At 54.4% G+C, this 115343-nt stretch carries 114 protein-coding genes, 5 tRNA genes and 1 pseudogene (1 of these 120 running past the window's edge); 84 read left to right on the plus strand and 36 right to left on the minus strand.

Features of this window, described 5'->3' with window-relative positions; all coding sequences use genetic code 11:
• Positions 1–376: 376 nt before the first annotated feature.
• The 8 genes from G477_RS0105565 to dnaA form a co-directional block, all read right to left on the minus strand.
• The gene (locus G477_RS0105565; RefSeq protein ID WP_026697102.1) at positions 377–1495 is read right to left on the minus strand and encodes an HD-GYP domain-containing protein; all 1119 of its coding nucleotides are present in this window, start codon (positions 1493–1495) and stop codon (positions 377–379) included.
• 323 nt (positions 1496–1818) lie between these two features.
• Positions 1819–4377 carry a DNA gyrase subunit A gene (gene gyrA / locus G477_RS0105570; RefSeq protein ID WP_026697103.1) on the minus strand — a complete coding sequence of 853 codons (2559 nt, stop codon included), beginning with the start codon at positions 4375–4377 and terminating at the stop codon, positions 1819–1821.
• Positions 4378–4487: 110 nt separating this feature from the next.
• A complete protein-coding gene (gene gyrB, locus G477_RS0105575; RefSeq protein ID WP_026697104.1) occupies positions 4488–6401 on the minus strand; it encodes a DNA topoisomerase (ATP-hydrolyzing) subunit B in 1914 nt (637 codons plus the stop codon).
• A gap of 18 nt (positions 6402–6419) precedes the next feature.
• Complete coding sequence (remB, locus tag G477_RS0105580; protein WP_026697105.1) at positions 6420–6707, minus strand: extracellular matrix regulator RemB; 288 nt, start codon at positions 6705–6707, stop codon at positions 6420–6422.
• 9 nt (positions 6708–6716) lie between these two features.
• Entirely contained in the window at positions 6717–7838 is a 1122-nt protein-coding gene (recF, locus tag G477_RS0105585) for a DNA replication/repair protein RecF (protein ID WP_026697106.1), read from the minus strand.
• Positions 7828–8049, minus strand: a complete 222-nt coding sequence (gene yaaA, locus G477_RS0105590; protein WP_026697107.1) for a S4 domain-containing protein YaaA — start codon at positions 8047–8049, stop codon at positions 7828–7830. The genes recF and yaaA overlap by 11 nt, the downstream gene beginning before the upstream one ends.
• 570 nt (positions 8050–8619) lie before the next feature.
• Entirely contained in the window at positions 8620–9759 is a 1140-nt protein-coding gene (gene dnaN, locus G477_RS0105600; protein WP_026697109.1) for a DNA polymerase III subunit beta, read from the minus strand.
• A gap of 191 nt (positions 9760–9950) precedes the next feature.
• Positions 9951–11306, minus strand: coding sequence for a chromosomal replication initiator protein DnaA (gene dnaA / locus G477_RS0105605; RefSeq protein ID WP_026697110.1), 1356 nt, complete (start codon positions 11304–11306; stop codon positions 9951–9953).
• Between the two features lie 986 nt (positions 11307–12292).
• On the opposite strand from dnaA, the gene rpmH reads away from it, so the two are divergent.
• The 9 genes from rpmH (at position 12293) to noc (ending at position 20056) form a co-directional block, all read left to right on the plus strand.
• Positions 12293–12430 (plus strand): 50S ribosomal protein L34, encoded by a 138-nt coding sequence (rpmH, locus tag G477_RS0105615; RefSeq protein WP_026697111.1) that lies wholly within the window; start codon positions 12293–12295, stop codon positions 12428–12430.
• A gap of 214 nt (positions 12431–12644) precedes the next feature.
• Complete coding sequence (rnpA, locus tag G477_RS0105620; RefSeq protein WP_026697112.1) at positions 12645–12998, plus strand: ribonuclease P protein component; 354 nt, start codon at positions 12645–12647, stop codon at positions 12996–12998.
• A gap of 4 nt (positions 12999–13002) precedes the next feature.
• Positions 13003–13257 (plus strand): membrane protein insertion efficiency factor YidD, encoded by a 255-nt coding sequence (gene yidD / locus G477_RS0105625; RefSeq protein WP_026697113.1) that lies wholly within the window; start codon positions 13003–13005, stop codon positions 13255–13257.
• 31 nt (positions 13258–13288) lie between these two features.
• A complete protein-coding gene (gene spoIIIJ / locus G477_RS0105630) occupies positions 13289–14098 on the plus strand; it encodes a YidC family membrane integrase SpoIIIJ (protein WP_026697114.1) in 810 nt (269 codons plus the stop codon).
• Positions 14098–14724, plus strand: coding sequence for an RNA-binding cell elongation regulator Jag/EloR (gene jag, locus G477_RS0105635; protein WP_026697115.1), 627 nt, complete (start codon positions 14098–14100; stop codon positions 14722–14724). The genes spoIIIJ and jag overlap by 1 nt, the downstream gene beginning before the upstream one ends.
• Before the next feature lie 326 nt (positions 14725–15050).
• Positions 15051–16427 carry a tRNA uridine-5-carboxymethylaminomethyl(34) synthesis GTPase MnmE gene (gene mnmE, locus G477_RS0105645; RefSeq protein WP_026697117.1) on the plus strand — a complete coding sequence of 459 codons (1377 nt, stop codon included), beginning with the start codon at positions 15051–15053 and terminating at the stop codon, positions 16425–16427.
• A gap of 18 nt (positions 16428–16445) precedes the next feature.
• A complete protein-coding gene (mnmG, locus tag G477_RS0105650; RefSeq protein WP_026697118.1) occupies positions 16446–18338 on the plus strand; it encodes a tRNA uridine-5-carboxymethylaminomethyl(34) synthesis enzyme MnmG in 1893 nt (630 codons plus the stop codon).
• A 16-nt stretch (positions 18339–18354) separates the two neighbouring features.
• The gene (gene rsmG / locus G477_RS0105655; protein WP_026697119.1) at positions 18355–19071 is read left to right on the plus strand and encodes a 16S rRNA (guanine(527)-N(7))-methyltransferase RsmG; all 717 of its coding nucleotides are present in this window, start codon (positions 18355–18357) and stop codon (positions 19069–19071) included.
• A gap of 109 nt (positions 19072–19180) precedes the next feature.
• Complete coding sequence (gene noc, locus G477_RS0105660; RefSeq protein WP_026697120.1) at positions 19181–20056, plus strand: nucleoid occlusion protein; 876 nt, start codon at positions 19181–19183, stop codon at positions 20054–20056.
• Positions 20057–20144: 88 nt separating this feature from the next.
• Here noc and G477_RS0105665 read toward each other — a convergent pair whose 3' ends face one another.
• Positions 20145–20405: a hypothetical protein gene (locus tag G477_RS0105665; protein ID WP_026697121.1), complete on the minus strand. Its 261-nt coding sequence runs from the start codon at positions 20403–20405 to the stop codon at positions 20145–20147.
• 303 nt (positions 20406–20708) lie between these two features.
• Here G477_RS0105665 and G477_RS0105670 point away from each other — a divergent pair, with 303 nt between their 5' ends.
• From G477_RS0105670 to G477_RS18815, 3 genes are all read left to right on the plus strand, one after another.
• Positions 20709–21470 (plus strand): ParA family protein, encoded by a 762-nt coding sequence (locus G477_RS0105670; protein ID WP_026697122.1) that lies wholly within the window; start codon positions 20709–20711, stop codon positions 21468–21470.
• Entirely contained in the window at positions 21463–22311 is an 849-nt protein-coding gene (locus tag G477_RS0105675) for a ParB/RepB/Spo0J family partition protein (RefSeq protein WP_026697123.1), read from the plus strand. Before G477_RS0105670 ends, G477_RS0105675 begins: the two co-directional genes overlap by 8 nt.
• A gap of 93 nt (positions 22312–22404) precedes the next feature.
• Complete coding sequence (locus G477_RS18815) at positions 22405–23118, plus strand: DUF554 domain-containing protein (protein ID WP_035211348.1); 714 nt, start codon at positions 22405–22407, stop codon at positions 23116–23118.
• Here the strand turns inward: G477_RS18815 and G477_RS18820 are convergent.
• Entirely contained in the window at positions 23053–23289 is a 237-nt protein-coding gene (locus G477_RS18820) for a hypothetical protein (RefSeq protein WP_051287723.1), read from the minus strand. The two genes, G477_RS18815 and G477_RS18820, sit on opposite strands and share 66 nt — an antisense overlap.
• A gap of 111 nt (positions 23290–23400) precedes the next feature.
• Here G477_RS18820 and G477_RS0105690 point away from each other — a divergent pair, with 111 nt between their 5' ends.
• Both G477_RS0105690 and ychF read left to right on the plus strand, forming a co-directional pair.
• Positions 23401–23595, plus strand: a complete 195-nt coding sequence (locus G477_RS0105690) for a DUF951 domain-containing protein (RefSeq protein ID WP_035211353.1) — start codon at positions 23401–23403, stop codon at positions 23593–23595.
• 227 nt (positions 23596–23822) lie between these two features.
• Complete coding sequence (gene ychF, locus G477_RS0105695) at positions 23823–24923, plus strand: redox-regulated ATPase YchF (protein WP_026697125.1); 1101 nt, start codon at positions 23823–23825, stop codon at positions 24921–24923.
• A 145-nt stretch (positions 24924–25068) separates the two neighbouring features.
• Here the strand turns inward: ychF and G477_RS18825 are convergent, their stop codons facing one another.
• The 3 genes from G477_RS18825 to G477_RS0105710 all read right to left on the minus strand — a co-directional run bounded on the left by G477_RS18825 (position 25069) and on the right by G477_RS0105710 (position 27954).
• Entirely contained in the window at positions 25069–25518 is a 450-nt protein-coding gene (locus tag G477_RS18825) for a flavodoxin domain-containing protein (protein ID WP_035211355.1), read from the minus strand.
• Positions 25519–25682: 164 nt separating this feature from the next.
• Positions 25683–26864, minus strand: a complete 1182-nt coding sequence (gene hmpA, locus G477_RS0105705; protein ID WP_026697126.1) for an NO-inducible flavohemoprotein — start codon at positions 26862–26864, stop codon at positions 25683–25685.
• A 187-nt stretch (positions 26865–27051) separates the two neighbouring features.
• A complete protein-coding gene (locus G477_RS0105710; protein WP_170203842.1) occupies positions 27052–27954 on the minus strand; it encodes a LysR family transcriptional regulator in 903 nt (300 codons plus the stop codon).
• Positions 27955–28140: 186 nt separating this feature from the next.
• On the opposite strand from G477_RS0105710, the gene G477_RS0105715 reads away from it, so the two are divergent.
• Genes G477_RS0105715 through G477_RS0105730 form a run of 4 tightly spaced genes read left to right on the plus strand, consistent with a single transcriptional unit; the run spans position 28141 to position 33102 of the window.
• Positions 28141–29238 (plus strand): ABC transporter ATP-binding protein, encoded by a 1098-nt coding sequence (locus tag G477_RS0105715; RefSeq protein WP_026697128.1) that lies wholly within the window; start codon positions 28141–28143, stop codon positions 29236–29238.
• A complete protein-coding gene (locus G477_RS0105720; protein WP_026697129.1) occupies positions 29222–30325 on the plus strand; it encodes an ABC transporter substrate-binding protein in 1104 nt (367 codons plus the stop codon). The genes G477_RS0105715 and G477_RS0105720 overlap by 17 nt, the downstream gene beginning before the upstream one ends.
• The gene (locus G477_RS0105725) at positions 30326–31981 is read left to right on the plus strand and encodes an ABC transporter permease (protein ID WP_026697130.1); all 1656 of its coding nucleotides are present in this window, start codon (positions 30326–30328) and stop codon (positions 31979–31981) included.
• Between the two features lie 17 nt (positions 31982–31998).
• A complete protein-coding gene (locus tag G477_RS0105730) occupies positions 31999–33102 on the plus strand; it encodes an MBL fold metallo-hydrolase (RefSeq protein ID WP_026697131.1) in 1104 nt (367 codons plus the stop codon).
• A 445-nt stretch (positions 33103–33547) separates the two neighbouring features.
• On the opposite strand, the gene G477_RS0105735 is transcribed toward G477_RS0105730, so the two are convergent.
• Positions 33548–34210: a Dph6-related ATP pyrophosphatase gene (locus tag G477_RS0105735; protein ID WP_035211357.1), complete on the minus strand. Its 663-nt coding sequence runs from the start codon at positions 34208–34210 to the stop codon at positions 33548–33550.
• 152 nt (positions 34211–34362) lie between these two features.
• Here G477_RS0105735 and G477_RS0105740 point away from each other — a divergent pair, with 152 nt between their 5' ends.
• From G477_RS0105740 to dnaB, 8 genes are all read left to right on the plus strand, one after another.
• Complete coding sequence (locus G477_RS0105740; protein WP_026697133.1) at positions 34363–35331, plus strand: MsnO8 family LLM class oxidoreductase; 969 nt, start codon at positions 34363–34365, stop codon at positions 35329–35331.
• A 117-nt stretch (positions 35332–35448) separates the two neighbouring features.
• Positions 35449–35736: a 30S ribosomal protein S6 gene (rpsF, locus tag G477_RS0105745; protein WP_026697134.1), complete on the plus strand. Its 288-nt coding sequence runs from the start codon at positions 35449–35451 to the stop codon at positions 35734–35736.
• Between the two features lie 42 nt (positions 35737–35778).
• Positions 35779–36297 (plus strand): single-stranded DNA-binding protein, encoded by a 519-nt coding sequence (gene ssb / locus G477_RS0105750; RefSeq protein ID WP_026697135.1) that lies wholly within the window; start codon positions 35779–35781, stop codon positions 36295–36297.
• Between the two features lie 44 nt (positions 36298–36341).
• Positions 36342–36569, plus strand: a complete 228-nt coding sequence (rpsR, locus tag G477_RS0105755) for a 30S ribosomal protein S18 (RefSeq protein WP_026697136.1) — start codon at positions 36342–36344, stop codon at positions 36567–36569.
• A gap of 441 nt (positions 36570–37010) precedes the next feature.
• Entirely contained in the window at positions 37011–37943 is a 933-nt protein-coding gene (locus G477_RS0105765) for a YybS family protein (RefSeq protein ID WP_026697138.1), read from the plus strand.
• A gap of 12 nt (positions 37944–37955) precedes the next feature.
• The gene (locus tag G477_RS0105770) at positions 37956–39926 is read left to right on the plus strand and encodes a DHH family phosphoesterase (RefSeq protein ID WP_026697139.1); all 1971 of its coding nucleotides are present in this window, start codon (positions 37956–37958) and stop codon (positions 39924–39926) included.
• A complete protein-coding gene (rplI, locus tag G477_RS0105775) occupies positions 39923–40366 on the plus strand; it encodes a 50S ribosomal protein L9 (RefSeq protein ID WP_026697140.1) in 444 nt (147 codons plus the stop codon). Before G477_RS0105770 ends, rplI begins: the two co-directional genes overlap by 4 nt.
• A gap of 21 nt (positions 40367–40387) precedes the next feature.
• Complete coding sequence (dnaB, locus tag G477_RS0105780) at positions 40388–41752, plus strand: replicative DNA helicase (RefSeq protein WP_026697141.1); 1365 nt, start codon at positions 40388–40390, stop codon at positions 41750–41752.
• 1025 nt (positions 41753–42777) lie between these two features.
• On the opposite strand, the gene G477_RS0105790 is transcribed toward dnaB, so the two are convergent.
• Positions 42778–46029, minus strand: a complete 3252-nt coding sequence (locus tag G477_RS0105790) for a hypothetical protein (RefSeq protein WP_026697142.1) — start codon at positions 46027–46029, stop codon at positions 42778–42780.
• 423 nt (positions 46030–46452) lie between these two features.
• Between G477_RS0105790 and G477_RS0105795 the strand changes: the two genes are divergently transcribed.
• From G477_RS0105795 to G477_RS20890, 16 genes are all read left to right on the plus strand, one after another.
• The gene (locus G477_RS0105795; protein WP_026697143.1) at positions 46453–47739 is read left to right on the plus strand and encodes an adenylosuccinate synthase; all 1287 of its coding nucleotides are present in this window, start codon (positions 46453–46455) and stop codon (positions 47737–47739) included.
• A 401-nt stretch (positions 47740–48140) separates the two neighbouring features.
• Positions 48141–49106 (plus strand): LytTR family transcriptional regulator DNA-binding domain-containing protein, encoded by a 966-nt coding sequence (locus G477_RS0105800; protein ID WP_026697144.1) that lies wholly within the window; start codon positions 48141–48143, stop codon positions 49104–49106.
• A 108-nt stretch (positions 49107–49214) separates the two neighbouring features.
• Positions 49215–50060 (plus strand): ABC transporter ATP-binding protein, encoded by an 846-nt coding sequence (locus G477_RS0105805; RefSeq protein WP_026697145.1) that lies wholly within the window; start codon positions 49215–49217, stop codon positions 50058–50060.
• Positions 50057–50758: an ABC transporter permease gene (locus G477_RS0105810; RefSeq protein WP_026697146.1), complete on the plus strand. Its 702-nt coding sequence runs from the start codon at positions 50057–50059 to the stop codon at positions 50756–50758. The genes G477_RS0105805 and G477_RS0105810 overlap by 4 nt, the downstream gene beginning before the upstream one ends.
• 180 nt (positions 50759–50938) lie before the next feature.
• Positions 50939–51013, plus strand: a tRNA-Glu gene (locus G477_RS0105815).
• Positions 51014–51090: 77 nt separating this feature from the next.
• A tRNA-Met gene (locus G477_RS0105820) sits at positions 51091–51167 on the plus strand.
• A gap of 23 nt (positions 51168–51190) precedes the next feature.
• Positions 51191–51266 (plus strand) — tRNA-Asp (locus tag G477_RS0105825).
• Positions 51267–51291: 25 nt separating this feature from the next.
• Positions 51292–51367, plus strand: a tRNA-Phe gene (locus G477_RS0105830).
• A 9-nt stretch (positions 51368–51376) separates the two neighbouring features.
• A tRNA-Thr gene (locus tag G477_RS0105835) sits at positions 51377–51452 on the plus strand.
• A gap of 431 nt (positions 51453–51883) precedes the next feature.
• Positions 51884–52591 (plus strand): response regulator YycF, encoded by a 708-nt coding sequence (yycF, locus tag G477_RS0105840; protein WP_026697147.1) that lies wholly within the window; start codon positions 51884–51886, stop codon positions 52589–52591.
• Positions 52592–52594: 3 nt separating this feature from the next.
• A complete protein-coding gene (walK, locus tag G477_RS0105845) occupies positions 52595–54421 on the plus strand; it encodes a cell wall metabolism sensor histidine kinase WalK (RefSeq protein WP_026697148.1) in 1827 nt (608 codons plus the stop codon).
• Entirely contained in the window at positions 54422–55780 is a 1359-nt protein-coding gene (locus G477_RS0105850) for a YycH family regulatory protein (RefSeq protein ID WP_026697149.1), read from the plus strand. It begins immediately after the preceding gene.
• Positions 55767–56555 carry a two-component system regulatory protein YycI gene (locus G477_RS0105855; protein ID WP_026697150.1) on the plus strand — a complete coding sequence of 263 codons (789 nt, stop codon included), beginning with the start codon at positions 55767–55769 and terminating at the stop codon, positions 56553–56555. Before G477_RS0105850 ends, G477_RS0105855 begins: the two co-directional genes overlap by 14 nt.
• An 18-nt stretch (positions 56556–56573) precedes the next feature.
• Positions 56574–57368 (plus strand): MBL fold metallo-hydrolase, encoded by a 795-nt coding sequence (locus G477_RS0105860; protein ID WP_026697151.1) that lies wholly within the window; start codon positions 56574–56576, stop codon positions 57366–57368.
• A 643-nt stretch (positions 57369–58011) separates the two neighbouring features.
• Positions 58012–59271, plus strand: coding sequence for a S1C family serine protease (locus tag G477_RS0105870; protein WP_026697153.1), 1260 nt, complete (start codon positions 58012–58014; stop codon positions 59269–59271).
• A gap of 294 nt (positions 59272–59565) precedes the next feature.
• Positions 59566–59721 carry a CxxH/CxxC protein gene (locus G477_RS20890; RefSeq protein WP_084406145.1) on the plus strand — a complete coding sequence of 52 codons (156 nt, stop codon included), beginning with the start codon at positions 59566–59568 and terminating at the stop codon, positions 59719–59721.
• Positions 59722–59972: 251 nt separating this feature from the next.
• On the opposite strand, the gene G477_RS0105885 is transcribed toward G477_RS20890, so the two are convergent.
• The gene (locus G477_RS0105885; RefSeq protein WP_051287747.1) at positions 59973–61457 is read right to left on the minus strand and encodes an FAD-binding domain-containing protein; all 1485 of its coding nucleotides are present in this window, start codon (positions 61455–61457) and stop codon (positions 59973–59975) included.
• Positions 61458–61711: 254 nt separating this feature from the next.
• Between G477_RS0105885 and G477_RS0105895 the strand changes: the two genes are divergently transcribed.
• From G477_RS0105895 to G477_RS0105905, 3 genes are all read left to right on the plus strand, one after another.
• The gene (locus G477_RS0105895) at positions 61712–62518 is read left to right on the plus strand and encodes an alpha/beta fold hydrolase (protein WP_026697155.1); all 807 of its coding nucleotides are present in this window, start codon (positions 61712–61714) and stop codon (positions 62516–62518) included.
• A gap of 134 nt (positions 62519–62652) precedes the next feature.
• On the plus strand, positions 62653–63204 hold the full coding sequence (locus tag G477_RS0105900) for a DUF6036 family nucleotidyltransferase (RefSeq protein WP_026697156.1): 552 nt from the start codon (positions 62653–62655) through the stop codon (positions 63202–63204).
• 31 nt (positions 63205–63235) lie between these two features.
• The gene (locus G477_RS0105905; RefSeq protein WP_026697157.1) at positions 63236–63658 is read left to right on the plus strand and encodes a hypothetical protein; all 423 of its coding nucleotides are present in this window, start codon (positions 63236–63238) and stop codon (positions 63656–63658) included.
• A 169-nt stretch (positions 63659–63827) separates the two neighbouring features.
• On the opposite strand, the gene G477_RS0105910 is transcribed toward G477_RS0105905, so the two are convergent.
• Positions 63828–64376, minus strand: a complete 549-nt coding sequence (locus tag G477_RS0105910; protein ID WP_026697158.1) for an adenylyl-sulfate kinase — start codon at positions 64374–64376, stop codon at positions 63828–63830.
• A gap of 27 nt (positions 64377–64403) precedes the next feature.
• Positions 64404–65180, minus strand: a complete 777-nt coding sequence (locus G477_RS0105915) for a hypothetical protein (RefSeq protein ID WP_026697159.1) — start codon at positions 65178–65180, stop codon at positions 64404–64406.
• Between the two features lie 155 nt (positions 65181–65335).
• Between G477_RS0105915 and G477_RS21150 the strand changes: the two genes are divergently transcribed.
• A complete protein-coding gene (locus G477_RS21150) occupies positions 65336–65512 on the plus strand; it encodes a hypothetical protein (RefSeq protein WP_156897298.1) in 177 nt (58 codons plus the stop codon).
• A gap of 241 nt (positions 65513–65753) precedes the next feature.
• On the opposite strand, the gene G477_RS0105925 is transcribed toward G477_RS21150, so the two are convergent.
• The 3 genes from G477_RS0105925 to G477_RS0105935 form a co-directional block, all read right to left on the minus strand.
• Positions 65754–66278 carry a histidine phosphatase family protein gene (locus G477_RS0105925; RefSeq protein ID WP_170203844.1) on the minus strand — a complete coding sequence of 175 codons (525 nt, stop codon included), beginning with the start codon at positions 66276–66278 and terminating at the stop codon, positions 65754–65756.
• A gap of 65 nt (positions 66279–66343) precedes the next feature.
• Entirely contained in the window at positions 66344–66832 is a 489-nt protein-coding gene (locus G477_RS0105930) for a GNAT family N-acetyltransferase (protein WP_026697161.1), read from the minus strand.
• Between the two features lie 113 nt (positions 66833–66945).
• Positions 66946–67860 carry a hypothetical protein gene (locus G477_RS0105935; RefSeq protein WP_026697162.1) on the minus strand — a complete coding sequence of 305 codons (915 nt, stop codon included), beginning with the start codon at positions 67858–67860 and terminating at the stop codon, positions 66946–66948.
• A 246-nt stretch (positions 67861–68106) separates the two neighbouring features.
• Here G477_RS0105935 and G477_RS21600 point away from each other — a divergent pair, with 246 nt between their 5' ends.
• Together G477_RS21600 and G477_RS21530 are read left to right on the plus strand one after the other, a co-directional pair.
• Positions 68107–68241 carry a hypothetical protein gene (locus G477_RS21600; protein WP_281171123.1) on the plus strand — a complete coding sequence of 45 codons (135 nt, stop codon included), beginning with the start codon at positions 68107–68109 and terminating at the stop codon, positions 68239–68241.
• Positions 68242–68253: 12 nt separating this feature from the next.
• A pseudogene (locus G477_RS21530) lies at positions 68254–68613 on the plus strand (peroxiredoxin family protein); the annotation flags it as partial.
• 715 nt (positions 68614–69328) lie between these two features.
• On the opposite strand, the gene ald reads toward G477_RS21530, so the two are convergent.
• The 3 genes from ald to G477_RS0105965 form a co-directional block, all read right to left on the minus strand.
• Positions 69329–70456 (minus strand): alanine dehydrogenase, encoded by a 1128-nt coding sequence (ald, locus tag G477_RS0105955; RefSeq protein ID WP_026697164.1) that lies wholly within the window; start codon positions 70454–70456, stop codon positions 69329–69331.
• A gap of 103 nt (positions 70457–70559) precedes the next feature.
• Entirely contained in the window at positions 70560–71771 is a 1212-nt protein-coding gene (locus G477_RS0105960; RefSeq protein WP_026697165.1) for a PucR family transcriptional regulator, read from the minus strand.
• Between the two features lie 56 nt (positions 71772–71827).
• Positions 71828–72721, minus strand: coding sequence for a diguanylate cyclase domain-containing protein (locus G477_RS0105965; protein ID WP_026697166.1), 894 nt, complete (start codon positions 72719–72721; stop codon positions 71828–71830).
• A 217-nt stretch (positions 72722–72938) separates the two neighbouring features.
• On the opposite strand from G477_RS0105965, the gene G477_RS0105970 reads away from it, so the two are divergent.
• From G477_RS0105970 to G477_RS0106000, 7 genes are all read left to right on the plus strand, one after another.
• Complete coding sequence (locus G477_RS0105970; RefSeq protein ID WP_342664179.1) at positions 72939–73706, plus strand: SDR family NAD(P)-dependent oxidoreductase; 768 nt, start codon at positions 72939–72941, stop codon at positions 73704–73706.
• 80 nt (positions 73707–73786) lie between these two features.
• Positions 73787–74116 carry a hypothetical protein gene (locus G477_RS20895; protein ID WP_084406148.1) on the plus strand — a complete coding sequence of 110 codons (330 nt, stop codon included), beginning with the start codon at positions 73787–73789 and terminating at the stop codon, positions 74114–74116.
• Positions 74117–74251: 135 nt separating this feature from the next.
• Positions 74252–75307 (plus strand): flavin monoamine oxidase family protein, encoded by a 1056-nt coding sequence (locus G477_RS0105980; RefSeq protein ID WP_026697169.1) that lies wholly within the window; start codon positions 74252–74254, stop codon positions 75305–75307.
• Positions 75304–75651: an avidin-fold protein gene (locus G477_RS0105985; RefSeq protein ID WP_026697170.1), complete on the plus strand. Its 348-nt coding sequence runs from the start codon at positions 75304–75306 to the stop codon at positions 75649–75651. The genes G477_RS0105980 and G477_RS0105985 overlap by 4 nt, the downstream gene beginning before the upstream one ends.
• Positions 75652–75670: 19 nt before the next feature.
• The gene (locus G477_RS0105990) at positions 75671–75856 is read left to right on the plus strand and encodes a hypothetical protein (protein WP_026697171.1); all 186 of its coding nucleotides are present in this window, start codon (positions 75671–75673) and stop codon (positions 75854–75856) included.
• A gap of 105 nt (positions 75857–75961) precedes the next feature.
• Positions 75962–76441, plus strand: coding sequence for a 23S rRNA (pseudouridine(1915)-N(3))-methyltransferase RlmH (gene rlmH, locus G477_RS0105995; RefSeq protein ID WP_026697172.1), 480 nt, complete (start codon positions 75962–75964; stop codon positions 76439–76441).
• A 63-nt stretch (positions 76442–76504) separates the two neighbouring features.
• Positions 76505–77623, plus strand: a complete 1119-nt coding sequence (locus G477_RS0106000) for a GGDEF domain-containing protein (protein WP_245575407.1) — start codon at positions 76505–76507, stop codon at positions 77621–77623.
• A gap of 49 nt (positions 77624–77672) precedes the next feature.
• Here G477_RS0106000 and G477_RS0106005 read toward each other — a convergent pair whose 3' ends face one another.
• Positions 77673–78467 (minus strand): hypothetical protein, encoded by a 795-nt coding sequence (locus tag G477_RS0106005; protein ID WP_051287730.1) that lies wholly within the window; start codon positions 78465–78467, stop codon positions 77673–77675.
• 207 nt (positions 78468–78674) lie between these two features.
• Here G477_RS0106005 and G477_RS0106010 point away from each other — a divergent pair, with 207 nt between their 5' ends.
• The 13 genes from G477_RS0106010 to G477_RS0106075 all read left to right on the plus strand — a co-directional run bounded on the left by G477_RS0106010 (position 78675) and on the right by G477_RS0106075 (position 91504).
• Positions 78675–78920 (plus strand): hypothetical protein, encoded by a 246-nt coding sequence (locus tag G477_RS0106010; RefSeq protein ID WP_026697175.1) that lies wholly within the window; start codon positions 78675–78677, stop codon positions 78918–78920.
• 47 nt (positions 78921–78967) lie between these two features.
• Entirely contained in the window at positions 78968–79213 is a 246-nt protein-coding gene (locus tag G477_RS0106015; protein WP_026697176.1) for a hypothetical protein, read from the plus strand.
• Positions 79214–79233: 20 nt separating this feature from the next.
• Entirely contained in the window at positions 79234–79539 is a 306-nt protein-coding gene (locus G477_RS0106020; RefSeq protein ID WP_026697177.1) for a hypothetical protein, read from the plus strand.
• Positions 79540–79974: 435 nt separating this feature from the next.
• Positions 79975–80373, plus strand: a complete 399-nt coding sequence (locus G477_RS18835; protein ID WP_084406149.1) for a potassium channel family protein — start codon at positions 79975–79977, stop codon at positions 80371–80373.
• A 137-nt stretch (positions 80374–80510) separates the two neighbouring features.
• On the plus strand, positions 80511–82817 hold the full coding sequence (locus tag G477_RS0106030) for an AAA family ATPase (RefSeq protein ID WP_026697178.1): 2307 nt from the start codon (positions 80511–80513) through the stop codon (positions 82815–82817).
• Between the two features lie 281 nt (positions 82818–83098).
• Positions 83099–83569, plus strand: a complete 471-nt coding sequence (locus tag G477_RS0106035; protein WP_026697179.1) for a peptide-methionine (S)-S-oxide reductase — start codon at positions 83099–83101, stop codon at positions 83567–83569.
• A 67-nt stretch (positions 83570–83636) separates the two neighbouring features.
• Complete coding sequence (locus G477_RS0106040) at positions 83637–84566, plus strand: CobW family GTP-binding protein (RefSeq protein WP_026697180.1); 930 nt, start codon at positions 83637–83639, stop codon at positions 84564–84566.
• A gap of 273 nt (positions 84567–84839) precedes the next feature.
• Positions 84840–85814, plus strand: coding sequence for a YncE family protein (locus tag G477_RS0106045; RefSeq protein WP_026697181.1), 975 nt, complete (start codon positions 84840–84842; stop codon positions 85812–85814).
• Positions 85811–86518, plus strand: a complete 708-nt coding sequence (locus G477_RS0106050) for a response regulator transcription factor (protein ID WP_026697182.1) — start codon at positions 85811–85813, stop codon at positions 86516–86518. The genes G477_RS0106045 and G477_RS0106050 overlap by 4 nt, the downstream gene beginning before the upstream one ends.
• Positions 86508–87908, plus strand: coding sequence for a sensor histidine kinase (locus tag G477_RS0106055; protein WP_026697183.1), 1401 nt, complete (start codon positions 86508–86510; stop codon positions 87906–87908). The genes G477_RS0106050 and G477_RS0106055 overlap by 11 nt, the downstream gene beginning before the upstream one ends.
• Before the next feature lie 217 nt (positions 87909–88125).
• On the plus strand, positions 88126–88680 hold the full coding sequence (locus G477_RS18840; RefSeq protein ID WP_051287731.1) for a FixH family protein: 555 nt from the start codon (positions 88126–88128) through the stop codon (positions 88678–88680).
• 804 nt (positions 88681–89484) lie between these two features.
• Entirely contained in the window at positions 89485–90111 is a 627-nt protein-coding gene (locus G477_RS0106070) for an SCO family protein (RefSeq protein ID WP_026697184.1), read from the plus strand.
• Between the two features lie 535 nt (positions 90112–90646).
• Positions 90647–91504: an NAD-dependent epimerase/dehydratase family protein gene (locus G477_RS0106075; protein ID WP_026697185.1), complete on the plus strand. Its 858-nt coding sequence runs from the start codon at positions 90647–90649 to the stop codon at positions 91502–91504.
• A gap of 237 nt (positions 91505–91741) precedes the next feature.
• On the opposite strand, the gene G477_RS0106080 is transcribed toward G477_RS0106075, so the two are convergent.
• Positions 91742–93211: a methyl-accepting chemotaxis protein gene (locus G477_RS0106080; protein WP_026697186.1), complete on the minus strand. Its 1470-nt coding sequence runs from the start codon at positions 93209–93211 to the stop codon at positions 91742–91744.
• Between the two features lie 266 nt (positions 93212–93477).
• On the opposite strand from G477_RS0106080, the gene G477_RS18845 reads away from it, so the two are divergent.
• The 12 genes from G477_RS18845 (at position 93478) to G477_RS0106140 (ending at position 101082) form a co-directional block, all read left to right on the plus strand.
• Complete coding sequence (locus G477_RS18845; RefSeq protein ID WP_035211367.1) at positions 93478–94062, plus strand: hypothetical protein; 585 nt, start codon at positions 93478–93480, stop codon at positions 94060–94062.
• A gap of 404 nt (positions 94063–94466) precedes the next feature.
• Positions 94467–94925, plus strand: a complete 459-nt coding sequence (locus G477_RS0106090; protein ID WP_156897299.1) for a hypothetical protein — start codon at positions 94467–94469, stop codon at positions 94923–94925.
• A gap of 164 nt (positions 94926–95089) precedes the next feature.
• Positions 95090–96052, plus strand: coding sequence for a hypothetical protein (locus tag G477_RS21450; RefSeq protein ID WP_026697188.1), 963 nt, complete (start codon positions 95090–95092; stop codon positions 96050–96052).
• Between the two features lie 33 nt (positions 96053–96085).
• Positions 96086–96526 carry a hypothetical protein gene (locus G477_RS0106100; RefSeq protein ID WP_026697189.1) on the plus strand — a complete coding sequence of 147 codons (441 nt, stop codon included), beginning with the start codon at positions 96086–96088 and terminating at the stop codon, positions 96524–96526.
• A 112-nt stretch (positions 96527–96638) separates the two neighbouring features.
• Positions 96639–97058, plus strand: a complete 420-nt coding sequence (locus tag G477_RS18850) for a hypothetical protein (protein ID WP_026697190.1) — start codon at positions 96639–96641, stop codon at positions 97056–97058.
• Positions 97059–97081: 23 nt separating this feature from the next.
• On the plus strand, positions 97082–97432 hold the full coding sequence (locus tag G477_RS18855) for a VOC family protein (protein WP_035211371.1): 351 nt from the start codon (positions 97082–97084) through the stop codon (positions 97430–97432).
• A 225-nt stretch (positions 97433–97657) separates the two neighbouring features.
• Positions 97658–97894 carry a nucleotidyltransferase family protein gene (locus G477_RS0106115; RefSeq protein WP_026697191.1) on the plus strand — a complete coding sequence of 79 codons (237 nt, stop codon included), beginning with the start codon at positions 97658–97660 and terminating at the stop codon, positions 97892–97894.
• Positions 97870–98289 (plus strand): HI0074 family nucleotidyltransferase substrate-binding subunit, encoded by a 420-nt coding sequence (locus G477_RS0106120; protein WP_026697192.1) that lies wholly within the window; start codon positions 97870–97872, stop codon positions 98287–98289. Before G477_RS0106115 ends, G477_RS0106120 begins: the two co-directional genes overlap by 25 nt.
• A 166-nt stretch (positions 98290–98455) precedes the next feature.
• Positions 98456–98944, plus strand: coding sequence for a tetratricopeptide repeat protein (locus G477_RS0106125; RefSeq protein ID WP_026697193.1), 489 nt, complete (start codon positions 98456–98458; stop codon positions 98942–98944).
• Between the two features lie 325 nt (positions 98945–99269).
• On the plus strand, positions 99270–99383 hold the full coding sequence (locus G477_RS21690; RefSeq protein WP_415783243.1) for a TlpA family protein disulfide reductase: 114 nt from the start codon (positions 99270–99272) through the stop codon (positions 99381–99383).
• A 33-nt stretch (positions 99384–99416) separates the two neighbouring features.
• Positions 99417–100022 (plus strand): thioredoxin family protein, encoded by a 606-nt coding sequence (locus G477_RS0106135; RefSeq protein ID WP_245575410.1) that lies wholly within the window; start codon positions 99417–99419, stop codon positions 100020–100022.
• A gap of 184 nt (positions 100023–100206) precedes the next feature.
• Positions 100207–101082 carry an alpha/beta fold hydrolase gene (locus G477_RS0106140; protein ID WP_035211376.1) on the plus strand — a complete coding sequence of 292 codons (876 nt, stop codon included), beginning with the start codon at positions 100207–100209 and terminating at the stop codon, positions 101080–101082.
• A gap of 143 nt (positions 101083–101225) precedes the next feature.
• Here G477_RS0106140 and G477_RS0106145 read toward each other — a convergent pair whose 3' ends face one another.
• The 7 genes from G477_RS0106145 to G477_RS0106175 all read right to left on the minus strand — a co-directional run bounded on the left by G477_RS0106145 (position 101226) and on the right by G477_RS0106175 (position 106210).
• Positions 101226–101678, minus strand: a complete 453-nt coding sequence (locus tag G477_RS0106145; RefSeq protein WP_026697196.1) for a hypothetical protein — start codon at positions 101676–101678, stop codon at positions 101226–101228.
• Between the two features lie 168 nt (positions 101679–101846).
• Positions 101847–102371: a dihydrofolate reductase family protein gene (locus G477_RS0106150; RefSeq protein ID WP_026697197.1), complete on the minus strand. Its 525-nt coding sequence runs from the start codon at positions 102369–102371 to the stop codon at positions 101847–101849.
• 215 nt (positions 102372–102586) lie between these two features.
• Complete coding sequence (locus G477_RS0106155; protein ID WP_026697198.1) at positions 102587–103369, minus strand: hypothetical protein; 783 nt, start codon at positions 103367–103369, stop codon at positions 102587–102589.
• The gene (locus tag G477_RS0106160; RefSeq protein ID WP_026697199.1) at positions 103369–104064 is read right to left on the minus strand and encodes an ABC transporter ATP-binding protein; all 696 of its coding nucleotides are present in this window, start codon (positions 104062–104064) and stop codon (positions 103369–103371) included. The genes G477_RS0106155 and G477_RS0106160 overlap by 1 nt, the downstream gene beginning before the upstream one ends.
• A complete protein-coding gene (locus G477_RS0106165; protein WP_026697200.1) occupies positions 104061–104438 on the minus strand; it encodes a GntR family transcriptional regulator in 378 nt (125 codons plus the stop codon). Before G477_RS0106165 ends, G477_RS0106160 begins: the two co-directional genes overlap by 4 nt.
• A 21-nt stretch (positions 104439–104459) precedes the next feature.
• On the minus strand, positions 104460–105314 hold the full coding sequence (locus G477_RS0106170; protein ID WP_026697201.1) for an ABC transporter permease subunit: 855 nt from the start codon (positions 105312–105314) through the stop codon (positions 104460–104462).
• Positions 105311–106210, minus strand: coding sequence for an ABC transporter ATP-binding protein (locus tag G477_RS0106175; RefSeq protein ID WP_026697202.1), 900 nt, complete (start codon positions 106208–106210; stop codon positions 105311–105313). The genes G477_RS0106170 and G477_RS0106175 overlap by 4 nt, the downstream gene beginning before the upstream one ends.
• Positions 106211–106572: 362 nt before the next feature.
• Here G477_RS0106175 and G477_RS18865 point away from each other — a divergent pair, with 362 nt between their 5' ends.
• The 3 genes from G477_RS18865 to G477_RS18870 all read left to right on the plus strand — a co-directional run bounded on the left by G477_RS18865 (position 106573) and on the right by G477_RS18870 (position 111104).
• Positions 106573–108255, plus strand: a complete 1683-nt coding sequence (locus tag G477_RS18865) for a methyl-accepting chemotaxis protein (RefSeq protein WP_051287733.1) — start codon at positions 106573–106575, stop codon at positions 108253–108255.
• Between the two features lie 472 nt (positions 108256–108727).
• Positions 108728–108946: a hypothetical protein gene (locus G477_RS0106185; protein WP_026697203.1), complete on the plus strand. Its 219-nt coding sequence runs from the start codon at positions 108728–108730 to the stop codon at positions 108944–108946.
• A gap of 217 nt (positions 108947–109163) precedes the next feature.
• On the plus strand, positions 109164–111104 hold the full coding sequence (locus G477_RS18870) for a DUF2075 domain-containing protein (protein WP_035211380.1): 1941 nt from the start codon (positions 109164–109166) through the stop codon (positions 111102–111104).
• A gap of 10 nt (positions 111105–111114) precedes the next feature.
• Here the strand turns inward: G477_RS18870 and G477_RS0106195 are convergent, their stop codons facing one another.
• Positions 111115–111606, minus strand: coding sequence for a GNAT family N-acetyltransferase (locus G477_RS0106195; RefSeq protein ID WP_026697204.1), 492 nt, complete (start codon positions 111604–111606; stop codon positions 111115–111117).
• A gap of 112 nt (positions 111607–111718) precedes the next feature.
• Here G477_RS0106195 and G477_RS0106200 point away from each other — a divergent pair, with 112 nt between their 5' ends.
• Complete coding sequence (locus G477_RS0106200; RefSeq protein ID WP_026697205.1) at positions 111719–113104, plus strand: hypothetical protein; 1386 nt, start codon at positions 111719–111721, stop codon at positions 113102–113104.
• Between the two features lie 697 nt (positions 113105–113801).
• Here the strand turns inward: G477_RS0106200 and nadA are convergent.
• A complete protein-coding gene (gene nadA, locus G477_RS0106210) occupies positions 113802–114914 on the minus strand; it encodes a quinolinate synthase NadA (protein ID WP_026697207.1) in 1113 nt (370 codons plus the stop codon).
• Positions 114911–115343, minus strand: partial view of a carboxylating nicotinate-nucleotide diphosphorylase gene (gene nadC, locus G477_RS0106215; RefSeq protein WP_026697208.1) — the 3' portion only. Its footprint extends 404 nt past the window's final position; only the last 433 of its 837 coding nucleotides appear in the window; the start codon falls outside the window, past its right edge; its stop codon occupies positions 114911–114913. The genes nadA and nadC overlap by 4 nt, the downstream gene beginning before the upstream one ends.

Raw genomic sequence — 115343 nt, forward strand, 5'->3', positions numbered from 1 at the left:
GAACAAAAGCGCAAAGCGCCTTTTGGTCGGAACGGCGTGCGGAAGCGCTGCAAGCTTTTTGAGGGAAGAAAACGTTCTTTGTTTCTTCCCGAGCAGCGAATGGAGCCGCCGTCACACTGTATGAAAACTTATACATTCCTATCATGTCAAAAATAGAACGTCCCCCTCATGGCCGTGGACGTGAGGAAATTCACGGCCATGAGCCGGTTCCTTTTTTCCATACTTACACGAAACGCTGCCGACGATCCCTTTGGAATCATCGGCAGCGTTTTTTACTTATTAGAAACTTTTGCGTCCCAGTCACTCTCTGTTTGAAGAACACTGCAGGCAAAGCGTTTCTTTTCGCCGTTTGACGGCGGCTTCCGTTGTAAGGATGTTATGTGATTTCTTCCATTTCTTCTCTGCCTTCTACGGAGGCCTCTTCGATGTATAGATTTTCGTGCTGCCGCAGATCGAGGTTTTCCCCTCCGGTCAGCTGTATATGAGGACGCAGCGGCTGCGCTTCGTTACGTGTCGTCACTGTCCCCGTCATTCCATTGTTGAGGCGGACCGTTCTGCCCGGCCGGAGATCGATCAGCACAGCCAGCAGCAGCCGGATGCATTCCGCATCCAGTTTACCGAATTCTTCAGTGTGCATCATCTCCAGCACCCGGTATGGCGATTGTTTATTCCTGAACTTCCTTTCTGCTGTCATAGCATGAAAGACATCAGCTACGGCAACCATGGCCGCAAATGGATGAAGTTTTGCTTTTGTTACCTGCAGCGGATAGCCGCTTCCGTCTTCGCGTTCGTGGTGCTGGAGGACTCCCAGCAGCGTTTTCTTATTGAAGCCAGGCACGTTCTCAATCATACGATAGCTCCAGATCGGGTGCTTTTTCATTTCTTCATATTCTTCTTCCCGAAGTCGTCCTTCTCTACTGAAAGGATCAAAGGAGAGTCTCGACATTCCCGCATCTGCGAGCATCCCGCTCAGTCCAAGTTGAATGACATCTGCTTTGTCCATACCCGCCTCCCGGCCGAGGTGGGCGGCATACACGCCGACAGCGACGGCATGGTAGTAGACGTAGTTTGCTTTGTCGCTGTAGTGACGCAGCTCCAGAAGCTCTTCGGAAGTAGCATTCTGGTCCAGCAGCGGCAGAAGGATCTCCCGGAGGGGATAGGGATCGACTTTCATGTGCCCTGTCCATTTCTGGAAATGTTTTTTATATTTCTGCACGGACTTCAGGTACATGCTGGTGAAAGAATCGGTACGCTCCAGGTTCGCTTTGTTCGGCTTTTCTCTGCCGCTGGACTTCAGCGTTTCAGAAGGCTGGAAGGTGCTGCCGTCCACAAGCGTCGGTTCCACTTCGACACTCTGGACGAGAAACGTCTGCAGAATATGGATATGTTCCCTGTTCAGCACGGTCTTCCTGCGCATCAGCGGCTGGTTGGACATTTTAAAGACATCCCGTTTTAATATACAGCCCGGGGTCAGCTCTTGTAGTTTTACATGCATAGTACCGCTCCTTTTTTCGGATCTGCTGCGCAGCCTCTAGGCTGAAATGAAGAGAACGGGATTTTCCGTTAAGACATTAGATCTATTTATTCTTATTATACGACGACTTATGGAAATTTCAATGAAAAACCATCGACGTTTTATAGAACTTATGAACTAAGCACGTCGTATGACAGCAGTTTTTTCCGACGATCCAGGGCTGATACTCCACCGGAGGATATCCGGGTGCCGCCGGACCTCCTCTATCCAAACGTATGTATGCCTGTCAGACAAAGAAAACCGGACCGCAGCTTTGGAAGCCGGGTCCGGAATGCAAAAGAAACTTATTCTTCCGTTTCTTCCGTATCATCTGTTTCTTCTGTTTCTTCGACCTCGTCGGCTTCGGCTTCGCCGGAGGCGTCTTCTGCTGTCTCCAGGTCCACTTCTTCTTCCGCGGTCTCCTCATCTTCCGATACGTTCACGCGGGCGACGGTAGAGACGTGTTCTCCATCGCCGACGCGGATCAACCGGACACCCTGCGTGTTACGGCCGGTCTGGGAGATTTCATCCACGTGCATGCGGATGATGACGCCGTTGGTCGTAATGACCATAAGATCATGGTCCGGGGCTACGACTTTCAGAGAAATGACCTCACCGTTTTTGTCCGTAATGTTGCACGTTTTAATTCCTTTACCGCCCCTGGACTGAACTCGGTACTCGGATATCGGGGTGCGCTTGCCGAATCCGGCCTCGGTGACGATCAGCACGTCCTGATCCGGATAAACGATATCCATCCCGACAATCACATCGTCGCTGCCGAGCGTCAGCCCTTTGACGCCGGCTGCTGTTCTGCCCATCAGGCGGACATCCTCTTCGTGGAAGCGGATGGACTGGCCTTTCTTCGTACCGGCGATGATTTCTTCATCCCCTGTTGTCAGACGGACGCCGTGGAGCTCATCGCCGTCGCGCAGCTTGATCGCGAACAGTCCGCCGCGGCGGATATTTTTAAACGCCTGCAGCGACGTCCGCTTGGCGTGGCCGTATTTAGTCATGAAAAAGACGGAACGGCTGTCCTCTTCAAAGTCTGACACCGGAATGACGGCGCTGACGTATTCGTCCGGATCGATCTGCAGCAGGTTGATGATCGGGATGCCTTTGGATGTCCGCTTCTGCTCCGGCACCTCGTACCCTTTGATCCGGTAGACCTTGCCTTTGTTCGTAAAGAACATAAGGTGGTCGTGGGAGTTTGTGATAAAGAGATGGCGGACAAAATCCTCATCGTAGGTGCCCATGCCCTGCACCCCGCGTCCCCCGCGCTTCTGGCTGCGGTAGGTGGAGACAGGGAGACGCTTGATGTAGCCTTGATGAGAGAGCGTGATCACCACGTTCTGACGAGGGATCAAGTCCTCATCTTCTACAGTATCTTCCCCGATGGAGATGATCGTACGTCGGTCATCACCGTAGCGGTCCCGGATGTCCTCCAGCTCCTCACGGATAATGTCGAGGAGCTTTTCCTCGTCCGCAAGAATGGCCCGCAGTTCCGCGATTTTTTCCATTAAGTCTTTGTATTCGGATTCGATCTTATCCCGTTCGAGACCAGTCAGCCGCTGCAGACGCATGTCGAGGATCGCCTGAGCCTGGTCGTGGGAGAGCCCGTAGCTTTCCATCAGGCCGCTGCGCGCCTCTTCCGTCGTAGCAGAGCCCCGGATCAGCTCGATGACCTCATCGATATGATCAAGGGCGATGCGGAGGCCTTCCAGAATATGTGCTCTCGCTTCCGCTTTTTTCAGTTCAAATTCCGTGCGGCGCCGGATGACGACTTTTTGATGCTCCAGGTAATGCTCGAGTGTCTCGCGGAGCGCCAGTACTTGCGGACGGCCGTCGACGAGGGCGAGCATGTTGATGCCAAAGCTCGACTGCAGCGCCGTCTGCTTATACAGGTTGTTCAGCAGGACGTTCGCATTGGCATCCCGTCGGAGTTCAATGACAATCCGCATGCCGGTACGGTCGGACTCATCACGCAGGTCGGTGATGCCGTCGATTTTCTTATCCCGCACAAGATCGGCAATCTTCTCGATCAAACGGGCCTTGTTGACCTGATACGGCAGCTCGGTGACGATGATCCGCTGCTTGCTGTTTTTCTCTTCAATATCCGCTTTGGCCCGGATCGTGATCGACCCTTTTCCTGTTTCGTAGGCACGGCGGATGCCTGAGATGCCGACGATCTCGGCACCTGTCGGAAAATCCGGGCCGGGGATGTATTCCATCAGATCCACGCTGTCGAGTTCACGATCGGGATCTCTGGATACCGCCAGCACCCCGTCGATCACTTCTCCGAGGTGGTGAGGCGGAATGTTGGTCGCCATCCCGACAGCAATACCGGAAGTGCCGTTGACCAGCAGGTTCGGAAAACGGGCCGGCAGCACAATCGGCTCCGACTCGGCTCCGTCGTAGTTCTCCTGATAATCAATCGTATCTTTGTTGATGTCGCGCACCAATTCCATCGAAATCTTCGACATTCTCGCCTCGGTATACCGCATCGCTGCGGCTGCATCTCCGTCGACAGAACCAAAGTTTCCGTGCCCGTCGACAAGCATGTTCCGATAGCTGAAATCCTGCGCCATCCGCACCATGGTTTCGTATACGGCGGAATCCCCGTGCGGGTGGTATTTACCGATGACTTCCCCGACAATACGGGCTGATTTCTTGTACGCTTTTTCTGATGTGATCCCGAGTTCATTCATGGCGAATAGAATCCGGCGGTGCACCGGCTTCAGTCCGTCACGGACGTCCGGCAGTGCACGGCTGACGATGACGCTCATGGCATAATCCATGAACGAGGTCCGCATTTCCTGACTTATATTTATATCCTGTACTCTGGGTTTCTCATTCTGGTCGGACATAAGTTAACCTCCATCCTGCTCCTGTTATCAAACATGTAAACGACGCTCCCCCCTGCATACAGGAGACCTCCGCGGGGGCTTGCGGGAGGTCTCTGTCAGGCTGGCTGCCGTTAAATGTCCAGGTTTTTCACGTAGTGGGCATTCTTCTGAATGAAGTCGCGGCGTGGTTCGACGCGGTCACCCATCAATGTTTCAAATACTTCGTCCGCGACCATCGCGTCGTGCATATTCACCTGCAGCACAGTACGCGTATCCGGGTCCATCGTGGTTTCCCACAGCTGGGTCGGGTTCATTTCCCCGAGACCCTTGTAGCGCTGCAGCTTCGGCTTCGGTGAGGAATCCAGCTCTCCCATGATCCGCTCCATTTCCCGTTCATCATACGCATAGTACACCTGCTTGCTCTGCTCGATTTTATAGAGCGGCGGCTGCGCGATGTAGATGTAGCCGTGCTCGATCAGCGGGCGCATGTAGCGGTAAAGGAACGTCAAAAGCAGCGTACGAATGTGTGCGCCGTCCACATCGGCATCTGTCATGATGATGATGCGGTGGTACCGGGCTTTGGCGATATCGAAATCCTCCCCGATCCCGGTGCCCAGGGCCGTGATGATCGAACGGATTTCGTTGTTGGAGAGGATTTTATCCAGTCGTGCTTTCTCCACGTTGATAATCTTTCCGCGCAGCGGCAGAATCGCCTGGAAATGCCGGTCGCGTCCCTGTTTTGCGGAACCACCTGCGGAATCACCCTCGACGACGTAAATCTCACTGATAGACGGATCGCGGGAAGAACAATCTGCCAGTTTACCAGGCAGTGAGCTTACTTCCAGCGCCGATTTACGACGGGTCAGTTCACGGGCTTTCTTCGCAGCATCGCGGGCACGGGAAGCCATGAGCCCTTTATCGACGATCTGCCGGGCCACGGTCGGGTTCTCTCCGAGGAATTTCATCATGTGCTCAGAGAACAGAGAATCCGTAATCGTTCGGGCTTCGCCGTTACCCAGCTTCGTCTTCGTCTGACCTTCGAACTGCGGGTCCGGAATTTTCACCGAAACAATAGCTGTCAGACCTTCCCGCACGTCGTCACCGATCAGGTTTGCATCGTTTTCTTTGAACAGGCTGTTTTTACGGGCATAATCGTTGATCACCCGGGTCAGTCCTGTTTTGAAGCCGGACTCATGCGTTCCGCCTTCGTGCGTGTTGATGTTGTTGGCAAAGGAGTACAGGCTGCTGGAAAAGCCTTCGTTGTACTGCATGGCAATTTCCACCTGAATGCCTTCGCGTTCCCCTTCCAGAAAGATCGGCGGATCGTGCAGCGTTTCCTTGGAGCGGTTCAAGTGCTCGACAAAGGATTTGATCCCGCCTTCGTAGAAGTACTCCGCTTCTCTGCCGTCTTCCCGCTTATCCTCAATATAGATGCGGAGCCCGCGGTTGAGGAAGGCCAGCTCCCGCAGACGGTTCGCGAGAATATCAAATTCGTATTCCGTCGTTTCTGTAAAAATGGTCTCATCCGGCCAGAACGTGATGACGGTTCCCTGCTTTTCCGTGGAGCCGATGACTTTCAGGTCATGCTGCGGAAGGCCTTTAGCGAAATCGATGTAGTGGATCTCGCCCTCTTTGTGTACTTCCACTTCGAGCTTTTTGGAAAGGGCATTCACTACCGAAGCGCCGACCCCGTGCAGGCCGCCGGATACTTTATAGCCGCCGCCGCCGAATTTCCCGCCGGCGTGCAGGACGGTCATGATGACCTCAACAGCCGGACGGCCCATCTTTTCGTGGATCCCGACTGGAATGCCGCGTCCGTTGTCTTCCACACGGATGCTGTTGTCTTCGTCGATCGTCACCCAGATCGTGTCGCAGTGACCGCCCATCGCTTCATCGATACTGTTGTCGACAACTTCCCATACAAGATGGTGCAGGCCCCGGGACGTGGTGGAACCGATGTACATACCCGGGCGTTTCCGGACGGCTTCCAGCCCTTCGAGGACCTGAATTTGACTTTCATCATAGGATTGATTATCTGAACTCACTATGCTTCACCTGCAATTCTACCCGTTTTGGTTTTCCCGGGTGATTTCTTCTTCGTATGGCTCAAGGGATGGATTCTCTGCCCGCCGCTTCAGCGTATGGGAGGAGATCGGAGAAAGATAGACTTCCTCTCTTGTGATGACGATCGATTTGGCGGGATCCTCTGTCACCCGCTCAATTCGTTTTTCTTCGCCGTTTTTTTTCATGAATGTCTGATTATCTGCGGAGTGGCTTTCACTCTGGTGGTCCAGAATAGCCACGATGCGCTCTGCTTTGAGCACCATGTCTCCGCCGAGATGTATAAACATCGTGCCACCTCATTCCCGTCTGGATATCGTTCCTCCGCTGACGTCAAACGTTGCAGCCTCTCCGAGGAGACTGTAATCAATGCCGTCCACGCTGGTTGTCGTTACAAATGTCTGCACCTTTCCCTGAATCGAGCGCAGCAGATGCGTCTGCCGGTGCTCGTCCAGTTCGGAGAGGACATCATCAAGCAGGAGAATGGGATATTCCCCTGTCTTTTCGTATATCAGTTCTATTTCCGCCAGTTTCAGGGACAGTGCCGTCGTGCGCTGCTGCCCCTGAGAACCGTAGGTCTGGATGCTTCTGTCGTTGACGTAGAAGGCCAGGTCGTCCCGGTGCGGTCCGACCTGGGTTGTCCCCCGGCGCATCTCTTGATCCTGGACACCCTCGAACGCAGCTGCGAGTCGCTGCCGGTGTTCTGCTGCTGAAGCCGCTTCGTCCGTGTCGATCGAGGGGACGTAGCGGATCGTGAGCACTTCACGGCCGCGGCTGATATCGGCATGGATCGGGGCAGCCCAGGTTTCGAGCCGTCGCAGGAAGGCACAGCGGCGGGCCAGTACTTCGGCTCCTGCATCAACCAGCTGCTCGGTCATGACGGCGAGCATGGCTTCATCGGCCTTGCGTTTCCCGTCCCGGACTTCCTTGAGCCATTGGTTGCGCTGTTTTAATACTTTATAATATTGGGACAAATAGTAGAGATAGACGGGGTGAATCTGCCCCATTTCCATATCGAGAAAGCGTCTGCGGACCTGGGGACTGCCTTTGACAAGCGTCAGGTCCTCCGGTGCAAACATGACGATCGTACAGGTGCCGATGTAATCGCTGAGCCGCTTCTTCTCCAGCCCGTTCACTTTCACTTTCTTGCCGCGCCGGGAAAACACGACTTCCATGGACATGCCCCCGTGCTGGTTGACGAAATCACCGCGGATCCGGGCAAAGGGCTGTTCCCAGCGGATCAGCTCTTTGTCTTTGGACGTGCGGTGGGATTTCGCCATGGCCAGGACGTAGATGGCTTCCATCAAGTTCGTCTTTCCCTGGGCGTTTTCCCCGAGGATGACATTCACCTGGTTGTGAAACGTGAGGGCAATCTCATCGTAGCTGCGGTAATCCTTCAGCGACAGCGCTTCAATCTGCATTGGTCAGACGAAGTTCCCCGAATCCGTCGATCCAGATGGTATCACCCGGATACAGTTTTTTTCCCCGGCGGTTTTCCGGTTCCCCGTTCACACGGACCTCCGTCTCCTGCAGAAAAAATTTCGCTGCTCCACCGGAAGGAATGATGCCGATCTCTTTCAGCACCTGTGTCAGCGTCATAAACTCATCCTGCACCGCAATTTCCTGTTCCATGCTCTCGTCAACTCGCTTTCTTCTAAAACGTGCACAAATTCTCTCACTCTATATTGTACTAAACTATCGGAAAATACGCCAATGCCCATTTTCCTTACTTTTCGAACGAATGTTCTTATTGTAACGGAAAAGCCGGAGGATGCCAAATGCGGGAAGCCCATCGACGGTATATACCCGTGCGTGTATATGTATGTTAAGGCGGCACCTGTATTCTTTGCAGAGCACTCAGCCGACGAGAGCGCTGTCTCCCTGGATAAGAACGTGTATATTTCTATCACCTAAAAAAGACTCTGTTCCTATTCCTTGTTGGTACAAGGATCCTTCCCTTCAACTCGGCATGCCTGCCGTGGACGAGCTCCTCCGCTCGATCTTCCATAGGCTCCGCCGACTTCCGCTTCGTTCTTGCTTGGCAGAAGAAAAGCGTATAGCCTTTTGTTCGGAACGGCGGACAGTGCAGGAAGCCGCCTTCTTCCTGCTATGACATTTCCTACAAAGTAAAAAAGCATCCCGCCGGAGCTGCTGCTCGGACGGGATGCTGCACGTGCTGCGGATGGTCCAATCGACGGTGGATCAGTACGTCCGGACCGGCGAGAAAAGGTGAAGCATGTAGTCCCGGTCGGCCGGGCGCATGATAAAGGGACTCATCGCACCAGTGAACTGGATTGAGACTTCTTCGGATTCGATCACCCGGAGTGCATCCATGATGTTCTTCCCGTTGAACGAAATCCGGAGGTCTTCCCCTTCGAACGAATCGGCGCCTACTTCCTCCGTCACTTTCCCTACTTCCGGTGTAACAGAAGTAATCTCCAGCCGGTCCTGGTCCAGCGATTTCAGATTGACGACGTTGTTTTTACCGTCGGACAGCAGAAGAGCCCGTTCAATCGCAGACATCAGCTTTTTCGACGGTACGTTCACGTTTGTCTTCGACGTCGTCGGAATCATGTTCTGCGTCGCCGGATAGTTGCCATCGAGGAGCCGGGAGAAAAACAGCATGTTCTCGGCTTTAAACAGCGCCTGGTTGTTGGTGACGGTTACTTCGACAGCCTCCTCTGAATCGGAGAGGATTTTGCTCAGTTCCGTCAGGCTCTTTCCTGGAATGACGACGTTCGTGAACGACATGTCTGCATCTACGCCTTCCACCGCTGCTTCGCGCATGGCTAGACGGTGGCTGTCTGTTGCCGTGCATGTCAGGACGGCATTCTCCATGCCCCAGTGGATGCCGGTCAGAATCGGACGAGTTTCTGCTGTAGACACAGCAAACGCTGTCTGGCGGATCAGTGCTTTCAGCAGATCGGTCTTCAGCTGAAAGGTGCTTCCTTCTTCTACTTCCGGCAGGTTCGGAAATTCATCAGGGTCCTGCCCGTTGAGATGGAATTCCGAATTGCCCGAGCGGATGTGTGTAACATACTGCTCGTTGACACTGATTTCTACCAGCGGTTCAGGAAGCTTTTTGATAATATCAGCAAAATATTTTGCCTGAAGCACGGCCGAACCTGGCTGCTCGATCGTGATGATTTCTTTCTCATTCTGCTCCGCGGGAATAAATGCCTCGATGGAAATATCCGAGTCACTCCCTGTCAGCGTAATGCCATCATCGAAAGCAACGATCTTCAGTCCGGAAAGTATCGGCAGTGTAGCCCTCGACGAGATTGCTTTGGATGCATGCTGGATGTTCTGGACAAAAACGTCCCGTTGAATCGTAAATTTCATAATCAATCAGCCTCCTTCACCGGCAGCCAGCTGCCGCTGTATATATATTATTTAGTATTGATTACTTGCCGTACTCGTAGTACTAGGGGCTGTGAACTTGTGGAAAAGTCATATAGGCGTACTGGCACCATGGTTATTCACATGTGGACAACCTGTGCATAAGTGCGTACTCCTTTTCCACAGTATCCACACTATCCGGAACGGAGCTGGCTGCTGATATCCTGAATCTGCTGATGCAGCTCCTGGTCTTCCCCGATCAGTTTGGAGATTTTTTCATGGGCGTGAATCACGGTCGTGTGATCCCGCTTGCCGAATTTCTCCCCGATTTTCGGAAGCGAATGATCCGTCATCTCCCTCGAGAGATACATGGCGATCTGACGCGGATGAGCCACCATCTTCGTCCGTTTCTTTGCCTTCATGTCTTCGACTTTCACGCCGAATGCGGCGGCGACCGCAGATTGGATGTCCTCCACGGTAATCTCCCGGGATACCCCATTGGGAATAATGTCTTTCAGAGCAACTGCTGCCAGATCGGCATTCATCTCTTCGTTGATGAGCGAAGCGTAGGCGACTACCCGGATGAGGGCGCCTTCGAGCTCGCGGATGTTCGTGTCGATCTGATTCGCAATGTAGAGCATCACCTCGTTCGGGATATCGAGGTTTTCCGCATTCGCTTTTTTCCGGAGAATCGCAATCCTGGTTTCCAGATCGGGCGGCGTAATGTCGGTGATCAGCCCCCACTCGAAACGGGACCGGAGACGGTCTTCCAGCGTCGGAATTTCTTTCGGCGGCCGGTCACTCGAAATGACAATCTGCTTGCGTTCTTCATGCAGGGAGTTGAACGTGTGGAAAAATTCCTCCTGCGTCTGCTCTTTTCCTGCTAGAAATTGAATGTCATCGATCAGCAGCACGTCGACGCTCCGGTATTTGTTGCGGAAATTCACGGCTTTATTATCCCGGATCGAGTTAATAAACTCATTCGTGAATTTTTCCGAGGACAGATACACGACTTTCGCCTGCGGATTATGATCGATGACGTAATGACCGATCGCGTGCATGAGGTGGGTTTTTCCGAGGCCCACGCCCCCGTAGATGAACAGCGGGTTATACGCTTTAGCCGGCGCTTCGGCAACGGCTAGGGAGGCGGCATGGGCAAACCGGTTCCCGCTGCCGATGACGAACGTATCGAACGTGTACTTCGGGTTCAGCATATGCTTCGGGCCGTTCTCGTGCTCGTCCGGTCCGCTCGGCGGCATGGCCTGCGGTGCCGGCAGATCCGGTTCGGACTGTTCGTCCTTCGGGAGCACGAACTTGGCCTCGAGCTCAGCCCCGGTCAGTTCCTGCAGCGTTTCTGTGATGATCGTAAAATACCGGTTCTCCAGCCAGTCCCGGGCGAATTCATTGGGTGCGATGATCGTAATCAGGTTCGAGCTCTGATCAATTGAATCAGCTTCTGTATCCTTAAACCACGTATCAAAACTCGGTTTACTGACTTTCTCTTCGATCTTCGTCAGCGCCTGGTCCCACAAATCGTGTAAGTTCTCCACGCACGTCCCTCCTTCTTCTGTACAATAACAGTAAAACAAAAAAGTACCTCTTTCCTCCCCGTATTGTACAACGTCTGCACAACCCCGGTGAATATTCATACATTCACAGCTGCTGTGCAGAAGTCGTATAATAGAAGGAAACAGGTAGTCAACAGTATTCACATGGATGTGGATAAACCTATGCAGAAGCCCTGAATAACTATCCACACACTTATGCACAGGTGTGGATAGGTCCAATGCCGGATGCAGGTTTTCCACGCGAAAAACAACACTATCGTATCAAAAAAACACAGGCATGACAACGAAAGAATGTAGTTATCCACACAACACACCAGGTTGTGGCTAAAAATTATCCACAGCACTAGATACTGTGAATATCCTGTGCGCAGGGCGGTGGGTAAGTGAAAAAGAGGGGGGAAAGTTATCCACAAAGGAGAAAAACGTCAAAAAATATTTTTTGTAGAGGGACACGTGAGCCGGGACAAACATCCTTTTCTCCACAGCCGCTCCAAAAGAAACAGGCACGAAACGACGGTTCTGTCCGCTGCTCCGGAAAGGATCAGGAAGAACGACGCGGCTCAGCCGTTCGTTCCAACGTCTCCAATGGAGAACGAAGCAGCTTGATGCCGTCCTTAGACCGGCTGAAACGAGCAGGGGGTGCTCCACATGAACAGCAGGAGGTCAGGACGATGTTCTTGTAAGCCTGCTTCCTGCGGCGGAGCGGCTTAACAATCGAGCAGACCGACGCGCATCCGCGTGTCTTTCTCCGCACGAACAACCAAGATTCTCTTCTTTTAACGCTGCAGCGAAACCGTCCGTTGTTTCAGTTAAAAGATGCTCGACGTTTTTCTTCCCGGAAAAGTTGTTGACAGCAGAGAAAGGAAAAATTATAATTTACAGGACTGCCTTCTCAGGAGGCGAGATCGAACTGACATGAAACAGCATATAATCGTTGAATTTTAATGTCATTCAGGAGGTGTTTGAGCATGGGTAAGCCGACATTCAATCCAAATAACCGTAAGCGCAAGAAGAACCACGGATTCCGTGCGCGTATGGCGACTAAGAACGGCCGCAAAGTTCTTGCGAACCGCCGTCGTAAAGGACGCAAAGTTCTTTCCGCTTAACAAATGAGGCCACTGTTGATCCAGTGGTCTTTTTTTTAAGAAACACGGTTCAATAGATGATCCAGAAGCAGCTGTCCTACGCTGAAGCCGACCGGGACAGCTTCTTGTGTGTTCCCGGGATTGTCACAGATCCCCGGCACCATCCATTGAACCTCGTATAGAGATTCGGTAAAATGAGTAGCGTCACAGGCGCTGGTTGAAGAGGTGCCAGTGAATGAAAAAGCAGCATAGACTAAGGAAAAACGAAGAGTTTCAGCAGGTGTTTCAGCACGGCAGTTCGGCTGCCAACCGGCAGTTCGTCGTGTATCAGCGTCCGAAACCAGGACAGGATCACATCCGGATTGGCCTTTCCGTGAGCAAAAAGCTCGGCAACGCTGTGCAGCGCAACCGGATCAAACGGCTGATGAAAGAAGTACTCCGGGAGCTCGCTCCCCGCCTCAAGCAGGAATGCGACATCGTTATTATCGCCAGAAAGCCGGTGACGGCGATGGAACTCGGAGAGATGGAACGTTCATTGAAACATGTGTGCAAAGTAGCCAAACTGCATCCTCGTTCCACAGAGAGGTGAGAACATGAAGAGACTGCTGCTTGGGATGATCCGTTTTTATCAGCGCTGGATCTCGCGGTTCACACCGGCACGGTGCCGGTTCTACCCGACGTGCTCCCAGTATGGAATAGAATCCCTGCAGCGCCACGGCGTCCTGCGCGGCATCTGGCTGACAGGGAAGCGGATCGGGAAATGCCATCCTTTTCATCCGGGCGGATTTGATCCGGTGCCGGAGGAAAAAGGCAAAAAAAGTTCACATAGACAGCAGGAGAAATCCTGATGTGCGTAGAAAGAGATAGGAGGACCAACAAGTGGTGAAGAAGTTAAGTCTGGCTGGAATGATGATAGCCGCCATGCTGTTTATGGCGGGCTGTTTTAACATTGACCAGCCGATCACAGCAGAGAGCGACGGTATCTGGGATCCGTTCTTCGTCTATCCGCTGTCCTGGTTGATGACCACGATTGCGGATGCCTTGAATAACAGCTACGGGCTGGCGATCATCATTGTGACGATCATTCTTCGTATTCTGATTCTGCCGCTCATGATCAAGCAGACGAAGAGTACGAAAGCGATGCAGGCCATCCAGCCGGAAATGCAGGAGCTGAGAGAAAAGTATTCTGCAAAGGACCAGCAGACGCAGCAGAAGCTGCAGCAGGAAATGATGCAGCTGTTCCAGAAGCACGGCGTCAACCCGCTTGCCGGGTGTCTGCCGATTCTCGTACAGATGCCGATTCTGATTGCGTTCTATCACGCAATCATCCGCACACCGCAGATCAATCCGGACGTAGATCCAAGCTACACCGGGGCGCCGCAGCAGTTCCTCTGGTTTGAACTGGGAAGCGCCGATCCGTTTTTCATCCTGCCGCTTGTGGCAGGGGCAACCACCTTTATCCAGCAGAAGATGATGATGGTGCAGGACAACCCGCAGATGAAGGTACTCTTATACCTCATGCCGGCCATGATCATGGCATTCGCGGCGTTCTTCCCATCAGCACTCGCTCTCTACTGGGTTATCGGTAACCTCTTTATGATTGTGCAGACGTACTTCATTACAGGGCCGAATGTTGGCAAGAAAAAGGAAGAGGCCAAGTCGGCTAAAGCGGGGGGAGCGAAAGGCTAGTGAACAAAGTGACAGTATCTGGTCGTACCGTGGATGAGGCAGTTCAGTCAGGACTTCAAAAGCTCGAAGCAGCGCAGGAGGAAGTGAAGATTCAAGTGATTGAGGAGCCGCACAAAGGCTTTCTCGGTCTTATTGGCTCCAAGCCTGCGGTGGTTGAGCTGGAACGTATTCCGGACCCGAAAAAAGCCGGATTGACGTTTTTACGGGATATGATTGATAAAATGGGCGTCCGCGCCAGCGTGGAAGTGGAAGAGCGGGAGGAAGGCACCTGCTTTCACATCCATGGCTCGGACCAGGACATCGGTGTGCTGATCGGCCGCCGCGGTCAGACGCTCGATTCGATGCAGTATCTCGTGAATCTGGCTGCCAACAGAGGAAGCACGGAGTATTCGCGTTTCCTGCTTGATGCAGAAGGCTACCGGGCACGACGCCGGGAAGCGCTGGAGAAATTAGCCGAGCGCCTCGCCCATCAAGCCATCCGTACGAACCAGGCTGTCCGTCTCGAGCCGATGAGCGCCGCTGAACGGAAAGTCATTCACCATGCGCTGCAGCAGAACAGCAGCGTGGCTACCCGCTCCGACGGAAAAGAACCGCACCGCCGGGTCGTCGTGGAACCGAAGAAGTAACACCGCACCGCCTTTCCCACATCGGGAGAGGCGGTTTTCTCATGGATGAGAACAGCAGCAGAATCGTGGAGCGGACTGCCGTTGGAACTTGGTTCCCTTTGCGGGGGGAGCTGTCCGGAACCTTTCGATTTTGCTGCTTTGGCCGAAATTCAGCTGCACTTGGTCGTCATCGCTGCCAATGGTCCTGATTTTCCCCCGGCTTGGTCGAAATTCCATGGGAATGGGCCGCACTTCCTCAGCAGCCTCTACTTACATCTTCCCATCAGGCAGCAGATGTGATAAGCTGTTAAGTTGGAATCAAGCATATCAGAAAGGAGGCGGCAGGAATGGAAACAGATACCATTGCCGCAATATCCACCCCGATGGGAGAAGGTGCGATCGGGATTGTACGCATCAGCGGACCGAAAGCCATCGAGACAGCCGACCAGCTGTATGACGGCCGGATCCGGCTGGCCGATGCCGACAGCCACACGATCCACTACGGACATCTGCGGGAGCCGGAGAGCGGGGACACGATGGAAGAAGCGATGGTGTCGGTCCTCCGCGCTCCACGCACGTATACAAAAGAAGACATCGTCGAAATCAACTGCCACGGGGGGCTGACATCCGTCAACCGCGTGCTGCAGCTCGTCTTGACCCACGGGCCGAGGCTCGCAGAACCCGGCGAATTTACGAAGCGGGCCTTTTTGAACGGACGAATTGACCTGTCCCAGGCAGAAGCCGTGATGGACCTGATCCGGGCGAAAACGGACCGGGCCATGAACGTGGCGATGAATCAGGTGGAGGGAAAGCTGTCCACCCGCGTTCAAACGCTGCGGCAGACGCTCTTGGAGACCGTGGCCCACGTCGAGGTCAACATCGACTATCCGGAATACGATGCAGAGGAAATGACGCTCGAGGTCATCCGCGAAAAAGGAGGCGAAGTCGCTGCCTCAATCGATGGGCTGCTGACGACGGCTCATCAGGGGAAAATTCTCCGGGAGGGCCTTGCCACCGTCATTCTCGGTCGTCCAAACGTCGGCAAGTCGTCGCTTTTGAACAGCCTCGTGCATGAAGAAAAGGCGATTGTCACCGATGTTCCGGGAACGACGCGCGATGTCGTGGAAGAGTACGTGAACGTCCGCGGTGTTCCGCTTAAGCTGCTGGACACAGCCGGGATCCGGGAGACCGAAGACATCGTCGAACGGCTCGGCGTGCAGCGGAGCAGGGAAGTAGTCAAGGATGCCGAACTCGCCCTGCTCGTGTTAAATTATAATGAAGCTGTCAGCGGAGCAGACGAAGAATTGTTTCAGCTGATTCAGGATCAGGATGCCATCATCATCGTAAATAAAACGGATCTCGACCAGCAGATCAACCTGGAGCGCGTCCGCGAACTCGCCGGCGGCAATCCGGTCATCACGACGTCCTTGTTAAAGGATGAAGGCGTCGATGAGTTGGAGGAAGCGATCCGCTGCCTGTTTTTCGGAGGGGACATGGATGCCGGCGACATGTCGTACGTGTCTAATTCCCGCCACATCGCGCTGCTGGAGCAGGCCAAACGCGCTGTTAACGAAGCACTCGAAGCAGCAGACAGCGGCATGCCGGTCGATATGGTCCAGATTGATATCACCCGTGCCTGGGAAATTCTCGGGGAAGTGATTGGAGAAAGCGTTCAGGAGAGTTTAATTGACCAGTTGTTCTCGCAGTTCTGTTTAGGAAAATAACGAAGGAGGAAACACATCATGAGTTACCACGGAGGCGAATTTGACGTAATCGTGATCGGCGCTGGTCATTCCGGCGTAGAAGCAGGTCTTGCTTCTGCCCGTGCCGGCGCCAGCACGCTGATGCTGACACTGAACCTGGACGCCGTTGCCTTCATGCCATGCAACCCATCTGTCGGAGGTCCTGCGAAAGGGATCGTCGTCCGAGAAATCGATGCCCTCGGCGGAGAGATGGCACGCAATATCGACAAGACGCATATCCAAATGCGCATGCTGAATACCGGGAAAGGACCGGCCGTGCGTGCACTGCGTGCGCAGGCGGACAAATTCCAGTACCAGCAGGAGATGAAAGAAACGATCGAGAACACGGAGAACCTCCTGCTGCGCCAGGGCATGGTGGAACGTCTGATCATTGAAGACGACGAAGTCAAAGGCGTCGTCACCCAGACCGGAGCCGAATACTCGGCCAAAACGGTCATCGTCACGACCGGTACGTATCTGCGTGGCAAGGTCATCCTCGGCGAACTCGCCTATGAGAGCGGTCCGAACAACATGCAGCCATCCGTCAATCTGTCGTATCATCTGCAGGAGCTCGGCTTCGAGATGGAACGATTCAAGACCGGGACGCCGCCGCGGGTGAACGGCCACTCGATCGACTACTCGCAGACCGAGATCCAGCCGGGAGACGATAAGCCGCGGGCCTTTTCCTACGACACGGTGGCATTCATCACCGATCAGCTGCCCTGCTGGCTCACGTATACAAACGAAGAAACGCATGAATTCATCAACAACAACCTGTCCCGCTCTCCGATGTACTCCGGCATGATCGAAGGCACCGGCCCTCGTTACTGCCCATCGATTGAGGATAAAGTTGTCCGCTTCAGCGACAAGCCGCGCCACCAGATTTTCCTGGAGCCGGAAGGACGCAACACGAAAGAAGTCTACGTGCAGGGACTGTCCACCAGCCTGCCGGAAGACGTGCAGCACAACATTTTGAAGACCATCCCGGGACTGGAACACGTACAGATGATGCGGCCGGGCTATGCCATCGAATACGATGCCATCGTTCCGACACAGCTGTGGCCGTCCCTGGAGACGAAGAAAATCTCCGGACTGTTCACAGCCGGACAGATCAACGGCACAAGCGGCTACGAAGAGGCAGCCGGACAAGGATTGATGGCCGGCTTGAACGCTGCGCTGAAAGCCCAGAACAAAGAGCCGCTCATCCTCGACCGTTCTGAAGCCTATATCGGTGTGATGATCGATGATCTCGTGACCAAAGGCACCGAGGAGCCGTACCGGCTGCTTACCTCCCGGGCAGAGTACCGCCTGCTGCTGCGTCATGACAACGCGGATCTGCGCCTGACGGAAAAGGGGTATGAGGCAGGTCTTATTTCTGAGGAGCGCTACGCCCGTTTCCAGGAAAAGAAAGCAGCCATCGCGGAAGAAGTGAAGCGGCTGGAAGGCGTCACGATCAAAGCCGAAGCCGAAGCACAGGCCGTGGTCGAAGCGACCGGCTCTGCGCCGATGAAAGAAGCGACGAACGCTGCTGTGCTGCTGAAGCGGCCGGAGATCACGTACGCGGATGTCGAAAAGCTGACACCGGCGCCGGGAGAACTGGACGAAGACGTGAAGGAGCAGGTGGAGATCCACATCAAGTACCAGGGCTATATCGCCAAGCAGCTGGAGCAGGTAGAGAAGCTCAAGAACATGGAAAACAAGAAGCTGCCGGAAGATCTCGACTACCATGCGATCAGCGGCCTGGCTATTGAAGCCAGGGAGAAGCTGAGTGAAGTCCGTCCTCTTTCTGTGGCACAGGCATCGCGCGTATCCGGGGTCAATCCGGCGGACGTATCGGTCCTGCTTGTCTATATGGAACAGGGACGACTGCAGAAAACCGCTGCCGAAGGGTGAGAGGAGACAGACGGACATGGATGAACAGAGGCTGGCAGAAGCATTAAAGCAGCACGGCATACTTCTCGGGGACGAGCAGCAGCGACGGCTGCGCCGCTATTTTGAGGTCCTCGTAGACTGGAATGACCGCATGAACCTGACGGCGATTACAGAAAAGGAAGACGTGTATCTTAAACACTTTTATGACTCGTTCACAGCGGCGTTCTACTATGATTTCGACCGCCCGCTGCAACTTGTCGATGTCGGCGCGGGGGCTGGTTTTCCAAGCCTCCCGCTGAAAATCTGTTTTCCGGAATTGAATGTCACGATCGTCGATTCGCTCCAGAAGCGGATCACCTTTTTAAACGCGCTCGCCGAAGAGCTCGATCTGACCGGCGTGGCTTTTTATCATGACCGGGCCGAACAGTTTGCCCAGCGCCAGGACCACCGGGGCGCCTATGATCTCGTGATCTCCCGGGCCGTCGCACGGCTCTCGGTCCTCTCGGAATTGTGTCTGCCGCTGGCGAAAGAGGGCGGAGACTTTCTCGCGATGAAAGCGTCCGGGGCCTCGGAAGAACTGCAGGATGCCGAAAAAGCGTTGAAGGTGCTCGGAGGCTCCCTGCACGAGAAGTACGATTTCGAGCTGCCGGAAGCCGGTGGAAGCCGGTCGATTCTGCATATCAAGAAAACCGGCCGAACGCCGAAAAAATATCCGCGCAAGGCAGGAACGCCGAACAAGCAGCCAATCTCGTAACGAGTCCACGCAGGCTGGTCGTTCGTGGTATACTATCGGAAGAGGTGTGAACCGCGCTTTCGTTTCTTTTGAAACCGGGGCGCCGGAGATTTGTAAGGGTGGTGTCACCGTGAAGCAACCATTTTCGAAGCTGTTCGGTTTAGCAGATAAAAAAGAAGCATCGTCAGAAGACGTACTCCTCGAGGGGGAGGAGACCGTCCGACAGGTGCCGGTGGAAGAGCTGACACCGAATCCATTTCAGCCGAGAACCATTTTTGATGAAACAAAGATTGAAGAACTCGCGCAGACGATCCGTACACACGGGCTGATTCAGCCGATTGTCGTCCGGGCGCGGGACGGACGTTTTGAAATCATCGCAGGCGAACGACGCTGGCGGGCCTCGCAGCATGCCGGCATGGCGACTGTTCCGGTTGTCGTTAAAGATTTTGACGATACGAAGACAGCGTCTGTGGCACTGATCGAGAACCTGCAGCGGGAAGGGCTGACGTCCATTGAAGAGGCGAACGCCTATGCGAGGCTGCTGGAACTCCACGGCCTGACGCAGGAAAGCCTCGCGCAGCGTCTTGGAAAAGGCCAGTCCACCGTGGCGAACAAGCTGCGCCTGCTGCACCTCCCCGCCAATGCCAAAGATGCTTTGTTAAAGCGGGAGATCAGCGAACGCCATGCCCGGGCGCTGCTCGGAGTCGAGGATCAGGAGAAGCAGGACTACCTGCTCCAGCAGATCGTCGAGCACGGTTGGAATGTAAAAGAAACGGAAGAAGCCATCGCGGCGCTGTACGTGGAAGAAGAAACTCCGGAGAAACCTCCGGAGCCGAAAAAGAAGAAAAAGCCGATCCGTAAAGCGGTCTCCAAAGATACCAGGCTCGCAATGAATACGATCCGCAAGTCGGTGGATATGGTGGAGCAGAGCGGCATGAAGGTGGATACGAACGAAGAAGAGCACGACGATTATTACGAGTTCACGATTCGTATCCCGAAAAAATAGACCGCCGGAAAGCCGTTCGCGGCGGCTTCCCGGCGTGCCATACGTACCATCGTCCCCGTCCGAAGCCATCGCTTCCGGCGGGATTTTTTCATGGAGGAAGAATGTATGTCTCAGGAAGCTGGACGGTACGTTCTTTCTCCATGTAACCCTCGAACATCAGCACCACGGCTGATATCAACACGGCGCCCATATCAAATTGAATCAGCGCTTCTTTCACATCTTCGTGTTTTAGGTTAAACTGATGTATAAGCTCATTATTATTCCTTCTCAATGTGATCGTGGTTGTGAACATTGCAGCACAGGAATAATAGTGAGCTTTTTTCTTTTTACACAATGATACGGACGCCATTCCGCCCCCGCCGGCGCTGCAGAGGAGACGACGATATCGTCACAGAAGCAGGCGGCTGAGAGCGCTGGGCGTGAAGCACGACAAACCTGTTCGTTCCTCCAAGAGCCTGTGTTTGACCCATCGCCGCTTCGTGCCGGCACGGCATGCGCCTTTGGACAGGGACCGCAGCGCCTGCTTCAGGGGACGCGGTAAGCAGAAGGACGTTTTTTCTCACAATATACCGCTGTCGTTCTTTTCTTTGCTTCCTTTCATGATAAAATGGAAGGAATGATGCGCAGTTTAACGTAAGGCAGGTGACAGGCAGTGGCAAAAGTGATGGCAATCGCAAACCAAAAAGGCGGCGTAGGCAAAACGACGACCGCCGTCAATCTGAGCGCGGGACTCGTACAGGAAGGGAACCGTGTGCTGATTATCGACACCGATCCGCAGGGAAATACGACGAGCGGCATCGGCGTGGAAAAAGGGGAAGTGGAAGAATGCATTTACAACATTCTCGTGGAGGGGAAGTCTCCGGAAGGCATTCTCCGTTCGACGGACCTGGACGGGCTTGATATCATTCCGTCTACGATCCAGCTGGCAGGCGCAGAAATTGAGCTCGTGTCGGCTATTTCCCGGGAAATAAGGTTGAAAGAAGCAGTGCAGGAAGTGCGGGATACATATGACTACATCATCATTGACTGTCCGCCTTCGCTCGGTCTGCTGACCTTGAATGCACTCACCGCAGCGGATTCGGTACTCATTCCCGTGCAGTGTGAATACTATGCGATGGAAGGGCTCAGTCAGCTGATGAGCACGGTGCAGCTCGTGCAGAAGCACCTCAATCATGATTTAACAATTGAAGGCGTACTGCTGACGATGCTGGATGCACGGACGAACCTCGGACTGCAGGTGATTGAGGAAGTGAAAAAGCATTTCCGGGAGCAGGTTTTTGAGACGATCATTCCTCGGAACGTGCGTCTCGGCGAAGCCCCGAGTCATGGAGAATCCATCCACACGTACGACCCGCGCTCCAAAGGCGCAGAGGTATACGCAGAACTGGCAAAGGAAGTGATGTCGCATGGGTAAAGGACTCGGTCGTGGAATCAATGCGTTTTTCCCGGATGCCTCCAGCAGTGACGAGACGCAGATCACCGAGATCAAACTGAAGGAGATCCGTCCGAACCCGTATCAGCCGCGCAGACATTTTGATGAGGAAGCGATGAAGGAACTCGCCGACTCCCTGAACAAACAAGGGCTGCTGCAGCCGATTACGGTGCGGGAGAGTATTAAAGGATATGAAATCGTCGTCGGCGAACGACGGTTCCGGGCCGCGCAGCAGAACGGCTGGAGCGTCATCCCTGCGGTCGTGAAGACGATGGACGACGATCAGATGATGGAGCTTGCCATCATCGAAAACCTGCAGCGGGAGAATCTCTCGCCGCTGGAAGAAGCGCAGGGGTACCAAAAGCTCATGGAGCACCGCGGCCTCACGCAGCAGCAGCTGGCCGACCGGCTCGGCAAAAGCCGCTCGTACCTGGCGAATATGCTGCGCCTGCTGCAACTGCCGAAAACCGCCCAGCAGTACCTGGCAGAAGAGAAGATTTCGACCGGCCACGCCCGGGCGCTTCTCGGCTTGAAGAACAAACAGGAGCTGACGCCGCTGCTGCAGCGGATTGTGCGCGAGAGCATGTCTGTCCGGCAGCTGGAAGCATGGATTCAGCAGGCGAATGCTGATGTTTCACGTGAAACGAAGCCGAAAACCGCGAAGCCGGCCTGGGTTCATTCGCGTGAATCGATGCTGACGTCGTACCTCGGTACGAAAGTACAGATCACCCCGGGAAAGAAACGGAACCGGATTGAGATTGATTTTGAGTCAGAAGAAGAGCTGGAACGGATTGTGTCGATGATGTACCGGGAAGAAGACTAGTCTCGTTCTCTCTTCTGACAGAGCGGATGCCGGGGAGCATGCAGTCTCCGGCTTTTCTGCTGTCCATGATTTTGGCAGAAGGGGCGGACATACATGGTACTGCTTGGAACGATTGTGAATGGAGTCGCGATTATTGCCGGGGCGTTTATCGGCTCGCGGCTGAAACGATTCCCTGCTGGCATGCAGGAGACCGTCATGAAGGCGATCGGCCTGGCGGTGTTGATTCTCGGAGCAACGATGGCCGTGGAGGGGGAGAATTTTCTCTTCGTTATCTTTGGACTGGCGCTTGGCGCGATGCTTGGCGAGCGCTGGAATCTGGAGGGCAAGCTGAATGAATTCGGGGGTTTTTTGGAGCGGAAGTTGAAGAAAGAAGGAGATCAGCATTCCCTAGCGGAAGGGTTTGTGGCAGCGACGCTGTTGTTTGTTGTCGGTGCGATGGCCATCATCGGCGCGCTCGACAGCGGCTTCCGTGGGGATCATTCGGTGCTCTTGACTAAATCGGTGCTCGATGGTTTCACGTCGGTCATTTTTGCGGCAACGATGGGCATCGGCGTGCTCTTTTCGGCTTTTCCCGTCATGCTGTACCAGGGCAGTATTGCCCTGGCGGCCGTGTGGATCATCCGCTTCGTGCCGGAGGAGCTGCTGGATCTGGTGATTGCGGAAATCACGGCCGTCGGCGGTGTGATGATCATCGGGATTGCACTGAACCTGCTCGGGGTGACGAACATCCGGATTGCGAACCTACTGCCGGCGATTTTCCTCGTGGTGGTCTTCGTTTTCGCGGAGCACTGGCTCCCCTTCTTCTGATTTGTGCCATTCAATGACCTGCGGCTGAACGCGGAGCTGGACGAGTTTGTAGACCGGCATTAACAGAAAACCGACGCCCATGCCGATAAACAACCCGACGTCCGGGGCATCGAATACGAGACCGATGCCCATGCCGATGAACAAGCCGGCGGGAATGAAAAGACCTTGCACTGCCCTCACCTCCATGGTAGTATATTGCTTTGATTTTACCACAGTTTCGGCATGGAAAAAGGAATCATCAGCCGAACATTCATTACTTAGTTGGGAAGGTGGTTGAAGCGGATGGCAGAGTTTCATCTGAATGACGTTGTCGAAATGAAAAAGCAGCATCCGTGCGGCACCAACCGGTGGAAGATCATCCGGATGGGGATGGATATCCGGATCAAGTGCGAAGGGTGCGGCCACAGTATTATGATGAAGCGACGGGATTTTGAGAAGAAAATGAAGCGTGTCCTTGCCTCGGCAGAAGAGGAATAGACATGCGGGTGCGGCCGTCTCCTGCGTAACAGGGGGCGGCTTCTTTTCTTATATCAGAACCATACGTTCTCCTGAAGGAAGACGGCGGCTTGGTCCGACGCGTGCGTTTCGTTCAAAAGCACGGCCGCCTGCCGTTGCGTTCAGGCGCGGGAATCTCTATAATGAGGAAGGATGCAGACTTGTACGCGTGCACAAGGAAAGTTTGAAAATAAAGGAGAAATGAAATCATGGCGTTAACAACAGGAATTGTGGGGCTCCCGAACGTCGGGAAATCCACGCTTTTTAATGCAATCACACAGGCAGGGGCAGAATCGGCCAACTACCCGTTCTGTACCATCGACCCGAACGTCGGCATTGTCGAGGTCCCGGACGGCCGCCTGCAGACGCTCACCGAGATGGTTATTCCGGAGAAAACGGTCCCGACGGCCTTTGAATTCACCGATATCGCCGGTATTGTCGAAGGTGCCAGCAAAGGAGAAGGGCTCGGGAACAAATTTCTTTCCAATATCCGTGAAGTGGATGCGATCTCCCACGTGGTGCGCTGCTTTGACGATGAGAACGTGACGCATGTCTCCGGCGGGGTCGATCCGATCCGTGATATTGAAGTGATCAACCTCGAGCTGATTCTCGCGGACCTGGAATCCGTGGAGAAACGGATCGGCAAAGTCGAGAAGATGGCGAAATCGAAAGACAAAGATGCGATGGCGGAGTTTGAAGTACTGAAGAAGCTGCGTGACGCGTTTGAATCCGAAATGCCGGCACGAAGCGTGGACTTCTCCAAAGAAGAGAAGAAGCTGGTCAAAGGCTTCCAGCTCCTCACCGAAAAGCCGGTGCTTTATGTAGCCAACGTCAGTGAAGAAGATCTGCTCGATCCATCCGGCAACGAGCATGTGCAGCGGGTGAAGCAGCTGGCAGCGGATCATAACGCGGAAGTCATCGTCGTCTGTGCGAAAATCGAGGCGGAGATTGCGGAACTCGAAGGAGCGGAAAAGCAGGAGTTCCTCGACGACCTCGGCATTGAAGAAGCCGGTCTCGATCAGCTCATCCGTGCGGCCTACGCGCTGCTCGGCCTGGACACGTACTTCACGGCCGGCAAGCAGGAAGTCCGCGCCTGGACGATCCGACGCGGCACGAAAGCCCCTCAGGCAGCAGGTGTCATCCACACCGACTTTGAGCGAGGCTTTATCCGTGCCGAAGTCGTCTCCTATGACGATCTCGTCTCTGCCGGTACCATGAACAAAGCGAAAGAAGAAGGCAACGTGCGTCTCGAAGGGAAAGAATACGTCGTGCAGGACGGCGACGTCGTCCACTTCCGTTTCAACGTATAAACGTTCCAGGATATTTGCTATAGAAGGCCCTCCACCACAACGAATGGCGGAGGGCCTCTGCTATGGTATGGGAAGCGTCCAAGCGTTTGTTCAACGAGACGCTCCTCCTTTGCGGTTCTTCGCCGCAGGAAAATCCGTTCCCCGCTTACGGTTGCTTCAGAACGTCGAGCACTGCTTCGATGTAGTCGTCCACGAGCGCATCCGTTTCCTGCACATCTGCTTCTCCATCTGCTTTCATGGCAGGCACCCGCAGCCGGCCGCCCTGTTTCTGGACGAGCGCTTCCAGGTGATCGACGGCGCCGGCGAAATGTTCATAGCCGGTGTCGCCGGTACCGAAAATGGCAAAGGACAAGCCGCTCAAGTCGGTTTCTTTCATGTCATCATACAAATCCAGCATGTCATCCGGCACGTCCCCGTCCCCGAAGGTGTAGGAACCGAGCAGCACCATGTCAAACTCCTGAAAGCGGGAAGCCTCCGCTGTGTTCGCTTCCTCCACCACGACCTCCATGCCGGCCTCCTGGAGGCGTTCTTCCATCCTCTCGGCGAGCTCTTCCGTATGACCACTCAACGTCGCGAAGACAATATAGATATTCATTGTATCCCCTCCTTTCTTTCATTATGGAGAAAAAAACCGCCGCAGACAAATGCCTGCGGCGGTTCGTGCTGTCTTTTTTGGTGATTAGAATGTCTACGGGTGCATCGAGGCAGACGGCACCCGCCGTTCCGACTAAAAGAAGCTGTGCGCTATTGCTTCGGCTGTTACGATTCGATTGTCATCGCACGCAGCGCCGTCCCCGGACCGAAGTATTCATAGTGGATCTGATCCGTCGTGAAGCCTCGTCCGAGCAGAAGGCCGGCTGCTGCTTCCATGAATGCTTCCGGTCCGCATAGGTACACGTCCGCCGTATCCGCCGGCAGAAACTGCTCCAGCAGCTCCGGCGTCAAACGTCCCACGGCGTCCACCGCCTCCGGGTCGACAGGTGTTTCAGCGACGAGAAAGCTTCCCGCGAGGGTGTCCGCTGCCGGTTCGTTCGTCAGCGCCGCCGCTTCTTCGGTGCGCACGGCATGGACGAGAGTGAGCGGACGGTCCGGCTGCCGCGCCTGCTGTTCTTTGATCATGCTCATGAGCGGCGTGATACCGACACCGCCGGCAAGAAATGCCGCTGGGCGCTTCTCGTTATCGATGGTGAAATCACCCGCAGGCGCACTCACCGGAAGCATCTGTCCCGGCTCCACGTGCTCATGCAGCCACGTAGAAACCATCCCCGCCGGGCCTTCTTCCTTCTTCACGCTGATGCGGAAGTGTTCCTGCCCGGGGGCATCCGACAACGAATACTGCCGGATATGGGTATACGGCTCCCCGTCGATCTCCGCCTTGATGCTGAGATACTGTCCCGGGGCAAAGGCCGGCATCGGCTGCTCCTGCTGCCGGCGCAGATAGAACGACGTGATTTCGCTGCTCTCCTGCACCTTCTCGACCACTTCGAGCTCCTCAAATCCTTCCCAGGCAGCCGCCTCGTACATCTCTTTTTCAATCTGAATGAAAATATCCGCAATGATTTGGTATGCAGCGCCCCACGCCTCGATGACCGGATCGTCTTCAGCCAGATTCAGTTTATCCTGCATCGCCTGCAGGAGATATTTCCCGACAATCGGATAGTGTTCCGGCAGTACCCCGATACTGCGGTGCTTATGCGCCACCCGTTTGACGAAAGGCAGGATCGCCTCCAGATCATCGATATGTACCGCGGCCTGGTAAAGGGAATAGGCGAGGGCCTGAGGCTGCATCCCGGTTTTCTGGTGCACGTGGTTGAAGATGTGGAGCAGCTCCGGGTGCGCCTCGAACATCGTCTCGTAAAAATGAGTCGTTACCGTCACTCCGTGTTCTTCCAACACGGGAATCGTCGCCTTGATCGTCTGTTTGTGTTCTTCTGTAAGCAAAGAACAGCACCTCCTCTGTTTGATACCTTTATTGAAACATATTTCACACGTTAAAAGAAGTATTTTAAATGAATCTTTTTGTGAACAATCTGTTACAACCGCTTCCAACGCCGTCGCACTGCGGCACTCGCCGTTCCGGTCGGCAGGCATTCCAGGCACAGTGCCTCGGCAGTCGCAAACGGAAAACCTAAAACGGCAGTGGGTCCTCCCCGGCCGTCATGCCGCTGTAGAGCTCGGTGAAAAACGCCTCCATGACCGGAGTTACCGGCCGGTCGCGGCGATAGATGAGGGAAATCCAGCGCGTCGCATGCTCATATGGCAGCGGACGCACGGCGAGCGTCCCGGCAGCGACATCAGCAGCGACGGCCCGTGAGGACAACACCGCGCAGCCGCTCCCGAGTTTGACGAGCGAGCGGATCGCCTCCACGTTTGTCAGCTCCATGGCCGGCTGCAGGGTCATGCCTGCCGCGGCCGCCCAGTCGTTGACGATATCCCTCGTCGATCCACTCTGATGCAGCAGCAGCGGCCACGAAGGGAGCGCTTCTTCCAGCGAATGGACGGTAAGCAGCGGATGATCGGGCGGCGTCACGAGCACCACGTCGTCCTGCGCGAGCCGCTTGACGACGAGCCGTTTCGTATCCAGCTGCTGCTCCGAGACCACCCCGGCATCGAGTCGCTTCATGACAATGTCCTCCGCGGTCTTCGGCGTCGGCTGAATCGAAATATGAAGCTGAATCCCCGGCGACTGCTGCTGGAACGCATACAGAATCTCCGGCAGCACATAGTTGGCGGGCACATAACTCGCGCCGACAAACAGCTCTCCTTTTTTGTCCCGATAATCCCGCATCACCCGTTCCGTCTCCTCAAACAGCGCCATCATCTCGCGGGAATAATGACGGAGCGCCGCGCCCGCCGGCGTCATCATCACCTGATCCCCCTTCCGCTCAAACAGCGGCGTACCGACAGACGCCTCGAGCTCCTTCAAATGAAACGACACCGTCGGCTGCTTCACGCCGAGCGCCTCCGCCGCCGCTGACATGCTCTGCAGCTGCGAAAAATGATGAAAAACTTCAAGCTGCTTCCATTTCATCCTCTCACTCCCTTGATTTCCATGTCTTTTTTGATCCTCCTCCAACATTTCCGGGCCTGCTTATAGAAAAAATCAATACCTGTATAGAGAATGCCACACCAGTATTGAAGGAATGTTAATTTTTCATTTAAATTTCCTTAACATTTCCCCCGTAGTATGAGGGACGTAGAGAAAGGAGCGGACAACATGGACATTCAATTTAAACAACTGGAAAAATGGTTCGGGCAGCTGCAGGCGTTGAAACCCCTCTCCATGACGGTGCAGTCCGGAGAGTTTGTGAGTCTGGTTGGTCCTTCGGGATGCGGGAAGACGACATTGTTAAGGATGATAGCAGGATTGGAAGAACCGGCCTCCGGCGCGATTCACTTCGGCGGAACAGCAGTCTACGACAACAGCAGGAAGGTCAACCTGCCGCCGCAGAAGCGGAAGATCGGCATGGTCTTCCAGGACTTTGCCCTCTGGCCGCACATGACGGTCTTCGAAAATGTCGCCTACGGCTTGAAAGCAGCCGGCAGAAACAAAGAGGTGCAGGAGAAAGTGTCCGAGGCCCTCGACAACGTGCAGCTCGGCAGCTTCCAAGAGCGCTATCCGCATCAGCTTTCCGGCGGGCAGCAGCAGCGGGTGGCGATCGCACGGGCGGTGGCCACCGACCCGGACATCATGCTTCTGGATGAGCCACTGAGTGCGCTCGATGCGTCCCTCCGCGATGAGATGCGGATCCTGCTGCAGTCGCTCGTCAAAAAGCTGAACATGACCGCCGTCTACGTCACGCATGATCAAAGCGAAGCGATGGCGATGTCGGACCGGGTCGTCGTCATGAATGACGGCAAAGTCCAGCAGACGGGCACACCGGAAGAAATATACCAGCGTCCCGTCAACGAGGTGGTCGCTTCTTTCATCGGAAAAGGGGCCCTGATCCAGGGACTGGTGACAGAGGTGGAGGACGTCCCGATGCTCAAAGTCAACGCGGACGTGCAGATTCCCCTTTCCACGAGCAAAACGAAAGGGCTCGAGCCCCATGACTGGGTGCATGCCATTATCCGCCCGGAGCAGGTCTCCCTCGATACCGCCCCGGCAGAAGCGGGGATCCGCGCTGCGGTAGAAACCGTGAGCTTTCTTGGAGAACGATACGAAGTCAGTCTGACGCTCGACGGCTCAGACGAACGACTCTTTGCCTATACACCGGAGAGGACGGTCCCGGGACAGGAAGTGTCTGTCACCGTCCGCAGTACGATTCATCTCATACAGCATAAAGGAGGAGTTTCCCGTGAAGAAACAGCTTAAGATTTTTGCAGGAACCGCAGGCGTGCTCGTACTCGGTGCGTGTGCCCAGACCGAATCGGAGCAGGGGGCAGATAACGCCGCCGGGAACAACATGAACGAAGAGACGAACAACGCGAATGAGGAAATGGATGAAAACAGCGAAAACGAGGAACATGATATGAACGAGGACCATGAAGAAACGGGTGAAATGACGATTTACACGTCCGGTCCTGGAGGCATGGCCGAAGATCTCGTAGAAGGATTTGAAGAAGAGACAGGAATCGATGTGGACATGTTCCAGGGAACGACCGGCGATGTGCTCGGCCGTCTGGAAGCAGAGCAGGATAACCCGATTGCCGACGTCGTCGTGCTTGCTTCGATGCCGCCGGCGATGGATTTCAAAGAGCAGGGGATGACGATGGCGTATGAATCGGAGTACGCGGACTCGCTGCGGGACGGCTGGTACGATGACGACCATCACTATTACGGCTTCAGCGCCTCCGCGCTGGGCCTGAGCTACAATACCGACGTCATCGGCGATGTGCCGTCCGACTGGAGCGATTTGACGGAGGAGCAGTATACCGACGAGATTGCGATCCCGGACCCGTATGAATCCGGTACGGCACGCGACTTTATCGCCGCCTACATCAACCAGGAAGGCGAGGAAGGCTGGGAGCTGTTTGAATCGCTCGCAGACAACGGCCTGCAGATGGAAGGAGCCAACAATCCGGCTCTGCAGACGGTGATCGGCGGCTCGAATCAGCTCGTTATGGCCGGTGTGGACTATATGGTTTATAACAATATCGAAGACGGCGAGCCGGTCGATATCGTCTTCCCTGAAAGCGGCACGATGGTCACGCCGCGTCCGGCCTTCATCATGGAAAGCGCGGAGAACATCGATTCCGCCCAGCAGTACATCGACTACATTCTCTCGGATGCCGGACAGGAGATCGTGGCAGATGCGTTTCTGATGCCGATCCGGGAAGATATCGACCCTCATGAAGACCGGGCCGGCATCGAAGAGATCGAGCAGCTGGACTTTGAGTGGGAGTACCTCGAAGAAAATGGGGAAGACTATCTGGAGCGGTTCCAGGGGATCGTGCGCTAAATGAACAGCTGGACCGAGCGCGCCAATAAATACCTGGCGCTTACCGTTTTAACGATTCTGGTGCTGATTCCGCTCGCCCTTGTCATCATGCGGGCAGTCACACCAGAAGGAACGTTCGAAGGTTTCGGCGCTTTTTCGATTCTCGGAGAAAGCATGTATCAGGAGATTCTGCTGAACTCGCTGCTGCTCGGTTTCGGTGTGGTGATCGTGTCTTCCCTGATTGCTGCGCCGCTCGCTTTTTTCATGGCGAGAACCGAGCTGGCACGGCACCGCTGGATCGACGTCGTTCTGATTATCCCGTTCATGACCCCGCCGTATATCGGGGCGATGGGCTGGATTCTGTCGATGCAGGGAAATGGCTACGCCGAGCAGCTGTTTCCGTTTCTCGCTCCGGTGACCCCGTACTTTTTCACATATGGCGGGATGGTGCTCGTGATGAGCTTTCACCTGTTTCCGTTTATTTATTTGATCATGCGCAACAACCTGCAGAACATCGGCGGCCGACTGGAAGAAGCCGGCCTCATACACGGAGGCAGCTTTCTGTACCGGCTGCGCCGCATCGTGCTGCCGCTGTTTGTCTCCGGCTACAGCATGGGCGCCCTGCTCGTTTTCGTGAAAACAATCGGCGAGTTCGGCACACCGGTGACGCTCGGAAACCGGATTGGCTTTTATGTGCTGACGTCGGAAATCCATCGCCACGCTTCCGTGTGGCCGATTGACTTTGGCACCGCGGCGATCCTGTCGACGATGCTGTTAAGCGTCAGCATGGCCGTCTGGTATTTTCAGCAGTGGTTTGCCGGAAGAACGCACAACAAAGTCGTCTCCGGGAAAGGGCAGACGAGCGCCTACTCGCCGCTTGGAAAAAAGCAGGTGTTTGCCTGGCTCTATCTGGCTGTCGTACTCGGGCTGTCGATCGGCGTTCCGTATTTCTCCGTCGTCTCGACAGCGTTTCTCGACGTGCAGGGGAGCGGCCTCGCCTGGGATAACGTCACGCTGCGTCACCTGCAGGATCTTCTCTCCGGCAGCGGAGCCGGAGCCCTCTGGAACAGCATCTGGCTTGCAGCTATTGCTGCCACGGTGAGTGCTGTCATCGGTCTGTGGGTGACGATCATCATCATGAAACGGCGTGGGACGGTCGAAAAAGGAATGGACTTTCTCTCGATCGCGCCGAATACCGTGCCCGGCATCGTCGTTGTCGTCGGCCTGATTCTGTTCTGGAACGCCTACTGGAATCCGGCACCGGTCTACAACACGTGGATGATGCTCGTGACGACGTATGTCGTTCTCTACATTCCGTTTACGGTGCAGAACATCAAGGCCATCTACGGGCAGCTCGGCGATTCGCTGTTTCAGGCGGCCGAGACGAGCGGCGCCGGTCCGTTCTACATCGTCCGGACCATTCTGCTGCCGCTCATCATGCCCGGCGTGCTGGCAGGCTGGATCATGGCCTTCACGATTTCCATGCGGGAACTCGTCGGATCGCTGATTCTCCGGCCGCCGAACATGCACACCTCAGCCACCTTCATTTATTCGCAGTTTGAGCAGGGAACGGTGGCACAGGGAATGGCGATGGCCCTGATTACCGTGATCATGACGACGTTCGTCCTGATTGCGGTGGAAAAGATGAAAGAACGCTCCCAGCGGTACCGAACGTAGGAAAGGAGGAGCATCGCATGCACGTCACGTTTCTTGGAGGAGCCGGCGAATATGGCCGCTCCTCTTTTCTTCTTCATTTTCCCGACACGGATGTCCTGATCGACTGTGGCATTGAAAAGGGGGCATGGACGTCGGAGGGGCAGCTGCCTTCGCTGCATCTGGTGCGTCCGGAGAGACTGGCAGCTGTCTTTCTGACGCACAGCCATGCCGATCACACGGGGGCGCTTCCCGCTCTCGCTCAGACAGGGTGGAGCGGCCCCGTGTATGCCTCCCCGCCTACGCTGGAGCAGATCGGTGCGCTGCCGGATGGAATGCAGCCGCAGCCGCTGGAGTGGGAAGACATCGGCCGCTGGCGTACGTATGCCAGCATCTCCTGCTGCTTCGGCCGGGCCGGTCATACGCTGGGAGCCTGCTGGTTTCTGTTTGCATCAGAAGGAAAGAAAGTATTCTTTTCCGGAGATTATACGATGCATTCGCGGCTGTATCCGTATGACCGGCCGCCGCAGGAACCGGTGGATATCGCTGTCCTGGACGGAGCCGCAGGACCGGTACGACGGAACCAGCACGAGGAGGCGCAGGACCTGCTGGATCGAGTGAACGAGCAGAAGGTAGCGACCGCTCTGCACGGCCCGCTTGCTGGTAAAACCCAGGAGCTGCTGCTGTTTGCTGCGGCCGAAGGGATGATGCCGGTGGTCGATCCTGAGATTAAGCGTTATACCGAACAAAGTCTGCAGGAACGCCGGGCCTGGTTTCGTGCAGCGGGCGCGGCGGAGCTGGAAACGTTTCTCGCAGAGGCAGAGCCGCTCTCTGTCGACCGATGGCTGCAGCAGTACGACAACCGCTTTGCCATTTACGAAGAAAGCACGCTGGCATCCGGCCCGATGCCTCCGGCTGTGATGACGACAGGACCGAAACTTCCTGCGTTTACCGGTACGGCCTATGAAAAACGGCCATATCTCGTCCACCCGTCGCTGGAAGAAACGGAGACGCTGCTTTCCTGGCTCGAGCCGGCCCAGGTCGTCTTCACCCATACCCCTGAACCGGAAGCGTATCAGGAGCTGCACCGCTGGCCGGTCGTCCTGGCAGGGCGGGAAGGAGGGACCGGGATCGACTCCCGGTAACAGGAGGCTCCGCCATCAAAAGCAGTTTTCTGCACAGACGAGCAGCCCGGGACAACCTATAGTCATCAAAGAGGCTCTCCGCCTTTTTGGAGTATAGGAACGTATAAGGTTTCATTAAGGGTGACGACGTAGCCAGCTGCTCGGGGAGTACGAAGAACCCATGCTTCCCTTAAAAAACCTGCGGCACTCGCCGTTCCGGCCGGCAGGCGCTTTGCGCTTTTATTCGACGGACAGCGCCGGAGGTACGCAACGATCAGGAGAGGCGGGAAATGCCTGCCTCGTTGACCGGGTGGCTGTACCGTTCTCTGCCCTAAGCCTCGCTGAAGCGATCTGTAAACGAAACGCTGCCGGCGGTCCATTGGATCGTCGGCAGCGTTTTTCGCTTATGCAGTACGTTTTTGCCCCAACCCCGCACAGGAAAAGGCAGCCACAGCCGGCGCTTGCATCAGTCCGTTGTCGTCACGGGCAGGAACGCATAGCCGTCGTGGTGCTCTACCTCGCCGTACTGGAGCCGGACGGACCGGGAGAAGATCGGGCCGTCGACCACGACCGTGTGGAACTCGCCTTCTTCCCCGCACGGATCGACGCCGTGGGCTTCCAGTTCCTTGATCAAGGGAGGATCGATGCTGCGGCCGAGAAAAGAAGCTGGCAGCCGGTCTTCTTTGACCACGATGATGATCGCATGGAAACCGGCGTCCAACAGCCGCTGGAGCACGTCTTCGCGGGGCTCCTGCCAAAGCGGCTGGTGCGGCTGGATGCCCTGCGCCGTGCACACTTTTTCCACCCATTCACGGTGGCCTTCGAGGTCGATGTCTCCGAAGACGCCATCGTGGATCCCCCGGCTGCGGAGTTCCTGCAGCAGATTGGAGAAAACGGCCTCATAGTCCGACCAGGACGCCCCGCGTGTGTAGAGCGGCAGGTTCAGCGCCGCCGCCTGCGCGTCGAGGACTTCTTTCGGCAGGGCATGGGAGCGGGAGCGTGTTTCCTCCTCTTCAAACATCGTCACGAGAGCGGCAGGCAGCATGTCCTGCTGCATGGCCGTATAGTGGGCGAGCGTCGAGTCCTTACCGCCGCTCCACGAAGTAAAAAATGTCTTCAATTCAATCATCCTTTCGCTGGAAGCTAAAAAACCATGCCTGACGGTCCGCAGGCCTCCGTGCAGAAATCATGCATAGATAGAAAGCGGACGTTATGATAAGGACAGTCTCATGTGAACGTATTGTCTCATGTACCCGAACGAAACGAAAGGAGCACACGTCGATGGAACTCGGCATTCTTGATCAAATCCCGCTTCCGGAAGGGATGCAGGCAGAGCAGATGGCAGCGGAAACGAAGGCCCTCGTCCAGACGGCCTCCCGGGAAGGGTACCGGCGCTACTGGTTTGCGGAACATCACAGCACGAACGGCATGCTGAGCGCGGCCCCGGAGCTCTGGATCGCCCGTTTGGCTGCAGAAGCCGAGCAGATGGCGTTCGGCAGCGGCGGCATCCTGCTTCCGCAGTACAGCCCGCTGAAGACGGCGGAGACGTTTTCCACGCTTTCGGCGATGTACCCGGGACGAATCGAGCTCGGAGTCGGCAATTCACCGGGAGGAACGGAACGCACGCGTCAGGCATTGGCGGACGGCCGGGAAGCAGAGGACCGCTTCCACGAGAAGCTGGAGGAGCTGCAGCACTTCCTGCACGGGACGATGCCGAAGCACCATCCGTACCGGATCGTCAAGACGACACCGCGACAGGCCGCTGCTCCGCCGCTCTGGCTGCTCGGTCTTTCTCCGCGCAGTGCAGAAACCGCCGCCGCGCTGGATACCGGTCTTGTCTTCGGCCATTTTATTTCCCCGGACCAGGCGGAAGAAACGATGGAACGCTACTACGCCCGCGCTGCTTCGCCGCGGGTGCGCGTCTGCGTGTTCGTCGTCTGTGCCGGCACCGACGCAGAAGCCGAGCAGCTGGCGCTGACCCAGGATGCGTGGCTGCAGCAGGTGCGCCGGGGCAGCTCGATTGTTCCGTCCCCGGACCACGCAGCCGCCATTCTCGACCGGGCCGGAAAAGAAGCGGTGCAGCACGAACGCCGCCGGGCGGTCATCGGCAGTCCTGCTTCCGTCCGCCAGCAGCTCGAAGCCCTGGCGGATGTGTACGGCACGACCGATTTTCTCCTGATTACCAACGTGCATGACCAGGAAGCACGGAGGCATTCCTACGCACATATTTCCCGGGAAATACGGCAGTGAAATTCTCTGTTGCTTCGACCCTGGAGCTCTGATATAATTATCACTTGCGGGTAAAACGACTCGCTCCTTGCTCTCACCAACGGGTAGAGGGCCTAGTCCAAAAGGAGGTGACAGAACATGCGCAACTATGAAATCATGTACATCGTGCGTCCAGACCTCGAAGAAGCGAATACAAAAGAAACCGTTGAACGTTTCAACAAGGTACTGGCTGACAATGGCGCAGAAGTAACAGAGACGAATGAGAAGGGCCGTAAGCGTCTTGCCTACGAGATCAATGACTTCGCTGAAGGCTACTACGTGCTTCTTCAAGTGAAGGCTGAAAAGCCGGCACTGGATGAGTTCAACCGTCTCAGCTCGATCAACGACAACATTCTTCGTTCGATGATCGTACGCGAAGATGACTAATGAATATGCACAACCGAATCCAGGATCCGGGGAGGAATTCCGATGCTTAACCGCGTTGTTCTTGTAGGCCGTCTCACGAAAGACCCTGAGCTTCGCTACACGGGAAACGGCATTCCAGTCGCGACATTCACACTGGCAGTCAACCGTCCGTTTTCGAACAAGCAGGGTGAACGGGAAGCGGACTTCATCAACACTGTTGTTTGGAGAAAACAGGCAGAAAACGTCGCTAACTATCTGAAAAAAGGAAGTATGGCAGGCGTGGATGGCCGCATTCAAACGCGCAGCTTCGATAACAACGAAGGCAAGCGCATCTTTATGACAGAAGTCGTTGCAGAGAGCGTTCAGTTCCTGGAACCCCGCGGGGCATCCAGCCAACAGGGCGGAGGCCAGCAGTCAGGAGCTCCAGCCGGCCAGCAGGGCGGCTATGGAGACCAGGGCGGCTACGGCGGTCCGCAGCAGGGCTCCGGATCCGGGACTTCCAATCAAGGTTCATCGAATAACGATCCGTTTGCCGGTGAAGGCAAGCCGATTGATATAGATGACGACGATCTCCCATTCTAAATGGAGAATCCATCATATAAAAAAACACTGAAGGAGGTATTCGCATGGCACGTCGAGGAAAGCCACGTCGCCGTAAAGTTTGTTATTTCACGGTGAATAAGATTACGAAAATCGACTACAAGGACACGGATCTTCTTAAGAAGTTCATCTCCGAGCGCGGAAAGATTCTTCCACGCCGAGTAACAGGAACTTCTGCCAAGTATCAGCGACAGCTCACCCGCGCGGTGAAGCGTTCGCGGACCATGGCACTGCTTCCGTTCGTGGAAGAGTAAATCAGCATCTGTGACGGCATCCATTCCGGGTTTCCGGAGTGGATGCTTTTTTCTTAGGAAAGCAATAGGGATGCCAGTGCTTCCACGTATGCAGAACAAAAGCGCGGAGCGCCTTTTTGGTCGGAACGGCGTGCGGCGTCGCTGCATGCTCTTCGAGGGAAGAAAAGGTTTTTCTTTCTTCCCTTGCAGCCGGCTGCGCCGTCCCCCTACATGGAAACTGATACATTCCTATCATGCCATGAAAGCAGAAGAGCCGTCGTGTCTGCCTATCGCGACGTCTTTCCCCAATACGCAGATCCGTTACACCGACGTGTTTGGCGGGGACGCCTGTAGTATCAGCGCAGCCTGACAAGCGCAGGGCGCTTTTGGTCTCCGGGGCGTATACGTGGTAGAATGAAGCTTGATGTAACTGGAAAAAGGGAAGAGAAGGTGTAGACGATCATGAATCAGAATACCATACTCCGTGACGGAATCATGCTGTCAGCAGTGTTTCTCCTGCTGATGCTCGTATCGCTGTTCATTCCGATTGCCGGCCTCGTCCTGATGTTTTTCGTGCCGGTACCGATGGCGTTATTTACATATAAATACGGCTGGCCGCGGGGCGCGGTCGCAGCGTCTGTTCTCCTGCTCCTGCTTGCGGTCGTGCTCGGCCCGTATGCGCCGGCCGTCGTACTGCTGTTTGCCGTGCCGGGGATCGTGTTCGGCGCTCTCTATCAAAAAGGAGAGCAGCCCTTTGCGGTCTACGGCGGCGGGGTAGTCGCGCTCGTCTCCGGCATCACCCTGACGTATGTCGGTGTGCTGCTGCTGACGGGCACGGACCCGATCGAACAGTTTCAGGAGTCCCTGGCGGAATCGCTGGAAACAACAGACGAGATGATGAACCTGGATTCAGAAGAAGAAGTGGAACAGATGACCGCGTGGATCGATGATCTGCAGACGTCCGCCCCGGCGATGTTCGTGATCATCGGCGGTGTTGCTGGCATCATCATGCAGACGGCGGCCGCGTACTTTCTGCGACGCCGCGGGGCCTCCGTGCCGCGGTTTCCACCGGTGCGGGAATGGAGCCTGCCGAAGCCGTTTATCTGGTATTACCTGGCGGTGCTCATTCTTTCGTTTATTAACATCAGCGAAGGACAAGAGGGCATGCTCCATACCGTCTCCGCCAATCTGTCCCCGGTGATGGAAGGGTTGATGCTCATTCAGGGAATCGCGTTCATCTTCTTTTTCTGTCACTGGAAAGGCATCTCGAAAGCGGTACCGGTACTCGCAGCGATTTCGCTGCTGTTCATTCCGTTTTTAGTACCTATCGTACGAATCTTAGGTATAATTGATTTAGGTTTTGATTTAAGAACGCGATTACGGTCGCAGGAGTAGGAGTTGTCTAGTATGCCCAAATTCCTGATGAAACGGTGGCATGGCTATCATGTAATCGTCTTGTTTATCATAGCAGCACTCTTTATTGGAGTGGTGACGTACGACCGCTGGCCCCTCGGCATCATCGGGTTCGTGCTGCTTGCCGCCGCAGGTGTCATGGTTGTCCGGGCGCGGATGCAGTTCGAAAAAGATTTGACGGACTACATTTCGACACTCACCTACCGGGTGAATAAAGCCGGCGAACAGGCAGTCACGAAAATCCCGGTCGGCATGCTCCTTTACAATGAAGAGCGGGAAGTACAGTGGTCCAATCCGTACATGCAGCAGGTCATGAAGAAGGACCTGCCCGGTGTATCCATGGCCGATCTCTCCGAGGAGCTGATCGAATCGGTGAACGAGGAGAGGCGCTCCTTCTATCTGCATGTGAAAGACGCCAATTACCGCGTCGTGCACGAACCGGAAGAGCGGCTCCTCTACTTCCTGAATGCAACCGAAGAGCAGGAGTACAAGGATAAATTCGAGAAAGACCAGACGGTGATTGCCTTTATCTACCTGGATAACTACGATGAAGTGACCCAGGGGATGGACGATCAGCTCCGGTCACGGCTTCTGTCCCACGTCTCCGATGCGATGAACGACTGGGCACAGGAACACGACGTCTTCGTCCGGCGCACGTCGGCGGACCGGTTCATCGCCCTGATGAACCAGAACACGCTGCAGGCACTTGAAGCAGACCGCTTTACGCTGCTCGATGAAGTGCGCGAGAATACGCAGGAAGAAAAAGTCGCGCTCACGCTGAGTATCGGCATCGGCTCCAACGTGGACTCGCTCCGCGAACTCGGTACGCTGGCGCAGTCCAGTCTCGATCTCGCCCTCGGGCGGGGAGGCGATCAGGTGGCGATTAAGGAACAAAGCGGGAAAGTCCGCTTCTACGGCGGCAAGTCCAATGCAACGGAAAAGCGGACGCGTGTCCGTGCCCGGGTCATTTCGCACGCGATGCGGGACTTCGTCAAAGAGAGTGAAAAAGTTTTCGTCATGGGGCATAAGAACCCGGACATGGACTCGATCGGCTCGGCAATCGGTATTTTAAAAATAGCCGAGGCCAACGGCAAAGAAGGCTACGTGGTCGTTGACCCGAACGACGTGAATCAGAGCGTATCCAAGCTCCTCCAGGAAGTAGAGAAGCATCAGGAGCTGTGGGGACGCATCATCACCCCGGACGAAGCACGCGAAGACATCACCGATGAAACGCTGCTCGTCGTCGTCGATACGCACAAGCCGAAGCTCGTCCAGGAGCCGAAACTCCTCGATAAAGTGGAGCGGACCATCGTCATCGACCACCACCGCCGCGGAGAGGACTTCATCAGCGATGCGGTGCTCGTCTACATGGAGCCGTATGCGTCTTCCACGGCGGAGCTGGTCACGGAACTTCTGGAGTATCAGCCGAAGCATCCACAGATCGAGACGCTCGAAGCGACAGCACTCCTTGCCGGCATCATCGTCGACACGAAAAGCTTTGCGATCCGCACCGGCTCGCGAACCTTTGATGCAGCGGCGTACCTGCGGGCCCGCGGAGCGGATACGACGCTCGTACAGAAGCTGCTTAAAGAAGATCTGGATCACTATGTGAAGCGGTCCAAGCTGATTGAACAGGCGCATATTTATGCCGGCGGCGTAGCGATCGCCAGAGGCTATTCGGACGAAACGTACGGCCAGGTGCTCATTGCCCAGGCGGCCGATACGCTTCTGTCCATGAACGATGTCGTCGCTTCGTTTGTCATTTCCAAAATCGAAGACGGCCGCATCAGCATCAGTGCCCGCTCGCTCGGCGAAGTCAATGTCCAGGTCATCATGGAAAACATGAACGGCGGGGGCCACTTGACGAACGCCGCTACGCAGTTGGAAAATATGAATGAAGAGCAGGCAGAAACGATGCTGAAAGAAAAAATCGACGACTATTTCAAAGGGGGTTCCTCATCATGAAAGTTATCTTCCTCAAAGATGTAAAAGGAAAAGGCAAAAAAGGTGAAGTGAAAGAAGTCCCGGACGGCTATGCCCGGAACTATCTCCTGAAAAATAACCTGGCTGCAGAAGCGAACAAAGGCAACGTCAAGTCGCTCGAGAAGCAGCAGGAAAACGAGCGTCAGCGCCAGCAGGAAGAGCTGGATGAAGCGAAACAAATGAAGGCGGATTTGGAAGAGAAGACCGTGGAGCTGACAGCAAAGGCCGGCGACGGTGGACGGCTGTTCGGCGCCGTCACGAACAAACAGGTTGCAGATCAGCTGAAAAAAGAAAACTACAAGATCGACAAGCGGAAAATCGAAATGAAAGAACCGATCCGCACGCTCGGCTATACCAACGTCCTCGTGAAACTGCATCCACAGGTGCACGCCACGCTGAAGGTCCACGTAGCCGAGGAGTAAGCAGCAGGGAGGAGTCAGACGATGAGCGATATGTTCGAAGACCGGACACCGCCGCAGAATATTGAAGCAGAGCAGGCCGTGCTCGGTGCCATTTTTCTGGATGGACAGGCGCTGATCACGGCTTCGGAGCGGCTCGTGCCGGAAGACTTTTACCGGACCGCCCACATGCGTATTTTCGCTGCCATGCTGGAACTCTCCGGCAAAGGCGAACCGGTGGATCTAGTCACCTTGATTGACGAGATGCACCGCCAGCAGTGGCTTGAGGAGATCGGCGGCGTCGGCTACCTCGGCGAGCTCGCCAACGCAGTGCCGACGGCAGCCAATGTGCAGTACTACGCCCAGATTGTCGAAGAAAAATCCCTGCTGCGCCGGCTGATCCGGGTGGCGACCAGCATCGCTTCTCAAAGTTATGCTGCCGAAGAAGAGATTGACTCGATTCTCAACGAAGCGGAAAAATCGATTCTCGAAGTTGCCAGGAAGCAGCAGACCGGTGAATTCGTGGAGATCAAGGATGTGCTGGTCGAAGCGTTCGATAAAATCGAAATCATGCAGGAGACCGCGGGCGAGATTACTGGGATCCCGACCGGATTCCAGGAGCTCGACCGCATTACCGCCGGGTTTCAGCGCAGCGATCTGGTGATCGTCGCCGCCCGGCCTTCTGTCGGGAAGACGGCGTTTGCGCTGAATATCTCCCAGAACGTGGCGACGAAAACGGACGAAAACGTCGCGATTTTCAGCCTCGAGATGGGCGCCGATCAGCTCGTCATGCGGATGCTCTGTGCAGAAGGCAACATCGACGCCCAGCGTCTGCGTACGGGTGCATTGGAGGATGAAGACTGGCAGCGCCTCACGATGGCGATGGGAAGCCTGGCGAAAGCCGGTATCTACATCGACGACACGCCTGGCGTGAAGGTGAAGGAGATTCGCTCGAAGTGCCGGAAGCTCAAGCAGGAAGCCGGCCTTGGCATGATCATGATCGACTACCTGCAGCTCATTCAAGGCGATGCCCGCTCCAGCGAAGGGCGTCAGCAGGAAGTCTCCGAGATCTCCCGGGAACTGAAGGGACTCGCCCGGGAACTGGAAGTCCCGGTCATTGCGCTCTCCCAGCTCTCCCGCGGGGTCGAATCAAGGCAGGACAAACGGCCGATGATGTCGGATATCCGGGAATCGGGAAGTATCGAGCAGGACGCGGATATCGTCGCCTTCCTGTACCGCGATGACTACTACGACCAGGAGTCCGACAAAAAAGACATCATCGAAATCATCGTCGCCAAACAGCGTAACGGCCCGGTCGGCACCGTCGAGCTGGCATTCGTCAAGGAACATAACAAGTTCGTCAATCTCGAACGGCGCTACGATGAACAGGATATTCCGCCCGGCGCCTGACAAAGGCATCGGGATGGCATACGAAGAACCCCCATTGGATATCATTTCCAGTGGGGGTTCTTCTATGGCTCTAAAATATATGTTGGGGTAGAGCACGTCTGTTGATTAACCAATATCATCCAGATAATACCTGTTGTTGTTTCTATAGAAACAACAGAAAGAGCTCCTTATTTGGAATACGGAGAGACGCTCTGCTTCCGCCGGGCGCTTTCCGGAGGGGACTCGCTCCGCTGGCCTGGCTTGGCTCCGGCAGCCGGATCTTCGAATCGTCCTGATCCTCCCGGAGTCGCCGGCTGCGCGCCGCTCTTATTTAATAGGCTCTGTGATTGTTTATTGTTGATAATGACAGAAAACGCCGCTGCAACTCGGCAGGCTTGCCGTGGAGGAAATCTTCAGCTTCCTCGGTCTTACGCCCTGCGGGATCTTCCGATCTCCTTCTTCCACAGGCGTCCGCCGGTCTTCGCTGCGTCCTTCTGAAAGAAGAGAAACTTTTATGAAACGGAGCAGGCCCAGGCTATTTTTCGAGACGCCTGCGGATAAAGAAAGCGTGAAGATCCTCCCGGACGTAAGGGAGGGAGAGCGGAAGGATGTCTCCGGGGCAAGCGAAGAAAAAAGAGCCGCAGGCGTACTTTTGTTATAACAACACTAGGCTTTAACAAAGCCATTTAATAAAAGGCTGCAATGCTTTTTCTCTGAACAAAAGCACAAAGCGCCTTTTTGGTCGGAACGGCGCGCAGCGTACGATGCGAGCCGTCTCCTTGTATGAAAACTTATGCTTTCTCATAATCTGGGAAAACCGAGCCTTTCTTATGGTCAAACCTGCCGCAGTGGCAAGGTGTTCTTTCGTGACGCCTGTGGAGATCTCCCCGGCGTTCTTCGGGGGAAGTTGAAAGCTTTCTCCACGGCAGGCGAAGAAAGAAATACCGCAGCCGCTGCACCCACTACCTATTTCTCTAATAAATGGCGGATCAATAGACGTGGGGGTAGAGGTTCATTTCCGTGGTATCTGTCCGCCCGGAAAGCCATCACTCCTCCGTTTCCTCCAGCTGTTCCAAAAACGTGTCCTGCAGGAGATAGTAGGAGTCTTTCAGCCGCTCCTCGTAGGCCGGCTCGTCCCATGTTTCCCATTCGTACAGGCTCATGTCCGAGATGACGTCGTCGTCCCGCTCCGGAAGAGAGGCCTGCACCTCGTAGCTGCCGCTGTCTTCTTCGACGAGCAGCACGGCGGTTTGGATGCCGTCGATGAACGTGCCGGCATCGCCGTCTTCGTCATAGATATCCGCCATGACTTCGCGCATGCTCGGGTCACGGAACTGCAGCAGCAGCCACGGAAGCCGGACTTCGATGACGTGCTCCTCGTCGTTGTAGTAGAAGTCTGCCAGCGAGTTGTACGCGTCGTGGTCCGGATCGCCGATGCCGTGAAGCAGTTCTCCGGTTTCGTAGTACGTAAACGGTACCGTCAAGTCCCGGCTTGGAATGACGAGCTCCTGGTTGAGCGCCAGCCGGATCGGGCTGAAGTCGCCGCTGTTGTTCTCTGGCGGGGCCAGGTCTTCCGGAAAAACGTCCGTTTCGTGGCTGTAGTCGTTCTCAAAGACATCGTAATACCGGTCCACTTCCACGTAGGCTTCTTCTTCTGACTGGAGGGTCATCATGAAATCCATCCCCTCGTCAAACGACACGCCGTCGACGTCCGCGATCGTCTCATTGCCCTGATCGGGATTCGTCTGGAAGAGCACCTTTGGATGCAGTCCTTCTTCCCACACATCCTCTTCTAGGTCGAGGCGGAGGTAGAGGTAGCGTTCATCATGGTCCATCTGCACCTGCTGCAGCGGACCGTCATCTGCCGTATAGAGCGTCTCCGCCTCGTCCCAGCTGCCGTCGTCCGGGTCTTCATTGATGCGGACTTTGTTACGGTCAAAACTCAACAGGCCGAACTGTTCTTCGTTCGTCTGATCATTCGACCAGAACGGGCGGCGGTCCGGATTGTCGTAATCCATCGTGTTCCACGTCCGCTTGAACCACTCATCCTGCCACGTGAAGACGAGGCCGCCGAGCATCCCTTCATGGAGGATGTCGAGATAGAGATCGGATACAATCTCTCCCTGCGCTTCTTCGGAGTGGAACCCTTGATTCCAGCCGAACGGATTGACGTGCGTCAGCCCCCGCGAGGACGGTACGCCGAATTCGGCAATGAGTACGGGCATGTCATGTGCTTCGTGCAGATCATGCAGGTAGCCGGCATAGTTGTTCGGCTCGCCGTTACGGTCCGGGAAGTTCAAGTACCGCTCCTCATAATTAAGGAAGTCCGGGTAGTACGGATAGACGTGATACGACGCGAACTGTCCGGCGTTGTCCATGTCCCCCTGCAGATGAATGACGTTCGGATCCACCCCGACGAGGTCCTCTTCTTCATCCGGTTCTGCCGGGTGTTCCAGCAGATCGGTCGTCACCCAGTTCGTGAAGCTGACCGGACGGTAGGCGTCATAGGTCTCCGCTTCATAGGAGACGAGCACATCCATCTGTTCGGCAAGCCAGTGTTCAAACGGTTCGGCGCCTTCTGTGTAGACGTATTCACCTTCATAGTCTCCCAGTCCGCTGTACGTCTCGTTCGTTTCCAGCACCATGAAGGGATACCACTCGATGCCGATGATCCAGCCGATGACATAATCAGAGATGTCGGCGTTGTACACACCGTCTGCGTGCCCCGGTTCCGGATCAATCTCGGCATTGCCGTGGATGACGTCGACAATCGTCTTCATTTCTTCCTGAAACGGCTCTGTGTGCGCGTCATCGAAGGCATCGAGCGTTTCTTCGAGGGATTCCTCTTCAATCCAGGATCCGTGCATCAAATAGAGCGGGTCGTCCCGGCCTTCGTTGTGTTCCTCGAGCGCCTGGTAAAACGCCGGTGGGTGGATCGTGTAGATCCGGAGCGTGTTGGCCCCCATCTCGCTGATGTCGTCAAACCAGCGGGCATATTCGTCTCTGCTGATGGCAGCTTCGCCGGGAAACGCTCCCGGTCTGCCCATGCCCATGTTGACTCCCTGGATCGTGATGTCCTGCCATTCCCCGTCCTGATACACTTCGTAGCGGTCTTCATGAATCCTGGATGGATACGCCGGCGCATCCGGATCCTCTGGTTCTGAGGTCGTCGCTTCTTCTGCGCTCTCCTCTGCACGGCTTTCCACATCTTCGAGGATGGCGTCCATCATCGGGACGTACGTGGACCAGAAGAACGTATTCGCGCTCGGATTCAGGGCATGGATGAACCGGTGGAGATGCTCCACGCCGGCATAGCGGTACGACCGCGGAACATCGGCAATATCAACATAGTCCCCTGCAAAATAAAACCGGTCGGAAGCGCCGCGTTCATGATGAATCACGGCATCGAAGCGTACAGGCAGGTCCTGCTCGTCCAGCAGCTGACGGCCTTCTTCCGTCAAATTCCAGTCGTATGCCGCGAGCACGTCATCTTCCTCATCTGCCGTGACAATATCGAACCAGTACTCGTACGAGGGGCTGCTTTCCATACCAAAATAGGCTTCGCCTGCTTCGGTAAACGTCAGCTGAATGCCTTCGCTGTCCAGGTGTTCTTCCTCGTTTAAGACGATCAGCTCCCCCGACCGATCATCAATAAGCAGAAAGCCGGGTCCGGATTCTTCCCAGTCCGGATACGCATCCAGCACCCACTGGGGGATCTCGTCGTTTTGTTCCGGATCGAGCTCGTCGAAGTAGCGCCCGAGCCATCCGGTCCACTCGATGCCGAGCGCGTCGGTGACCTGTTCTTCGACCGCGGGCTCCGTCGGGGAGGCGAAGCTGTTAAACTCAGCCAGAAACGCCGAGGGGGTTCCGTCTGTGAGGCGGGCTTCGATGCGGTTCCAATCCGCCTGGCTCAGACCGCCGTAAAGCAGCTCTGACCTCGCGCCTTCCCGGCCTTCGTGATCCGACCAGGCGACGTCGTCCTCATAGACCCCGTATGTATCCGCCATGTAAATCAAGTCCGTTCCGCTGTAATCGTCCGGCAGTTCGGTAACCGTGTAGGATGCGTCGGCTTCGTCCGGATGGAACCCGTAATAATCCTGATCTGCTTCCAGGCGTTCCTCCGTCGTCTTCCAGTGGTTCAACAGCCAGGTCAGGCCGTGATGCTCCCGGTACGTTTCGTCCGGAACTGTTTTATTGATGATGACGGTGTCCACGTCTCCGCTCTCCTGTACCTGCCAGACAAAGAACGGAATGCAAAGGACAAGGATGGCCGCTGCGGCCGTAAGTAACCATTTCATGATGACTGCCTCCTAAGAAAGTCCCTGTACAGGCTGGCGTCGCAGACGAGCCGCAGGGGAGAAATAGCGGACAAAACGTGACGTGGCAAAGCTGCCCCCGTTTCATCCAGCAGATCGACGATTGCAGTTGGAACTGCACATCCTCTACACTGCAGAGAAAAAACCCTGAAAAAAAGCAATGGAATATGCATTTTATCCTATAGATATTATACAATAACGGCTGGAAAAAATCGCTTAAAAGAGAAGAGGAAGTCAGCTGGGCATGCAGCCGGGGAGATGATCCAAAGAAACAGTCAAAAAGCGAACGAATGTAAGATTTTCAAAACATAACGTTCGGTAATTGTGTTGACGCTCTTCAGGAGAACTGGTAAACTAGCGTTGGTTCGCAAAAAGAACGAATTTACCGTTGGAGGTGCTCCACCTATGCCGTCAGTTGTAGTTGTAGGAACACAGTGGGGAGACGAAGGAAAAGGCAAAATCACCGATTATTTATCTGAACGGGCGGAGATGATCGCCCGCTATCAAGGCGGCAACAATGCCGGCCATACGATTGTATTTAATGACACGAAATATAAACTGCACTTGATTCCGTCCGGTATTTTTTACTCGGACAAAACGTGCGTCATCGGCAATGGCATGGTCATTGATCCGAAGGCCCTCGTAGAGGAGCTGGAGTACCTGCATGAGCGCAATGTCGATACGAGCAACCTGCGCATCAGCAACCGGGCGCATGTGATTCTGCCGTATCATCTGCGTCTGGATGCTGCGGAAGAAGACAGCAAGGGCGATAACAAAATCGGCACGACGCGCAAAGGCATCGGTCCGGCCTACATGGACAAAGCGGCCCGTACCGGTATCCGCATCGCTGATCTGCTGGACCGGGACGAGTTTGCCGAAAAGCTTGCCGTGAACCTGCGGGAGAAAAACCGCGTGCTGGAGCGGATCTATGAGACGGAAGGGTTCAAAATCGAGGACATCCTTGACGAATACTACGAATATGGCCAGCAGATCCAGAAGTATGTAGCCGACACGTCCGTCATCCTCAACGACGGCCTCGATGAAGGGCGGCGCGTCCTGTTTGAAGGTGCTCAGGGAGTCATGCTCGACATCGACCAGGGAACGTACCCATTCGTCACCTCCTCCAACCCGATTGCCGGAGGCGTCACGATCGGATCCGGTGTCGGTCCGTCCAAAATCGACCATGTCGTCGGCGTGTCAAAAGCCTACACGACGCGTGTCGGCGACGGACCGTTCCCGACCGAGCTGCACGATGAGATCGGTGATAAAATCCGGGACGTCGGAAATGAGTACGGCACGACAACGGGACGTCCGCGCCGGGTCGGCTGGTTCGACAGCGTCGTCGTCCGCCACGCCCGCCGCGTGAGCGGGATTACCGACCTCTCGCTCAATTCCATTGATGTGCTGAGCGGCATCCCGAAGCTCAAGATCTGCGTGGCGTACAAATACCGCGGAGAGATCATGGAAGAGTTCCCGGCCAGTTTGAAGGTACTCGCGGAATGTGAACCGATTTATGAAGAGCTCGACGGCTGGGATGAAGATATTACCGGCGTCCGCTCGCTCCACGAGCTGCCGAAGAATGCGCTCTACTACATTGAACGTATTTCCCAGCTGACCGGCATTCCACTATCGGTCTTTTCCGTCGGACCAGACCGAAAACAGACGAACCTTGTGCGCGGCGTGTTCGGCTGATCGCCAGCACGTACCGCCCCTCTACGCCAGCAGAGACGCGCAGCGACGATGACGTTGCAGCAGCGCCTCTGCTGGCGTTTTTTTGCTTTGTAGGAAAATGTCATCGCAGGAAGACAGCGGCTTCATGCGCTGCGCGGAAGGAAGACCGCTTTCTTCCCTCGAGAAGCTTCTGGTACACGCGGTTCCGACCAAAACGCGCTTTGTGCTTTTGGTCATTGGAGAGGAATGTAGACGTTCCGAAATAGCGCTTGGCACGGGAGGACGATGCAGCCCGGACTTTCTGCGTGAAAAAACACGTCCTCCGGCTGTATGATTTGCCTCCCATTTTTTGTATCATAGAAGACAGCCATTTCCCGGAAGATTATTTCCCGGGAAATAATCAGGAAAGCGGGGAGAGAAGGATGACCCAACTACGTATGAGATCGGACGCTTCCCAGGACCTGCCGGATCTGCACATTCCGCTTCAGGCCGGGACGATGACGGCCGTCCACGCTTCCACCGAAAAGCAGCAGGAAATGATCCGGCTGCTGATGACCCGGGCGGTCCTGTTCCGAGAAGACGACCCGTTAAAACCGGAAGAACTCGGTCTCCTTCTATTAGAAGAAGGCCATTATCCACGGCTGCGCGTCCACGATCATCTGACGTTCTACCAGCAGATCTACGGCGGCAGCCTGCCGATACAGACGGCTGTCGACCTGCTTCAACTGCGGGAGTACAAGAAAGAGCGCATGGACCGCCTGTCCTATTCCGTCCAGCGCCGGGTGAACGCAGCGCGTCTGCTGTTTCAGGAAGCATCCGTGTACGTCGTCGAGGAAATCGAGCAGAATATCGACATCGATTCGAAAAAAATCCTCCGTCAGCTGCTGCGCCGTCTGACAGATCAGGGCAGCGCGGTGCTGCTCCTGACAGGGAACATGGAATCGGCGGTGTCTGCAGCGGACGTGGTCTACCGGCTCACCCCGGACGGCATGAAGCAGGCCAACGTGGAAGTCGAAGGAGAAGAGGACGATCCTCCCGGGGCAGGGAACGTCCGCTTTTCCAAAATACCGGCGAAACTGGAGGAGAAAATCGTGCTGTTCGACCCGCCGGAGATCGATTATATCGAAAGCCGGGACGGGCGGACGTGTCTGCATCTGGAGGGGGACATGTATCCGTGCGCCTATACGTTAAAGGAGCTGGAAGAAAAGCTGGCGACGTTCGGCTTCTTCCGCTGCCACCGTTCCTATCTTGTGAATCTGCAGAAAGTCCGGGAAGTCATGACGTGGACGAAGAACAGCTACAGCCTTCAGCTGGCGAACGAACAGAAATCGGAAGTTCCCTTGTCGAAGCAGAAAATGGAGGAGCTCAAGCAGATTTTCGACCTGTAAGGGACGCCGTTCGACCTCTTTTCCCCTCCGTTCACCCGGATTCGAATGCAGAGCCGTGCATTCCCCCTTAAGCTGAGAGTATCCAACCAGCAGAAAGGGGAATATGCCATGATTGATGTGACGCATGTGTACAAATACTTCCGGGAGGAGACGGCCCTGCAGGATCTCGACGTGCACGTCGGGAAAGGGGAGATTTATGGTTTCCTCGGACCGAGCGGCTCGGGAAAGACGACGACGATCCACCTTCTGACGGGGCAGATGAAGCCGGATATCGGCTCCGTCACCGTCATGGGAAAAACGGGAGACCAGTTGAAACAGCCGGACTTTCTCCAGCGGATCGGGGTGATGACCGAAGCAACCGGGCTGTATCAGCGCCTGAGTGTGATGGATAACTTGAAGCTTGCAGCAGATCTGTACGGCGTGAAGGCACCGGAAAAACGCATCAACGAACTGCTTGCTTTAACCGGACTGACCGAGGCTTCCCGCAAACGTGCGGATAAACTCTCCAAAGGGATGATGCAGCGGGTGCTGCTGATCCGCGCGCTGCTGCACGAGCCGGAGCTCTTGTTTCTCGATGAGCCGACCGCAGCACTCGATCCGGCCAGCACGAAAAAAATTCATGAAGCTCTCCTCGAGCAGAAAGAAAACGGCGTGACGATCTTTCTGACGACACATGATATGGAAGAAGCGGAAGCTTTATGCGACCGGGTCGCCTTTCTGCATCACGGCAGCATTCAAAAAAGCGGGGTGCCGAAAGAGCTGCGCCGGGAGCACGCCGACGGATCGATCAGCGTGGAGCTGCAGGACGGCCGCCGGTACCGGCTGATTCAGGATGAAAAGCACGCAGACCGGCTGGCCGGCTGGATGAAAACCGGCAGCATCGCGGCCATCCAGACGAATGTGCCGACGCTTGGAGACATCTTTATTGAAGTGACGGGGAGGGAGCTTGTATGAGCATATCCTGGAAACGAACGTATGCCGTAGCGCTGAAAGACATGAAGGAAGTCACGCGGAACCTATTTATCCTGTCTACCCTGATCACGCCGTTTCTGTTTGCCTTGATTTTCGGTCGTGAAGCGGACGTGCCGCTCGTCATTCACTTCATGATCATCAATATCACGTTTGCCACCGTCACCTGTTTTGTGCAGATGGCCCTGCTTGCCGAAGAGAAAGAACGAAAGACGCTCCGCTCCCTCATGCTGAGTCCGGCTTCCGGCACGGAGATCATGCTCGGAAAGAGCGCAGTCGCTTCTGCCATCACGCTGCTCACGCTTGTCATCTGCCTGCAGCTTACCGGCTATATGCCGGATGCTCCGGTGATCTATGCCGGCTTGGTGCTGTCGCTCTTGTTTTATCTACTCCTCGGTATGATTCTCGCGCTGTTTACGAAATCACTGATTGAAGCGTCGGTCCTCGTGATGCCGGTCATTTTTCTTCTCGGTATGGGCAATTTGTTTTTTGAACTGGTCGAGGACTATTCGTTTGCCTTTCTGCTCGAGTACCTGCCGAATTTCCAGCTGGAATACCTGGCAGCTGCAGCAGGAAACGGGGAAAGCGGGCTGCTGCACCTCGGCGGAGTCGCGGCCTGGACCGTCGCGGCTGCCGGCTGTGCGCTGATTCTCTACCGGAAACGAACGTATCTCGATCAGTAGGCACAGCCTGACTATTCTGTCTATTCCTCAACCTATTGCGCAGGATTCCGGGGCTTGGTACAATCATTTTTGTCTACAGCACCGGGGTCCTCCGCAGTCCCTTTTATATAAAGAATTTGTAAAAAACGATTGCGGAATGATGCCGAAAGTGCTATTATAATAGATGTCGCAAGGCGCTGTGGCCCGTTGGTCAAGTGGTTAAGACACCGCCCTTTCACGGCGGTAACACGGGTTCGAATCCCGTACGGGTCACCATTACAATTCCTTGTTGACTTTTGATAGTAGAGAAGATACAATTAAGAAGTTGCGGTAAAACGCACCTTACACATTGCCGCGGGGTGGAGCAGTCTGGTAGCTCGTTGGGCTCATAACCCAAAGGTCGATGGTTCAAATCCATCCCCCGCAACCAATTACATACGTTTTTGTTAGAGTGGTCCCGTGGTGTAGCGGTTAACATGCCTGCCTGTCACGCAGGAGATCGCGGGTTCGATTCCCGTCGGGACCGCCATTTTTTTATGCCTTCATTTAGATGCGGCTCGGTAGCTCAGTCGGTAGAGCAACGGACTGAAAATCCGTGTGTCGGCGGTTCGATTCCGTCCCGAGCCACCATTTCTGGATGCTGGCCTAGCTCAATTGGTAGAGCAACTGACTTGTAATCAGTAGGTTGGGGGTTCAAGTCCTCTGGCCAGCACCATCAGCACCCGTTTCCCCTATCCGCCCGCGCAGGCAGGATAGTTTTTTTGTTTATAAGCACGTATACGTGTTCATAGAAGGAGGCGGCGGCGCTGTCCGCTGTGCGGGAAGAACGAAGAACCCGATCTCCCTTCGATCTCCTGCGGCCTATGCCGGCAGGAATAAAGCTGTTTCGATGATCCCTGCCCGCTTTTCATGCCGCTGCCGCTGAAAACGGGCTTTTTTGCAATATAAGAATGTATAAGTTCTCATTAAGGGTGACGGCGCCGCACGCTGCGCGGGAAGAAAGAAAAATCCTTTCTTCCCGCAGCAAGCCTGCGGATCCGCAGAAGGCGCGGTGCGCCTCTGCCCTGTCATCAAGGCGAAATATCGTCGAACGGGGTTCTGTGATAGAATGAGAAGGAAAGTCAACGAGCACACAGGAGGTACACGATGGAAAATAAAAAGATCCTTGTTGTGGATGACGAAAAACCGATTGCCGATATATTGAAATTTGGACTAGAAAAAGAAGGATTTGAGGTCGTCGTTGCCTATGATGGCAACGAAGCGGTCGATCTTGCCTACGAGCACGTGCCGCACCTGATTCTTTTAGATATTATGCTTCCGTACCGCGACGGCATGGAAGTCTGCCGCGAAGTACGAAAAAAATACGACATGCCGATCATCATGCTGACAGCAAAAGATTCCGAGATTGATAAAGTGCTCGGCCTTGAGCTCGGGGCGGATGATTACGTCACGAAACCGTTCAGCACGCGGGAGCTGGTGGCGCGGGTGAAAGCGAACCTCCGCCGGAATCAGAAGTCGGAAGACACCGGCGGCAGCTCGAAAAACATTGAAGTCGGGATGCTGGAGATTCAGCCGGATGCCTACCTCGTCACGAAACGCGGCGAGCCGATGGAACTGACGCACCGGGAATTTGAACTGATTCACTATCTTGCCCGCCATATTGGTCAGGTCATGACCCGTGAACACCTGCTGCAGGCGGTTTGGGGCTACGATTACTTCGGTGACGTCCGGACGGTTGATGTCACGGTCCGGCGGCTGCGGGAAAAAGTCGAAGATAACCCGAGTAATCCGTCTTATATCGTCACCCGGCGCGGCGTCGGATACTACTTAAGGCAGGCAGAGCAGGAGAGTTAACGTATGAAAAAAATCCGCTTTTACAAATCGATCCACGTCAAGATTGCGGTCATTTATGTCCTGTTGATCCTGATTGCGATGCAGGTCATCGGATTCTACTTCACCCAGAACCTGGAAGGACAGCTGGAGAGCAATTTCCGCGAGTCCCTGAATGAAACGGCCAGCCTGCTGGCCTATAACGTGGAGCAGGAGATGACGGCCGAAGAGGAAGAAGAGGATGATTCGCTTCAGGAGAGGATTGACGATATCCTCGAGAGCGATGTGTTCAACATGGAACAGGCCAACGTGCGTGTCGTTGATGACAACCAGTATCTCATCACGGCCACCGACCCGGCGCACAGCCGGTATGTCGGACAGCGGACGACGATTCTTCAGGAGAAGCAGGCGCTGCTCGGCCTGGAGAACCGCGAAGGAGAAATCAAAATCGATCCGGCAGGCAACCAGCGTGTGCTGGAGATGGCGATCCCTGTGGAGACCGATAATCAGCAGGTCGTCGGATCGATCTACATTACGGCTTCCATGGAAGCGATCTATGAACAGATACAGGAAATCAACCAGATTCTCTTCGTCGGAACGGCGCTGGCGCTCGTGCTGACGGCCGGCCTCGGCGTGATTCTGTCCCGGACGATCACGCGGCCGATTGTGGATATGAAGGAGCAGGCGACCATCATGGGACAGGGGGATTTCACCCAGTATGTCCACGTCTACGGCGACGATGAAATCGGCCAGCTCGCAGAAACATTCAACGATCTGACCGACAGGCTGAAAGAAGCGAACGCGACGACGGAGGGCGAGCGGCGCAAGCTCGCTTCCGTGCTGATGCACATGACCGACGGCGTGATCGCCACCGACCGCGAAGGGCGTGTCATCCTCGTCAACCGGCGCGCAGAGGAGATTCTCGACCGCCAGCAGGAAGACATGCTCGGAGTGGAAATGACGCATGTCCTGAACTTGCATAAATTCATGAAGATGGATGATTTGTACCGGTTCCAGGATCCGCTGCTGCTTGATTTTGATACACAGGAAGACGAAATGGTGATCGAAGCGAACTTCTCGACGATTACGAAAGACAATCAGGAGGAGAACGGCATCATCGCTGTACTGCACGACGTGACCGAACAGGAGCGGATTGAAGAAGAACGCAGGGAGTTCGTTGCCAACGTGTCGCACGAGCTGCGGACCCCGCTGACATCGATGAAAAGTTACCTGGAAGCGCTCAGCGACGGGGCCATCGAAGATCCAGACATTGCGCCGCAGTTTCTGGAAGTGACCGCGAATGAAACCGACCGCATGATCCGGCTCGTCAACGACCTGCTGCAGCTCTCGAAAATGGACGGCAGGGAGAGCGCAATGCATATGACGGACATTGAGCCGACGCAGCTCGTCAATCACGTCATCGACCGGTTTGAAATGTTTACCGACAACTCGAAAATTCAATTTAAGCGCCGTGTACCGGAATCAGCTCCGACTGTGCAGGGAGACCGCGATAAATTGACGCAGCTGCTGGACAACATTATCTCCAACGCCGTCAAATACTCGCCGGAAGGTGGTACCATCACCATCTCGCTCAAAGTGGAGCAGAACCGGATCGTGACAAGCATCCGGGACGAGGGCGTCGGGATACCGAAAGAAAATCTCCATCACGTGTTCGACCGCTTTTACCGGGTGGACAAAGCGCGATCGAGAAACCTCGGCGGCACCGGCCTCGGCCTGGCGATCGCACGGGAAATTGCCGTGGCCCACGGCGGAACTATCTGGGTGAGCAGTGAGTGGGGGAGAGGCACGACTTTCTCCTTCAGCCTGCCGACCGCGCAGGAGGCGGTGATGTAAATGACAGTCATCGAGCATATTAAAACGGGGCTGCTCTGGCTCATGATCGGCAGCAGTCTGATCTTGAGCTGGTTCGTCTGGACGTACCAGCCGGCGCATGATGAGCTGGACACCCCCGCCGAAGCATTCATTGAAATCGAAGACATCGGAGAATCCAAATCGCTCACCGAACTACTCTATCCGTCGCAGGTGATTTCCTACGAGGACGAGGAACGTTTCTGGATTCATCCGGCCGGCGACAACTACGAAGAGCTGCTCACAGCCCTCGAAGAAGTGGAGCTGGAAGCGATGACCCCCGTGAGCACAGATGTGCTTGCAGAGCCGGGCGAAAGCCTGCAGGGGGTGGAAGTTTTCTTTGATGAAGCGCTCGAAGACAATTGGCTCCCGTTTCTTTTTGATATAGAAGAAGAAGATATCCTCGTCGAGAACGTCGACCGGATGATGATCCTGGAGACCGAAGGCGAAGATACGGCCGACGTCGTCGTCCGTTTTGTCGATGAAGAAGAAGAGGAAGTGTTTGAATCGGATACCGCCCTCTCGCCGTCTGAGATGCGCTCTTTCCGGCAGGGGATCGTGACCGAGCGGACCCTGGTGGAGCCGAGGCTGTTCGGCGAAGACGAGGAGGACGATATCGTCTCCTATACGTACGTCGCCGCAGAACCGGTGAACGAGCGGATCTTTATGTACGAAACAAACGACATTTCCGAGGATGGCTTCATTCAAAGTCTGTTCCCGGACCCCGATTACATTGAGCAGTATTCAACAGACGGGGAGGAAACGTCCTACACCGATTCAAGCCGGATGCTCCATATCGAGGATGAAGGGTCGACGCTCCATTACATCCACCCGGATTCAGCCGGTGGGCCTGTCACCTCGGAGACGATGCTCAGAACTTCGCAGGAATTCGTGAACGGCCATTTCGGCTGGACCGATGATTACTACGCGACGTCCTGGAGCGACAACGGGGATGCAGAAGCCGTCTTTACCCTGCACGTCGAGGGACTTCCGGTGTTCTCTTCCAACACGAATAATGCGAGTCATTATGAAATCGCGCTGCAGCGTGCCGGCCTCGATATTTCCGACTACACCCGGCCGCTCTTCCAGCTGGAAGAAGAACCGTTTGAGATCGACACGAACATCGAGCTGCCCGCCTACGAAGAGGTGGAAACGCAGATCGATGAGGAGGAGCTGTTCTCCAGCGGGGACGTCGAAGATGCGCGGATTGCCTATTCGATGAACCTCGACAATTCGCTGGCGGTATTCGAGCCGGTATGGTTTGTTTATGCCCGTGGCCAGTGGAATCAGATTACGCTGCCGGAGCAGCAGGAGCCGGAGGTGCCGACCGATGGATTGGAGTAGAACGAAATCAATCTTTATCATTACCTTTGTGCTTCTGAACATTTTCCTCGGCTATCAGCTGACGGAAATGCAGCAGCGGCAGAACCTCGCTGAACTCGCGACGCCGGCCCTGGATTCCCGGCTCGAGGAGCAGCGGATCGATATTGATATTGACGACCCGGATGAAGAACGCAGCGGCAGCCCGATCACAGCCGAAGTACGCGCCTTTGAGCCGGTGCTTTTGAACCAGTCGCTGGATGATCAGGAGATCGACGTCGAGGACGACACGACGATTCTTTCGCAACTCGACGATCCATACCCGGTGACGATGACGAGCATCCGGGCGAGCGTGGAGCCGTTTCTCGAGCGGTTCGTCTTCCGCGGAGAGGAGTACCGTGTCGTCGAGTATGACGAAGACGAGCAGGAGATCCGTCTGCTGCAGGAATTTGAGGGGCGCATCATTGACCAGTACGAGCGCGACGACTTCCACCTCGTTCTCCACGTCAACGACAGCGACGAAATCGCGGCGTATGAACAGACGTATCTGGAAGTCACCGACCGCGGGGACGACCGGGAGCTGCTGACGACGATGAGCGCGCTGGAAGTGCTGCTGGATGACAACACGATCGGCATCGGCACGAACGTTGCCGTGACGGAAGCCCAGCTCGGCTACTACAGCCTGATGGAAGTGGACGCGAATTTCCAGGTATACGCCCCTGCCTGGCGGATTACCATCGACGAAGAAGCATACTATGTCAACGCCATGACCGGTGATATACAGGACGTGTCATCGTAACAACAGGAGGATGCAGGTATGAGTTTGAAGTTCAGTGTGCTGGCAAGCGGAAGCACAGGCAACGCGATCTACGTCGAGACAGCGGGGCAGAAGCTGCTCATCGATGCGGGCCTGTCCGGTAAAAAAATCGAGAAACTGGCTGCCGAAGCAGGACTATCCCTGCAGGCGCTCGACGGCATCCTGGTCAGTCACGAACACAGCGACCACATCAAAGGGGTCGGCATTCTGGCCCGGCGCTATCAGCTGCCGGTGTATGCAAATGAAGGCACATGGAAAGCGATGGCCGCCTCGGTCGGCGAGATTCCGCTGGACCAGAAGTTTACCTTTGCGACCGGGACGCAGCGCACGTTTGCCGACCTCGATATCGAAAGCTTCCACGTGTCGCACGATGCCGCTGATCCGATGTTTTTCTCGTTCAGCCACGATGGAAAAAAACTGACGATCCTGACCGATACGGGCTACGTCAGCGACCGCATGCTCGGCCTGGCGGAAGAATCCCAGGCGCTGATTTTCGAATCGAACCACGATGTCGGCATGCTCCGCATGGGTCATTATCCGTGGAACGTCAAGCGGCGGATCCTCGGGGATGAAGGCCACGTGTCCAATGAAGATGCCGGCATGGCCCTCGCACAGCTCGTCCGTCGGAGCCCGGCGGATGTGTATCTGGCCCACTTGAGCAAAGACAACAACATGAAGGACCTCGCACGCATGACGGTCCAGCAGACGCTGGAGCTGGAGGGCGCAGCACCGGGAGAAGACTTCCGCCTGTTTGATACCGATCCGGAAAAACCGACCGTGCTGACAGAGCTGTAACAACTGGATAACGACAAAAAACAGACGCCGGGAGGGGGAACCTCCGGCGTCTGTTTTTTTAAAGTATAAGCATGTATGCTTTCTCATACAGGGTGACGGCGGCTCCATGCGCTGGACGGGAAGGAACAGCACCTTTTTCTTCCCTCGAAGTGAGGCGTACGCGTACTTTTGTTATAACAACACTAGGCTTTCACAGAGACATAGAAAAAAGAAGCAGCACGTCGCAGAAAGAACAGGACCGGGTGGACGAAGACGGCGTGGCGCAAAACGAGAAGGCAAGCGGCAGCATTGCGGTTCCAGGCGTCTCAAAAGGTCAGGAAAGTGGCTCGTTTGTCGGCAGGTGGCGCAAAAAAAGAAGCAGGCGACGCCCTTTCATGAGCAGGCGACCCGCTTCGCAGCCGGAACCGTCTCCAAAAACGAGCGGAGCGACCCGCTTTCCGCCGGCCGCCCTGCAGCCGCAGCGGTTCCGCGTTCTTTCCACAGAAAAAGGGAGAAGGCACGTACTTTGTGGGAAGCTGGCGGTTACTTTTGGAAAATTATCGAAGCGGGTGCGCACAGATAGACGCAGCGCTCAGAATTTTTTAAAATAAAGGAGAATCAGCATTTCGACGCTGGTCGACATGGAAAGGGGGATGTATGCTGCATGGGCTATTATGATCAGGAACATACAAGAGAAAACAAGCGGCGGCGCAGCCGCCCTGGTCTGACCGCATTTATCGGAGCCGTGATCGGCGCGCTCCTTGTCGTATTTTCTATCCCGATGCTTGCCGGTACCGGCTTTCTGCCGTACGACATCGGTCCGGCCGGTGGCAATACGGCCGACGAGGAGGCTGTCGAACAGGAAGACGATGAACCGGCTGTTGAAGAAGTGATGGAGGAAGAACTGGAATCCGTCAGTCTGGAAACGACTTCGGACGTCACCGAGGCAGTGGAGCGGACGTCCGAGGCGGTTGTTGGAATCGTCAACATGAACCAGACCGGCACCGGCATGTTTGATACACCGGAAGGCGGCGAAGGCGGAGGTACGGGAAGCGGCATCGTCTACAAAATCGACGGCGAGCAGGCTTTTGTGGTAACGAACCAGCACGTCATCGAAGGAGCCTCTGAAGGCGACACGAATATCGACGTGACGCTCTCCGACGGCGCGCGCGTCCCGGCAGAATTCGTCGGAGAAGACGTACTGACGGATCTTGCCGTCTTGACGATCGATGCAGCGGAAGTGGACACCGTGGCGGATTTCGGAGATTCGGATACCCTCCAGGCCGGCGAGCCGGCCATCGCGATCGGCAACCCGCTCGCGTTTGAAGGGTCCGTCACGCTCGGCATCATCAGTGCGACCGACCGCAGCATTCCCGTCGACATCAGCGGCAACAACCAGCCGGACTGGGAAGCAGAAGTGCTGCAGACCGATGCGGCGATCAACCCTGGTAACAGCGGCGGTGCCCTGTTGAATATTCAAGGCGAAGTGATCGGCATCAATTCCATGAAGATCGCCCAGCAGGCGGTCGAAGGCATCGGCTTTTCCATTCCGACCTCGGTGGCGCTGCCGGTGATCGAGGACCTGGAACAGCACGGGGAAGTCCAGCGTCCGCAGATGGGCATTATTCTCCGGTCGCTGCAGGAAATTCCATCCTTCCACTGGGAAAGCACCCTCGGTCTGCCTGACGATGTGAGCGGCGGTGTGTACCTGGAAGGCGTCGAGCCGGGATCCCCGGCAGCGGAAGGCGGACTGGAAGAAGGCGACGTGATCGTGTCGCTCGACGACGAAGAGATCCGCGATGCGAATGAACTGCGCCGCTATCTCTATACCGAAACCGACATTGGAGATGAGATCGACGTCCAGTTTTATCGGAACGGAGAAAGAAGCGAAGCAACCGTGACCCTCTCGGAACAGATTTTCTAGACCCGCTCGATCCGGGCAGGGAGGCTGGGTACGTACAGCGCAGCCCGGGAAAACAACAGGAATTTTTGGCAGGAGCTGTCCATCCGGGCAGCTCCTGTATGCGTAGGATGGGAGTGTCGTGCAGGGGCGGCCCAGAAGGCTCTCGGTTTCCATCGCGAAAAACCAGCCGTCCACAGGAAGCAGGCAGGCTGCACAAAGGCGGCCATCTGTCTTTATCCACAAGGGTGTCGCACCGTGGGGACGCTTCGTGTTATAGTGGACAGCAGACGAGGTTATCCACAAAGGAGGGCGCACATGATCTACAGCTGCAAGGAGCACATCGAGGAAGGACTCGAAGAAGTCATTGAGGACGGCGGACCGCCGCCGGAGCTGGAGGAGACAGCGGATCACGGGCATACCTGCTTCCTCTGTCCGGAAGCAGCAGCCTACCGGATTGCCGCTGGTGCGTAAGCATGTACACAGACTTGTCCACAGTTTTCCACAGCTTCTACGTGGATTTCCGTGGATACGAACACCACCTTTTTTGAAAAACGTCTATATCGGCAGGAAAAGACCCCAGGGGGAACAGATCCTCCTGGGGAAAACTTGTTGATATGTGGATAGTTTTTGTGGATAATTTCACGAATTGGGGATAACTTGTGGAAAAAGAGCACTTCCGGGCGCTTCTTATCGATTTTCCGCCCCTGTGGATAACACGAAGGCTATTCCGGTGGCTGATCGAAGAGGGAAAGCTGCTCGGACGAAGGTTTTTCCGCCTTCTGCTCCTGGCGCCGGCGGCGGGATCCATGCTTTTCGAGCTGCTCTCCGGCCGTTTTTTGAGCGGCACTCGACGCTTTCGTCTCCCACAGCACCGCCCGGGCCCGCCGGTTGGCTTTGACGAGATCGACGACGGGACCGGGGTAGTTTCTGTGGAAAAAATGCGGATCCTTCCACGGTTCGTGTACGAACGCGTCCGGCACGTGCTGCAGCTCTTTCACCCAGCGGCGGATAAACGCAGCATCGGGGTCCTGATCTTTTCCCTGTTTCACCGGATTGTAGATGCGGATCGTGTTGAAGCCGGTTGTCCCGGCCTGCATCTGCATCTGGCTGAAATGAATCCCCGGTTCATAGTCCAGAAACAGCCGCGCCAGATCCTGCGCAGGTCGCCGCCAGTCGAGCAGCAGCGTATTGCAGACAAACGACACGAGCATCGCCCGGGACCGGAACGGGATCCAGCCTGTTTTCCGCAGGGAGCGCATGGCCGCATCGATCATCGGAAAGCCCGTGCGCCCGTCCAGCCAGCGCTGGTACGCGTCTTCATCCCACGGCTCGCGGACGTCATCGAACGCCGGATTCATCGTCTTCTCCGCAATCGCAGGTTCATCCTCGAGCCGCTGGATAAAATGACAGTGCCAGTGCAGCCGGGAACGGAACGCCCGCATCGCCCGGGCATCCCCGGCCGCTTTCGCTGCCTGATACACCCGCCGCAGCGATATATTCCCCCACGCCAGATACGGGGAAAGCCGGCTGCTGGAGAAAGCCGCCTGCTGCGGCTTGGCGATGTGCTTCAAGTAGACCGGCCATCGTTCGCGCAGGAAGCTGTCGAGGGTTTCTTCTGCCAGCGACTCGCCCCCCTGCTGCCCGAACCGGATCACCTCTCCCGGCACGTCGACTTTCTTGATGGCATAGACGTCGGTCGATGCCTCCGGCGGAAGGACGTCCGGCGCCTGCATCCGATGGGGCGGATCCAGCTGCGGCCGCCGCATCAGCGCCTCCCAGTGCTCATCAAACGTCGTGCGGTCCTGCAGCCGGCGGGTGACGCCGAACGGAGGATACTCGAGGAACAAGTACTCCCGCTCCTTCATCCAGGCGTGCACCCTCCGGTCCCGCGAGTACGTCCACGGCGTCCCGTGTTCTTCATGGGCATACAGCGTAAACGGACCGTACGCTTCCTCCAGCTCGGGAAGCACGTCCTCCATGTCCCCGTTCATCGTCACAAGCTCACCCCCGCGACGGCGCACGTCCGCCTGCAGTTCCACGAGACTTTCCAGCACGAATTGCGCATGCCGCCTGGACAAATCCCCAGCCTGCCAGACGGACGGTTCCATCACGTAGAGCAGCAGCACGGGGCCGGGCCCTTTGCATGCCCGCCGCAGCGGCTCATGGTCGCTTACCCGCAGGTCTCTTTTTAACCACACGATCTGCATCCCGATCACCTCTCTGCCTCCTAACGTACAGGATTCCGAAGCGAAAGAACAGAGGAATGCACTGCGGTCTTCTGCACAAAAAAAGAGGGCGGCCGGTGTGGACGATAAAGGGAGACGTGCGACAAAGCCGCGGCGGCGCTCCCTGCTGAAAACCGGGATGCTCATCCGGCCGGAGGGACCGAGTTCTTTGTTTCATCGAAAGACCCAGCGGGAATGACAAGAAAAGAGAGAGAAAATACCAGAGGAGGGGTTCGATGATTCACGAAGTACAGGTCGATGACAAGACGAGCATCCAAGTCGAAGAGCGCGGCGAAGGCAAGCCGCTCGTCCTGCTGCACGGCTGGCCGCTGAACAAAAACATGTTCAAATGGCAGCTGGAAGAACTGTCCGCCAGAGGGTTCCGGGTGTATGCGATAGACCTGCGCGGGTTCGGCGACTCCGACAAACCGCACATGAACTATACGTACAACGTCTTTGCGGAAGATGTAAAAAAAGTAATTGATGAGCTGGAGATCGAAGGGTACTATCTTGCCGGCTTCTCCATGGGCGGCGCTGCTGCGATCCGCCATGCGGCGAAATTCGCCGATGAACGACTCGAGAAGCTCGTGCTGATCGGCGCAGCCGCCCCAAGTTTTACCCAGCGTCAGGGCTACACCCTCGGACAGGACAGAGACCAGGTCGATGAGCTGATCAAAAACATGCAGTCCGACCGCGAAGCGACCTTGAAAGAATTCCAGAGCATGTTCTTCTATCAGGATGTCGCCCAGGACGTGAAGGACAGCCTCATCAGCATGGGCAGCCAGGCCTCCGAATACGCGATGGTTTCCAGCGGCGAAGAACTCCGAGATGCCGACCTCCGCGATGAAATGGGCGAAATCCATGTCCCCGTCACCATCCTTCACGGCCGCCACGACAACATCTGTGAATTCGCCTTCGCCGAAGAAATGGAGCGCATGATTCCAACCGCCGACCTCGTCCCATTTGAAGAGAGCGGCCACGGCATCTACTACGAAGAAAAGCAGAAGGTGAACGAAGAGATTGTGAAGCTGCTGAAGCAGTAAGTAGATTCAGTCAAGTAAGAGCGGCAGGATATAATCATAGAAAGATCAAAGAAGGGGTAATACCATGATTGGTCATTATCCCTTTTCTTCGTATAAAAAAGCTCTATGCACATATGCACGTAAGGAGGCGGTAAATGATGATGATACACGGGCGGGAGGGTGTGCTCGAAGCGTTAGATTTTTTGGATATTGAGCTGGAGAGAATTGGATTTGAGGGTGTTATTGACCTTTATGTCGTTGGAGGAAGTGCGCTGGTTTTGGAGGGAGAGCTGCAACGTGCAACTGCGGATATTGATGCACTGATAGTATTGCCGAAAGAGATACAGGATAAAGCAGAAGAGGAAAAAGAGTGGAAACAGAAATTAGCCGAGTATGGGGTGAATGATCGGTTTTTAGGGATTATTCGCGTTCCCTCTAAAGACGAGCTGATGGAAAATCCTATGCATATAGACGAGGGTTTTTCGTGTTTGCGTGTATGGGTTCCTGACTATACAGAATTGATATTGATGAAACTGTTTAGTGAACGTGAGAAAGATGAGCAGGATTTGTGGAATACAAACTTGTTTGATAAAATAAATATAATAGAGTTGCAGGAAAAGTACGAAGAGTATAAATCGTATGATGTACTACCGGGAAATTACACAGTAGACTTACACCGCTTATTGAAAAAGCGGGGATATATTTAAGAATGGCATAACCTGTAAGGAGGTGGTTGTGTTGGTTAATGCAAAAGATCTCGGCCGACAGTATCATCATCTGCGTGGTTCTTTCGAGGAAGCCATGGTCAATAGGGGAAAAGCCTTCTTAGAGGAGAATGGATTGGATCCTGATGATGTGAAAGCAGTGGTTGAATCAGCACAACTAGATGCGCGTTTACAGGAAGTATACGCCATGTATCTGGCTGGAAAAGGTAACGTCAAGGAAGGCATGCTGCCACAGCATATGCTGGATAAAGTAAAAGAAGCGGAAAAGGTGAAAACTGGTGAACGAACAGATGGTCGAATGTACCATTTGGTTCGTGCATATAAGTCTGAATGGACTCGAAAACAGGCGTTGGAGTCTGATCCTGTATTAAGGGAGAAGGTAGAAGCTCGTAGAAAGAGACGGGCGGACAAAAGAGATAAACTGGAAAAAATATAATGAACGATAACGTAACGTATCTGTTAACAAAAGCCGCTCCCAATTATCCATTCCGGATGATTGGGAGCGGCTTTTAGGTTGTAGGAAAACAGAGCATTAGCGGCTCGTTCGAAAACGCTGCGCCAACCCTCTCGTTCTCACTAAAAAGGGCTGAGCAAGCCGAGCGTCCTCACTCCAGGAGAGCGGTAATTTCTGCTGCCGTTTCCGCTGCCGCTTTTCCCTTTGTATATACCGTGAAGTCAGCGAGTTCCCGGCTTTGGATACGCTCGGCAAAAGCATCGTTTAACTGCAGGATGGAAGGGTCGGAGGTTTGTTTGGAGAGACGCTGCCTCAGCACCAGCTTGGCCTCTCGAAGGTCTTTGGAAGGAAGGAGAAAAAAGACGGCAGCCGTTGATAAAGCAGTGGCGACGACGTCGGCTGATACGGGGTCATCCTGCACGGCATGACCTGCGCCAAAATCATGAATGTGATCAGGATAATCTGCTAAAGCGCGCTGCACCGCGTGCGCCTCAAACGGTTTCCAATAGCGGTAGACGCCAAGGAATCCTTGTTCCTCTCGAATCTCCTCCTGCTTCGATTCGTCAAAACCGATTTCTTGGTAGTACTCATGCCGGATATCGTCCATGTGGCAGACAGGAAGATCCAGTTGTTCAGAGAGAGCTGCAGCTACAGTGGATTTTCCAGCGCAGATCGGACCTGTTAATACGATCGTGTTCACAGTGCTTCCTCCTTTTGTCTCATGCTCTCAGTTCCTGTTTTTCGTTGTCTCTATATAAGCAGTCAAGCTCTTCACCATCTCCGAAAACCGGTCGATGTCGTCCCGCGGGTCCCGGTAGTCCGCGTGGATTTCGATCTGCATCGCCTCGACGCCGGCAAGCGAAGCCGCATGGGCTGCGATGGTCTCCGGATTTTCCGCCGGAAAGGTGCGGTTCTCGTACACGTCCTCCAGGCCGAAGCCGCCGGCATAGTGGGCCAGGGCCTCCGGGTGCCAGTCTTCGATGTGCTCGCCGTGGGCGGTGCCGAGGTCGATATCCATGTCGTGCGTCTCGTCCATGCCGTGCAGATCGAGGACGAGTGCAATATCATACGTCTCCACGACTTCTTCCAGCTTCTCCTTGAACGGGACATCCGCATGGTAGGACGGATCGGTCGCTTTCCTGGTGGCAGTGAGCACGTGTACATCCGTATAGTGCTGCAGCAGGTGCGCCGCCGCGCCGGTATAGATCTCCGCCAGCTTTTCCTCTTCCTCGCGCAGATGCGCCACGGCATGGGGCGCCGTGACAAGCACGCGGACGTCATCCGAGCCCGGCTTGAAGTCGTACGGCTCGTCTTCCGCGGCCCCGTGATAGTCCTCCGCTGCATAGGGAGCCTCGTACGCGAGCGTCTGCTCACGGAGCGCTCCGTCTTCCTTCGCTTCCTGTATCATCCCGACCGTCTCCTCCGGGGCATCCGGAAACGCTTCTTCCTCTTCGTACCCGCTGCAGCCGAGAAGAAGGAGGGGGAGGAGCAGCACCCGCTTCATTCGATCGCCTCCTTTTCACCTCAAATACACATCGCTGCCCTATTCCTCTTATACGTGTGTTGTTTTTCCCAATAAACGCCTATAATAGAAGCTGTAGCGTCCGTTGGCATCGACCAGGCTTTTTTTCTGGAGAACATTCGTAAGGAGGAACCTCCATGGAAAGCTTTATCCTCGTGGGCATTCTCGTCTTCATCGGCATGTTTCTCGGAGCAGGAAAAGGCCAGCGGAACTGGGCCGCCGGCTGTGGCTGTCTTCTCCTGATCATCTCCCTGATCGTCGTTGTGCTCTCCGGCATGGTGCTGGGCGTTTTCCCGCTGCTGCCGCTCTTTTAATGATTGCTAAGCAGCCGCGCCATCAGCACGAGTGTCCTTTTTCGTCTGTATTGGGCAGGTTCTACTCTACTATCTGCCAGCATAACATGTTTCCCTAAAAATGCTTCAGAATATTATAAAGTGATATTAAACGAATAGCGGTGTATTGCTTCGGCCTACACGTAAGAGGACTAGATGCGTCTAGTCCTCTTTTTTATGCTCCAGGAAAGGTCTACTCATTGGGTGAGCCTCCTTCGCCTGCCTACTTGTTCACCAGAGAAAGCACGCCGCCGTCCTTCAAAAAGTGTTCCCGTGACAGCGTCTGCCGCTGCAGTCGCTGACGTACCGCTTGAATGGTACCGTCATGAGTGACGACCAACACCTTTGCATCGTTTGAATGCCTGTTCATCCAGCTTTGCAGCAGCTCGGTATAATGAAAGGCAGGGGCGTGATTCAACCATCCTTCCTCCCAGTACCATCGCGAATAGAACGGCAGCTCAAAAGAAGGAAAGAGAGCCTTTATTTTCTGCTGTGGCATTAACCAGTCACACGGAAGCGTCGCATGAAAGCAAGCCAAAGGAGACCTCCACGAGCTGGAGCGCTCCGGGAAGATTCTCGGACCGAAAACCGGGGAGACGAGGACCGGGACCCGGTTGATACCGGGAAGGGCGGCAGCAGTCTCCAGTGTGCGCAGCGTAGGGCTGACGTAGACGATGTCAAAGTCCGCCGCGGAGAGCCCGCTGCTTGCCGCGAGATGTCCTGTTTCTGTCAGCGGCGGATCGATCATTCGGAGGCTTCCAGGAAGGGCTTCTGTATGCCGACTCGCTTCATGCCGCATCATCGTCAACGTCTTCACAGCAGCCGGACCGTCCGCGCCATCAGCACGAGCATCCCTTTCCGTCCCATTCGCGTCTCCCCGGTCCGCACAAAACCGCCTCGTTCATACACACGCTGCGCCGCTGTGTTCTGCTCGTTGACGGCGAGCAGCACCTTCGTACAAGCGGGAAAGTGCGCCCGTACAAACGCCGGCAGTTCCGCCAGCGACGCTCCTGCCATCCCCATTCCCTGATACCGCGTCTGAATCGAATAGCTCCGCAGCAGCAGCGCTTCCCGGTCGTCGGTGTACGCCTTCGTCCCCGGCCAGCGGTCGAGAAGGAAAAACCCGGCCGCCTGCCCGCCGCTGCGGATCAGCACAGGATACCGGCCCGGAATTTCCTCTGCGTCCCGAATCGCCTGCAGCGGCAGCGACGCGTACCGCTGCTGCTCCTTCGGCAGCGCATAGTCCGCGAGCAGCGGAGCATCCGCCTCTTCATAAAAATCGAGCATCACGTCGGTTCTCATGGGGAGTCCCACCTTCCCATCCTCCTATATTCTTCCTCCAGTATACCAGAACAACAACCAGGTGGGGGAGGACGGACAGCAAAACCCCCGTGCCAATGGACACGGGGGAGTAGTTAAAACGGCAGCTCGCTGTCGTCTTCTTCTGTATCGGCCTCTGCTTCTGCATCGGCTTCTTCCGATGCTTCAAACATCGACTTCCATTTTGATTCCGCCTGCTTTTCGATACGGGCGGTGGTGTCATCCAGCGCCGCCTGCAGCTTCTGGCGCTTCAGCAGCAGTCCTTTCATCGAGCGAAGAAACGACGTCGCTTCTTTCACCTGACGGCGGGCCTGCAGCGCCCGCTTCAGCGCCTTTGCGAGCGCATAGCCCTGGCTGGCGTTGAAGCTGGAGAACTCGATCTCGTGATACATGCGGGAGACTTCAGAATCCGCCTGGCTGAGCGCCTGATTCAACAGTTTCAGCTCCCCGTGCACGTCGATCGAACCCGGTTCTTCTTCAAACAGTCCGCGGAGCGTCTCGGTTGTCAGCGCGCCGAACAGACGCCCTTCCGTTTCGGTCGCGGCTTCCTCGGTCTGGCGGGCTTCCGCGGCGGGCTGATCCATGTCCACGTCCGCCTCTTCTTCGAGCGACGGAATGGAAGATACCGTGTCCTGCGGAGCGTCCGCTTCCACCGGAGCCGGGGCTTCTTCCTCGTACCCCTCTGCTTCATCAGCTGCCGGCAGTTCCTCTGTTTCCAGCGCTTCGTTATGCTGGCGGTTCTGCTCGAGCAGCTTCTCTACTTTATTTTCCGGACATTTGGACACATTTTTCAGCTCCCCTTTGCGGGTGAACGTCACAATGCGGCCGTCATGCCAGTATGTCATCGTCCGTTTCGTATACCAGCCCTGCCTGGCGCGCAGGACCTCCTCAATCGTATCAACCGTTTCTTCCTGGTCCGTCCCCCAATGGGTGCGGGCCACTTTCATCACCTGCGCCGGCAGATCCTCTGGTGTTTCCGGGGTGACCGGTGCTTCTGGTAGTTCGTACATATCGTTTCCGCTCCTTCGTTCAATCCTTCTCCTGCCAGCATAGCAGGTTCAACCGTCGGATGCACGAAGAAAAGCCCATTTCCCCGTTTCGAAAAAAGACGCCACGGATGCGAGAACCCGCGCGGAACCGCCGGCGGACCGGAACGCGCAGCAAAAAAGCCGGCGGCGTCCTGGCGGAAAGAGGCAGATTAACGCCGCGGCAGGAAGGGTAGGAGGAAAAGACAAGACAGGAAGGAGGGTTAGTTGATGCAGTTACCATTAGGACAGTCCGTCCCTGCGTTTACCCTGCCGGCTGCTTCTGGCAGCACGTACTCATTGGAGGAAGACAGCAGCACCCGCCCGGGATGGCGGCTGCTCGTGTATTTCCGCGGCTCGTGGTGACCCGCCTGCAAAGAAGATCTGGATGATCTTACGGCGCACATCGGCTATTTTCAGAAACGGGATATTCACGTGACCGCTGTCTCCAGTGACACGCTGGACAACTTGAAAGCCTGGCAGGAGGAGAACCAGTTTCCGTTTCCCATTCTTTCAGATGAAGCGTACACGATGCTGGAGGCGTACGGCGTCTACCTGCATGATGATGAAAAGGATCCGTACGAAGATGAAGGGAAGCACGGCGAGCCGGCGGTGTTCCTGCTCGACGAAGAGAACCGGCTGCTCTACAAACAGAAGCAGACCGCGCCTTTCGGCAGACCGAGCGCGAAGGAACTGCGAAAAATCGTCAGCTACATCCGCAAAAACAAGGACAGCTGAAAGCAAAACCAGGCGTCTTCCCACGGAGGGAGAACGCCTGGTTTTTTGCGCTGCAGTAGCGGGAGAGAACTAACAGTGAATGCTGGCCGTCTTTGCATCATACAGCCTCCAAGAGCCGCGGTGGCCCACTCGTCAAGCCGAAGCGTCACCATGGATCAACGAAGCGGCTCAAAAGGGCGTCCTCCCGGCTCAAAACAAGCAAGGTGGCTCAAATAATGGGGGAAGCGACCTGCTTCCAGCCCCAGGGCGCGCGGTTCACACAGGCAAGCGACGCAAAAAACAGACGAACGGACACGCTTTTTCTCGATGGAACGAAGGTCGCCTTATCCAGAAGCTGGTTTTCAACCGGAGCGGTCCCTAGCTCTTCCATTCCTCTTGCAGCAAGCCGTACACGTCCCGGTCCAGGATTCATCCTACGATTTAAACCGTAGGCTTTCTCGTTCGGAAGTCTGAAATGCCATTCCTTGCTGTAGGAGAGCGCCCCCTCCCATTGATGCCAACAAAAAAAGCCATCAGCTGGGCTGATGGCTGTGCTGCCTAAAGGGATAGGAATGTATACGTTTTCATACAAGGAGACGGCGGCATCGCACGCTGCGCGGGAAGAACGAAGAACCTGTTCTTCCCTCTAACAGCCTGCAGCGACGAGGCACGCCGTTCCGACCAAAAGACGCTGCGCGTTTTTAGTCTGTGCAGGGCAGGGGAGCGGGTTTTCCGCTCAGCCGTTCGGAAGACGAAGCGCCTCGTCGACAGGCTGATAGGCATACCCGAGGTCGCGGGCAACCGCCTCGTACGTCACGGCGCCGCCGGCAGTGTTGACGCCTTTTCGAAGCGCATCATTATCGGCGACAGCGCGTTCGAGTCCTTTGTTCGCAATCTGCAGCGCATACGCCATCGTCACGTTCGTGAGCCCGATCGTCGACGTCCGCGGCACGGCCCCCGGCATGTTGGCAACGGTGTAGTGAACGACGCCATGCTTCACGTACGTCGGATCTTCGTGCGTCGTGATGCGGTCGACCGTTTCAATGATGCCGCCTTGATCAATCGCGACATCGACGACGACCGAGCCTTCGCTCATCGACGCAATCATGTCTTCGGTGACGAGCTTCGGCGCGCGGGCGCCCGGAATGAGCACGGCGCCGATGACGAGGTCGGACTCGCGGACCGCTTCGGCAATCGTCAGCGGGTTCGACATGATCGTCTGTACCTCGCCGCCGAACTGATCATCAAGCTGGCGGAGCCGGTCTGCACTCAAGTCGATCATCGTCACGTCCGCGCCGAGCCCGATAGCGAGTTTCGCTGCGTTCGTGCCGACAACCCCGCCGCCGATGATCGTCACGCGGCCGCGTTTGACCCCGGGAATACCGGAGAGGAGCACACCTTTGCCGCCTTTCGTTTTCTCGAGAAACTGCGCCCCGATCTGAGACGCCATGCGTCCGGCGACTTCGCTCATCGGTGTGAGCAGCGGCAGCGTGCCGTTGATCTCCACCGTCTCATACGCGACCGCCGTCACTTCCTGCTTCGTCAACGCTTCCGCAAGCTCCGGTTCCGCCGCCAGGTGCAGGTACGTAAACAGAATCAGCCCCGGCCGGAAATAGCCGTATTCCTCCGGCAGCGGCTCCTTTACCTTCATGACCATCTCCGCTTTGGTCCAGACGTCCGCCGCGTCGGCGATCATCTGTGCGCCGGCAGCTGCATAATCGCTGTCGGCAAAGCCGCTGCCGGTGCCCGCATCCTGCTCAATCATCACTTCATGCCCCTGCTCGGTGAGCGTGATCACGCCGGCCGGGGTGATCGCCACCCGGTTTTCGCTGTTCTTTACCTCTTTAGGAATCCCGATCTTCATGCTTGATTCCTCCTTGTATTTTAGACTGACTTTAGTATAGAGGCAGACCGATGTACTCCGCATTGTGGATGACATAAAAATACAGGCGGTCTATTTGTGGAAATCAACAAACCCGATCGCGAAAAAGGAGCAGATCCAGATACAACCCACTCCGCTGCGCCGTATCTTTCAACCGGACGCCCGCAATTTCTTCGACGCGCCGCAGACGGTAAGAAAGCGTATTCACATGAATATGAAGGGCTGCAGCTGCTTCGTTCACGGATCCTTCCTTGGTAAGAAACACAAACAACGTTCCAGTTAAATGGGAATCAAAGGACGCATCGTACGCTGCCAGCGCTGCGAGCGGCTCGGGCAGGGGATCCTGCGCCGGATCGATCGTTTCCAGCAGCCGCGCCACGTAGCGGAAAACGCCGAGATCCGCCGGAAAACGGGCTTTCTGCAGCAAATCAGGATAGCGCGCCTTCATGGAAGCAACGAGCTGTGCTTCCGCAAAACTGTGCTGCAGCTCGGTGAAATCGGTGCAGAGCCGGCCGGCGCCTGAATAGACCCCTTCCGGCTCGGGAAGACGTCGGAGCAGGGTCGAAGTAAAGGTCCGTACGGTCTCGGCATAATCGGTCGACGTGGAAGGAGGCGAGACGAGCAGCACTGCCTGCCCTTCGTCCGCCGTATCGATGCGCACGTGCAGCTGCTGCGTCGTGCGTGCGGCATACACGAGGTGGTCATACGCCGCTTCGTCCCGGCCGTCAAACCGGAAGACGGCGACCGCCAGCGGCTGATCGGCCCGAAACCCGATGTCCGCCAGCTGGGCGGCGGCCTCCTCATGGGAGGGCGCACCGGAAAGGAGCTGCCAGAGCACCTCTTCCTGACTGCGCTGCCGCGACCGCCGCTGTTTATGGAGCTGCGCCAGTTCATTCGCGGCTTTCTCCGCCGCCGTCTGCAGGACAAGAAGATCCCGCTCCTCGAGGCGGAACGCATTATCGATCACCCAGATGTAGCCGAGAACCTCGCCCCGGCGCCGGATGGATACGGCGACCCGGCGGCCGAGGCCGATGTCTTCTTTCGGCGGAATCACGAGCGGCTCCTTCTGCTCGTTCAGCCTCGGAATCACTCCATCTTTCCAGAATTTATTAATGACCTTCTCGGGCACGCGGCGGCCGATGATGGTCGCGACACGGGCCTCGTCGGTCTCGCCGGCGTGCGAACTGTAGGCGAGCAGCCGGTGGTCCGCATCTTCAATGGTAACCGGGCACTGCAGCTGTTCACTCACCGCATCCGCAAAATCTTCCAGTGACGCAAACGTCCGGTGCAGGCTCATCGAACTCCCCCTTCTCTTCTTTCATTATAGCGGATAGGGGAGGGCAGTGCTACGGGCTACTTGGCTTCCCGCTTCTCCTGATACATCGCATGGTCCGCCACCCGCAGCAGCTCTTCAAACGAGCGTCCGTCGTCCGGATACGTACTCAGACCGATGCTGGCGCGCAAGGTGACGCTCGTACTGCGGAGGTCGATCGGCCGGCCGATGGTCTCGCGGAGTGCCGCGAGCATCTGCCCGGTGCCTTCGCTGTCCCGGAGCTCCTTGGAGACGAGCACGAATTCATCGCCGCTGATGCGCGAAGCAAAACCGCACCGTTCTTCTGCAAACAGCTGTATCCGGGCAGCGATCGTTTTAAGCACTTCATCCCCAGCGAGATGGCCGTAGGAATCATTGATTAGCTTGAAGTCGTTCAAATCCACGAACCAGATAGAAAACGCAGGCTCCTCCTTCATCCAGCTTTCCAGTTCGTCGATGAGCGACTTCCGGTTCGGAAGCCCCGTCAGCTCGTCATGCGACGCATAGTAGCGGATTGCCGCCTCGCGTTCTTTTCGCTCGGTGACATCCAGCTGCAGCCCGATATAGTAAATCAGCTTATCCTGTTCATCGTACACCGGACTGATCCGCAGCTCATTCCAGAAGGGACTGCCGTCTTTCTTATAGTTCAAAAGCTCCACTATGATGCTGTCGTGTTTTTCCAGCGCGTCGCGGATCTCCTGAATCTTCGCTTCCTCCGTGCCTTCCCCCTGCAGGAAGCGGCAGTTGCGGCCGAGGCACTCTTCTTCCGTATACTGGGTCAACTTTGTGAAGGCGGGGTTCACAAACACAATGGAATTGTCCTCCGACCACGGATCCGTCAGCACGACACTCGTCGTCACGTGCTCCATCACCGCAGAGAGTTTTTGATATTCTTCAAACAACGTTTCCTTATCGATTTGATCTTTATGCAGCATCTCTTCACCTGCTTTCCATTCCTGACACATATCTAGTGACCTATACCCAGAAAGCCCCATGCTGAATCAGTCCTGGTAAAATGTGATGAAAACAAGGTCTAAAGAATCATAAACCTTATTCGAAAAGCCATCATCTTGCATCGAGGAAAGCGTTTACTTCCCTTCATGCTGGGAATGAGGATAGTGTCAGTAAATATGGATAAAGGAGGAAAGCATCATGCGTCTGAAAGGGAAAACCGCAGTCATTACTGGAGGTTCCGGCGGGATCGGCAAGGAGACGGCAAAACTGTTTCTGGAAGAAGGAGCAGCCTGCCTGCTTGTGGACGTGGATCAGGAAGCAGTAGAGAAAGCAGCCGAAGAACTGAAGTCTTTCGGTACGGTCTACGCCGTTCAGGCAGACGTGTCCAACGATGATGACGTCGTACGCTGGGTAAAGACGGCCGAGGAGAAGCTCGGCCGGATCGACATCCTGTTTAATAATGCCGGCGTCGAAGGGAAGGTCAAGCCGCTCATCGAGCAGGAGGTAGAAGACTTCGATTTCGTCATGAACGTCAACGTCCGCGGCGTTTTTCTCGGCATGAAGCACGTCCTGCCGATCATGTACAAGCAGGAGAGCGGGAGCGTCATCAACACGTCTTCCGTCGCCGGTTTCATCGGCTCCCCCGGGGTGCTTCCGTACGTGACGTCGAAGCATGCCGTCATCGGCGCAACCAAAACCGCCGCGCTGGAAGCCGCACCGTATCAAGTCCGGGTCAACTCCATCCATCCGTCTCCCGTCAACAACCGCATGATGCGCTCCTTGGAAGAAGGGTTCAGTCCGGGCAAAGCAGAAGAAGCACGGCAGGGGCTGGAGCAGACCATCCCGCTCCACCGGTACGGCGAAAATGCGGACATCGCCAAACTCGTGCTGTTTCTTGCCTCAGATGATGCCGCGTTTATCACCGGGGCGCAGTACCGCATCGACGGCGGCATGGCGGCAAACTAAATCCAAACGATTCTGAAAATAATGCAGGGCACAGCGGCTCGTGCTACAGTAAATGTATCAACCAAAGTGGAGGGATCCATATGAGCTGTGACAAGCACGAAAACCATCAGCACGAGCACTCCCTTGCCTGCGGGCACACCGCGATCCGACACGGTGACCATATCGACTACGTCCACGACGGCCACCTGCATCACAAGCACAACGGCCACTGGGACGAGTGCAGCATCGACGTCTCTGAGCAGAACCCGGCCGACTGTGTCCCGGTCGAGTCCGCTTGTGAGCATCACGACGACTGCGGGCATGAACTCGTCCCGCACGGCGATCACTACGATTACGTCGTCCACGGACGGCTGCATCACGTGCACGGCGATCACGTCGACGATCACGGTCCAGTGGATATCGTCAAATAACGCAAGCACACCGTAAAAGGGCCTGCCGGAGCGTCATGCGCCGGCAGGCCTTCGCGCATGCACCGCTCGTATCCACCGCAGACGCCTGATGTTTCACGTGAAACACCGCTTACCGACAACAAAGGAGACATTGCTATGAACAAGCCCACGATCATCATCGGGGCCGGCGCCGCCGGTCTGTACGCAGCAAACCAACTAGTAGAAGCAGGGAAAGAGGTGCATATCCTGGAAGCGCGAGGGCGGACCGGCGGCCGTGTCCATTCCGTAGACGGCTGGGATCTCGGTCCGACGTGGTACTGGCCGGAGCAGGAGCCGCTCATGACTGATCTTGTGCAGTCGCTCGGCCTACCCGTGTCTACGCAGCATACGCACGGGCACATCCTCGTCGAACAAGCGGGCGGCCGTGTGCAGCGCCATCAGCTGCCAGCCGGCGCCGCTTCCGTGTCCCACCGGCTTCAAGGCGGCATGCAGCAGCTGACCGATGCGCTGGCTGCCCCGCTGCCGGAAAACCACCTCCATCTGCACACGACCGTGACGGCAGTGACCCTGCAGGTGGATGGTGTCCTCGTGGAGACGACGAACGGCTCCTTTGAGGGAGAAACCGTCCTGCTGGCGCTGCCGCCTCGCCTGGCTGCCGAACACATCCGTTTCCATCCGGCGCTCCCGGCGGATACAGCCGGAGCGATGCACAACCGTCCGACGTGGATGGCCGGTCATGCCAAGGCGCTTGCTGTTTACGAGACGCCGTTCTGGCAGGAGGAGGGACTCTCCGGCCAGGCGATGAGCTGGCGCGGGCCGCTCCAGGAAATCCACGACGCCTCTCCCGAGAACGGAACGGGCGCGATTTTCGGCTTCGTCGGCCTCCCGCAGGCCGAACGCCAGCGGCTCAGCGAAAGCGACATCCAGAAGCTCGTCCTCGAGCAGCTGGAAAACCTGTTCGGTCCGCCGGCAGCGGCACCGACGGCATTCTACTACTACAACTGGACGGACGATCCGCTGACGGCGGTCGCCGCCGATGCAGAACCGCTGCATGACTTTCCCGTCTACGGACCCGTGGACATGAGCGCCGCATGGGGCACGCGGCTCCTCCTGAGCGGGACGGAAACCGACACCCACGGCGGCGGACACCTGGAAGGCGCGATCCGCGCCGCCGAACGTGCCGTTCATACCATATTGGAGGGAGACACATGAACTACAACAACAAAATCTTTGTTTCACGTGAAAACACCGCCAACGGCGAAGTCTCTTCAGCGACGACCTTCTACTACAAGCAGGAAGGACAGATCCTAACCGCCGAGTACGAAGGAGGCTCCATTGATACCGGAAGGCTGATCGGCCTCGTACACGACGACGGCAGCCTCGAATTCCGCTACAACCACATCAATACCGCCGGCGACCTGCGGGGCGGGGCCTGCCGCTCCACCCCCGAAACCCTGCCCGACGGACGCATCCGCCTGCACGAACAGTGGCAGTGGATGGACGCCGAGCAGACAGAAGGGAACTCGGTTGTGGAGGAGAAACGCACAGAACTTTAATACGTCGAGGAGGGATACGATGGAGAAGGATAGGGGATGGCAGATCACCGAAGCAGATATCCGGCGGGTGATCGAAGAAAAATTCCCGGAGCTCAGCGACGAAGAGAGAAACCAAATCATCCAGTTGGCGCAAGAAGGACTGGAAGTACCGCATTGGAAGGACATGGTCAAAGCCTACGACGAAATCCAAAAATCGAAGAAGTAAAAAGAACAAGCATGGCAGCCGCTGCCATGCTTGTTTTGCACGGAAAGAAGCTCAGGAGAGGGAGGTACGTGATACACTGGAGAAAATGGAAAAAAGGAGCTTGTTATGCAGATTACCATCATCAGCGTCGGCAAATTGAAAGAAAAATATTTGAAGCAGGGGATCGACGAGTTCGACAAACGGCTCACCAGCTACTGCAAACTACAGTTGATCGAAGTCAACGACGAGCAGGCCCCGGAGAACATGAGCGACAAGGAGATGGAGCAGGTAAAAGCGAAAGAAGGCGAGCGCATCCTGGCGAAAATCAAAGACACACAGCACGTCATCGCCCTCGACCTTAACGGCAAGCAGCGCACATCGGAACAATTTGCATCGGAGCTGGAGAAACTCTCGATCCACGGCAAAAGCCAGATCGCCTTCGTCATCGGCGGCTCCAACGGCCTGAGCAGCGACGTGCTGCAGCGCGCCAACGACACCATCAGCTTCTCCAAGATGACCTTCCCGCACCAGCTCATGAAGCTGATCCTGGTAGAGCAGGTGTACCGGGCGTTTCGGATCATGAGAGTGGAGCCTTATCATAAATAGTGTTAAAATAAAGGTAGGATAGAATTAAATAATCCAAAAGTTGAATGAAGGTAAAGAGGGTGTATGGTGTTGTTTCTGGATGATCTATTTATTAACCTTTGTGTTCTGATTGCATTGATTTTCATCTATCTGCAAGTAAGATGGAGATTTCTCCAGTTAGAGGAAAAACCAAAAATCTACTCGATTGTCGTTGATGGAGTTGCGGGAGGAGTACTAGGGTTTACATTAATGAATTTCTCCATCCAGATAACAGCGGAAACGATTGTAGACTTGCGCTTCATTCCCGTTATGCTGGTTATCCTGTTTATTGGCGTCCCTCAAGCGATCATCAGCTCCATCCTCATCATGGTTGGCAGGTTTTTACTTGGTGTGACGACGTCCGCCGCTGCAGCCATGGTTTTAATGATTGCGTTAATCATCGGCTTTATTGCTATTCAAAAACTATTGAAAAAAACCAGTCTGAATCCCTCCACTTATCAGCAGGGCTTTTTGATGATTATATTCTCCAATATCTCCTTTACCATCATCATGTTATATCTGATCAGCGATATGGAGATTCTTTTAGTATTAATCCCGTCCTATTGGTTTATCTCTATCATAGGTGGACTGATTGCTATTTTCTTTGTCGAGTACATAAGGAAAACCCAGCACCTGCTTATGAAATATGAAAAAGAATCGACCGTGGACTATCTAACGGGGTTGAATAATGTACGTCAATTCGATGCTATTTGGAATTCTCTTACCCGCGAAGCTAAGGAGAAAAAGGAAAAGCTGTCATTGCTCATTATTGATATTGACCATTTTAAACATGTCAATGACACGTACGGCCATTCCATTGGTGATCTTGTACTAAAAGAGCTAGGGGACGTGTTAAAAAGCGCGACTCGTTCGTTTGACCACGTTTCCAGAAACGGGGGAGAAGAATTTTCGGTTATTTTACCTGACTGCCCCCTCGATCAAGCTGTCGACATTGCAGAACGTATAAGAAAAACGGTCGAAATGCATGAATTTCACGTGCTCCCAAAAGACAGCTTACACATCACGGTCTCTATCGGTGTTGCTGCCTACCCTGACACAGTCAGCGATACGGAGCATATGGTGGATAGTGCGGATGAATGTTTATACAACGCCAAGCGTGCAGGAAGAAATAGAGTCTGTGACACGCATAGACAATATAATTAGAGAATCCTCCTTTTTAGCCGAGCAACGAACGGAAGAGGGACCTCTGCCGTTACCCCTCCAGCCAGTTATACCTGCCGGGATACAACTCGATGCGGCCGTACTTCACGTCATGCTTATGCGCAATGTTTTTCAGGGAAGCGCGCACGTAGCTGGGGATGTTCTGCAGCGGGACGCGGGTGTACTTCTTTCCCTCGAAGACTTCGGTGACGTACGTATCGACGAGGGCGTGCCACTGTTTTTTGCTCCATCGGGCCGGTGCGAAGTCGCTGTAGGCTTGATGGCAGGCATCAATCCACCTTGCTTTTAAGCTGCTCGTTGTTAATGCATTATCATGCTTTTTTTCTTCTCTGTTTGTTTCTTCGTCTTTGTTTATTTGCTGTCCGTCTGGAGCAGCTGCGTTTGAACTGCGCGGATCCGTCACTTCCAATTGGGCAAAAGAAGAGGCCTCCTCTTGAGGCTGCTTTGGATCCGTATGCAGCAGGTGCGCGTAGCGTTCGCTGATCGCGAGCGTCGTGTACCCTTGTTCCCTCAGCTCCTGGAGAACAGCGGCGATCTCCTTGTCGGAAAACACGATGTCGCTCACCTGGTAGCAGTGAAAGTTCTTGTTGCCGTCGCGGTAGGTGATGTCGACCCAGTAGCCTTTCGTCTCCAGCTCCTGCACGGCGTTCGTCACCGCCGCCCGGCCGAACGTGCGGTACAGGTGCATCTTTTTCACCGCCCAGCTCTCCGGCAGCGACATCAGGTGGGCGAGCAGGCCGACCGCCTTCAAGTCCTCCAGCCCCTGCAGCGCCTCGTTATCAATCTGCGCATACTGTGCCGTTTTTTTCCGTTTGAAAATCCCCACTATGAAACACTCCTCTTCCATTCGCTTTGGTGAAAAGGAAAAAATCCTTCCCCCTTTCCATGTACAGCGGACTGCTGGAAATGGGGGAGGGAATCGTTGTCTTTTTTTCTACAGCTGGGAGAATATGCTAAAATAGGCACGAGAGTCAGAAGGAACGAAAGTCTATTCTACACATAGGTCCATCCTGGCAGGAAAGCGGGTGAGCGAATGAAGGCGTTAAGAATCGTGAATATCGCTTTAGCAATAACAGCAGTGCTCGGTTTTCTCTATCATTTTTTCGTCGACGACCTGCCCATTCCCATTAATGGGCTGTTCCTGTATGTATCGGTGATGTTCGTTTCGTTAGGGCTGGAAAAGCTCGGGGAAAGCCGCGCCAGCCTGCAAGGCCTTCTCTATGTGCTGATGGGGATGACGGCGGCGGTCGTCGTGGTGATCCGGGAGGTGTTCTTATAACGGGAAGGCGATCAAGAGAAAAACTTCTTCAGAGAGCAGGTGAAGGCATGACGTTGTTACGTATCATCATGAAGATGTTTCCCGTCATTTTGTTGATCAGTCTCTTTTATCATTTTTTTATCGGCGATCTTCCTGTGCCGGATTCTGTTCTTTTTCTCTTTCTATCTGCCCTGTTTATCATGAAAGGTTGGGACATGCGAGTTCACGGTCAAGGTGGGAAGGAAGGACGTTTCTTCATGCTCATTGGTGGGATAGCAGCCGTGATTATTCTGACGGAACTTGTTTTCTTCTAGTTTACTGAGGGGGCTTTTCTATGACATTGTTGCAGAGACCGGCATTTCCGTTATTAGTAGTCATTGCGATGATGTTTTCTTCTCTCTTTGTCTTGCCATGGGAACTGTCCAAGGAAGTTAGCTCCAATTTCCGGATTTATCGTGTAGGCTTCCCATTCACGACGTTGGAATACTATCATCATGGTCCTCAGGAAGCGTTGGACCGATCGGATATCCTTCTTGATTATGGTAGACTCCATCCTACCTACGGGACCATGTTCAATTTTTTGATATATGCTGCGGTTGTCGGGTTCACCCACAAGTGGCTGGTTGATCGTAAAAGATAACAGCTGTTGTGCTCTTCCAGTGGAGAGTGATACAGGTTCCCCGGGTCAGGGAAAAGCTATTTCTGTAAAGTCCATGTGTGCATGGGCTTTTTTTCTGTCTACGTACCACAGTAATCCTGGAAACAACATTGTTTTACAAATGATTCACATTTCTTTATGGTTCTGTAATCTCCTGGTCATGTTTCTCTGCTATGATAGGAAATGAATCAGCACACCCCCCCTTTTTCATGAAGCATACTCCCCCTTAAAGTATCTTCATACACAGCGCGATCATCCGGAGAACCGGGTGGACGCGCTGTTTTTTTGTCTTAGATGAATACTGATGTTCTCATCCAGGGAGACGGCGGCTCGTGAAGGTGCGGCTGGAACGTGTTATTCTGGAAGAAGAAGTGACGAGAACCTCCTGTCAAAAAAACATAGGAGAAGAGGGATGTCATGATTTCCTTTCTGCTCACGCTGCAGCGGATGCTCCAGGCGATGCTTCGGGCGTCCAAGGACAAAGAGTTCCAGGTGCTGTTCTTTTTTACCTTTGTGACGTTTCTCTCCGGTACGATTTTTTACAGTCAGGTGGAAGGCCTGCGGGTGGTGGATGCCCTCTACTTCAGCGTGATGACGCTCACGACGGTCGGCTACGGCGACTTCACGCCGCAGACCGATTTCGGCAAAATCTTCACGATCGTCTATACACTCGCGGGGATCGGCATTATCGTGGGCTTCGTGAATAAAGTCGCATCCAACACGAAAGCCCCGCATCCTTTTCGGAAAACGAGGCAGAAGCGGCATGCTGCTGAGCACCAGGCAGACGAGGAGAACGAGAATGAAGAAAGCAGGTGAAAGCATGAGTGTAAGCATTGACCCGGAATAAAAGAGATTTTACTTGTACCACACTAAGAGTTAAAAGATGTAGAAATGGTAGGTTAAATATCAATATGATATATATTTTCTGATTCAATTTAGGGAGTGTAATTGTGATGACAATCGAAATTGATTTAACTCAACAAGAATATCCTGTTTTTAATATCGATTCAAATCAGTACACAAAGTTAGAATTGAAAAACAAAAATTTTATATTTGGTAAAAATGGAGCTGGCAAGTCGACACTATCCAAGATGATTTACGAAGAATATAATTCAGAGTTTGATATATATTTTTTCACTGGTTTTCAAGGTATTACTAAGGATAATAGGTTGAATGCATTAGTTTTGGGACAAGAAAACATCGATGCAAAAGAAGAACTAGAAAGCATTGAACAGAAAGTTGATGAACTTGAAATTTCAAAAGATAGAATAGTGAAAGAAATAAAATCTTTAGAGTGGAATGATGCGAATTACGAACTAGGACTAAAGCCGAATATTCTGTATTCAAACATGGAAAATATAAGGAAAAATGTAGAAGGCCAAGAAAAGAAAATTGAGCAGTATTTTCAAGATAAGGCTAGAGAGTTAAGAGAACAAATGAATCCACAAATAACTAAAACAAGCTACAACAAGAACAATTTTCGTGAGGATATTGATAACAGTGAAGTTCAAGGTAATGAAAAAATAAAGGAGTATGAACAATTATTAATTGAAAACAATAAAAAGAAAATTGAAACATTGTATGAAGTAAGGGATATCAATTTCAACGACTTAATTAAAAAAGTGAATGCAGTACTATCACATCAAGCTAAAGAAGTAGAAACAATAAGCGAAATAAAAGATGATCCAAATCGAAAAGAATTTGCAAAGCAGGGAGTTAGTTTACATAAAGCAGGTGATAACTGTTCTTTTTGTGGTAATAAGGTTACGGAAAAGAGATTAGAGAGAATAGAATCTTTCATTTCAACCTCTGAAATTGAGATTATTCAAAATACAATAAGAGATATGTCAAGTCACATAGATGATCAATTTATTAATTTAGAATATATTCCCAAAGTAAATAAAGAAGACTTTTATATTAATTATCATTCGACAATAGATGAAATAAATTCTGATATAGAGGACAAGATTAGTGAATACAAACGTGTTTTAGAAATTTTAAAGAATAAATTAATAGAAAAAAACATGAATCTATTTAAACCTACAGAGTATTTGAGTCTTGATCTACCTAGTAATTTCTCCAAAATCTCCAATGAAGTAAATGAACTAATCTTAAATCAAAATGGATTAATTGATAATATTGAAGAGAGTCAAAATACTGCTAGAGATAAATTGCGTCTTCACTATGTTGCACTAAAATTGTCTGAAGGAAATGATTACAAAGATAATTGGGAAGGATATTTTATTGAATTTCAGAAATTAAAAGATTTAAAAGAATCTCTCAAATATAGAAAAAAGGAAATTGAAGATAGAAAATTAGAATTCATTGGTATTGAAAGTGCACCCGAAGAAAACACTTTGAATTATTGTCAACAAAAGCTCGTTAAATATAAGAAGAGGCAGGCTGAAGTATTAGATAAAACTAAAAGTACTCAAAAATTTGTTGACATAATAAATTCAAAATTAGAAAGTTCAGGTAAAAGTAACTTAAAATTGACTCTTGTTAAAGACGAAAATAATATTGAACATTATCAAGTTAAAGATGGAAATGGTACTCGTCAAGTAGATAGAATATCGACTGGTGAGAAAAACATAATTGCATTCTTATATTTCCTTGAAAGTATTAGTGAAGTAGATAAACAAAGTAACGATAATAAAATCATAATATTTGATGATCCTGTAAATTCTAATGATGACACAATGCAGTATTTAATAATAACTGAAATTCAAAAATTATATACTGATAAGTATCGAGATAAATTTAATTCAAAAAAAGATTACTTTATTTGTTTAACTCATAACGTTCATTTTTATTTGAATATTCAGCCTCAAGGTAATTTTAAGCAGGTTAAAGTTATTAACGGCGAGCGGAGAGAATTTTCGAAATATGATAAAAATAACTTTTTCAGAATCGAGAATAGAGTTTTTAAACATATAACAGCCCAAAAAGATGACTTCAATACTCATTACGAAGCTTTATGGTTTGAATTGAAAGAACTATATGAGAATGATTTATTAAACTCTACACTTAACTCGATGAGAAGAATAATAGAAACTTATACTAAATTCAACAAAATTAATCCAGTTGAATTTTACCAAGATAAAGAAGAGCATAAAAAACTATTTGATGTTAATTCACATTCTATTGACGACCACTCAATGGAAACAATAGGAAAAGACAAAAATGAGCTGATGGAAATGTTTAGAGATTTATTTAGTCATAATAATGCTATCGATCACTTTAATACTCATTGGTATTGATAATCTTATTTTAATGATTTTAAAGTTCAAATTTAAAATGGTATCTATGAGGTTGTTTGTGCATCCGTTCTATTTATGAATTTTTTTCTGATTTTAAATAAAGAGTAATATAGATATCAAGAACCTGGATGGTATAAAGTATGAATGTATTAGATAAAGTAAAATGTTAGGCTTCTCACTATGAACACTTATAACTGTTAGACTCAATAGAACACAAAGTTACTACATGAAAAGATTAAATACAGTAAGGCAATTGATGATATACAAAAGCAGGTGATGGAATGGAAACGGCTTATATTGCCGGCGGCTGCCTTTGGGGCGTGCAGGCGTATCTGAAGACGCTGCCCGGCGTGGTAGAGACCGAGGCGGGACGGGCGAATGGTCGGACCGATACGCTGGATCCACCGTACGACGGCTATGCGGAATGTGTGAAGACGGTCTTTGACCCGGAGGTGATCTCCGTAGAGGAGCTGATGGCTTCCCTTTTCGAGATCATCGATCCGTACAGCATCAACCGGCAGGGGCCGGACATCGGTGAAAAATACCGCACCGGTTTTTACAGCGAGAAGCAGGAGCACCTCGAGGCGGCGGCCGGTTTTATAAAGCGGCGCGCGGATCGGGAGCGTATTGCGGTGGAAGTCAAGCCGCTGACGAACTACGTGCGCAGCGCGGAGGAGCATCAGGACCGGCTGGAGAAATATCCGGATGACGTCTGTCATATCCCGAAGGAGCTTTTGGAGCGGAAGGATTAAAGCGTAATGATTACGTTTTGTATAAAGGTTTGTTATGTTAAGGGAGATCAAGAGAGGAGGGGCTTGCATGAAGCAGGTGGATGTGACGATGCTGTCCGGCTTTTTAGGCGCCGGAAAAACGACGCTGCTGCGGAACATGCTCGAACAGGAGCGGGGGGCGGGTCGGCACGTGGCGGTGATCATGAACGAAGTCGGCGAGGTGTCGATCGATTCCGATGCGATTCCAGAAGGGACGCCGCTCAAGGAGCTGCTGAACGGCTGTGTCTGCTGCACGCTATCCGATAACCTGGAGATGCAGCTGTCGGGGCTCATTCACGAGCATCAGGTCGATGCCATTTACATGGAGACGACCGGCGTCGCGCATCCGGTGGAGGTGCTGAGCGCGTGCTTTACGCCGCTGCTTGCCGACAAGCTGCGCCTGCGCTCGGTCGTAACCCTGCTGGATCCAGGCAGCTGGGACGAGCGGAAGCAGTTCAACCTCTCCGTGCAGCGGCTTATGATGGATCAAGTGAAGCACGCCGATACGGTGATCCTCAACAAAATGGACCAGGTGTCAGAGGAGCGTCGCGCGGAGCTGATCGACGAGGTGCAGACGTTGAATCCGTCGGGGCAGGTGATTCCGACGTCGTTTGCCCAGGTCGATGCGGATGCGTTCGCCCCGGCTTCGGAGCACCGGGAGCCGGCCGACGCGGAGATGGGTCTCGATCACCTGCACGTGAAGACGTATGTCCATACGTTTGCCGAGCCCATCCGTGAGGAGGCGTTCGAAGCCTTCCTGCGGAGCATGCCGGAGACGATCTTCCGCATCAAAGGGTACCTCCGTTTCCAAGGGGAGGAAAAGACGCTTTTATTCCAGTACTCCTACGGGATGCCGTCCTATGTGCCGGCGGACCTCAAGCGAAAGAACACGCTCGTGTTCATCGGCGAAGACCTCGATTCGGAGGCGCTGGCACGCGAGCTGAAGATGTTGGAAGAAGCAGGCGGAGCGCAGCAGTAGGCGCTCTGCTTTTTTGCAGGATAGGAATGTATAACTTTTCATACAAGGGGACGGTGGCATCGTACGCTGCGCGGGAAGAACGTAGAACCTGTTCTTCCCTTGAAAAGCCTGCAGCGACGATGCACGCCGTTCCGACCAAAAGGCGCTTTGCGCCTTTTGGTTCTGCCTTCATGTCGTGCATAGAATCGCTGAAGAATGAAAAAACCTCAGACTTCACAAAAACTTGACATTTACAGGTTAGAATAGATTTAGTTTGATGTGGAGGTAACGGATATGAAATATGTACTTTTTATAAGCTTCGTCTTTATGCTGGTTTCAGGATGTGAGGATAACGTGAGTTATGACTGGTCGAGAGAAACAGGAGAGAACCTGCTGTTTGTGTCTCATCTAAAGGAGGATACCTTGACAGTGATTGACGCGGATAGAATGTCGAAGGCCCATGTGTTGGATCTTCCTTTCACCGTCTCGGATATGGCTCACCTTGAAAATCAAAATCTTATCATCCTGGCCAGTCAAGAAGAAGCTGAACTATACCAGCTGGACCTTGATTCAGGCGAGTTGTCTCCGGTCGTTGAGGTAGGGGAAGGAGTTGCTGAACTTTACGTTGATGAAGGTGGGGAGATGCTTTACTCAGCTCATTCTCAACTGAATAAGGTGTCTCAGGTTTCGTTATCATCATGGGAAGTCGTGGATAAGGTTGAAACCGACGATCATCCGTTATCCATGGATTTTGATGATGAAAATGGGAACTTGTATGTGGCAAATGTGTATGGACATTCCATTCAGGTTTTTGATGTAGATGGCCTGGACCTGCTGGAAAGGATCGAAATGGTGGATCGTCCGAATGGGATTTTACTGATGGAAGATGGAATTCTTGCAGGAGGCCACGGCTCTTATGGAGATTTGAACCGGCTTGCATTTTATCAGTCTTTTGATGGAACGGAACAGGTGGAGATAGAGACCGGCCTCATGCCGATTGATATTGTACGACAAGGTGAAAGGGGATTTGTGATTAGTCACGGTTCCCATGAGGTAACAGCGTTGGACCTTTCTACAATGGAGGTTACCGGTAGTGTCGAGGTAGCCCACAACCCTTATTACGGCATTTTAAGTCAGTCCCATCTGATTGTAAGCAGCCTGGATGGTGATGCAGTGACGTTTATTGACCCAGAGAACATGACGATAGAAGAACAAATACATGTACCCGCAGGTGCGCATGCGATGGTGGTAGTGGAGGGAGGCCAATGAGAGTCCTCGTTGTAGACGATGAACAAAGAATGCACCATCTGCTTTCTCTTATTCTCCAGGAAGCAGGCTACAAGGTCACGGCTGTATCCAATGGTGAAGATGCGATTAGATCACTTCGGGAGAAGACTTTTGATTTCGTCATATTGGATATTATGATGGAGGAAATGGACGGCTTTACCGCCTGTGAGAAAATCCGTGCATTTTCCAGTGTTCCTATTTTAATGCTTACCGCCATTGCCTCTGCAGAAGAGCAAAAAGTAAAAGGTCTTCGGTCCGGCGCAGACGACTATCTTGTGAAACCCTTCAGTAAAGACGAGCTCCTTGCCAGAATGGAAGCGATCATGAGAAGGACAAAGCGTTCCGACGTGTCAGGTACGTCGGACGAAAAAAAGGAGAATGAAATAACATTCTACGAGTTGAAGCTGAACCTGGCTGAGAAATCTCTATGTGTAAAAGGGGAATCTATTTCTTTAACCCGAAAGGAATTCGATATTCTTGAACTCATGATGACTCATCCAAACTGGGTCTTCTCAAGAGATCAGCTTCTTGACCAGGTCTGGGGTGAATTTTATCATCAGGCGACGTCCCGGACAGTCGATACACACATGAAAACCTTAAGAATGAAACTCGGTAAGAGTGGAAAGTATATCCAAACGGTGTGGGGAAGGGGATATAAGCTGGGGGGAGCTGCTGATGAGGGGTAAATATCTGCCTGTCAGAACCAAGTTTTGGACGCTTTTTGTGGCACTTAGTCTTGCTGGTTTAAGTATTGTTTTATTTGTTGGTTTTTACCTGTATGAAGGGCTGTATCTTCATTCGGAAGCTCAACAGCTGGAGGAGCACAGTGAAGCTTTAAAGCATGCCTATGAAGAGTATAATGAGGAGGAATTGTCCCTTGTAGAAGATTGGCTCAGCAACTCGTCCATCAGCGTCGCAATAAGCGATGATCCGATGACGCTCGGCGCCGCACTGCCTCTTTTGGAACCTGAACAACATCTTATCATCAATGAGGAGGAACGTGAACTACTCTTAAATGGGGAGAGTGTCAGGATTGAGCGGGAAAATGCTTACTTGAGTACTCATTTAATGGGATTTGCTGAGCCCGTAATGGAAGAAGAAGAATTAGCAGCGGTTATTCTTGTATACAAACCGATATCGGAAATTAATCAAGCCCTGCTTGAGGTGCTTCCGATCCTTCTGATTACGGCCTTTGCTGCAGTGCTGCTTCTTTTTGTATTGAAACAAAAGATCCAAAAAGACTATATAGATCCAGTTTTAAACCTGGAGCATTCTGCTAAAAAAGTTGCAAATGGCCAATACGGAACAAGAGTAGAGGTCAAAACCAATAATGAGGTAGGGGACCTTGGGAAGTCCTTTAATCACTTGGCCGATTCGATTCAGAAAGAAGATGAGAAAAAGAGACAATTTCTCCAGAATATTTCGCATGAACTTCGTACTCCACTTAGTTACATTAAAGGCTATAGTGAGCTGACTGTATCGGGAACGAAGGATACCGAAGTGCCCGCCATTATTCTTCACGAGGCGAACCGAATGCAGAGGCTCGTAGATCAGCTTATTGACCTGACGCAGCTAGAAGAAAGCAGTCGAATGAAAATGGAGCGAATGCCGCTTGTACTTTCTGAAGTTGTTGCGTCAGCAGTGAAAACAACCGCTCTCAAAAGCAGGGAGAAAAAGCAGCATGTCCACTTGGAGCTCGACGAGTCGCTTCTTGTATACGGGAACGAAGACCGGCTGATCCAGGTTTTGATCAACGTACTAGACAATGCGATTGCCTATACAGATGAAGGTGGACGTATCACGATCAGAACGTTTAAGGAGAAAAAACAGGCCGTGCTGGAATTGACGGACAGCGGAATAGGAATTTTCGAAGAGGACCTTCCGTACATAACCGAACGATTGTACCGTGGTGAAAAAGGTCGGACGAGGGAAAAAGGAGGACTTGGCGTCGGACTTTCCATCGTCAAGCAGATTATCGAGCTTCATGAAGGTTCTCTGTTTTTGGAATCAGCGGTCGGAGAAGGGACGACGGTCACCATTTATTTACCTTTATACAGTGACGAAGGGCAGCCGTGATCGGCTGCCCTTCAAATTTGTCGAAAAAGTGAAACCTTACCAACTTCACAACAACTTCACTTCTATCCTTTATTATGTTCGATGTAACAAAAAAAGGGGAGAGCAGGGTGATGGAAGTAAAAACACTTCCAGCGAGTAGGGGTTCAGTGCAATCGAAGTCAGAGTGTTTGTCTAACGTAGTAGACTTACTACAAGATAATATTAGGGAGAGATACAGATGAAAAAAATGATGTTTTTGGGAGCATCTGCGCTTATTTTTGCAGCTTGCAGCAACAATGAAGAAACGAATGAGACGAGCAGCGCTGTGAATGTAGATGATGTGAATACGGAAGAGCTTGAAGTAGAGATAGAAGCTCCTGAAGCGGTTGATCAAGGAGAAGAAGCTGAAATCAGGGCCCTTGTGACACAAGGAGATGAATTGGTGGATGATGCTAGTGAAGTGAAGTGGGAAATTTGGCAGGTCGGTGCTAAAGATGAAAGTGAAATGATAGAGTCTGAATTGCCGGGAGAAGAAGGATGGTATGATATAACTTATACGTTTGAAGAAGAAACGGTTTATCATGTACAGCCTCATACAACCGCCCGAGGAATGCACGTGATGCCCGTACATGATGTAACGGTTGGAGAGCCGGATCCAGAAGAGATAGAAGCGGCGGAAGAAGCTGAACATGCTGATACGATGGAAGGGCATGAACACGAGAATAATCATGAACACGAGAATAACGATAACCATGACCACAATGATGAAGGTCATGACGATCATAATCATTAAGATCATACGATTCAAGGGATACAGAATAACCGGCGTAGGAACATAAGCAGCAGTTGAAAAGAGGAAGGAAAGGGTTTGATTGTCTTCCCATCGCCTGTGAAGAATAACGACACACCAAGCAGGAAAAGCCCGACACTCTTCGCTTGGTTCAGGATTTGCAGCGAGAGGACGGCTTCGCTGGTCTCGTGACGACGTGCTTGAATACGACTTCGTCCGTAACTACGCTTGATTCCTTCAAAAAGAAAGAAGCAGCTAGGCAGAAACAGCTGTTTTTTTGAAGTACAAGAAAGTAGAAGCTTTCATACAAGGAGACGGCGGCATCCTACGCTGCGCGGGAAGAAACAACTACCTTTTTCTTCCCTTGAAAAGCCTGCAGCGACGATGCACGCCGTTCCGACCAAAAGACGCTTCGCGTTTTTATTCAATGATTGCACGCTCATATTGCATCGAATGCAGAGCTTTTACAAGGTGACCGCTTTTTCCTGCACCTCTTTTCGACAGAATGATCAAATTGCCTTTGATCCAAAAAGTAACCATTATTCCGTAACCCTTAAGTATCCTGTCATGCACATGTCCTACCCCCCCTTTTGATCCATTGTCACAACATTCGCCTGCCCCCCCCCCTCGAATGGTACATCTTCTTTTCGTCTACGGAAGAAAGCGGCTGGAATCTGATGGATTGGACTGGATCACGGCTGACGATGTGACATATAAGTCCCCCTTACGTTTACCTGCTTGATGCAAACGTATCGACGTCGAGAGGGGAGAGGGCGAGGATTTCAAACTAAATGGGGAGAGTTTATATTGAAAAAACTTATAGCAATCGGATGGATGACCGTGCTTTTGAGCGGATGCAGCTTTCTTTATGGAGGTGGAGAAGAGCCGATGGGGGATTCCTCTGTTGTCGACGTGACGTCCTCCGAGGATACCTGGGAGGTTGCACCATTCGAAGGTGTGACGCAAGATGGAAGCCCTATTTCCGATGAGTCGTTGGAAGGGGAGTGGTGGATTTCGAAAACGGTTTTCACCAGATGTCCTACTGTATGTAACACGATGACTCCGAATATGAAAAAACTTCAAGATGCCATTCAAGATCGTGATCTGCCCATTCGGATCGTCTCTTTTACCGTCGATCCCGACTTTGACACACCGGAGCGTTTAGAGGATTATTTAGAAGCGTATGAAGGGGATGGAGACACTTGGGACTTCGTCACTGGTTACAGCGATGAGGAGATTGAGTCCTATGTTGATGAAACCTACCGTGCCTCTATCGCTCCGCTTCCGGAACAAGATGATATTATGCACCCTACACGGTTTTACCTGGCTGGGCCGGATGGTCATCTTGTCCGCATGTATAGTGGCGATGAGTCCTTTGATCTCGATGATACTATCGAAGACCTGGAGCAGGTAGTGACTGAAAGCAGCGATTAAAATAAAGAAGCAGAGCTCGAAAACAGAGGGAGTGGAGCATGGATTCTTTTCCTCTTGAGGTTCTTGCCAGAAGGCGGAGCGCTTCTACCTGAAAATACTTCTCTTTTCCTGCTTTCGAAAACAAACCGGATGATTGCTATCCTGGTGCGCGGAAAAAGCAGGGGTTGACGATGCCCCATCGTTGTTTTTATGGCGGTTAGCTGAAGCCTTTCCTTCGGCAGGCGGTTGTCATTGCACAGGTTAACCTCTCATAAAGGAATCTCTCACCAACATGGAGAGGGATTTCTTTATGTTCCAGCAGGGTCTCAGCTTCTTTGTTATTTTTTGGATAATCATTGTGATGTGTTGAGCAAAAAGAAGGTGTGCTTGCCTGCCCCCATCCTCCGCCTTATCCCAATAGCCGTTATCTGAATCCTATGCCGCTCTATTGTAAGCCCTTTCTCTTGCTATCCTCCGGCTTCTCGTATATGCTTCGTTTATTGTGTGAACAAAAGGCGGGCCGGACGGTCGTGCCATCATTCTGGGAGGGCTGTACATGACGAAAGTGGTTGTAACAGGTGGAAGCGGGCTGCTCGGCCCGGACGTGATTAAGGAGTTTGTCGATCACGGATATGACGTGGTTAATGCAGATGTGAAGCATCCGGACGAAGCGCGCTGCAAGACGGTCATCACCGATTTGACGAACCTCGGCGAAGTGTACGGCGTGCTGGCGGATGCCGATGCGGTCGTTCATATCGCCGCGATACCCGTGGCGTATTCGCATCCGAATGAAGTGACGTTTCAGAATAATACGATGTCGACGTACAACATTCTGGAAGCGGCCGGCAATCTCGGCATCAAAAAGGCGGTCATCTCTTCCAGCGAATCGTCGTACGGCATCTGTTTTTCCAGACAGGGGCTGGAGCCGAAGTACGTGCCGATCGACGAGGAGCACCCGCAGCTGCCGGACGACAGCTACGGTTTTTCCAAAATCGTGAACGAGCAGACGGCGGACATGATCCACCGCCGCACCGGCATGCAGGTCGTCTCGTTCCGGCTCGGCAACGTGATCACGCCGGAGATGTACAAAAACTTCCCGGGCTTCATCCATGAGCCGGAAATGCGCAAACCGATCCTCTGGAGCTACATCGATACCCGGGACGCGGCCACGGCCTACCGTCTCGCGGTCGAAACCGACGGCCTCGGCTCCGTCGCGCTCAACATCGGCGCGGACGAGAGCAGCATGGATATCGAAAGCACCGAGCTCATGAAGACGTGCTACCCGAATGTCACGGACATCCGGCAGGACATCTCCGGCTATGCGCCGCTGCTCGATAACAAGAAGGCGAAGCGGCTGCTGCAGTGGGAGCCGGTGCAGAAGTGGAGAGACAACGTGAAAACCCTCTCGGACTAACGGAAAAGAACGAACAAGAAGGCCTCCAGTAGATGGGGGCCTTCTTGTTTTTTTCGAAGTATAAGAATGTATAAGTTTCCATTAAGGAGGACGGCGGCTGCGCGGGAAGCAGGAAGCCCGCATGCCTCTCTCCAAGCAGCTGCGGTAAACGCCGTGCCGACCAACAGGCGCTTATGGTCGAGAGGAAAACGTCCATGCCCCCGACGTCCGGAGCACCTGGCGTTCTGCGCTTCCGCTCTACTCTGCCAGCTGCCGGATGGTCTGCTCCGTCGCCTTCATCCGGCTGCCGATCCAGTCGTTCTGCTCCTGCAGGTTTTCGATGGTGGCGCTGACTTCTTCGGCTCCTGCGGAAGACTCTTCCATGACGGAGGCGAAATCGGACGTCGTAGCATCGATGCCGGAAGCTGTCTGCTCGGTCGTTTCAGCCTCGGCCTGGAAGTTTTCCAGTGTGTCCTGGATGCTTTTGGTCACGTCTTCCAGCTCCTGCAGCGATGCGTGGACCGTATCGGTTGTTTCTTTCTGGGCATGCAGCGTCGCGCGGCTGTCGGTCATTTGCTGCAGGGCCTGCTCGTTCGTGTCGTTGACTTCCCGCAGGTTGGCCGTGATTTTTTCCGCCGCTGTGTTCGACGTCTCTGCCAGTTTACGGATCTCATCGGCCACCACGGCGAAACCTTTGCCGGCTTCTCCCGCCCGCGCGGCTTCGATCGAGGCGTTCAAGGCAAGCAGGTTCGTCTGCTCACTGACGTGAATGATGTCATCGGACAAGGTATTCGTTTCTTTCATTTTTTCCGTGAGCCGCTCGAAGTTCTGGTTCAACTCCTGCAGCTGTCCTTCGTAGGCCGTCATTTCCGCTTTCAGCGTGTCTGCATGCTCGGCTGCTGCCGATGTCCTCGTTTCCGCCTGCATCGACGTCTCTGCCAGCCGGCCGGCGCCGGACCGGATGTTCTGCATGCGTTCTTTCATGTCTTCGGCGCGGGAGGAAATCGATTGAATCTGCTCGCTCTGCGAGGCGGAGCCGCTGGCAATCTCATGGACAGCGACAGCCATCTCCGACTGCGCGTGGATGTTCTCCTGCACCACAGCGCTCACTTCCGTCAAGTCCTCGACGAGCTGATTCACCCGCTGCTGGAGCCGGCTGCGCGACTGTTCTTTCGCTTTGGTCTCCTGCTCGCTTTGCGTCAGAAACGCTTCCAGCTGCTCTGTCTGCCGCAGGCTGAGGGCGACGATCGCATACGCGATGATCGAAGCCAGCAGGTACGTCAGCAGAATCGACGGGAAGTTCTCCTGCAGTACGGCGGACTCCACCGTGCCGTAAAACGCGTTCACGTAATGCCCGCCGATCCCTGCCACCACAGCGGTGATGAGGACGTAGCGGTACAAGTGGATCGTCGCAAGAAACAGCAGGAAGAAGTAAATCACGGTGATCGTGATGCCGCCGCCGGTCAAAAAGGTGCCGGAGTAGGTAAACGAGAAGCTGAGAAGAATGAACACGAGCGGGAAGGCCGCCGGTTTTTTCAGCACGTACATCATCAGCACAAAAACCGCAGCCAGCACGCCGAGCTGCGTGAAGTAAATCGCCATCGTCGCCATATCCTGCATAAACAGATTGAGCAGTCCGCCTGCGGCCAGTGTAAACGAAAACAACCCGAAAGCCAGGTAGTTCTTCTGCCGCAGATCCCGCTGCTTCATTTCCTGTATGGTCATCATATTCTATCCCATCCCCTTCCTGTTGTTTGACTCTGTCTATGCACGCATGACCTATTTTATCGTCACATATTACTTCCTATATCGGCATAAAGCGAACGTCATTGAACGTGATGACAAAAAGTCAGACAACGGTTTTCTTTCTTGCGTGACCGCTCCCTTGTTTAAGGGTAAAGAGAGATAGGCGAAGGATAAAAAGGAAGGAGGCTGCCTGCATTAAGCAACAAGCGTACCGGAAACAACTGCAGGAACAAAAGAAAGAAACGCTCGTGGAGATGATGATGCAGTGGATGACCGCTCAAGAAGAGCTGACTGCTTCTGTTGACTTTCATCTCAGTCCCGAAGAGGAGGAAGTAGAGCAGGCGGGCAGGAACATTCGGCATTTCTTAGCCAGACTGGATACGCCGCTCCTCTTCGAACGGGACGATCGTGCTTTTCAAGGCATCAAGGAAGTGGAGGCTCGTTCAGAATGTCTGTTGGAGGAGAAAGCGTACGTCCGAGGTATCCGGCTGAGAATCAAGCTCATCGAAGAGCTCGTACATGCGCTGGAGACGTGGGAAGAGGAGGAGGAGATACTGTTGGATTTGCTTCAGGACAGCCGGCAGGCTCTGGCTGCTCGCGCTGCGGTGTATAGCCCAAGCATGGAAGAGGAGGAACGAAGCCAGCTTTTTAAAGAAGTAAAAGAACTGGGAGAGGGACTTTTGCATCCTCTTTCGTTAGATGGTCAGCTTGATTTAATCCGGGCCATGATCCCGCTTTCCTATGGAAGTATCCAGCGGTATGAAGAAGTAAAGCAGCAGCTGAAGGAAGCGAGCGCATCGGCAGTGATAGAAAATGGGGGGAGAAGCGTGTAGAGAAAGCGGAAGCAAAGCTGGAGCAGCTGCATGCGGACAGGTGAAGGGACTGTTTTCAACCATTGATGATTCAAGCTGCATCCAGACAGGTGGGCGGCGCGATGGAAAAATGAGGATCGTTTTGTAACGCGTCTGCTTTCTTCTCGACTAAGAGGGACAAGCGGGCATGATGCTGAAGACGTGGTTGGTGCAGGTGGCACAAGGTCCACGCACGTTCTTCCCTGCCCGAAGACAAGGGAGGGAGAGAAGATGAACCTTTTTTCGAAGTACAAGAAAGTGTAAGTTTTCATACAAGGAGACGGCGGCATCCTACGCTGCGCGGGAAGAAACATATACCCTTTTCTTCCCTTGAAAAGCCTGCAGCGACGATGCACGCCGTTCCGACCAAAAGACGCTGCGCGTTTTTGTTCAAGGCCATTCTCCCTGCAGCCGCCGTCATGCTTGTCACGGCTGGCTGCGGAGATCCGGAGGCTGAGCATGAGGCTGTCCTCCATTCGGAAGCGGCGGCACCGGAAGAGGCAGAGGCTGATGCAGACAAGACGATCGTAAAACAAGCCGCGGATCAGCAGGAGTTTGAAGCGTCGTGGGACCACTTCGGTTTACGCGGCGATTCCCCGTCCATCCAGTGGGAGGAAGCCTCGGTGCTTTTCTTGACGTCGTTTGGATCCAGTTCCTGTCCCCCGGTGATCCAGGACATGATGGTGGACGACCAGACGCTGTCTTTTGATTACCTGGCGTACGACGAGGAGTGTACGACTGATCTGCAGGCGAACACGATCGTCCTGCAGGTGGATCACACGAAGATGGAGGAAGTGGAGACCGTGTTGTTTCAAGGAGAGGAAACGGCAGTGGACGAACCATGATGATGTCGACAGAACGAGTGAGCTGGAGGATGGCAGCGGCATGTTGAGGAAAGAGAGCCGATCGTCTGGGAGTCGGAAGAATAGAAACTGCATTTAGAAAAAAATGGATTTTTTGTAACTCATCCACTTTTTTCCCGACCAACAAGGCAGAGGAGGGATTTTTCATGAAAAAGGGAATCGCCGGAGGCATCCTGCTGCTCGCTGCGTGCGGGCAGGCAGAGGACGGAGAGACAACCGGATCGGGAGAAGAGACCGAACCGGACACGCAGGAGGAAAACGAAGCGAACGCGAACGGGGAAAACAACGAGAACAACGAGAACAATGAAAACAATGAAAATGAAGCGAACGAAAACAGTGAAGCAGAGACGGAGGAACATATCATCCTCGACGTTCCAGCTGACAGCGACGAAGATGTGTTTCAGCTGCTGGAAAGCTGGGGCACCGACGAACTCGAAGGCCAGAACGGCGGGATGTTCATTGCCAGAGAGGACTTCGACGGTCCAGGGGAAGACGGAGACATCGTGCAGCAAGTGGCGGCGGACGACGTAAGTGACGCTGCCGCATCACTGGAGAGGGAGATCGACGAGATGGAAGCGGACGGCACGCAGACGCTGCATCTGAACAGCGTCGAGAAAACCGAGCAGGAGCTGCAGGATGCGCAGGAGCAGTTCATGGAAGAGGAAGGAAACTGGTATGAAGAAGGCGCCTTCCTCAGCAGCTCGGTCTCGATTCAGAGCAACGAGCTGGATATCGAATTCACCTCGCTCGATCACGTGGACAAGGAGGCCGTGGAAGAAGACCTCGGCAGCCTGGACTTTATCAACTGGAGCGAAAGCACGTCCGCCGAGCGCGGGGAAGACGGCCTGCCGGAGGAGGATCCGGATCATGTCGGCACGGTCACGGACATCGATGATCAGGGACGTCCGCTGATCGAGGATACACCGTACGTGCATGTCGGAGAGGCAGACGTGTTCCGCGACGGAGAGGAACTTTCGCCGGAGGAGATCCAGGAAGGCGATGAAGTTGAAGTCTGGACGACGGGCTTTTATAACGACAGCATGCCCGCCCAGGGAGAAGCCCTCGTCGTGAACGTGCTGACCGATAGCGGAGAGAACGCAAACGAATAGCAGGAGGGTGATTCTGTTTGGAGGAGGAATAGCATGAAGGTCGTTTTGTTTCTCTTGAGTGTGTTCATTCTCGCGGCCTGCACGCCTCGGGATTTCGACGATGCCACGCTTTTAGAAACGCGGAATACGGCACCTGAATCTGCAGGAGCTGGAGATCAGTTCATGGACCAGGTGGATAGTGAAGAAGAGGTAGCAGAGCACTGGGAAAACTACAGCTTTCCGGGGAGCCCTCCGGATGTCGATATGGAAGAAAGCATCGTGCTGTTCTTTAAAACCGGGGAAAATTCATGTGAGAAAGAAATCGACAACATCGTCGCGGAAGGCAGCGAGTTGCATATCGAAATAGAGCAGGATGATACGTGCGATGATCTCTATCAACCGAGGTCGATCGCGGTGGAAGTGGAAAGAACGCTCCTAGAGGACCTGGAGCAGGTCCACTTCGATGGAGCATCTTTTTCGCTTGATGAGGAGTAGGTATCAGGTGGTGCCGAGCTGGACGTCCAAAGATCACTCCCCAGCATGTTTGAAAATGGATGCGATTCCGTCTTCGATACAAGAAAATACATGTCAGTGTGGGTGTTAAATAATGGAGAAAACGTTCTCGGTATTCCTAATAACAGGGATCACTCTTGCTCTTTTCACGGATTGTTCGGGGGAAAACAATCTAGAAAGCGAAGCATTGGATCATGTTGATCATGCCCTGATGAGCCATGTTCACGACAGCGACCAGGAAGACAGCATAACATTAGATGTTACAGAACCCTATATTGAATATTACGAAGAACAGGATATAGAGGTTGAATCCATTTATCGGCTGATCCATGTCAAACGAACAGCAGATTTGGAGGTCATCGATGGAGAAGGCCATCATCTAGCTGTTGATGACATACATCAAGGAGATATTGTTTACCTTGATTTTGATTTAGCTACGAGGAGCGACGAATTGACTCATGGAGAAACGACGATCGAGACGGAGACGCTTGTTGTAGATAAAAGCGATCGCTGACGGCATGTACAAACAATGATTGGATGGGCCACATTCATCTGCACGTCGCCGACATGGAGCGGGATCTGGCTTTTTACACCGAAGGTCTCGGACTTGATGTCGTCAGCCGCATCGGCCGTCATGCCTCGTTTCTCTCGAGCGGAAGCTATCACCACCATGTCGCCCTGAATACGTGGAACGGCGTCGGAGCCCCGGCGCCGGCAGCAGCCAGCGCGGGGCTGCAGGAGTACACGCTCTGCTACCCGGACCAGGCCGCACTGAAAGAAGCGGCCGCCCGTCTGCAGCAGCAGGGAGCCTCCGTCACGATGCAGGAGGACTCGGTTCTCACTACTGATTTCTCCGGCAATCCCATCCGGATGACAACAGCAGAGTAAACGAAAGAGAAGCACCTGAAGAGGAGGGCGCTTCTCTTTTTTTCGTGTAGGAACAGCACACGCCCCCCGGCCGTATGAGAAGAGGGGCTGCCTCTGATTCTGCTGTGTTATACTGGTGAAAATCGGAGGTGAGGCCGCATGCATACGACGCCTCAAGTAAGGGAGAAGATCCTGGATGAATGGAGAGCGCTGCTGGAAGAGGAATGAGCAGGAGAAAACGTCCGCGTGTATTTGTTCGGGTCCTGGGCGCGGAAGCAGGAGAAGGCGAGCTCGGATATGGATGTGGCCATTGTGTCCCGATCGCAACTCTCTGCCATGACATGGAACAAGCTGTTAGACCGAGTGGAGGAGTCGAGCCTTCCCTATAAGGTCGATATCGTCCATGTACAGCAGACGAATGCATCGATGCGACGTCAGATCGAACAGGAGGGGATCGTATGGATCGATTACAGGAACGACTAGCCTCAGCAGAAAAAGCGCTGGCGTCTTTTCAAAAACTGACGAAGCTGGAAGACCCAAATGACGTGGAGCGGGATGCTTCCATTCACCGATTCAAGTTCACCTTCGAAGCAAGCTGGAAGACAGCCAAACAATATCTTTATGAAATCGAGGGTATCGACGTGGGCTCTCCAAAAGGCGTGATGCGAAGCTGTAGAGAAGTGCAGCTGCTGGAAGAGGACGAAGCGATTCTTGCTTTAGAGATGGTCAATGACCGTAACCTAACCGTGCACACATACAACGAAGAAGTGGCTGTCCGCATGTACAGCCGGTTGTCAGACTATGACTCCTTGATCGAGCAGTGGCTGCAAAAGATGAAAGAAGGCGTCGGGAGATACGACACTTCCTCGTTTTCGTAAGAGGAGGTGCCGGCCGCTGCGGGAAGAAAGAACCCCCCTTTTCTTATCAGAAAAAGCGTACAGCGATGGGGCACACCGTTTCGACCAACAGACGCTCTGCGCGGAAGTCGGGGCGGTGTTCTGTGAAGCATGAGGACCGATCGTCGCGATCGAGAAGGAGGAAATCATGAGGGAAGAACTGACCTGCGCCTTGGATTTACGGAAAAAGGGCGCGTTGGAAGCATCGAGTGAGATGCTCGAGAACCTGGTTCACGAGTTTCCGGAAGACGCCGAGATTCACTACCAGGCGGCCTGGAGCTATGATTTACTAGGGGAAGAAGCCAAGGCAGTACCACACTACGAAAAAGCGATCGCGTCAACAGCGTTGTTGTCGGAAGAGAGAGCAGGCGCGTTCATCGGACTCGGCAGTACGTATCGAACGCTGGGGGAATATGAGAAGTCCCGGCACACCCTCCTGAAAGGACTGGCGCTTTTCCCGGAGAACCGGGCGATGCAGACGTTCTACGCCATGACGTTATATAATCTGGAAGCACATCAGGAAGCGATGGAGTATCTGCTCACCTGCTTGATTGATACCACGCAGGATGCTGATATTCTTCGTTATCAACAAGCCATCACCTTCTATGCGGATCAATTGGATAAAGTGTGGGAATAAGAAAGCAGCCTCCTCGATCCGGGGAGGCTGCTTTCTTCGGTTTTTAGAGCAGTATTCCAGCAGTCAGAAGGCTGGACCTGTCGTTTCGCTTCAAAGCAGCGCTTTGTATTTCATTGAATGACAATCCCCCTTCGTTTTTCTAAAACGATCCGACCGGGGGACTTTCTTGGAAAAAGCAAGCGAACCTGGCTGCATGACGGGAAAGGATGCAGGAGAACCACGCAGAGCGGGAAAGAACAAGGACCTGGATGGCATGTTTTCTGCCAAGTCTCGGTTTGAGATCGCTATAGACAAGGTATGGCGGGGAAAAAGAGGAGGGGATTCCATGTTGAAGGAAACGTTACCGAACATCAAACTGCACGACGTCGATGGGGGGCCGGTGGAAACGGACGACCTGCGCGGCAGGAATGTGCTGATTTTCATGTGGGCGTCCTGGTGACGATGCCGCGGACAGCTGCCCGGGTGGCAGCAGGTGTACGAACGCTGGCAGGACGAGGATGTGGAGATTTTATCGGTGGCCGTGGATGGCCAGGGAGCGGAAGTAGTCAAACCGTACCTCGAGCAAACGACGTTCCCGACCGTGGTAGATGAGAACAGCGTGATGCTGAATACGTTCGGCTTCAAAAAAGTCCCGAACGGCATTTTTGTGGATACACACGGCACGATCCGTCTGGTCCAGGAAGGCTTTGACGTGAAGGAGTCGGAGCATCTGGAAGCGGTGAAAAAGCTCCTTCGCGGAGAGGTCGATCAAGTGGAGCTGGACGATGCGTCTTCTGCTCGGAAGGAAGATGCGTTAACGCAGCAGCTCGCGCAGACGAAGTACAAGCTTGGCATGGAATATGCCAAGCAGGACCGCAAAGAAGAAGCACTAAAAGAGTTGGATGATGCGATTCTGCTCGACCCGGACAACTTTATCATCCGCAAGCAGCGGTGGTACATCCGCTATCCGGAGAAATTCGGAACCGAGATCGACTTTGCCTGGCAGCAGGCGCAGTTCAAAAGAGAACAGGAGCAGGAAGCCGCTTATCGCCGGCAGGGGCTGACCTGCGGCCCGGACGGCTGTTTTGTTCAAGTATAGGAATGTATACGTTTTCATAAAGGGGGGGGACGGCGGCTCTGTCAGCTGCTCGGGAAGCATGAAGAACCTATGCTTCCCTGTAAGAACCTGCAGCGACGCCGCCGTCGTTCCGATCAAAAGGCGCTCCCCCTTTTGTTCATCCGTCCTGAGACACCTCGAATACGACTTCCATGGAGGAATCCCAATGACAAACGAGCACCTTATTACCGCAGACACCTTCCGAGAAAGACAGCAGTCCGTGATGATGGAAGGGATTATTGATGAACCGGTGGAAATCCGCTATACGGATGTCGGATCCGGGCCTCCGCTGCTGCTCCTGCACGGTATTCCGACGTGGTCCTATCTGTTCCAGGAAATGATCACCGAACTGCAGGACGATTACCGGGTGATTGTTCCGGACATGCTCGGGTACGGGTATTCGGACCATCGCGATCGCTTCGACCGGTCGCTGCACGTGCAGGCAGAGGTCGTGAAGAGACTCATGGATGAACTCGGCCTGTTGAAAGTTCATTTCGTCGGTCACGACATCGGCGGCGGAGTCGGTCTGGTGCTGGCCGTGAACGACCCGGATCGTCTCGACACGATGATGCTCGCGAACACGATCGCCTATGACTCCTGGCCGATTGAAGCCATGCTGAAGCTCGGGCACCCGTCGTGGACGGAGAAGCCGATATCCGAGGTGCAGTCCTTTCTCGAAAGTGCTTTCCAGGACGGGATTCTGCATGACGAACAGCGGAAAGATCGCTTCGTCGAGGGCATTACCGCTCCTTACACGGAGGAAGAAGGCAGGAAAAGCCTCGTCCGCAATGCGGCCGCGCTGAACACGAACGAAACGACGATGCTGACGCACAAACTGCCGGAAGTGCAGGTCCCTTCGCTGATTCTCTGGGGCACACAGGATCCCTGGCAGCAGGCCGACTTCGGCAGACGGCTGGCAGAAGACCTGCCGCACGGCTCGTTCGTCGGCTTTGATGATTCCGGCCACTGGCTGCCGCAGGAAGCCCCGGCCGCATTTGCCGCCGAAGTCAAACGCTTCGTGCAGCAGCGAGGCAGCCTCTAAAGCAAGATGTTCGTTTCACTACCAAGCAAATCAGTGCCGCCGGCAGAGGGATACGCGTCCCTTTAGCCGGCGGTATTTTTAAGCACGGAAACAAGCGCACGAAGGAGAAACGCCTTCGGATCGGCTGCTTTTCTTTGTGCGTCCTATAATGTTTTTATTGTCACTGTCGGATCTCTATCTGCAATGACTTCAATGACTTCATCTACTGTAACGTAAACATAATGATGTGGATTTTTCTCTTTTGGCATGTGTATATCCACGGCATTTCTAGTCCAAGTCAACAAGGAAGAGTGTTTCACCTTAAAAAAGGGCCAGAAGTTATCTGGTATCCCTTCTTTTTCAAGGATTTCAAAATACCCCTCCATGAGGCCCGTTCGCATGTGTTCAGGAGTTCGAACAACCGCATAAACGTCATCAAAGGGAAAAAGTGGAGACTGTTCGTAGTCAAAAAGATAAGAATAATGATTATCTTCCAACATGATACGCAGGTTTCCTGTTCGTTCGACAGAATGCAGCTGCATCGCATCATATTTACCAATTTGATTAAAGGAGATACTCATGTTGTGATCTCCAATTGGATTCCAAAAAACCAGCATCAAGATGTCTCCCCTTTCTTTGAAGCATTGTCGCTATCTGACTTCTCTTTAACAACCACTCGCGCGGGTATTTACCCAAAACGGGATAAAGTTCAGGTCACTGTACCGATATTCGTTGATTGCTGCCGAACGATTTCCTTCGTTCGCTTTGGTTTAGCTCCATCACCATCACCGCTTCCGCCGGTACGTCAGCTCGACGAAATCATCGAACTGCCGTGTGCTCTCGAGCTTCAGATCGTGCTCATAGCTGCCTTCGGGAAACAACGGGATGCCACGGCCGAGAAGCACAGGAGCGACGGCAATTTGAAAGCGGTCGATCCTGTCCGCTTCCAGAAGCTCCCGGATCACCTGACCTCCTCCGACGATCCAGATAGGGCGCTCTGTCTGTTGTGTCAATTCGGTCACGACATCCACCGGAGATCGTGCCGTTACTTCGGCTTCCGGGGCCGAGTCGAGCGTGCGGGAGAAGACCCAGCACGGCTTGTCCGCATAAGGAAATCCGTCCGGCGCTTCCTGTTTGATCCACTCATACGTCCGTCTTCCCATGACGACGGTGCCAATCGTGTCGTAAAACGCCACATAGCCAGTGTCGCCTCCCTGTTCCTGCCGGAAAAGCCACTCCAGCGACTCATTCTTGGATGCAATGTACCCATCCAGGCTCATCGCAATGAACACGTGCACTTCCGCACTCATGCCTCGTCCTCCTCTTGTTTTCTTTCCATCATAGCATCTACAACAACCGGCGGAAGGTTTTCTTTTGTGAAAAAACCGGAAGCAGAAACTGCTTCCAGCGTGAAACGATTAACCTTTACGTGGATAGAAGAAAAAGGAAGATGAAAAACCAGCTGCAGGGAGAGGCAGCTGGTTTTTCTTTTCCTATAAGGAAGCTCGACGCTTTGCGCTTGGGGTCACGCCTGCACTATACGGTCGAGCATCCAGGAGAGCAGAGCGATGATCGCGGCGATGACGAGGACTTCCAGCGTAAGCTCTCCGGCGTATAGATACAGCCCGCCGCCGGCTCCGGTTTCGACGCCTTCTTCGTTCAGCAGCAGCTCGAGCCGGGCGCCGGCATCAAAGAGGACGACGTTCTGAAACAGCGAGGCATACACCGCGGAGCCGCTGAACTGGAACCAGCTGTACACCGCGGCCGCGGCTGCGGCGGTACCGATCCAGCCGCCGAGGGGAAGCCACGATTTCATCATGAGCAGGATGAACACGGCCACGAGCCCAAGGCTGATGCTCAGCAGCGTAAGCATCGTAAACAGCAGAGGATAGAGCGCCAGCAGCCCCTCGGCGAAGAGTGGAAAGGCCTCGGCCATCATCGGATCCCCTGTTTGGGCGTAAACGGCGAGCGCCCAGAAGCCAACGCCCGTCATGAGTGCGACCGAGAGGAGGTACTGAACGAAACCGACGCCGAGCTTGGCGGTAACGAGCTGCCAGGCCGGGGCGGGGATGTTCAGCCACGTCCACTGCGTGCGGCTTTTCCATTCGCCGTGGAAGGCGAGCGTCCACTGCAGAAACAAAAAGACGAGGTGCAGGCCAACAGCGGCGATGCCGATCAGCACGCCGAGCGGATCTCCACGAAATGCAAGCACGAGGATGCCGATATAGCCTGCGGAAAGCAGCCCGAGAATAATGACAAACCGCGGCAGGCTCTCCCGCCATTCTTTTTTCCATAAAGCAGCATACATTACTGGGTCACCTCCTTCAGTACCTCAATCAGCGGCTTCTGCCGTTCTTCACGGAGTTCATCGAGACCGCTGTCAACGACGACGCGGCCTTCGTGCAGAATGAGCACGTGGTCGAGAAACGGCTCCAGCTCTTTGACTTCATGGCTCGTAATGAGGCAGAGCTGCTCGTCCACATCGAGGTGGGTGACGAGCAGGCGCAGAATGTCTTCGCGCACGATTGGATCCATCCCGGAGAGGGGTTCATCGAGACAAAGCACCGGCGTCTTCCGGGCCATCGTCAAGGCAAGCTTCACCCGTGCTTTGTTTCCGCGGGAGAGGTGTTTGATTTTCTGATTGCTCTCCAGCTTCATTTCCTGCAGCAGCGTGTCGGCAAGTTTGCGGTCGAATCCGGGGTACACGCCTGCCGCAAACGCGACCGACTGCCGGATAGTCATGTGCCCGTAGAGGGAATCCTCCTCGGACAAATACGCGGCATCCGCGCCCCGCTGTCGTGCGGCCGAAGCCCCGTTTATCTTTACCGAGCCGCTTCCGGGACGGAGCAGCCCGCAGATCGCTTTGAGCAGGGTGGATTTCCCACTTCCGTTCGGTCCGATCACGCCGACAATACCACTGGCGGGAAAGACGAGATCGACCGCGTCGAGGGCGGTGTCTCTTCCGTATGTTTTCGTGAGCTGATGTAACGTGAGAGTTGTCATGACGGACCTCCTTTCTCATTCCAGGCGCGCGCCAGCAGATTCAGTGCTGTCTCCTGGTCGATGCCGAGCTGCTCCATGCTGTCTTTGAACTGCCGCGCCTGCTGCGAGGCCTGGCTGCGCCGGAGTTCTTCAATGACCGGCAGCTCCTCGGTGACGAAGGTGCCCTGTCCACGTTTGGATTCCACGATACGTTCACGCTCCAATTCCATGTACGTTCTTGATACGGTATTCGGATTGACGCCGGCTTCTGCTGCGAGCGCCCGCACCGACGGGAGCTTCTCCCCGGGGGCGAGGTCGCCGCGGCAGATGCGCTGGCTTAAATGCGCCATCAGCTGCTGGTAAATCGGCTGGTGGTCGTTGAAGGCAATGGTCATGCTGCTGCTCCTCTCTTCGAATTAATCGAGGACATCCTGTGTCGTAAACCGCCAGAAGGAAATGGCCAGAAAGGCGGCTCCGTAGAGGGCCAGTACGAGGCCGGAGACGGCCAGCGGAACCTCGAGCACGCCGGGGTGGCCCATGAAGCGGACGACCATGTCGGTATGGGAAAACAATACCAGCGCCGACCAGCCGTAGTCCGCCACCAGCATCGCCGCCGTGCTGCCGGTGAAAAGGAGCACGAGCGGCACGCCGATGCCGAGCGCACTGCTTTTGAAGACGGTGCCGATCATAAACGCCATCGAGGCGAAGACGAGCAGCTGGATGAACTCGAGGCCGAACAGGCCGGCGGCATAGACGTAGATCGGCTGTGAAACGAATTCCCCTTCCGCGCCCATCTGTACATAGTGACCGGCCGGCAGGTCCCATCCGTAAAAAAGGAAGCCTGCCACGAGCGAGGAAAGCATCAGCAGCATCGTAGCGGCCGCGGCAAAAAGAACGACAGCGACGGCTTTGGAAAGCAGGATTTTGCTTCGGGATGTCGGGCGGATCAACAGCAGCTTGATGGTGCCTTTCGTATGCTCTCCCGCTGTGATGCCGGCGGCGGTGATGATCGTAAACATGGTCACGATACTCATGAGCGATGCATTATCGATGAGCGGGGTGAGCGTGTGCTCCTCCGGTACCGCCGTGATGCCTTCTTCTTCCGCGAAGGTGTTGATCATGCCCTGTACTTCTTCTGCCTGTTCCGGCTGATTAATCAGAAAGGCGGACATGGCCGACAGACCAATGGCAAAGACGACAAGGACGATGGCCATCACCCATGCGCCTTTTCGTTTGCGCAGCTTGAGCAGTTCGTTTTTGATCAGGTTCATATGGCTTTTCCTCCCGTCATGTCGAGAAACGCTTCTTCCAGTGTGCCGCGCTGTTCCGGATAAACGGCGTCGATGGCCACGCCTGCGTCGACCAGCTGGCGGATCAGTCCGGGAATGTCTTCGGCTGTTCCGTCGATGCGGAGTCCGTCGTCCTCTTCGGTGTAGGACACCGAAAGCAGCGCTGCGGCCGCGGCTTTGTCGCTCGTTTTCAGAACGATACGTTCGCCGCCCTGCAGCAGGTCGTTCATGGCAGCGGTATGGATAATGCGGCCATGCTGCATGACGGCCGCGCGGTCGCAGAGCAGCTGCATCTCGGACAGCAGGTGGCTCGAGACGAGTATGGCGAGGCCTTCTTCTTCGGCGAGTTCGCGGAAATAGCGTCGCATTTCATGAATGCCGGCGGGGTCGAGCCCGTTTGTCGGTTCATCAAGGATGAGCAGCTCCGGCTGATGCAGGAGCGCCTGCGCAAGCCCGAGCCGCTGGCGCATGCCGAGCGAATACGTGGAGACTTTTTCCTTCAGGCGGTGTCCGATGCCGGCTTTGTCTGCCGCGGATTGAATCGCTTCTTTGCCGATAGAGCCGTGCATGCGGGCGTAGTGAAGCAGGTTCTCCCAGCCGTTCAGATGCGTATAGAGCTCGGGATTCTCTACGACCGCCCCGACTTTCTGCAGCGCGGTCTCCCGGTTCTGCTGCATGTCGGCACCGAGAATCTGGACGCTGCCGGATGTCGGCCGGATCAATCCGGAGAGCATGCGGATCGTCGTCGTTTTGCCGGCGCCGTTCGGACCGAGCAGCCCGAAGACTTCCCCCGGATATACCTGCAGGTCAATCGCTTCGACGAGCGTCTTTCCTTTGATTTTCTTTGTGAGGCCGGAAGCCTCCAATACGGATGTCATCGCAGTTCCTCCTTGGAATGTGTTACTGTATTAACTACATAGTACACTGGTACATGATGAAAAGTAAAGTGGTTTTTTGAGAAAGGCAGTGGGGAAGCTGCTGGGGGAGTGCGGCCAATTGGTGGGAATTGTGACCAAGCGGCGGGAAAGTCTGGCCAATTGGAGCCAATTGTGACCAAGTGCGGCACATATTCGACCAAAGCAGCAAAATCAATAAAAATCAGCCCGCCGCTCATCAAGCAAAAATAGAGAGCAAAAACCCCGAAGGCTCGTTCGTTATACATCATTCTATGGTACTATATAAGGAGAAGGACGAAGGATGAAGTCTGGTAAAAAAGAATGAAAACAGGAGCGTGAAGAGGATGTGGAAGACGGTACGTCCGACAGTAGATGTGAAAGAATTAACAAAGTCAGGTACCGATATCAAACAGGGCGGGATTTTGGGGAAGCAGTTGGACCGCTTTGGATTTACGAAAGAAGATGCGGTACAGGTAGAGGGGCTCTTTCCTTACGTAGAGAAGCAGCTGGAAGCGGCAGTGGATCTCCTCAGGCAGGACGGGACACAACTGTCCAGTAACCACTATCAAGAGCGGGTTCGTGATATCTTTTGTGGGCAAAGAGATGATCGTTATGAGGAACGTACTGCCGAGTACGTTCGTCGTCTCATGCAAGAGAATGGAAGTCAGACGCTTGCTGCAGCTGCGCTGGAGAACCTGCATTTCTTCGCTCAGACACATGTTCTTTCTCATCAAGGCCTTCGTCCCCATCAGGCGATGGCCTCACTTGTATCCCTGCATCGCGCGTTTCAGGTGGAGCGGACGCTGCTGCTTCAGTACTGGTCAGATGAGCTGGAGAAGCAGACGGCTGCCGGGGTAGCGGGACTGATTGATAAAAATGCGAGGATCATGCAGATGCGGGAATTGCTCGGCCGGGTTGATGAGCAGAATGATCACATTCAGAGTGTCAGCGCAGCATCCGAGGAGATGACCTCATCGATTTCCGAAGTAGCAGAAAATGCCTCCCAGGTAGCTGAGCATGCCCAGAGCGCAGCAGAAAAAGCAGAACAGGGGCGGAATGTGATCGGTCGATCTTTACAGGAAATCCTGGAATCCGGCGGCGCCTTTCAACGGATTGAACTTTCTTTTGAGCAGCTGCAGACGAGTGTTTCTACGATTAAAAATGTCGTGAAGCTCATTCATGACATTGCTGATCAGACCAATCTGCTCGCGTTGAATGCTTCCATTGAAGCCGCACGTGCCGGAGAGCATGGCCGTGGTTTTGCTGTAGTAGCCGATGAAGTCCGCAAACTTGCGGAGAGTACCGTCCAATCCTTGAGTCAAGTAAATGAGAATGTGGAGAGCCTCACAGGTATTTCCACCGGCGTATCGAAAGAAATGCACGCGATGAGTGAAAAGATGAACCGCGGGGTGAAAGAGGCAGAAGAAGTGCTGCCGATTCTCGATGATATTGTCTCGGATGTGCAGCGGGTGAGTGGATCGACAACAGAGACAGCAGCTACCGCACAGGAACAATCTGCCGCGATGCAGGAGACGGCAGGCAGGATAGAGCAGATCTCTGCAATTTCGGAAGACGTGAGAGAGTTAGGAGGAGAAACGGGCAGAGCCGTTTATGAACTGAGCCGGGAAACCAACCGATTCAAGGATGAGTTGTTCCCGGATCGCACCGCTCTTCCGGCTGCAGCCAGGCTTTCTCTATCAAAAGTGGATCATATGATGTGGAAGTGGCGGATCTACAACATGCTGCTCGGCTACGAAAAGATCTATTCTGCGTCGGTGGCTTCTCATCATGCATGTGCGCTTGGACAGTGGTATTTTGATGAGACTACCCAGCAGCAGTTTGGAAACAACCGTACGTTTCAGGCAATGGACGCCTCCCATGCCGACGTGCATCATCGGGCCCGTGAAGCGGCGGAAGCTTATCAACAGGGAAATGTCGCAGAAGCCGAAGCTGCTTTTGCAGCATTGGAGACAGCATCGGAGGAAGTGGTTCGCAGCATCAACCTGTTAATGAAGGAGATGTCCTGATGATTGGACCGGTGGTATCGGTGAGGAGCCATGTACCACGACAAGCACACGAGGAAGCCGAATCTTTCTTGTTAGTGACCAAGCAACGATAACCTAATGCCGCAAATAGTCGGTTAAAGCAGCATAGAGGAACGAAAAAATCATCCAGACGCAGCAAAGATTAGGTCAAGCATGCGTTCTCAGAAAAAGATGGCTCTTGCGATAAAGAAGAGTCATCTTTTTCTCGAAGTATCAGAATGTATGAGATGTCACGTCTGTTGATGAACCAATATCATCCGAATAATACCTGTTGTTCTTTATATAAAAACATCAGAGAAATTGTGACCAAGCGGCGGGAAAGTCCGGCCAATTGGCGGCGATTGTGACAAAGTGCAGCTGAACTCCGCACAAAGCTTCCAAAGACGATGTGATACACTGGAAGTAGGTATAAGATCGGGCAGCATACCGCTCATGTAAAGAAGGAGGCAGAGAGATGGACGTACTTCTTTGGATCACGACCGCGTTTATCGTCCTTGGTTTCAGTGTGATTCTCGCGACGAAAAAAAGAATGCAGCACAAAGTAGCAGCCGTTCAGGCGGAGGGAGAGAGCGAGGAAAGCCACACGCAGGCGACGTCCGTCGTCCGGTGGATCTGGGGCACCACTGCCTGGGGCGTCGTGAGTATGTTTCTCGTGGTGTGGATCTTTCAATGAAATAGAGGAAAGACAAAAGAAGCCATCTGAGCGGACGGCTTCTTTTTTGACTTTGTAGGAAAGTAGAAGATGTCATAGCAGGATGACAGCGCCTCTGTCGGCTGCAAGGTGCTTTGGCTCTAACAAGGAAAGCCGCATAAAGGAAAAGTATCCTGCAGCAGGATTTTCTGCAGAAAAGCGGGAAGTAGGAAGGAAATCAGTGTGTGGGGGGATTCGGGTGATTGTGTACGAGGCGAGCAAGCAGGAGTTTTTAGGGCATGTCGATGAGGACGTGCTCGTGCAGCGGATTTTGTCGCGCTTTGAGGAGCGGCTCGGCCGCCGGGGGACGAGTGAGGCGGAAGTGCGGTCGTGGGACAACTCGATGCTGCACATGTACCGGATCCTGCAGGATGACGACATTCCGGCGGATGCGGGCGTGGCGATTGAATACAGCATCCCGCAGACGTCGAAGCGGGTGGATTTTTTGATTTCCGGACGGAACGGGTCAGAGGAAAACGTCGTCGTGGTCGAACTGAAGCAGTGGAGCGCGCTCGAGAAGGTGCCCGGCAAGGAAGCGGTCGTGAAGACGGCGCTCGGTGGCGGGATGCGGGAAGTGACGCATCCGTCGTACCAGGCGTGGTCGTACGCGATGCTGATCGAGGATTTCAACGAGAATGTTCAGCAGCAGCACATCCGGCTGCGGCCGTGTGCCTACCTCCATAACTACCGGTACGAGGCGGGGGATCCGCTCGTCGACGGCATGTATCAAACGTACCTCGATGCGGCGCCGGTGTTCGGAAAAGGGGACGTCGCCCGGCTGCGGACATTCATCAAGCGCTACGTGACCGAAGGCGACGACAAGGCGCTTCTCTATGAAATTGAGCACGGGCGGATCCGGCCGTCGAAGTCGCTGCAGGATTCGCTCGTCGGCATGCTCGAGGGGAACCGGGAGTTCGTCATGATCGATGAGCAGAAAGTCGTCTACGAGACCGCGCTCGCGCTGGCGGCAAAGGCAGTAAAAACAGGCACGAAACAGGTGATGCTGATCGAAGGCGGTCCGGGGACGGGCAAATCGGTGCTCGCCGTGAACCTGCTGGTGGCCCTTACGGCGCGGGCGATGACTAGCCAGTACGTGACGAAAAACGCGGCTCCGCGGCACGTGTACGCAGCTAAGCTGAAAGGATCGGTGAAGAAAAAGAACATCGATAACCTGTTCAAAGGCTCCGGCAGCTACACGCAGGCAGAGGAAAACGACCTGGATACGCTGATTGTCGATGAAGCCCATCGGCTCAACGAAAAGTCCGGCATGTTCCAGAACCTCGGCGAAAACCAGACGAAGGAAATCATCCATGCCGCGCAGTTCTCCATCTTTTTCATCGACGAAGCCCAGCGCGTCACGCTGAAGGACAAAGGGAGCGCTGACGAAATCCGCCGGTTTGCGTCTGAAGCCGGGGCAGATGTGACGAGCGGCGAACTCGTTTCGCAGTTCCGCTGTGACGGATCGGACGGGTATATCGCCTGGCTCGAGGACGTGCTCGGCATCCGCGAGACGGCGAACGCGCACGACATGGCGGTCGACTACGATTTCCGCGTCTACCGTCATCCGCAGGAGCTGTTTGACGCGATTCAGGAGAAGAACCGCGAGAAGAACAAGGCGCGGCTGCTTGCCGGCTACTGCTGGGAATGGGAAAAGCAGTACCGCGCCTCGACGGACCACCGCGACATCACGATCCCCGAGCACGACTTTGCTGTCAGCTGGAACCTTGATAATACCGAGACGTGGGCGATTGATCCAGCGTCGGTGAAAGAAGCCGGCTGCATCCATACGAGTCAGGGGCTCGAATTCGATTATGTCGGCGTGATCATCGGAGACGACCTGCGAGTAGAGGACGGCCAGCTCGTCACCGATCCGTCGAAGCGTGCAAAATCCGACCAATCGCTGCGCGGCCTGAAAAAGCTGCAAAAAGAAGACCCGGACGAGGCCGCCGCGCTCGCCGAGCAGATCATCAAAAACACATACCGCACGCTCATGACCCGCGGCCAGAAAGGCTGCTGGGTGTACTGCACCGACCCGGCACTGGCCGACTACCTGGAAGCACGGCTCCAGGAAGAACAGCAGACCGGGCTGATGGCAGCGGAAGCTGGAGAGACGTATACTGCGGATAAAAGGGACGGGTAACGGCCGGCATCTACTGCCACCCGTATATCCGTTCTTCCAGCTGGGCGCCGTCAATGGTGAGGCTGGTCGTGTCGATCAGCTGCGCACCGTGAGCTTCATAAAAGCGGCAGGCCGGGTTTTCGGCGAGGACGGAGACGAGGAGGGAAGCCATGCCTCGGTCGTGCAGGTCATGGAGCACCGCTTGAAACAGCGCGGTTCCCAATCCCTGGCGCTGCGCCTGCTCCAGCAGGTACACCGCATACAGCTCTCCGTCATAATCCGGGTAGTCCTCCGTTCGCTTCGGACCGCCGTGCGCGAAGCCGACGAGCTGCCCGTGCTCATTGTCAGCCGCAAAAACGGGCTGAGTACGAAGGATCTGCTGCCATTTGCCGATTCGGTTCTCCGGCTTCATGGCCTCGAGGTACGATGCGGGGACGATGCCGCGGTAGGTAGTCTGCCAGCTTTGGACTTGTACGTCGGCAATGGCTGCGGCTTCTTCCACAGATGCGTGTCGGATCTGCATAGTCAGCCTCCTTTTGTGTGTAGTATCCATATTCTACCACATCTCCCGCTGGCATGCAGGTACGGCTCGTGAGAGAATAAAAACCAGCACGAACACCGAAGGAGGGACCAGGATGAAGAAGGATACAGCGGCCATTGTGAAAAAGATGAAACGGCACGAGTTGGAGACACTGGTGCTTGAGTGGATAGAGCAGTATCCGGAGCTGGATCGGCTGGTGGCGTTGAAAGCGGCGACGCCGGCGGAGGAGGTGTCGGAGGCGGGCAAGGTGATCACGAGCTTCCTGCAGCAGGCGAAGGGGTCGCATGGGATGATTTTCCGCGGCCGGTCGATGGTGGCGAAGCAGGGATTCATGCAGGTGCTCGGCCAGGCGGAGAACCGGCTGGCGGAGGCGGAATGGGAGCGTGCAGGGAAGCTGGCGCTCAAGGTGCTCGGGCGTGCGGTGGATGCGCTCAGCTACATGGACGATTCCGATGGCGTGGTGATGGATGTATCAACCGCCTGTTACCGAGTGCTGGAGACGGCCGCAGCGTCAGCGGAGGAAAAGGAAGCCGGGGCGCTGTTCGATGCCATGCTGAAAGAGGCAGCGAACAAGCGGTATGACGGTTGGCCGGACTTCCGGTTCGAGGTGCTGAGGCGCGCGGTTCCGCTGGCAGCTGCGGATGCGAAGCGGAAAGAGAAGCTCTGGGAAAGGCTCGCTCAGCAGGAAGCGGCGGAAAAGCAGAAAGATACCGATGGGTTCTGGGTCAAAGAGATCCTCCATATTCGCGCGGAATTGATGGAGGCGGGCGAAGGAAAAGCGGCCGCCCGGGAGTACCGTCTGGCGCAGAGCCGGAGGGACCCTTCCTTTCTCCTGGACCTGGCGGAAGAGGCGCTGGAACAGGGATGGCTGGATGAGGCCGACGAGCTGCTGGCGCGCGGCCGCCAAGAGCTTTTGCCTCGGGATATGGAGAAACTCGACTGGCTGCAGGTCTCGTTGTATGGCAAACGGGGCGAAACCCAGTTCAAAAAAGCGCTGCTGCGGCAGATGATGCTGGGGAAATATCAGGTCTGGCATGCTTGGGAGGCGTACGAAGAGTGGAAAATGCTGCACGCCGAGAGCGAGTGGGAAGACGCGAGAGAGGAGCTGCTCGAGCAGCTGCCGGAGGAATCAGAGTTGTACCTGGACATTTGTCTGGAGGAAAAACGGACCGGACGGATCATGGACGTGATTCGCCGGAGACCGGATCTGATCCGCACCTATTATCCGCACGTCCAGCCGGAAGCCTCGGAAGCGGTGAAGGAGCTGTTTCAGCAGGCGATTGCAGAAGGAGCGGAGCGGGCGCAGCAGAAGAAACATTACCGCGCGCTCTGCCGGGTGGTGCTCGAGGACGCCGACGTGAACGGCATCGGGCATGCGCGGCAGATGATCGCGATGCTGCGGGAGACATACCCGCTGAAGTCATCGCTGCAGGAAGAACTCGACAAGACGGAGGAGAAGCTCCAGAAGAAACAAAAGTGAAACAGCGCCGGCCGGGACATCCCGACCGGCGTTTTTGGTTTGGAGGGCATATCGTTTCGGGAAGTGTGGTCCATTCAGCGGGGATTGTGACCAAGCGGCGGGAAAGTCTGGACAATTGGAGCCAATTGTGACAAAGTGCGGCGGATATTCGGCCAAAGCAGCAAAATCGATGGAGTCGGATACCTCTCCGCGCCAGTCGGCTTGGTTGATGTCGGATCCGTGGGTGGATGGGGAAGTGCGGCCAATTCAGCGGAATTGTGACCAAGCGGCGGGAAAGTCCGGACAATTGGCGGTGATTGTGACAAAGTGCGCCGGATATTCGGCCAAAGCAGCAAAATCGAAGGGAGTCGGATACCTCTCCGCGCCTGACGGCTTGGTTTTTGTCGGATCCGAGAAGCCGCAGGGGAAGTGCGGCCAATTCAGCGGAATTGTGACCAAGCGGCGGGAAAGTCCGGACAATTGACGGTGATTGTGACAAAGTGAGGCAGATATTCGGCCAAAGCAGCAAAATACAAAAGAAAAAAGCGTGCAGCAACGCCGCATGCGTTCCGATCGTGTTGACATTTTGCCTATTAAAACAATGATAGAATTTACAGAAAGGAACAGCCTCTCTTCCGAGACAGGCTGTTCCTTTTCGTCGTTTACAGGAAGACGTTCCGGCCGGCAGCCCGGGACGCAGGACCTTCAAAACCCCGCCTTACCCTAAAGCCATCATCCGGTCGATGGCGAGCCGGGCGTCGGCGGCGGTGGTTTCCGGGACGCGGATTTCATGCACGACGCGGCCGACAGCGGCTTCGTCGAGTACCCAGACGAGGTGCGGCAGGTCGATGCGGTTCATCGTGAGGCACGGGCACATGTCCGGATTCAGGGAAACGATCGACTGCTCCGGATGCTGGTCGGCGAGCCGCCGCACGAGGTTCATTTCCGTGCCGACCGCCCACTTCGTCCCGGCGGGGGCGGAGGCGATCTGGTCGATAATGTACGACGTCGATCCGGCGAAATCGGCCGCCTCCGTGACCTCCCATGTGCACTCCGGATGGACGAGAATACGCCGCTCCGGATCGCTTCCCCGGAACTCGTCGATATGCTCCATCCGGAAGTTTTCATGCACCGAGCAGTGGCCGCGCCAGAGCAGCAGGGTTGCGTCGTCCAGCGACGCGTCGGGCACATCGGGCGTTAATTCCCTGCGGATCGGATCCCAGACAGCCATGCGGCGGCGTGGCATACCGCTGCGGTAGGCCGTGTTTCGTCCAAGGTGCTGATCGGGCAGGAAGAGGACGCGCTTCTTCTGGGCATACGCCCACGCCATCACCTTGGCCGCGTTCGACGAGGTGACGGTCGTGCCGCCGTAGCGGCCGACGAACGCTTTGACAGCGGCAGAGGAATTGACGTACGTGACGGGGATGATCGTGTCACCGTAGCGCTCCGTCAGCGCCTCCCACGCCTGCTCGCACTGGGCATCGTCTGCCATGTCCGCCATGGAACAGCCGGCTCGCAGGTCCGGGAGAATGACACGCTGTTCCGGGGGCGTGAGCATGTCTGCGGTTTCCGCCATGAAATGAACACCGAGAAAAATAATGAAGTCCGCTTCCGGCCGTGCCGCCGACTGCCGGGCGAGCTGCAGGGAGTCGCCGGTCACATCCGCAAATTGGATCACTTCTTCCCGCTGGTAGTGATGGCCGGGCAGAAACAGACGGCTGCCGAGTTCGCGGCGGAGCCGCCGTGCTTCCTGCTGCAGGGCTTCGTCGCTCATTGCTTTGTAGCGATCCGGCAGGGCCGGGGTGAGCTGATCGAATAACAGGTGGTTCATCGTACTGCCTCCTTCATCGTGATACGCATACTCAAGTCGAGGGCCGGAGCCGAATGGGTCAGGGCGCCGATGGAGATAAAATCGATGCCGGGGAGCGCCGCGTCGCGGAGCGTCTCCATCGTGATCGAGCCGGAACGTTCAATCCGGATGCCGTCGGGAATTATCGGGATCCAGCGGCGGGCCTCTTCGTGGGAGCAGTCATCGAGCATGATGACGTCCGGCCGGCAGGAGACGGCTTCCCGCAGTTCTGACTCAGTTTCTACTTCGATTTCGATCGCCGTGAGTGGTCCGGCCGTCTCCCGAATGAGCTCGACGGCCCGGGTGATGGATCCTGCTGCAGCGATGTGGTTTTCCTTAATCATGCAGACGTCATCCAGCCCGCCGCGGTGACTGACGCCGCCGCCGGCCCGGACGGCGTCTTTCTCCAGC

It is taken from the genome of Alkalicoccus chagannorensis DSM 18086 (genome assembly GCF_000429725.1).
Classification (GTDB): Bacteria; Bacillota; Bacilli; order Bacillales; family Salisediminibacteriaceae; genus Alkalicoccus; species Alkalicoccus chagannorensis.

Bases quoted from the DNA above. Each gene is read 5' to 3' on its own strand.
- rlmH (WP_026697172.1), top strand. From the start codon at position 75,962: ATGCAGATTACCATCATCAGCGTCGGCAAATTGAAAGAAAAATATTTG.
- G477_RS18835 (WP_084406149.1), top strand. From the start codon at position 79,975: ATGATTTCCTTTCTGCTCACGCTGCAGCGGATGCTCCAGGCGATGCTT.
- yaaA (WP_026697107.1), bottom strand. From the start codon at position 8,049: ATGGAACAGGAAATTGCGGTGCAGGATGAGTTTATGACGCTGACACAG.
- G477_RS0105740 (WP_026697133.1), top strand. From the start codon at position 34,363: ATGGAACTCGGCATTCTTGATCAAATCCCGCTTCCGGAAGGGATGCAG.
- G477_RS18855 (WP_035211371.1), top strand. From the start codon at position 97,082: ATGGGCCACATTCATCTGCACGTCGCCGACATGGAGCGGGATCTGGCT.
- G477_RS0106040 (WP_026697180.1), top strand. From the start codon at position 83,637: ATGAAGCAGGTGGATGTGACGATGCTGTCCGGCTTTTTAGGCGCCGGA.
- G477_RS20890 (WP_084406145.1), top strand. From the start codon at position 59,566: ATGATCTACAGCTGCAAGGAGCACATCGAGGAAGGACTCGAAGAAGTC.
- G477_RS0105965 (WP_026697166.1), bottom strand. From the start codon at position 72,721: ATGCTGCATAAAGATCAAATCGATAAGGAAACGTTGTTTGAAGAATAT.
- mnmG (WP_026697118.1), top strand. From the start codon at position 16,446: ATGAGTTACCACGGAGGCGAATTTGACGTAATCGTGATCGGCGCTGGT.
- G477_RS0105850 (WP_026697149.1), top strand. From the start codon at position 54,422: ATGACAGTCATCGAGCATATTAAAACGGGGCTGCTCTGGCTCATGATC.
- G477_RS21690 (WP_415783243.1), top strand. From the start codon at position 99,270: ATGTTGAAGGAAACGTTACCGAACATCAAACTGCACGACGTCGATGGG.
- G477_RS0106175 (WP_026697202.1), bottom strand. From the start codon at position 106,210: ATGACATCCGTATTGGAGGCTTCCGGCCTCACAAAGAAAATCAAAGGA.
- G477_RS0105925 (WP_170203844.1), bottom strand. From the start codon at position 66,278: ATGATCGATCCGCCGCTGACAGAAACAGGACATCTCGCGGCAAGCAGC.
- G477_RS18825 (WP_035211355.1), bottom strand. From the start codon at position 25,518: ATGAATATCTATATTGTCTTCGCGACGTTGAGTGGTCATACGGAAGAG.
- dnaB (WP_026697141.1), top strand. From the start codon at position 40,388: ATGAGCGATATGTTCGAAGACCGGACACCGCCGCAGAATATTGAAGCA.
- G477_RS0106165 (WP_026697200.1), bottom strand. From the start codon at position 104,438: ATGACCATTGCCTTCAACGACCACCAGCCGATTTACCAGCAGCTGATG.
- G477_RS0105930 (WP_026697161.1), bottom strand. From the start codon at position 66,832: ATGAGAACCGACGTGATGCTCGATTTTTATGAAGAGGCGGATGCTCCG.
- G477_RS0105725 (WP_026697130.1), top strand. From the start codon at position 30,326: ATGAACAGCTGGACCGAGCGCGCCAATAAATACCTGGCGCTTACCGTT.
- nadA (WP_026697207.1), bottom strand. From the start codon at position 114,914: ATGAACCACCTGTTATTCGATCAGCTCACCCCGGCCCTGCCGGATCGC.
- G477_RS0106080 (WP_026697186.1), bottom strand. From the start codon at position 93,211: ATGATGACCATACAGGAAATGAAGCAGCGGGATCTGCGGCAGAAGAAC.
- G477_RS18850 (WP_026697190.1), top strand. From the start codon at position 96,639: ATGGAGAAAACGTTCTCGGTATTCCTAATAACAGGGATCACTCTTGCT.
- G477_RS0106010 (WP_026697175.1), top strand. From the start codon at position 78,675: ATGAAGGCGTTAAGAATCGTGAATATCGCTTTAGCAATAACAGCAGTG.
- G477_RS0105895 (WP_026697155.1), top strand. From the start codon at position 61,712: ATGATTCACGAAGTACAGGTCGATGACAAGACGAGCATCCAAGTCGAA.
- G477_RS18865 (WP_051287733.1), top strand. From the start codon at position 106,573: ATGTGGAAGACGGTACGTCCGACAGTAGATGTGAAAGAATTAACAAAG.
- G477_RS0105665 (WP_026697121.1), bottom strand. From the start codon at position 20,405: ATGGCGTCCGTATCATTGTGTAAAAAGAAAAAAGCTCACTATTATTCC.
- G477_RS0105970 (WP_342664179.1), top strand. From the start codon at position 72,939: ATGCGTCTGAAAGGGAAAACCGCAGTCATTACTGGAGGTTCCGGCGGG.
- remB (WP_026697105.1), bottom strand. From the start codon at position 6,707: ATGTTTATACATCTCGGCGGAGACATGGTGCTCAAAGCAGAGCGCATC.
- yidD (WP_026697113.1), top strand. From the start codon at position 13,003: ATGAAGAGACTGCTGCTTGGGATGATCCGTTTTTATCAGCGCTGGATC.
- G477_RS0106015 (WP_026697176.1), top strand. From the start codon at position 78,968: ATGACGTTGTTACGTATCATCATGAAGATGTTTCCCGTCATTTTGTTG.
- ychF (WP_026697125.1), top strand. From the start codon at position 23,823: ATGGCGTTAACAACAGGAATTGTGGGGCTCCCGAACGTCGGGAAATCC.
- G477_RS0105980 (WP_026697169.1), top strand. From the start codon at position 74,252: ATGAACAAGCCCACGATCATCATCGGGGCCGGCGCCGCCGGTCTGTAC.
- G477_RS0106055 (WP_026697183.1), top strand. From the start codon at position 86,508: ATGAGGGGTAAATATCTGCCTGTCAGAACCAAGTTTTGGACGCTTTTT.
- G477_RS0105565 (WP_026697102.1), bottom strand. From the start codon at position 1,495: ATGCATGTAAAACTACAAGAGCTGACCCCGGGCTGTATATTAAAACGG.
- G477_RS0105675 (WP_026697123.1), top strand. From the start codon at position 21,463: ATGGGTAAAGGACTCGGTCGTGGAATCAATGCGTTTTTCCCGGATGCC.
- G477_RS0105870 (WP_026697153.1), top strand. From the start codon at position 58,012: ATGGGCTATTATGATCAGGAACATACAAGAGAAAACAAGCGGCGGCGC.
- G477_RS0106195 (WP_026697204.1), bottom strand. From the start codon at position 111,606: ATGCAGATCCGACACGCATCTGTGGAAGAAGCCGCAGCCATTGCCGAC.
- G477_RS0106155 (WP_026697198.1), bottom strand. From the start codon at position 103,369: ATGTATGCTGCTTTATGGAAAAAAGAATGGCGGGAGAGCCTGCCGCGG.
- G477_RS0105765 (WP_026697138.1), top strand. From the start codon at position 37,011: ATGAATCAGAATACCATACTCCGTGACGGAATCATGCTGTCAGCAGTG.
- gyrA (WP_026697103.1), bottom strand. From the start codon at position 4,377: ATGTCCGACCAGAATGAGAAACCCAGAGTACAGGATATAAATATAAGT.
- rnpA (WP_026697112.1), top strand. From the start codon at position 12,645: ATGAAAAAGCAGCATAGACTAAGGAAAAACGAAGAGTTTCAGCAGGTG.
- G477_RS0105715 (WP_026697128.1), top strand. From the start codon at position 28,141: ATGGACATTCAATTTAAACAACTGGAAAAATGGTTCGGGCAGCTGCAG.
- G477_RS0106020 (WP_026697177.1), top strand. From the start codon at position 79,234: ATGACATTGTTGCAGAGACCGGCATTTCCGTTATTAGTAGTCATTGCG.
- rpmH (WP_026697111.1), top strand. From the start codon at position 12,293: ATGGGTAAGCCGACATTCAATCCAAATAACCGTAAGCGCAAGAAGAAC.
- G477_RS0105990 (WP_026697171.1), top strand. From the start codon at position 75,671: ATGGAGAAGGATAGGGGATGGCAGATCACCGAAGCAGATATCCGGCGG.
- G477_RS0106075 (WP_026697185.1), top strand. From the start codon at position 90,647: ATGACGAAAGTGGTTGTAACAGGTGGAAGCGGGCTGCTCGGCCCGGAC.
- G477_RS0105730 (WP_026697131.1), top strand. From the start codon at position 31,999: ATGCACGTCACGTTTCTTGGAGGAGCCGGCGAATATGGCCGCTCCTCT.
- G477_RS0105800 (WP_026697144.1), top strand. From the start codon at position 48,141: ATGACCCAACTACGTATGAGATCGGACGCTTCCCAGGACCTGCCGGAT.
- G477_RS0105810 (WP_026697146.1), top strand. From the start codon at position 50,057: ATGAGCATATCCTGGAAACGAACGTATGCCGTAGCGCTGAAAGACATG.
- mnmE (WP_026697117.1), top strand. From the start codon at position 15,051: ATGGAAACAGATACCATTGCCGCAATATCCACCCCGATGGGAGAAGGT.
- G477_RS20895 (WP_084406148.1), top strand. From the start codon at position 73,787: ATGAGCTGTGACAAGCACGAAAACCATCAGCACGAGCACTCCCTTGCC.
- G477_RS0106100 (WP_026697189.1), top strand. From the start codon at position 96,086: ATGAAGGTCGTTTTGTTTCTCTTGAGTGTGTTCATTCTCGCGGCCTGC.
- G477_RS0106185 (WP_026697203.1), top strand. From the start codon at position 108,728: ATGGACGTACTTCTTTGGATCACGACCGCGTTTATCGTCCTTGGTTTC.
- rplI (WP_026697140.1), top strand. From the start codon at position 39,923: ATGAAAGTTATCTTCCTCAAAGATGTAAAAGGAAAAGGCAAAAAAGGT.
- G477_RS21450 (WP_026697188.1), top strand. From the start codon at position 95,090: ATGAAAAAGGGAATCGCCGGAGGCATCCTGCTGCTCGCTGCGTGCGGG.
- G477_RS0106030 (WP_026697178.1), top strand. From the start codon at position 80,511: ATGACAATCGAAATTGATTTAACTCAACAAGAATATCCTGTTTTTAAT.
- G477_RS0106140 (WP_035211376.1), top strand. From the start codon at position 100,207: ATGACAAACGAGCACCTTATTACCGCAGACACCTTCCGAGAAAGACAG.
- rpsR (WP_026697136.1), top strand. From the start codon at position 36,342: ATGGCACGTCGAGGAAAGCCACGTCGCCGTAAAGTTTGTTATTTCACG.
- G477_RS0105900 (WP_026697156.1), top strand. From the start codon at position 62,653: ATGATGATGATACACGGGCGGGAGGGTGTGCTCGAAGCGTTAGATTTT.
- G477_RS0105885 (WP_051287747.1), bottom strand. From the start codon at position 61,457: ATGCAGATCGTGTGGTTAAAAAGAGACCTGCGGGTAAGCGACCATGAG.
- G477_RS0105915 (WP_026697159.1), bottom strand. From the start codon at position 65,180: ATGAAGCGGGTGCTGCTCCTCCCCCTCCTTCTTCTCGGCTGCAGCGGG.
- dnaN (WP_026697109.1), bottom strand. From the start codon at position 9,759: ATGAAATTTACGATTCAACGGGACGTTTTTGTCCAGAACATCCAGCAT.
- G477_RS0105795 (WP_026697143.1), top strand. From the start codon at position 46,453: ATGCCGTCAGTTGTAGTTGTAGGAACACAGTGGGGAGACGAAGGAAAA.
- G477_RS0105860 (WP_026697151.1), top strand. From the start codon at position 56,574: ATGAGTTTGAAGTTCAGTGTGCTGGCAAGCGGAAGCACAGGCAACGCG.
- rpsF (WP_026697134.1), top strand. From the start codon at position 35,449: ATGCGCAACTATGAAATCATGTACATCGTGCGTCCAGACCTCGAAGAA.
- G477_RS21150 (WP_156897298.1), top strand. From the start codon at position 65,336: ATGGAAAGCTTTATCCTCGTGGGCATTCTCGTCTTCATCGGCATGTTT.
- G477_RS0106200 (WP_026697205.1), top strand. From the start codon at position 111,719: ATGAAGAAGGATACAGCGGCCATTGTGAAAAAGATGAAACGGCACGAG.
- G477_RS0105960 (WP_026697165.1), bottom strand. From the start codon at position 71,771: ATGAGCCTGCACCGGACGTTTGCGTCACTGGAAGATTTTGCGGATGCG.
- G477_RS18840 (WP_051287731.1), top strand. From the start codon at position 88,126: ATGAAAAAAATGATGTTTTTGGGAGCATCTGCGCTTATTTTTGCAGCT.
- G477_RS0106150 (WP_026697197.1), bottom strand. From the start codon at position 102,371: ATGAGTGCGGAAGTGCACGTGTTCATTGCGATGAGCCTGGATGGGTAC.
- recF (WP_026697106.1), bottom strand. From the start codon at position 7,838: ATGCAGATTGAAGCGCTGTCGCTGAAGGATTACCGCAGCTACGATGAG.
- walK (WP_026697148.1), top strand. From the start codon at position 52,595: ATGAAAAAAATCCGCTTTTACAAATCGATCCACGTCAAGATTGCGGTC.
- G477_RS21600 (WP_281171123.1), top strand. From the start codon at position 68,107: ATGCAGTTACCATTAGGACAGTCCGTCCCTGCGTTTACCCTGCCGGCT.
- G477_RS0106120 (WP_026697192.1), top strand. From the start codon at position 97,870: ATGGATCGATTACAGGAACGACTAGCCTCAGCAGAAAAAGCGCTGGCG.
- G477_RS0106170 (WP_026697201.1), bottom strand. From the start codon at position 105,314: ATGAACCTGATCAAAAACGAACTGCTCAAGCTGCGCAAACGAAAAGGC.
- G477_RS0105935 (WP_026697162.1), bottom strand. From the start codon at position 67,860: ATGTACGAACTACCAGAAGCACCGGTCACCCCGGAAACACCAGAGGAT.
- G477_RS0105790 (WP_026697142.1), bottom strand. From the start codon at position 46,029: ATGAAATGGTTACTTACGGCCGCAGCGGCCATCCTTGTCCTTTGCATT.
- G477_RS0106160 (WP_026697199.1), bottom strand. From the start codon at position 104,064: ATGACAACTCTCACGTTACATCAGCTCACGAAAACATACGGAAGAGAC.
- ssb (WP_026697135.1), top strand. From the start codon at position 35,779: ATGCTTAACCGCGTTGTTCTTGTAGGCCGTCTCACGAAAGACCCTGAG.
- G477_RS0106000 (WP_245575407.1), top strand. From the start codon at position 76,505: ATGGTGTTGTTTCTGGATGATCTATTTATTAACCTTTGTGTTCTGATT.
- G477_RS0105855 (WP_026697150.1), top strand. From the start codon at position 55,767: ATGGATTGGAGTAGAACGAAATCAATCTTTATCATTACCTTTGTGCTT.
- G477_RS0106050 (WP_026697182.1), top strand. From the start codon at position 85,811: ATGAGAGTCCTCGTTGTAGACGATGAACAAAGAATGCACCATCTGCTT.
- G477_RS0105985 (WP_026697170.1), top strand. From the start codon at position 75,304: ATGAACTACAACAACAAAATCTTTGTTTCACGTGAAAACACCGCCAAC.
- G477_RS0105710 (WP_170203842.1), bottom strand. From the start codon at position 27,954: ATGAAATGGAAGCAGCTTGAAGTTTTTCATCATTTTTCGCAGCTGCAG.
- G477_RS0106145 (WP_026697196.1), bottom strand. From the start codon at position 101,678: ATGCTGGTTTTTTGGAATCCAATTGGAGATCACAACATGAGTATCTCC.
- G477_RS0106035 (WP_026697179.1), top strand. From the start codon at position 83,099: ATGGAAACGGCTTATATTGCCGGCGGCTGCCTTTGGGGCGTGCAGGCG.
- rsmG (WP_026697119.1), top strand. From the start codon at position 18,355: ATGGATGAACAGAGGCTGGCAGAAGCATTAAAGCAGCACGGCATACTT.
- G477_RS0106045 (WP_026697181.1), top strand. From the start codon at position 84,840: ATGAAATATGTACTTTTTATAAGCTTCGTCTTTATGCTGGTTTCAGGA.
- G477_RS0105690 (WP_035211353.1), top strand. From the start codon at position 23,401: ATGGCAGAGTTTCATCTGAATGACGTTGTCGAAATGAAAAAGCAGCAT.
- G477_RS0106125 (WP_026697193.1), top strand. From the start codon at position 98,456: ATGAGGGAAGAACTGACCTGCGCCTTGGATTTACGGAAAAAGGGCGCG.
- ald (WP_026697164.1), bottom strand. From the start codon at position 70,456: ATGAAGATCGGGATTCCTAAAGAGGTAAAGAACAGCGAAAACCGGGTG.
- G477_RS0105735 (WP_035211357.1), bottom strand. From the start codon at position 34,210: ATGATTGAATTGAAGACATTTTTTACTTCGTGGAGCGGCGGTAAGGAC.
- yycF (WP_026697147.1), top strand. From the start codon at position 51,884: ATGGAAAATAAAAAGATCCTTGTTGTGGATGACGAAAAACCGATTGCC.
- G477_RS0105805 (WP_026697145.1), top strand. From the start codon at position 49,215: ATGATTGATGTGACGCATGTGTACAAATACTTCCGGGAGGAGACGGCC.
- G477_RS18815 (WP_035211348.1), top strand. From the start codon at position 22,405: ATGGTACTGCTTGGAACGATTGTGAATGGAGTCGCGATTATTGCCGGG.
- G477_RS0105770 (WP_026697139.1), top strand. From the start codon at position 37,956: ATGCCCAAATTCCTGATGAAACGGTGGCATGGCTATCATGTAATCGTC.